96 protein-coding genes and 1 pseudogene are annotated in these 104,806 nt (G+C 39.5%); 68 read left to right on the top strand and 29 right to left on the bottom strand.

Features of this window, described 5'->3' with window-relative positions:
* Window positions 1-52 precede the first annotated feature (52 nt).
* Together NG78_RS06040 and NG78_RS06035 are read left to right on the top strand one after the other, a co-directional pair.
* Complete coding sequence (locus NG78_RS06040; RefSeq protein ID WP_230454151.1) at window positions 53-172, top strand: LPXTG cell wall anchor domain-containing protein; 120 nt, start codon at window positions 53-55, stop codon at window positions 170-172.
* Window positions 173-412: 240 nt separating this feature from the next.
* Window positions 413-1,045, top strand: coding sequence for a metal ABC transporter permease (locus tag NG78_RS06035; protein WP_004134801.1), 633 nt, complete (start codon window positions 413-415; stop codon window positions 1,043-1,045).
* A 114-nt stretch (window positions 1,046-1,159) separates the two neighbouring features.
* Here the strand turns inward: NG78_RS06035 and NG78_RS02180 are convergent, their stop codons facing one another.
* Window positions 1,160-1,963: a sulfite exporter TauE/SafE family protein gene (locus tag NG78_RS02180; RefSeq protein WP_016828854.1), complete on the bottom strand. Its 804-nt coding sequence runs from the start codon at window positions 1,961-1,963 to the stop codon at window positions 1,160-1,162.
* A gap of 129 nt (window positions 1,964-2,092) precedes the next feature.
* Between NG78_RS02180 and NG78_RS02185 the strand changes: the two genes are divergently transcribed.
* From NG78_RS02185 to NG78_RS02200, 4 genes are all read left to right on the top strand, one after another.
* On the top strand, window positions 2,093-2,431 hold the full coding sequence (locus NG78_RS02185; RefSeq protein WP_004134800.1) for a hypothetical protein: 339 nt from the start codon (window positions 2,093-2,095) through the stop codon (window positions 2,429-2,431).
* Between the two features lie 46 nt (window positions 2,432-2,477).
* Entirely contained in the window at window positions 2,478-2,969 is a 492-nt protein-coding gene (locus tag NG78_RS02190) for an NUDIX hydrolase (protein WP_004134799.1), read from the top strand.
* Between the two features lie 264 nt (window positions 2,970-3,233).
* Window positions 3,234-3,413, top strand: coding sequence for a hypothetical protein (locus NG78_RS02195; protein ID WP_004134797.1), 180 nt, complete (start codon window positions 3,234-3,236; stop codon window positions 3,411-3,413).
* A 291-nt stretch (window positions 3,414-3,704) separates the two neighbouring features.
* A complete protein-coding gene (locus NG78_RS02200; RefSeq protein WP_004134796.1) occupies window positions 3,705-4,307 on the top strand; it encodes a DUF4097 family beta strand repeat-containing protein in 603 nt (200 codons plus the stop codon).
* Window positions 4,308-4,486: 179 nt separating this feature from the next.
* Here NG78_RS02200 and NG78_RS02205 read toward each other — a convergent pair whose 3' ends face one another.
* Window positions 4,487-4,735, bottom strand: a complete 249-nt coding sequence (locus NG78_RS02205) for a prevent-host-death protein (protein WP_004134795.1) — start codon at window positions 4,733-4,735, stop codon at window positions 4,487-4,489.
* A gap of 267 nt (window positions 4,736-5,002) precedes the next feature.
* Between NG78_RS02205 and NG78_RS02210 the strand changes: the two genes are divergently transcribed.
* Window positions 5,003-5,728 carry a MerR family transcriptional regulator gene (locus NG78_RS02210; protein WP_004134794.1) on the top strand — a complete coding sequence of 242 codons (726 nt, stop codon included), beginning with the start codon at window positions 5,003-5,005 and terminating at the stop codon, window positions 5,726-5,728.
* A gap of 358 nt (window positions 5,729-6,086) precedes the next feature.
* Here the strand turns inward: NG78_RS02210 and NG78_RS02215 are convergent, their stop codons facing one another.
* From NG78_RS02215 to NG78_RS02225, 3 genes are read right to left on the bottom strand one after another with little or no spacing between them, the layout of a single operon-like run.
* Window positions 6,087-6,851, bottom strand: a complete 765-nt coding sequence (locus tag NG78_RS02215) for an ABC transporter permease (protein WP_029600113.1) — start codon at window positions 6,849-6,851, stop codon at window positions 6,087-6,089.
* Between the two features lie 13 nt (window positions 6,852-6,864).
* Window positions 6,865-7,590: an ABC transporter permease gene (locus NG78_RS02220; protein WP_004134792.1), complete on the bottom strand. Its 726-nt coding sequence runs from the start codon at window positions 7,588-7,590 to the stop codon at window positions 6,865-6,867.
* Window positions 7,587-8,351, bottom strand: a complete 765-nt coding sequence (locus tag NG78_RS02225; protein ID WP_004134790.1) for an ABC transporter ATP-binding protein — start codon at window positions 8,349-8,351, stop codon at window positions 7,587-7,589. The genes NG78_RS02220 and NG78_RS02225 overlap by 4 nt, the downstream gene beginning before the upstream one ends.
* 139 nt (window positions 8,352-8,490) lie before the next feature.
* On the opposite strand from NG78_RS02225, the gene NG78_RS02230 reads away from it, so the two are divergent.
* The 7 genes from NG78_RS02230 to NG78_RS02250 all read left to right on the top strand — a co-directional run bounded on the left by NG78_RS02230 (window position 8,491) and on the right by NG78_RS02250 (window position 14,632).
* The gene (locus NG78_RS02230; protein ID WP_004134788.1) at window positions 8,491-9,192 is read left to right on the top strand and encodes a response regulator transcription factor; all 702 of its coding nucleotides are present in this window, start codon (window positions 8,491-8,493) and stop codon (window positions 9,190-9,192) included.
* 6 nt (window positions 9,193-9,198) lie between these two features.
* A complete protein-coding gene (locus NG78_RS02235; RefSeq protein WP_019260907.1) occupies window positions 9,199-10,599 on the top strand; it encodes a sensor histidine kinase in 1,401 nt (466 codons plus the stop codon).
* A 518-nt stretch (window positions 10,600-11,117) separates the two neighbouring features.
* Window positions 11,118-11,258, top strand: coding sequence for a hypothetical protein (locus tag NG78_RS06170; RefSeq protein WP_196218478.1), 141 nt, complete (start codon window positions 11,118-11,120; stop codon window positions 11,256-11,258).
* A gap of 240 nt (window positions 11,259-11,498) precedes the next feature.
* A complete protein-coding gene (locus NG78_RS0105865; protein ID WP_032837822.1) occupies window positions 11,499-11,930 on the top strand; it encodes a hypothetical protein in 432 nt (143 codons plus the stop codon).
* 130 nt (window positions 11,931-12,060) lie between these two features.
* Window positions 12,061-12,357 carry a type II toxin-antitoxin system RelB/DinJ family antitoxin gene (locus NG78_RS02240; protein WP_004134780.1) on the top strand — a complete coding sequence of 99 codons (297 nt, stop codon included), beginning with the start codon at window positions 12,061-12,063 and terminating at the stop codon, window positions 12,355-12,357.
* Between the two features lie 13 nt (window positions 12,358-12,370).
* Window positions 12,371-13,639 (top strand): MFS transporter, encoded by a 1,269-nt coding sequence (locus tag NG78_RS02245; RefSeq protein WP_004134778.1) that lies wholly within the window; start codon window positions 12,371-12,373, stop codon window positions 13,637-13,639.
* A gap of 348 nt (window positions 13,640-13,987) precedes the next feature.
* Window positions 13,988-14,632 carry a helix-turn-helix transcriptional regulator gene (locus tag NG78_RS02250; RefSeq protein ID WP_004134776.1) on the top strand — a complete coding sequence of 215 codons (645 nt, stop codon included), beginning with the start codon at window positions 13,988-13,990 and terminating at the stop codon, window positions 14,630-14,632.
* Window positions 14,633-14,655: 23 nt separating this feature from the next.
* On the opposite strand, the gene NG78_RS02255 is transcribed toward NG78_RS02250, so the two are convergent.
* Complete coding sequence (locus NG78_RS02255) at window positions 14,656-15,057, bottom strand: hypothetical protein (protein ID WP_004134774.1); 402 nt, start codon at window positions 15,055-15,057, stop codon at window positions 14,656-14,658.
* The gene (locus NG78_RS02260; protein WP_004134772.1) at window positions 15,054-15,257 is read right to left on the bottom strand and encodes a helix-turn-helix transcriptional regulator; all 204 of its coding nucleotides are present in this window, start codon (window positions 15,255-15,257) and stop codon (window positions 15,054-15,056) included. Before NG78_RS02260 ends, NG78_RS02255 begins: the two co-directional genes overlap by 4 nt.
* Window positions 15,258-15,466: 209 nt before the next feature.
* On the opposite strand from NG78_RS02260, the gene NG78_RS02265 reads away from it, so the two are divergent.
* On the top strand, window positions 15,467-15,772 hold the full coding sequence (locus NG78_RS02265) for a type II toxin-antitoxin system RelB/DinJ family antitoxin (protein ID WP_004134770.1): 306 nt from the start codon (window positions 15,467-15,469) through the stop codon (window positions 15,770-15,772).
* Window positions 15,769-16,089 carry a type II toxin-antitoxin system RelE/ParE family toxin gene (locus NG78_RS02270; RefSeq protein ID WP_004134767.1) on the top strand — a complete coding sequence of 107 codons (321 nt, stop codon included), beginning with the start codon at window positions 15,769-15,771 and terminating at the stop codon, window positions 16,087-16,089. Before NG78_RS02265 ends, NG78_RS02270 begins: the two co-directional genes overlap by 4 nt.
* A gap of 227 nt (window positions 16,090-16,316) precedes the next feature.
* Here NG78_RS02270 and NG78_RS02275 read toward each other — a convergent pair whose 3' ends face one another.
* Window positions 16,317-16,652 (bottom strand): DUF4143 domain-containing protein, encoded by a 336-nt coding sequence (locus tag NG78_RS02275; protein WP_080577894.1) that lies wholly within the window; start codon window positions 16,650-16,652, stop codon window positions 16,317-16,319.
* A 314-nt stretch (window positions 16,653-16,966) separates the two neighbouring features.
* Here NG78_RS02275 and NG78_RS02280 point away from each other — a divergent pair, with 314 nt between their 5' ends.
* The 4 genes from NG78_RS02280 (at window position 16,967) to NG78_RS06120 (ending at window position 18,950) form a co-directional block, all read left to right on the top strand.
* Window positions 16,967-17,953 (top strand): helix-turn-helix domain-containing protein, encoded by a 987-nt coding sequence (locus NG78_RS02280; RefSeq protein WP_004134762.1) that lies wholly within the window; start codon window positions 16,967-16,969, stop codon window positions 17,951-17,953.
* 225 nt (window positions 17,954-18,178) lie between these two features.
* Window positions 18,179-18,328 (top strand): hypothetical protein, encoded by a 150-nt coding sequence (locus NG78_RS06165; RefSeq protein ID WP_004134760.1) that lies wholly within the window; start codon window positions 18,179-18,181, stop codon window positions 18,326-18,328.
* A 3-nt stretch (window positions 18,329-18,331) separates the two neighbouring features.
* Window positions 18,332-18,817, top strand: a complete 486-nt coding sequence (locus NG78_RS02285; protein WP_004134759.1) for an NUDIX hydrolase — start codon at window positions 18,332-18,334, stop codon at window positions 18,815-18,817.
* Window positions 18,804-18,950: a hypothetical protein gene (locus tag NG78_RS06120; RefSeq protein WP_004134758.1), complete on the top strand. Its 147-nt coding sequence runs from the start codon at window positions 18,804-18,806 to the stop codon at window positions 18,948-18,950. The genes NG78_RS02285 and NG78_RS06120 overlap by 14 nt, the downstream gene beginning before the upstream one ends.
* A gap of 237 nt (window positions 18,951-19,187) precedes the next feature.
* Here NG78_RS06120 and NG78_RS02290 read toward each other — a convergent pair whose 3' ends face one another.
* Complete coding sequence (locus tag NG78_RS02290; protein ID WP_004134757.1) at window positions 19,188-19,439, bottom strand: type II toxin-antitoxin system Phd/YefM family antitoxin; 252 nt, start codon at window positions 19,437-19,439, stop codon at window positions 19,188-19,190.
* A 561-nt stretch (window positions 19,440-20,000) separates the two neighbouring features.
* On the opposite strand from NG78_RS02290, the gene NG78_RS02295 reads away from it, so the two are divergent.
* The 6 genes from NG78_RS02295 (at window position 20,001) to NG78_RS02320 (ending at window position 25,777) form a co-directional block, all read left to right on the top strand.
* Window positions 20,001-20,507 (top strand): GNAT family N-acetyltransferase, encoded by a 507-nt coding sequence (locus NG78_RS02295; protein ID WP_004134756.1) that lies wholly within the window; start codon window positions 20,001-20,003, stop codon window positions 20,505-20,507.
* Window positions 20,508-20,517: 10 nt separating this feature from the next.
* Window positions 20,518-21,471, top strand: coding sequence for a hypothetical protein (locus NG78_RS02300; RefSeq protein ID WP_004134754.1), 954 nt, complete (start codon window positions 20,518-20,520; stop codon window positions 21,469-21,471).
* A 309-nt stretch (window positions 21,472-21,780) separates the two neighbouring features.
* Complete coding sequence (locus tag NG78_RS02305) at window positions 21,781-22,191, top strand: hypothetical protein (protein ID WP_004134752.1); 411 nt, start codon at window positions 21,781-21,783, stop codon at window positions 22,189-22,191.
* A gap of 22 nt (window positions 22,192-22,213) precedes the next feature.
* Window positions 22,214-23,209: a type II toxin-antitoxin system antitoxin SocA domain-containing protein gene (locus NG78_RS02310; protein ID WP_004134749.1), complete on the top strand. Its 996-nt coding sequence runs from the start codon at window positions 22,214-22,216 to the stop codon at window positions 23,207-23,209.
* Window positions 23,210-23,221: 12 nt separating this feature from the next.
* Window positions 23,222-23,455, top strand: coding sequence for a DUF2188 domain-containing protein (locus tag NG78_RS02315; protein ID WP_004134747.1), 234 nt, complete (start codon window positions 23,222-23,224; stop codon window positions 23,453-23,455).
* A 447-nt stretch (window positions 23,456-23,902) separates the two neighbouring features.
* Complete coding sequence (locus NG78_RS02320) at window positions 23,903-25,777, top strand: DUF262 domain-containing protein (protein ID WP_004134745.1); 1,875 nt, start codon at window positions 23,903-23,905, stop codon at window positions 25,775-25,777.
* A 387-nt stretch (window positions 25,778-26,164) separates the two neighbouring features.
* On the opposite strand, the gene NG78_RS02325 is transcribed toward NG78_RS02320, so the two are convergent.
* Window positions 26,165-26,440 carry a type II toxin-antitoxin system RelB/DinJ family antitoxin gene (locus NG78_RS02325; RefSeq protein ID WP_004134743.1) on the bottom strand — a complete coding sequence of 92 codons (276 nt, stop codon included), beginning with the start codon at window positions 26,438-26,440 and terminating at the stop codon, window positions 26,165-26,167.
* A 512-nt stretch (window positions 26,441-26,952) separates the two neighbouring features.
* On the opposite strand from NG78_RS02325, the gene NG78_RS02330 reads away from it, so the two are divergent.
* The 6 genes from NG78_RS02330 to sstT all read left to right on the top strand — a co-directional run bounded on the left by NG78_RS02330 (window position 26,953) and on the right by sstT (window position 33,806).
* Window positions 26,953-28,059, top strand: a complete 1,107-nt coding sequence (locus NG78_RS02330; RefSeq protein WP_004134741.1) for an ABC transporter ATP-binding protein — start codon at window positions 26,953-26,955, stop codon at window positions 28,057-28,059.
* Between the two features lie 10 nt (window positions 28,060-28,069).
* Window positions 28,070-28,849 carry a hypothetical protein gene (locus tag NG78_RS02335; protein WP_004134740.1) on the top strand — a complete coding sequence of 260 codons (780 nt, stop codon included), beginning with the start codon at window positions 28,070-28,072 and terminating at the stop codon, window positions 28,847-28,849.
* A complete protein-coding gene (locus NG78_RS02340) occupies window positions 28,846-29,784 on the top strand; it encodes an ABC transporter permease (protein WP_004134737.1) in 939 nt (312 codons plus the stop codon). The genes NG78_RS02335 and NG78_RS02340 overlap by 4 nt, the downstream gene beginning before the upstream one ends.
* A 425-nt stretch (window positions 29,785-30,209) precedes the next feature.
* Window positions 30,210-30,800, top strand: a complete 591-nt coding sequence (locus NG78_RS02345) for a hypothetical protein (RefSeq protein ID WP_004134735.1) — start codon at window positions 30,210-30,212, stop codon at window positions 30,798-30,800.
* A 314-nt stretch (window positions 30,801-31,114) separates the two neighbouring features.
* The gene (locus NG78_RS02350; protein ID WP_004134733.1) at window positions 31,115-32,428 is read left to right on the top strand and encodes an MFS transporter; all 1,314 of its coding nucleotides are present in this window, start codon (window positions 31,115-31,117) and stop codon (window positions 32,426-32,428) included.
* A gap of 121 nt (window positions 32,429-32,549) precedes the next feature.
* Complete coding sequence (sstT, locus tag NG78_RS02355) at window positions 32,550-33,806, top strand: serine/threonine transporter SstT (RefSeq protein ID WP_004134731.1); 1,257 nt, start codon at window positions 32,550-32,552, stop codon at window positions 33,804-33,806.
* Window positions 33,807-33,832: 26 nt separating this feature from the next.
* Here the strand turns inward: sstT and epsC are convergent, their stop codons facing one another.
* Window positions 33,833-34,672 (bottom strand): serine O-acetyltransferase EpsC, encoded by an 840-nt coding sequence (gene epsC / locus NG78_RS02360; protein ID WP_004134730.1) that lies wholly within the window; start codon window positions 34,670-34,672, stop codon window positions 33,833-33,835.
* A 115-nt stretch (window positions 34,673-34,787) separates the two neighbouring features.
* Window positions 34,788-35,720, bottom strand: coding sequence for a cysteine synthase A (cysK, locus tag NG78_RS02365; RefSeq protein ID WP_004134727.1), 933 nt, complete (start codon window positions 35,718-35,720; stop codon window positions 34,788-34,790).
* 651 nt (window positions 35,721-36,371) lie between these two features.
* On the opposite strand from cysK, the gene NG78_RS02370 reads away from it, so the two are divergent.
* The 10 genes from NG78_RS02370 to NG78_RS02410 all read left to right on the top strand — a co-directional run bounded on the left by NG78_RS02370 (window position 36,372) and on the right by NG78_RS02410 (window position 46,226).
* A complete protein-coding gene (locus tag NG78_RS02370) occupies window positions 36,372-36,791 on the top strand; it encodes a GNAT family N-acetyltransferase (RefSeq protein WP_004134726.1) in 420 nt (139 codons plus the stop codon).
* 1 nt (window position 36,792) lies between these two features.
* Complete coding sequence (locus NG78_RS02375) at window positions 36,793-37,779, top strand: DUF3137 domain-containing protein (RefSeq protein ID WP_004134725.1); 987 nt, start codon at window positions 36,793-36,795, stop codon at window positions 37,777-37,779.
* Between the two features lie 141 nt (window positions 37,780-37,920).
* Entirely contained in the window at window positions 37,921-38,487 is a 567-nt protein-coding gene (locus tag NG78_RS02380) for a LemA family protein (RefSeq protein WP_004134724.1), read from the top strand.
* A 154-nt stretch (window positions 38,488-38,641) separates the two neighbouring features.
* On the top strand, window positions 38,642-39,451 hold the full coding sequence (locus NG78_RS02385; RefSeq protein WP_004134723.1) for a nucleoside phosphorylase: 810 nt from the start codon (window positions 38,642-38,644) through the stop codon (window positions 39,449-39,451).
* 258 nt (window positions 39,452-39,709) lie between these two features.
* Window positions 39,710-41,476: an ABC transporter ATP-binding protein gene (locus NG78_RS02390; protein WP_004134722.1), complete on the top strand. Its 1,767-nt coding sequence runs from the start codon at window positions 39,710-39,712 to the stop codon at window positions 41,474-41,476.
* A gap of 270 nt (window positions 41,477-41,746) precedes the next feature.
* On the top strand, window positions 41,747-42,076 hold the full coding sequence (locus NG78_RS02395) for a hypothetical protein (RefSeq protein ID WP_004134721.1): 330 nt from the start codon (window positions 41,747-41,749) through the stop codon (window positions 42,074-42,076).
* 108 nt (window positions 42,077-42,184) lie between these two features.
* A complete protein-coding gene (locus NG78_RS02400; protein ID WP_004134720.1) occupies window positions 42,185-43,711 on the top strand; it encodes a hypothetical protein in 1,527 nt (508 codons plus the stop codon).
* On the top strand, window positions 43,705-43,830 hold the full coding sequence (locus tag NG78_RS06220; RefSeq protein ID WP_004134719.1) for a hypothetical protein: 126 nt from the start codon (window positions 43,705-43,707) through the stop codon (window positions 43,828-43,830). The genes NG78_RS02400 and NG78_RS06220 overlap by 7 nt, the downstream gene beginning before the upstream one ends.
* 14 nt (window positions 43,831-43,844) lie before the next feature.
* Window positions 43,845-45,029, top strand: a complete 1,185-nt coding sequence (locus tag NG78_RS02405; RefSeq protein ID WP_004134718.1) for a hypothetical protein — start codon at window positions 43,845-43,847, stop codon at window positions 45,027-45,029.
* A gap of 648 nt (window positions 45,030-45,677) precedes the next feature.
* On the top strand, window positions 45,678-46,226 hold the full coding sequence (locus tag NG78_RS02410) for a type IV toxin-antitoxin system AbiEi family antitoxin domain-containing protein (RefSeq protein WP_004134717.1): 549 nt from the start codon (window positions 45,678-45,680) through the stop codon (window positions 46,224-46,226).
* Between the two features lie 281 nt (window positions 46,227-46,507).
* Here NG78_RS02410 and NG78_RS02415 read toward each other — a convergent pair whose 3' ends face one another.
* Entirely contained in the window at window positions 46,508-47,848 is a 1,341-nt protein-coding gene (locus NG78_RS02415; protein ID WP_004134714.1) for a Na+/H+ antiporter NhaC family protein, read from the bottom strand.
* Window positions 47,849-48,388: 540 nt separating this feature from the next.
* Between NG78_RS02415 and NG78_RS02420 the strand changes: the two genes are divergently transcribed.
* The 3 genes from NG78_RS02420 (at window position 48,389) to NG78_RS02430 (ending at window position 52,575) form a co-directional block, all read left to right on the top strand.
* Window positions 48,389-49,156 (top strand): ATP-binding cassette domain-containing protein, encoded by a 768-nt coding sequence (locus NG78_RS02420; RefSeq protein WP_004134712.1) that lies wholly within the window; start codon window positions 48,389-48,391, stop codon window positions 49,154-49,156.
* Window positions 49,146-51,224, top strand: a complete 2,079-nt coding sequence (locus NG78_RS02425) for a YhgE/Pip domain-containing protein (RefSeq protein ID WP_004134710.1) — start codon at window positions 49,146-49,148, stop codon at window positions 51,222-51,224. Before NG78_RS02420 ends, NG78_RS02425 begins: the two co-directional genes overlap by 11 nt.
* A gap of 163 nt (window positions 51,225-51,387) precedes the next feature.
* The gene (locus NG78_RS02430) at window positions 51,388-52,575 is read left to right on the top strand and encodes a hypothetical protein (protein WP_004134708.1); all 1,188 of its coding nucleotides are present in this window, start codon (window positions 51,388-51,390) and stop codon (window positions 52,573-52,575) included.
* A 214-nt stretch (window positions 52,576-52,789) separates the two neighbouring features.
* On the opposite strand, the gene NG78_RS02435 is transcribed toward NG78_RS02430, so the two are convergent.
* On the bottom strand, window positions 52,790-53,914 hold the full coding sequence (locus NG78_RS02435; protein WP_004134700.1) for a 4-hydroxybutyrate dehydrogenase: 1,125 nt from the start codon (window positions 53,912-53,914) through the stop codon (window positions 52,790-52,792).
* Window positions 53,915-54,100: 186 nt separating this feature from the next.
* A complete protein-coding gene (gene nox, locus NG78_RS02440; protein ID WP_004134698.1) occupies window positions 54,101-55,441 on the bottom strand; it encodes a H2O-forming NADH oxidase in 1,341 nt (446 codons plus the stop codon).
* Between the two features lie 346 nt (window positions 55,442-55,787).
* Here nox and NG78_RS02445 point away from each other — a divergent pair, with 346 nt between their 5' ends.
* The 6 genes from NG78_RS02445 (at window position 55,788) to NG78_RS02470 (ending at window position 62,455) form a co-directional block, all read left to right on the top strand.
* Window positions 55,788-56,396: a pyroglutamyl-peptidase I gene (locus tag NG78_RS02445; RefSeq protein ID WP_004134693.1), complete on the top strand. Its 609-nt coding sequence runs from the start codon at window positions 55,788-55,790 to the stop codon at window positions 56,394-56,396.
* A 93-nt stretch (window positions 56,397-56,489) separates the two neighbouring features.
* On the top strand, window positions 56,490-57,164 hold the full coding sequence (locus NG78_RS02450) for a hypothetical protein (RefSeq protein WP_004134692.1): 675 nt from the start codon (window positions 56,490-56,492) through the stop codon (window positions 57,162-57,164).
* The gene (locus NG78_RS02455) at window positions 57,154-59,766 is read left to right on the top strand and encodes an HAD-IC family P-type ATPase (protein WP_004134691.1); all 2,613 of its coding nucleotides are present in this window, start codon (window positions 57,154-57,156) and stop codon (window positions 59,764-59,766) included. The genes NG78_RS02450 and NG78_RS02455 overlap by 11 nt, the downstream gene beginning before the upstream one ends.
* An 84-nt stretch (window positions 59,767-59,850) precedes the next feature.
* Complete coding sequence (locus tag NG78_RS02460) at window positions 59,851-61,362, top strand: L-serine ammonia-lyase (RefSeq protein WP_004128297.1); 1,512 nt, start codon at window positions 59,851-59,853, stop codon at window positions 61,360-61,362.
* 126 nt (window positions 61,363-61,488) lie between these two features.
* A complete protein-coding gene (locus tag NG78_RS02465; protein ID WP_004134690.1) occupies window positions 61,489-61,896 on the top strand; it encodes an FKBP-type peptidyl-prolyl cis-trans isomerase in 408 nt (135 codons plus the stop codon).
* Between the two features lie 79 nt (window positions 61,897-61,975).
* On the top strand, window positions 61,976-62,455 hold the full coding sequence (locus NG78_RS02470; RefSeq protein ID WP_004128294.1) for a GreA/GreB family elongation factor: 480 nt from the start codon (window positions 61,976-61,978) through the stop codon (window positions 62,453-62,455).
* Window positions 62,456-62,541: 86 nt separating this feature from the next.
* On the opposite strand, the gene lexA is transcribed toward NG78_RS02470, so the two are convergent.
* Window positions 62,542-63,240, bottom strand: a complete 699-nt coding sequence (gene lexA / locus NG78_RS02475; protein WP_155114953.1) for a transcriptional repressor LexA — start codon at window positions 63,238-63,240, stop codon at window positions 62,542-62,544.
* A 206-nt stretch (window positions 63,241-63,446) separates the two neighbouring features.
* Here lexA and NG78_RS02480 point away from each other — a divergent pair, with 206 nt between their 5' ends.
* Together NG78_RS02480 and nrdR are read left to right on the top strand one after the other, a co-directional pair.
* Window positions 63,447-63,830, top strand: coding sequence for a LysM peptidoglycan-binding domain-containing protein (locus NG78_RS02480; protein WP_004134688.1), 384 nt, complete (start codon window positions 63,447-63,449; stop codon window positions 63,828-63,830).
* Between the two features lie 63 nt (window positions 63,831-63,893).
* Window positions 63,894-64,349, top strand: coding sequence for a transcriptional regulator NrdR (gene nrdR / locus NG78_RS02485; RefSeq protein WP_004134687.1), 456 nt, complete (start codon window positions 63,894-63,896; stop codon window positions 64,347-64,349).
* A 141-nt stretch (window positions 64,350-64,490) separates the two neighbouring features.
* Here the strand turns inward: nrdR and NG78_RS02490 are convergent, their stop codons facing one another.
* On the bottom strand, window positions 64,491-66,764 hold the full coding sequence (locus NG78_RS02490; RefSeq protein WP_032837815.1) for a HelD family protein: 2,274 nt from the start codon (window positions 66,762-66,764) through the stop codon (window positions 64,491-64,493).
* Window positions 66,765-67,105: 341 nt separating this feature from the next.
* Here NG78_RS02490 and NG78_RS02495 point away from each other — a divergent pair, with 341 nt between their 5' ends.
* Both NG78_RS02495 and NG78_RS02500 read left to right on the top strand, forming a co-directional pair.
* Entirely contained in the window at window positions 67,106-68,062 is a 957-nt protein-coding gene (locus NG78_RS02495; protein ID WP_004134685.1) for a nucleoside hydrolase, read from the top strand.
* Between the two features lie 47 nt (window positions 68,063-68,109).
* Complete coding sequence (locus tag NG78_RS02500; RefSeq protein ID WP_004134683.1) at window positions 68,110-69,534, top strand: MFS transporter; 1,425 nt, start codon at window positions 68,110-68,112, stop codon at window positions 69,532-69,534.
* An 84-nt stretch (window positions 69,535-69,618) separates the two neighbouring features.
* Here the strand turns inward: NG78_RS02500 and hrpA are convergent, their stop codons facing one another.
* Together hrpA and NG78_RS02510 are read right to left on the bottom strand one after the other, a co-directional pair.
* Window positions 69,619-73,728, bottom strand: coding sequence for an ATP-dependent RNA helicase HrpA (hrpA, locus tag NG78_RS02505; protein ID WP_255263872.1), 4,110 nt, complete (start codon window positions 73,726-73,728; stop codon window positions 69,619-69,621).
* Window positions 73,729-74,466 carry a class I SAM-dependent methyltransferase gene (locus NG78_RS02510; protein WP_004134679.1) on the bottom strand — a complete coding sequence of 246 codons (738 nt, stop codon included), beginning with the start codon at window positions 74,464-74,466 and terminating at the stop codon, window positions 73,729-73,731. It abuts the gene before it with no gap.
* 107 nt (window positions 74,467-74,573) lie between these two features.
* On the opposite strand from NG78_RS02510, the gene hflX reads away from it, so the two are divergent.
* The 3 genes from hflX (at window position 74,574) to NG78_RS02525 (ending at window position 78,752) form a co-directional block, all read left to right on the top strand.
* Window positions 74,574-76,034, top strand: a complete 1,461-nt coding sequence (gene hflX / locus NG78_RS02515; RefSeq protein WP_004134676.1) for a GTPase HflX — start codon at window positions 74,574-74,576, stop codon at window positions 76,032-76,034.
* A 138-nt stretch (window positions 76,035-76,172) separates the two neighbouring features.
* Window positions 76,173-77,135, top strand: a complete 963-nt coding sequence (locus NG78_RS02520) for an L-lactate dehydrogenase (protein ID WP_004107125.1) — start codon at window positions 76,173-76,175, stop codon at window positions 77,133-77,135.
* A gap of 132 nt (window positions 77,136-77,267) precedes the next feature.
* Window positions 77,268-78,752: a sensor histidine kinase gene (locus NG78_RS02525; protein WP_004128266.1), complete on the top strand. Its 1,485-nt coding sequence runs from the start codon at window positions 77,268-77,270 to the stop codon at window positions 78,750-78,752.
* Between the two features lie 14 nt (window positions 78,753-78,766).
* Here NG78_RS02525 and NG78_RS02530 read toward each other — a convergent pair whose 3' ends face one another.
* The 4 genes from NG78_RS02530 to NG78_RS02545 form a co-directional block, all read right to left on the bottom strand.
* Entirely contained in the window at window positions 78,767-79,030 is a 264-nt protein-coding gene (locus NG78_RS02530) for a WhiB family transcriptional regulator (RefSeq protein WP_004134672.1), read from the bottom strand.
* Between the two features lie 124 nt (window positions 79,031-79,154).
* Window positions 79,155-81,095, bottom strand: a complete 1,941-nt coding sequence (locus NG78_RS02535; RefSeq protein WP_032834808.1) for an FtsK/SpoIIIE domain-containing protein — start codon at window positions 81,093-81,095, stop codon at window positions 79,155-79,157.
* An 86-nt stretch (window positions 81,096-81,181) separates the two neighbouring features.
* Window positions 81,182-82,555 (bottom strand): LCP family protein, encoded by a 1,374-nt coding sequence (locus NG78_RS02540; protein ID WP_004134664.1) that lies wholly within the window; start codon window positions 82,553-82,555, stop codon window positions 81,182-81,184.
* Window positions 82,556-82,641: 86 nt separating this feature from the next.
* Window positions 82,642-84,060 (bottom strand): LCP family protein, encoded by a 1,419-nt coding sequence (locus NG78_RS02545; RefSeq protein WP_004134662.1) that lies wholly within the window; start codon window positions 84,058-84,060, stop codon window positions 82,642-82,644.
* A 198-nt stretch (window positions 84,061-84,258) separates the two neighbouring features.
* Between NG78_RS02545 and NG78_RS02550 the strand changes: the two genes are divergently transcribed.
* Together NG78_RS02550 and NG78_RS02555 are read left to right on the top strand one after the other, a co-directional pair.
* Window positions 84,259-87,654 (top strand): glycosyltransferase family 2 protein, encoded by a 3,396-nt coding sequence (locus tag NG78_RS02550; RefSeq protein ID WP_004134660.1) that lies wholly within the window; start codon window positions 84,259-84,261, stop codon window positions 87,652-87,654.
* Complete coding sequence (locus NG78_RS02555) at window positions 87,641-89,215, top strand: DUF5719 family protein (protein WP_004134658.1); 1,575 nt, start codon at window positions 87,641-87,643, stop codon at window positions 89,213-89,215. Before NG78_RS02550 ends, NG78_RS02555 begins: the two co-directional genes overlap by 14 nt.
* A 7-nt stretch (window positions 89,216-89,222) precedes the next feature.
* Here the strand turns inward: NG78_RS02555 and NG78_RS02560 are convergent, their stop codons facing one another.
* Complete coding sequence (locus NG78_RS02560; protein WP_004128242.1) at window positions 89,223-89,651, bottom strand: metallopeptidase family protein; 429 nt, start codon at window positions 89,649-89,651, stop codon at window positions 89,223-89,225.
* A 120-nt stretch (window positions 89,652-89,771) separates the two neighbouring features.
* On the opposite strand from NG78_RS02560, the gene NG78_RS02565 reads away from it, so the two are divergent.
* Together NG78_RS02565 and NG78_RS02570 are read left to right on the top strand one after the other, a co-directional pair.
* A complete protein-coding gene (locus NG78_RS02565) occupies window positions 89,772-90,593 on the top strand; it encodes an HAD-IIB family hydrolase (RefSeq protein ID WP_004134655.1) in 822 nt (273 codons plus the stop codon).
* A 275-nt stretch (window positions 90,594-90,868) separates the two neighbouring features.
* Window positions 90,869-91,588 carry a ComF family protein gene (locus tag NG78_RS02570; RefSeq protein WP_230454149.1) on the top strand — a complete coding sequence of 240 codons (720 nt, stop codon included), beginning with the start codon at window positions 90,869-90,871 and terminating at the stop codon, window positions 91,586-91,588.
* A 14-nt stretch (window positions 91,589-91,602) separates the two neighbouring features.
* Here NG78_RS02570 and NG78_RS02575 read toward each other — a convergent pair whose 3' ends face one another.
* The 3 genes from NG78_RS02575 to glgB form a co-directional block, all read right to left on the bottom strand.
* Window positions 91,603-92,712: a sensor histidine kinase gene (locus NG78_RS02575; protein ID WP_004134651.1), complete on the bottom strand. Its 1,110-nt coding sequence runs from the start codon at window positions 92,710-92,712 to the stop codon at window positions 91,603-91,605.
* An 89-nt stretch (window positions 92,713-92,801) separates the two neighbouring features.
* A complete protein-coding gene (locus tag NG78_RS02580) occupies window positions 92,802-93,554 on the bottom strand; it encodes a response regulator transcription factor (protein WP_004127943.1) in 753 nt (250 codons plus the stop codon).
* A 17-nt stretch (window positions 93,555-93,571) separates the two neighbouring features.
* Complete coding sequence (gene glgB, locus NG78_RS02585) at window positions 93,572-95,845, bottom strand: 1,4-alpha-glucan branching protein GlgB (protein ID WP_004134649.1); 2,274 nt, start codon at window positions 95,843-95,845, stop codon at window positions 93,572-93,574.
* 135 nt (window positions 95,846-95,980) lie between these two features.
* Between glgB and NG78_RS02590 the strand changes: the two genes are divergently transcribed.
* Window positions 95,981-96,577: a CarD family transcriptional regulator gene (locus NG78_RS02590; protein WP_180964326.1), complete on the top strand. Its 597-nt coding sequence runs from the start codon at window positions 95,981-95,983 to the stop codon at window positions 96,575-96,577.
* 150 nt (window positions 96,578-96,727) lie between these two features.
* Here NG78_RS02590 and NG78_RS02595 read toward each other — a convergent pair whose 3' ends face one another.
* Window positions 96,728-97,780 (bottom strand): metal ABC transporter solute-binding protein, Zn/Mn family, encoded by a 1,053-nt coding sequence (locus tag NG78_RS02595; RefSeq protein WP_004134645.1) that lies wholly within the window; start codon window positions 97,778-97,780, stop codon window positions 96,728-96,730.
* Window positions 97,781-97,903: 123 nt separating this feature from the next.
* On the opposite strand from NG78_RS02595, the gene NG78_RS02600 reads away from it, so the two are divergent.
* From NG78_RS02600 to uvrB, 5 genes are all read left to right on the top strand, one after another.
* On the top strand, window positions 97,904-98,785 hold the full coding sequence (locus NG78_RS02600) for a bifunctional methylenetetrahydrofolate dehydrogenase/methenyltetrahydrofolate cyclohydrolase (RefSeq protein WP_004134643.1): 882 nt from the start codon (window positions 97,904-97,906) through the stop codon (window positions 98,783-98,785).
* 138 nt (window positions 98,786-98,923) lie between these two features.
* Window positions 98,924-100,423: a 30S ribosomal protein S1 gene (gene rpsA / locus NG78_RS02605; RefSeq protein ID WP_004134642.1), complete on the top strand. Its 1,500-nt coding sequence runs from the start codon at window positions 98,924-98,926 to the stop codon at window positions 100,421-100,423.
* A gap of 140 nt (window positions 100,424-100,563) precedes the next feature.
* The gene (locus NG78_RS02610; protein ID WP_004134633.1) at window positions 100,564-101,139 is read left to right on the top strand and encodes a TM2 domain-containing protein; all 576 of its coding nucleotides are present in this window, start codon (window positions 100,564-100,566) and stop codon (window positions 101,137-101,139) included.
* Window positions 101,140-101,208: 69 nt separating this feature from the next.
* Complete coding sequence (gene coaE, locus NG78_RS02615) at window positions 101,209-101,913, top strand: dephospho-CoA kinase (protein ID WP_004134630.1); 705 nt, start codon at window positions 101,209-101,211, stop codon at window positions 101,911-101,913.
* A 6-nt stretch (window positions 101,914-101,919) separates the two neighbouring features.
* A complete protein-coding gene (uvrB, locus tag NG78_RS02620; protein WP_004134628.1) occupies window positions 101,920-104,034 on the top strand; it encodes an excinuclease ABC subunit UvrB in 2,115 nt (704 codons plus the stop codon).
* Window positions 104,035-104,395: 361 nt separating this feature from the next.
* Here the strand turns inward: uvrB and NG78_RS06160 are convergent.
* A pseudogene (locus tag NG78_RS06160) lies at window positions 104,396-104,806 on the bottom strand (hypothetical protein); the annotation flags it as partial.

The following is a 104,806-nucleotide window of genomic DNA, read 5'->3' as shown; positions in this document are numbered from 1 at the left end:
GGCTCCAACTCCGACGCCAGCTCATAAGCCGCAGCCTGAAAAGCGTATTGGCATGATTCCTAAGACGGGTGAATCGGCGTCGTTTGCAGGCTTGCTTGCAGCACTTGGTTTCTCGATTGCCGGACTTGCAATTCTTCTTAAGAAGAAAATGACGGAAGAAAACAATAAGTAAGCACGCTTGTTTTAAGTAACTAGCATTGTTTATTAGAAGATGGCTCTAGCGATATGTTAGAGCCATCTTTTTTTGAGTGTTATTTTTTAAGTGTTATTTGAGATGTAAGCTTTTTTATTCTCAATAAGAAATAATATGATGCTCCAAGCTCTAAAGTTTCAGAGTACAGAGCAATAGTTTCAGAGTACAGAGCAATAGTTTCAGAGTTCAAGGTCAAGGTTTCATTGTATCCAACACGTGATGAAACTAGATATAATCTCTAAAGTAAAAGGACAAGGTCCAAATACAGCTGCTGGAGTGCTTTTAACTGTAGGATTCGCCCTAGGCTTTTTACTATTGAAACTTTTCCAACCAATACCTTTAAAAGTAAATAGTTTTATTTCTGGCAATATATTAACAGCTAACTCATTGGATATACAAGTAACTTCAATAGCATTAATAGCATGCATAATCACATTACTTGCATATGGTAAACAAATTATTTTTGCATGCCTCGATGAAACGTGTATGCAAGCAAGCGGATATAATTTGCGTAAAACTGACTTTATCATACTAATAATGATTACAGTTACAGTCGTTATAGTGATGCCTGCTGTTGGTTCAGTATTATCTATCTCTCTGATAGTAGGACCTGCAAGCACAGCTATAAAACTTAGCTCATCAATATGGCAAACGGTAATTTTTGCTCCAATACTTGGAATTATAGCTGGAACTTTAGGTCTCTATTCAAGTATTTATTTAGGTCTATCTTCCGGAGGAATGATAACTGTATTTTCTGCAATTGTTTATATAGTTTGCGTAATTATTTATCACGCAAAAAACATGATAATAAAATTTATACAAGCAAAAAGAGATGTTACTCAAATGGCATAATTGTAAAAAGTTACTTTATAACATTCTCCTATATCGTGGGGCTTAAATCTAAGCCCCACTTTTTATATTAAAAACTATTTTTTCAAATAAATAAAAGTCAAAGACTTTACATATTTAACGCTTATTCTTAGCTAAAATACCTGTTTTTAATATCATTCGTAAGCATGCACTGAACAAAAAAATACAAAACAATATATTGCATATAAAAGGTGAAATACTGCGCGCAGTTATTGCGCCTAAGTTTACAGTAAATGTCGCAAAAATACCGATAATAATTCCTTCAGTAAAATGAGTATAATGGTAACGAGCATTAGCAATACTACCACTTATAGCTGTAGGAAGCGTGACAAGCAAAGCAGTTCCTCTTGCCATAAGGTCTCCCATGCCGAGCAAAAGTTGCACGCATGGCACTATAATTCCTCCGCCACCAACGCCTAAAATACCTGAAAAAATACCAGAAAAAACGCCTATAAATATAAGACATATAGCTTTTAAAAAACTAACATTAAAATCTACATTTCTTAACGGAATCCAAACTTGACTAGAACATATAACTAGTAATACAAAAAGTGTAAAACACCAAGGAAATATTTTTTTAGGCAAAATATGTGAAAAATATACCCCAATTTGTGATCCGAAAACTGAACCTATTATTAGAAAAAATGCTGATAAAAATGACACTTTGCCGTCTAAACCGTAAACAATGCTTCCACAAAGCGACGTTATAATTATGGCAACAAGAGAAGTAGCAGTAGCATGACGCTGATCAAATTTCATAAAAACAGTTAATGCAGGAACTATCACAATTCCCCCACCTACAGCGAACAATCCTGATAAAAAACCTGCTAATAGTCCAATGAAAACGATTAAAACAATATTATGGAAATTATATTTGGTTTTAAAAATATTTCTCAACATATATCTTTTCTTCACAAATTACCTCCTCGTACTTTATCCACTACTTTTACTAGATTATATGAAAAATAGAATATTTCCATATTAGTTCAATTGTAATTTATGTATTTATTTATCTAATTAACGTAAGTAATGGATAATAAGAAGTTTATCGCAGAGACGAAAGATGTTCGTTTAACGGTGAAACGCGCTGATACCTTTGGCGTGAGCTTTGTTAACTGTGAACAAGATATGTTGAGGGTTGAGGAAGCGCAAAATGTTATAAGGCTTATTCAAACTAAAAAAGTCTCAGCTTCGAATTGGCTGAGGTGGTTTACTCAGGGTATGCCTGAAATTGTTGTGAGTTTGCCACATGATGTGGAAGTTTGTGAGGTTGAATCTGATTCTAATCAAGTGCTCATCACGGATATTGAGATTGGTAAGCTTTATGTAGAAGTGAACAATGGCTTTGTATCCACTGGAGAAAGATAAAATTCATATTTAATGAAATTGACAATCAGGCCTTATGGAGGGTTTTATGGCTGAGATTTGGGATGCGTATAATAAAGAATTTAATAAATTAAAGAATATTACATTAGTGAGAGGAGAACCAATTCCTGACGGCATGTATCATTTGGTGGGCGAAGTAATTGTTAAACATATAGATGGGACTTACCTTATTATGCAAAGAGATTTTGAAAAGAAATTCGGTGGAATGTGGGAGTTGACAGCAGGTGGTTCTGCATTGCAATATGAAACACCATTAGAATGTGCAGTAAGAGAATTAAAAGAAGAAACAGGTATTGAAGCTTCAAAAATTATGGAGATCGGAAGATTTGTGCAGGATGTTTACCACTCTCTTTATGTTGAATATCTATGCGTAACCGATTGTAAGAAAAATGCAATTGCTCTTCAAAAAGGAGAAACGGTTAATTATAAGTGGGTAGATAAAAAGAGCCTTTTGGAAATGAGCCAAGACGAGTTAGTATCATCAAGGGCAATCAAACTTATTAAAACAGTAGATATATAAATTCAAGTTTGGCTGTTTGAGGGAAGATATCAACGCTCTATGGTCGAGTGAACAGGATGTTAACGTACTTCGCTTGCGTTGAAAGCACACTGTGCTTTCAACTTGAGCAAGCTCAGCGAATCGAAGTGCATTCGCGAATTATGTTTTAATCGCTCATGCAAGTCGATTCGCCACTTTGCACCCAGGCTGTGAAGTGGTAAAATATAGCTCAAAAGTTAAAATGAGGCCTGATTATTAGTATGTGTACGAGGAGGTGTTTAAGGAATGGATAAGCTCGTTCGTTTTTGCCGTGAAGTAGCGACATTCGGCTTGATGGTTGCCTTAATCGCGATGCTGGTTGCCTTAATATGGGGTGGCACACTTGCTATTAGAATTGGTTTTACCTCTTTTGCTATTGGTGTCACAGTGATCTCGCTTAAGACTGTCCTTCGAAAGACTGATTGATTTTGTTTGGTTCAAGTCAATAGTTGAATATCTCACGTTGGGTGACTATTACTGATTTCTGTCAGTAATAGCCACTTCTTTTTATGAATCTTAAAGTCAGGCTCAATGTCCGTCCTGTTTAGCCGCTTACCCGCGATTGACAAAGGTGCGTGTTACCATAGTTACTAACATGACCAGTTCCGCTACCTGCTTCGGTGGGAGTCCAGGGCTGGTCCTTTTCGTCGGGAGAAGTTGTGACCAGTAAGCCCCTTTTGGCCTATAACCCAGATATTTAACAAGGGAGTTGTTCAAGTGGCGAATAGTAGGAAGTTTGTAGCAAAAACGAAAGATGTTAGCTTAACGGTTAGAAGGGCTGATTCTTTTAGCATTAGTTATGTTAATTGTGAAAAAGATATATTTCATATTGAAGAAAATCAAGATGGTATAAAGCTCGTTCAAACAGAAAAAGTGTCGGCTTTTTACTGGTTGCGTTGGCTTGCTAAAGGCAGTCCTGAGGTCATTGTTGCCTTGCCAGAGAGTGTTGATTTTTGTGAGATTGAAGCTGAGTCTAATCAAGTACTAGTAACGGATATTAAAGCTGACAAGATTTATGCGGAAGTTCATAACGGCAGGGTGGAAGCAAGAAATGTTCAGGCGAATGATGTTTTTCTAAAGTGTCTTAATGGTTCTGCTGTGGCGAATAATGTTAAGGTTGTTGCTTCTTGCATGGTGGATACGTTAAATGGTACGAGTGTTTTAGAAGGAGAAATACCTAAGGATGCATGTCTTGAAGTAGTTTGTGAGAATGGTATTAGCGAGGTTTCTGATAAGAAGAAGGCTAATATTGGGCTCAAAACAGGTGGATGTGCTTGCTACGTTGTGCATTGCTTGAATGGGAAAGCTGTAGTGAAGTAATACTGTTGTGGTGTTTTATGTCTGTCACTGTGACTAGTCGCACGAAATAGTGTTTTGGCATATTCTAAAAATGCTTCGGAATGTTGGAGTATTAGGCTTGGTGGTTTTTAATCCAAGTGTAAAGGTCATTTTCATTTGCTTTGCCTGATGCAACTTTGAGAATAATATCGATCAGTTCTTCATTTGGCAAGTTCCTCATAGACTTTTTTGTTCTTTTTGATGAACATGTTTGATAAAGCCATAACTTCATCGTCTGCTGGAACAGTAACTTTTTCAGTTTTGGCTTTAGGAAACTCTAAAATCACATAGCGCGGAGAGTTGTTTTTTAGTATTACAGCTGAGCCGTATTTATCGACAAGACGAGCAACCTTTGAGAAGTTTTGATTTGCTTCGGAAATAGAAACAAGTGTGTCTGTATTTACATTCATATCAAGAACCTCCATTTTTAGGAGAATTATAGCATATATTTTAGGATAAATAAATCCTAAGTATTTCAAATCTACGTCATAACTATTAACTCAGAAAAGACGTGACAGGTGTCAATCGGAACTCATGGTTTGTCGATTGAAGCTGTATAAATACAACAGTCTTAGGTTGAGCATTAGACGACAACGCTAGCAAAAATACTTGACTAAAATACTTGACTATGACGTTGCGTAATACTTTATTCTAGTGATAAGGAAGGAGGTGAGATAGTGAAAACAGTGAATGAAGTCAGCAAGATAGCAGGAATTAGTATTCGTACTCTTCAGTATTACGACAAAATCGGTTTGTTAAAACCGTCCGCTTATTCGGAGTCAGGATATAGGTTGTATGGTGATGAGGATCTAAAGGTACTACAATCCATTTTGCTGTTTAAAGCTTTGGAATTTCCGCTCAAAGAAATTAAAGAAATAATAACCAGTGAGCATTTCGACAAAGATTTAGCACTGGAACAACAAATCAAATTATTAATCCTGAAAAAAGAGCATTTGGAAAATTTAATTCTTTTTGCAAAGGGATTAAAAGCATTAGGAGGTAACTATATGAACTTTACAGCATTTGACACAAGCAAAATTGATGAGTATGCCAAACAGGCAAAAGAGTATTGGGAAGATACACCGGAATTCAAGGAATTTGAAGCTAAAGAAAAAAGGAGAAACAGTGAGGAAACAAAAATGCTCCATAAACAACTCATGCTGATTTTTGCAGAATTTGGCAAGGTAAAATCACAACCCAGCGATTCAGTTGAAGTTCAGGCTTTGGTAAAGAAACTGCAGGACTTTATTACAGCTAATTTCTATAAGTGCTCGAATGAGATTTTATCCGGACTTGGGAAGATGTATGCTTCTGGTGGTGATTTTACGAAAAATATAGATGCGTTTGCAGGCGAAGGGACATCAGTATTTGTCAACAAGGCAATCGAATATTATTGCAAGTAAGTTTTATAATCGAGTTATTGATTAAAAACACCTAATTAACTAATGTAATGCTCCCAAAAGTTGGACCAAAAATCTAACTTTTGGGATTATTGCAAAAAGGTGCTTTAATTTTCTACCAGAATAAAAAATTGTTTTGTAGAAAATAGATTCTCAAACTTTTTAACGATAGCTTTTCCTATCGTTAAAAGGTGCGCCCACTATCCATAGTGTGCACTAAAAAAAGTGTATAAATACTACGAGTGCTCTCAATGTAGATTGAGAGCACTGTAAATGATGCCAAGCGCAGATTAGCTGGGTGCGCTTTTGCTAATCACGTCTATATTTGTTATTTCGCTGCATTGTTATTTAGTATCCATTGTTATCTCATCTCTTTTTTACCAAATTGTGTTATTGCAATCAAAAATACGAACACAGATATTGCAATTGCACATGGCAAAAATGGGATAAGATTAAATCCGTTCCCTAGTCCAGTTGAAGTAACGGCATGTAGAGAGCGGGAAACCATATATCCGCTGTAACAATAAGGATAAACTATCCAAAGTGGAGTATTTGCTATTAATACGCCAGGAATTACAAGAAGTATATTTAATCCAACGGATAACATTGACTTTTCAAAAAGCACAGTAATCGCCCACATGACTATTACGCTTGGAATCATAGTCAAAAACAGATCTAAACACCATTTTAGTAGATACATAATTGGTAACGTTTCTGTAACGCCTGTGCTACTGGTTGCAAACAATCCTGCTATAACGAATACTGCGAAAAATACAACCATTTCCATAAGCAAATAAAATAACAGTACGCAAAATTTTGCAGCAGAAATCGCGTATCTGCTAACAGGCAGAGCCAACATTTTTAATATGCCGTTATTGCTTGTTTCACGTCCTGCAATCATCACGCAAATAACAATCATACTAAGCGGAAGCAGATAATATGAGTAGACTAATGCGCTTTGAATAAACATAGCAGCCCACGCGTGTGTATATTCTGGAGTGAAGTATCTATGCAGACTTGCTACACCAGATCCAACCACAATTAGCGGTGCAATAAAAATCAAAGGAACAATTTTACTCCGCTTTACTTTCTTAAATTCAATTTTAAGAAGTTCAAAAAATCTCATTTTCATAATCTCCTTATTCGTAGTGCAGCTTCTTAGCTGCCCACAATCCAGAACATAAAAACAGAAGTGTTTCAACTATTGATACGATTACGACCGTAATATTAGGCTGCGCGCTCATGGCAACTGCTGGTTTTAACATAACGATAAAAGGTGATGCCATAAAAAGCACGATGTCTGACGAAGCCAATGCCATGCCGCTTAAAAATCCTGCTACACCAATTCCAAGCGTCACCCACATGTTTTCAAATCGTGATGATACAAAAATCATAAAGGACAATACAGGCATTGACGTAATAAATGAATATGCGGCAAAAGATATAAGAGTACTTACATTAAACGTGCCTTGTGGCAAATCTGTTACACCGATTTTTGCAAGTGCTAAATTTTGTATGCAAATAGCGATTAGTAACAGAACGGTCAGCAACATAAATTTGCATAGGTACATAGTTGGAACACTCATAGGAAGCATATGCATCTTTTTTACTGCATTTCCTTTAAATTCCATGTTGTAGATAATGCATGCGGCGACTATTATGCCGAACATGTTTAACACCATAATCATGCCGTAAAGCTGTGTAAGAAGAATATCCATAGGAGCTAAAGGCAGGTTTAATAATGTATTTTTTCGCACAATGAAATTTACAAAAGCGTACGCTGCTCCCATAACGCCAATAGCAATCATAAGAGCTATAAAGCCAGTCCTCTTGCATTTTTTGAGTTCGGTTACAAGCGTTTTCATAGTCTTGCACTCTGCTTCCTGATCTTATTGTCTTCATCAATCATGGATAGGAACATATCTTCCAAATTGTCGGAAGCAAAACCAGATTGTAATGCATGATGTCGTAGTTCATCTAAACTACCTTCAAATAACAAGTGTCCGTGATTAAGTATTCCAATATCATCTGCAATAAGCTCAATTTCGGATAGCATATGAGAAGAAATAAGAATCGTGCAATCGTAAAGATCTGGCAGTGACTTAATCAGATTTCGGATTTCGTGTATACCAGATGGATCGAGTCCATTTGTTGGCTCATCTAAAATCAAAATAGGTGGTCTACCAAGCAATGCTCCAGCAAGACCAAGCCTTTGTTTCATGCCAAGCGAATATTTTTTTGCAAGACGGTCTCCAAACTCGGAAAGACCTACTAATTCTAATGCGTCATCAACTGCACTCTTAGGTAGTTCTAAAATGCGACGTATAATGTCAAGATTTTCTCTACCTGTTAGATTTGCATAGAAAGATGGTGATTCAATAAACGAGCCTATTTCTTTCAAAATAGGTATGCGGTCAGCAGGAAACCGCTTTCCGTCGATTGTAAATACGCCTTTTGTTGGAGCTGTAAGTCCTAGGAGCATTTTCATTGTTGTAGATTTTCCAGCTCCATTCGGTCCAAGAAAGCCATAAATGCTACCTTTGCGAATATGGAGTGAGACATCGTTAACAGCAATAAATGATTTATATTTTTTTGTTAAATGTTCTGTTGTAACAATATTGTTCATGGCAATATCTCCTTTCAGGATTTATGATATTGCGTCAACCTTTCTACAACATTCTCTTCACCTTACATCTACCTTACATTTTTATGCGAGGTCAAAAAATGAATATTCACATGGCATAATATATGTTAGGGGGCGCTACATGAATCGGAATGATTATTTGTTGAACAAGCATCTTCTGCTTGTTGATGACGAGCAGGAACTTTTAGATATGGTTGTATCCATATTAAATGAATACGGTTTTCATAATATAACTACTGCAAAAAGCATGAAAGATGCCGTAGAAGCAACACAAACATTACGTCCAGAATTAGCAATACTTGATGTTATGCTCCCTGACGGTAATGGATTTGAGTTAATGGAGCAGTTAAAACAGTATAGTGATTGTCCTGTTTTGTTTCTTACTGCTTGTGGTGAGGATGAAGATAAGTTTAAGGGATTTGACTTAGGAGCAGACGATTATATTGTAAAGCCTTTTCTTCCAAAAGAGCTAACTTTTCGCATTATGGCAATTTTAAGACGAAGCTATAAGAGTGAAAATCCTGTTGTTAAACTGGAAAATAGTCAGATTGATTTTTCTTCTGCCCAAGTAATAAAAAATAACGAACATATTCCGCTTACAGCCAAAGAACACGATTTGCTTTCTGCTTTATATAGAAATGCGGGACGTATCGTAACAATTGACGCGTTATGTGAAGCTGCATGGGGTGATAATCCTTTTGGATATGAAAATTCTTTAATGGCGCATATACGTCGTATCAGAGAAAAAATAGAACTCAATCCATCGCAGCCTGTTTCATTGGTAACAGTAAAAGGTTTAGGATACAAGCTGATTGTGGAGTAAAGCAGAATGAAAAGCATACCAAAACTAATACAACGTTTTATAGGTATTTTTCTACTAAGCTCTGTGCTCGTAGTATTAATGAATATTATTGCGTTTGTTATACTTATAGGGAATTACACACCCGATAAAGAGATGTCCCCTTATAGTATAGCAAAAGAGACGGGAAAAGCATTACAATTATCCGCAAGTGGGGATTATGCATTATCAAAAAATATGTCTTCCAAATTGACAAATTCTGGCGCATGGGCAATTTTGATTGATAATAATACGTTAAGAGTAGTATGGAAAACAAAAGACGTTCCTGCAACTATTCCAAACGATTATACTTTGTCTGATATAGCTAATTTGAGCGTTGGTTATATTGATGGTTATCCAACTTACACGGGTGATAATAAGAATGGAGTTGTTGTAGTCGGATTTCCGCATAAAAGCTTTTGGAAACATATGCGACCAAGTTGGAACTACAGTTTAATCTCAAATTTTCCACAGATTGTTTTAAGCGTATTATTTATCAACATTTTGCTGATTCTTGGAATTTATTTAATAGCTAATATAAAACTACTAAAATCAATTAATCCTATTACAAAAGGGATACAACGTTTATCTAGTGGAGAAAGCGTGCATATTCCAGAAACAGGAGCACTTTCAGAAATTTCATCTAACATAAATTCTGCTTCCGATATTTTGCAAATACAAAAAGAACAATTGAGAAAAAAGGAGACTGCAAGAGCGAATTGGATAGCTGGAGTTTCACATGATATTCGTACTCCGTTATCTATGGTTATGGGGTATGCAGGACAGTTAGAAAATTCTCTCCATATTTCGCAAGAAGATCGTAAAAAAGCGACGATGATTATTAAGCAAAGTGCAAGAATGAAGAATTTGATTAATGACCTCAATCTGGCTTCAAAACTTGAATACAATATGCAACCAATTATGAAAAAAGAAGAAAATGTTGTTGCTGTTGTTAGGCAAGTTGTTGTGGACTTTATGAATATGGGTATGCAAGATGAGTTTTCGATTAAGTGGGAAACAGGTGCTAAATTGACTGTTTGCAATATTAATGTAGACAAAGATTTATTAAAACGAGCAATATCTAATCTTATTCAGAACAGCATATCTCATAATGAAAATGGGTGTACGATTTATGTATCCGTTGCTGCAAATAATAACAATTGTATTATTTGTGTTGAGGATAATGGTATAGGTGCTTCAGATGAAAAAATCGAAAAGCTTAATCATGCACCGCACTATATGATTTGCGATACAAGTACTGCAGAACAGCGGCATGGTTTGGGTCTGCTAATTGTTCAGCAGATTATTAGCTCTCATAACGGAACGGTTGATATAAGTAAAAGCAAACATGGTGGGCTTAAGGTCTCTCTAACGATACCGCAGAACATATGAATTAATCTTGTGCAGCATGCATGAACGACAGTTTAATTTAATATATTGCCTTTTACATTTCCTTGATAGAAGAGCGGAATTAAACCATTTATAAGCCGTAACAGCGTTGTTTTTTACTAGCCAAACCCTTAAAACTGTGGGATATAGGCAAACAGTTTGCGGTATGTGTTTATTAGAGCTCCTTTTTGTAATTGGCCCTTTTGGGTGGCAAACTTCGCTGCCTAGAGAATCTGCAAAAATGCGCAAAACTCTGACGCAAAGTGACTCGAATAGAAAGCCGATGGCGAACTTTCATTCCGACGATTGGCGAACTTTCATTCCGACGATTGGCTTTGTTTAGAAATATGGCTGTAAGGACTAAATGTTAAAAGGTTTAGTGTGTGGTGGATTTAAGCTCACTTCTCGAGATTCTAGATGTGATTTTTTGCTATTCTTCTGTCGAGTGGTTGTGCGCTCTAGTTGCTTATATTTTGGGGAACAAATCGGTGTAAAAATTGTAAAAAAGTTCCCTACACTGTTTGATTTCTCATGGTAGGGGCTTGTTGGTTATTCCAGAAAATAATGTTCCTGAGTTTAAGAAGTTGCTTGTTGAGTATTATGAGGGTGAAGATTTGCAGGTGATTGCTTCGTTTATGAGGGAATATTGTTGGAGGTGTTAAACGTGCGCTATTATGTTGGTTCTTCTGGCTTTGTGAACCTTGCTGTTTATGAAAGAGTATAGTTTGCTAGTAAATGAAGAAATTAGTGTCGATAATCTAGACAAATTAGTACGAAAAAGTAATATATTTATTAAGATTATTACAGTAATCAGAGCGAATAGGAGATCTTGTTTACTTAATAGTCTGTTTTATAATCATTTGATACAGAGTCGTGTTAACGAAAAGGAGGCTAGTAGTGTTATGAGGAGTAAAACTATTTTTTGTAAAAACATTTTTCAAAGTTGTCTTGTTATGCTTCTGCTGCTAGGTTCTATCTTTTCTCTTGCGGGATGTGCTGATGATGAGAAGGCGGAGCTTGCGTCGTATCATTGGGAAACAGTAGAGGTATCTCAGAAAGAATATCGCCTACCAGACGATTACATGAATAAAGGTGAACTGTATCTCTTTGTGTCACGAGACGTTCTTGATTCTCATTATGATTTGTCTAAAGTCACTCTTGGAGATAAGCCCATCAAATTAGTTGACTCACAGTTTAATTTGCCTAGTTCAGGGTATAAAGCTCTATTTTTAGTTGGTAAATTTGATTTAAAAGACAAGCCAAGTTCTGATGTTCTTAAAGTACCAGGACTTAATAAAACAGGTAATGTTGCTGTAGGTTATAAGAAGAAATAGTAGTATTTTGCACTAAATGCTTAGTGTGAATGTTGAAAGTGTTTATATCAGTCGAGGAATCCTATTCATGTAAATTGTGTTGCAATATGCGATACAATAATTTGTGATGTGTGTATGGAGGTTGATTGATATGGCAGTTACTAAAACAGCGAATGTGAATGTGAGAATACAAGAAAATATTAAGCAGCAGGCGGAGCAGATTTTGGAAACTATTGGAATTCCTAGGGCTACTGCTATTGACATGTTTTATCGTCAAATCATTCTTAATAAGGGTATTCCGTTTTCGCTTACTATTCCGAAGTCGCTTCCGGCGCAAGATGATATGGATGAGAAAACGTTTAACGCGTTTATGGCTAAAGGTTATGATCAGGCGGTTCGTGGTGATAGTTATCCGATAGATGATGTTTTTGAAGAGCTTGAACGATGATTGGAACAGAAAAATGTCAGATTCATCGATGAAAGAGAAGGAAAAGCAGGAACATACTCCCAGAGAGGAGAAAAATCCACTATATTGTGAATCACATGAGCAAATATGTGAGAACCTTAACAGTGCAAATAAGGAATTGCCCAAGTATAAGGTTTTACAATTGAGTGCGGAAATCTTTTCCATCTTAATTATTGTTGGAACTGCTTTTATGGCGTCCAATAAGCTACAGCTTTTTGGATGGATCACTTATTGTTTTGCAATTCTGTTTCTTGTTGTAGTTTCTCTTATTTGGGTTATTTGTGTTATTTGGCAGCGCAATATACATAGTCGTTTTAGGAGTGCAAATGTAGATTGTAACAAATCTTTTCTTAGCTATGGCAAGCAACGGTGGAAGGGTAGAATCTCGCTGATTCTTTGTTGCTTTTTTGTGTTAAGTGGTATTCTAACTGCATTCTTTGGAATAACTGCGGTACGTCTTCCAAATCAGTGGCTTTTGCAGACTTGGGTATATGTTATATGCGCTGCAATGCCAGTTGTTTGGATGATTACGATTGCTCTTGTATGTGTCTTCTATAATCTCTATCTTATTTCGCGTGTACGGAAGATAGGTATAAGAATTGTACTTCGTTGTCTACATGTTATGCTTTGTGTATTGATTATCTTAGGTCTTGGATTTTTTGACGTTTTGTTTATTGTTGGCAGATATTCTGTGAAACAAAATCATAATGGTACATACACAGAGCACGTGGATGACATGTATGCTCCTTTTGAGTATTATCTTTATAAGTCTGAAGGCCCATTTTTCCTTAAGTATCTTCGACCAATGAAAGATTCAACTGATACTGATCCAAAAATAAGTGAATCTGAGTGGTATCGCAGAATTGATCGTAATAACAGGAAAGATACAAGATTAAAGGTTGAAGAGCCAGATAAAAATTCCGATTTGCATGATTCCGCTGAGCATGATTTAGAATCAAAGAAGGAAAGAAATGCAGCGCTTAAGATATTTGATAAGTATTTTGCGGCACAAGGATTTACGTTCAAGGAGAACTATACTGCCAAGGGGAATATGTATTTTGTTTTGAATGAAAGCCGTTCGGACATTACTTATCTGCAGTATAACAGGGACTCTCAGGATGGAAAATGTGGTCTTTATATTCTGTTTAAGGCTTCAAAATCTTCAAATGGAAGCTGGTCGCCGAGTGATGCTGATATGCAGAGCACCTATACTTATGAATATAGCACTGGGCTAATTGCAAAGAGCAGTAGGGCATATTGGTAGTAGGGCAGATTGGTTGTATGTCAGAATCGTTGGATGCCAAAATCGAAGAGTATCTGAAGATTGCCAGATAGTGATTGCCAGATAGTAGAATCCATATTTGCGTGCTCTAGTTGCTTGTGTTTTTGGGGAACAAATCGGTGGAATAATCGTAGAAAAGTTCCCTACATTATTTGCATTCTTATACTGTTACAGTTGGTAACTATAGTGTTTCACCTTGTTTCTTTTTCCGCTGTAAATTATTTGTTAGTTTGTAATTAGGCGGTATCTAAATCAAATGTTTCAATACTAATTTGGTTTCCGTCAAGTAATTTCATGATGTGTAATAACTGATTTGAAAGGAGTTGTGTCATGAGTAGTGTTATATCTTTGGGAGAAAAAATTAGAAAGGCTCGTCTGGAAGCTGGGTTGACGCAGGAGGAGCTTTCGGAATTATTGATGGTATCTCGTGCTGCTGTAGCAAAATGGGAAACGAATCGGGGTTTGCCAGATATAGAGAATCTGAAATTTATTGCATCTGCTCTAAGCGTGAGTGTTGATTATCTTTTGGATGAGAACAATAGCGTTGATTTTTCTATTACTAAGAAGCCTATTAATCTCAATAAATATGGTTTCGACGGTAGGTTGAGCAGTTTTAAGAAGCTGAAAATTAAAGAGCAGATTGTATTAGATGAATATCCTGACTCAGAAATCAATATGCTAACTGTTGTTAAGACTTATAACAGTTCATCTGAGAAAATGGTGGATAATTTTGTTGGATGGTTTTCTACTCTCCTTGGAGGATTGCCATTGTTTGGCATATATGATTTCAGTAAAGCTGTTGCCACTCTTGTGGCTGATCAGTATTATTTGGTGGATAAAAAAGATAAGCAGTATTTCGTGCTTATAACTGATGAGTATATTATTAGCAGAATTATGGGAGTGGCGTTTAATAGTAAAAAGTTCCGTATTGGAGATAAAGAATTTATGAAAGTTGGTTTGCTTCGTAATAAGTAGTAAATGGGTGGGTGGGTCTGGTTTTAATATTTTTTCTCATAATATTTGTTGATAAAAAACATGATTAATGGAGAAAAGGCGACTGAAATAGCTAAAAGAGCAGCTGGAAAATATGCTTTTGTGATAAATGCAATTATGGCAATTATTCCCATTAGGTGCATCAGTATGAATGCCATTGTTGCATTTACTTTATCTTTTATTTTCTCGTTTCTTTCATCGTTCACATTTATTTTGTAGTTGTGGTCTTTTTCCATCATCTTATAGTGCATGATTTTTACGTGTGAAAGTGAGATAATTGCAACAAAAACAACTGACAGTACAATTTCTACGGATTCGTTCAGTTTAAGAGTCAGTGCAAGAATTAGTCCGCAAATTCCTATTACATATCCTATGTACCAAAAATTCTGGGTTTTCTGTTTTTTCATTTTTTATCTTCCTCGTAGATAAATATTTCTTCGATTGTTAAATCAAAGTACTTAGCAATTTTGTATGCCAATATGATTGACGGGTTGTATCTTCCATTTTCCAAAGAACCGACTGTTTGTCTTGATACTTCGAGTGCGTCGGCAAGTTCTTCTTGGGTTATGCCTTTTTCTTTTCTAATTTGTTCAAGTCTATTTTTCACATTACATTCTCCTTCCTAACGGAAAGCTAGCTTTACATATAAGATAATCGTTTCGAGAGTAAATGTCAAGGTGACTTTCCATTGTATTGAATAAAGATGTGGTGAGCACTTGTCGTGAGTTTTACTTTGCTTGTGCTGATGTTAATGCAGTGCCATTGCAATGCAAATGCAATGTTGTATAATTGCCGTAAGGAATAAGGGGTGATTGTATGGCGAAAACAGCTAACTTGTATACTCGTATTGATCCGGAGTTAAAAGAGCAGGCAGAGTATATATTGAATTCTTTGGGTCTTCCTCCTTCGAGTGCTATTACTATGTTTTATAAGCAGGTTGTTTTACAGCAGGGGCTTCCTTTTGATGTGAAATTGGGTTATAGAGAGCCGCGTGATGTGAGTTCTATGACTCAAGGTGAGTTGAATGATGAGTTGGAAAAGGGTTATAAGTCAGTTTTATCTGGTGATGTGAAGCCTGCGGATAAGGTTTTTGCGTCCTTGCATAGGGAATTTGATTTATGATTTACACGGTGCACATTTCGCGTGAGGCTGAAGAAGACTTGCGTGGTATTTATGCTTATATTGCGTTTAATTTACTGTCTTTGAAAAACGCGCAGGGGCAGATAAATAGGTTGGAGGAAGCAATATTGAGTCTTGATGAGTTTCCTCTTGCGCATCGTTTAGTTAGTTTTGAGCCATGGAGGAGTAGAGGTTTAAGGTTCATGGCGTGTGATAATTTTCTTATTTTTTATTTTGTTTTTGAAGAAAAGTATGAAGTTGTGGTTTCTCGTGTGCTTTATGGGAAAAGAGATATTGAGAAAGTTATAAATGGTGATTAAACCTTTTAACGATAGAAAGTGGTTATCGTTAAAAAGTGCACGCAATATCCATAGTGTGCACTCAAAAAAGTGTATAAATACTACGAGTGCTCTCAATGTAGATTTAGAGCACTGTAAATGATGTCAAAGGCTGATTAGGTGGGTGCAAGTTTGCCTTTGTGTAGCAGGGATTAGTGAGGGCTATCGTTAAAAGGTTTAATGCGTTGTTGTCAGAGCAAGGCTTCCTATTAGTTTTTTAAGAAGCCAATAGGAACCACGTAAACACCGTCTTTACGGCAATACGCAAAGTCACCTGTTCCAGTTAAAACCATAAGGAAAGATGGCGCGTTCATTTTATCGGTGTCGATTTTATCTTTCATCGCTTTAAGACTTTTTGCACCATCTTCAATGAGTTTGCTGCCTCCGAGTTTAATTTCAATAAGACTGTATTTACCATTTCTTAAATGAATAACCGCATCGCATTCCTGTCCGTCTTTATCTCTGTAGTGATAAACCTCGCTGCCCAGAGAATCTGCAAAAATACGCAAATCTCTGACGCAAAGTGTCTCGAATAGAAATCCGATGGTGAACTTTCATTCCGACGATTGGCGGGTTTTCGTTCCGATGATTGGAGAACTTTCATTCCGACGATTGGCGGGTTTTCGTTCCGATGATTGGCGGATTTTTATTCCGATGATTGGCGGCATCAGTGAAGATGGTTGGAAAGTGCGGTGCAAACATGAGAGAAAACGAATTGGCGGTCAGTTGCGCTCATTTGTCGGCAGAAATTGCGCTTTTAAAGGCAATTGCCAACTGCACTTGCTACTACGCAACTGCTGTTTCAGCTATAATTTCACCATAATCATGATGAATTCTAGTTTGAAATGGAGATGTTTTTATGATTTTAGCAGATAAAATATTGGAACTGCGTAAACAAAACGGTTGGTCGCAGGAAGAATTGGCGGACAAATTGGGCGTCAGTCGCCAAGCTGTTTCCAAATGGGAAGGCGCACAAAGTATCCCAGATATGGAACGGATAATTGCATTGAGCCGTTTGTTTGGTGTTAGTACAGATCTTCTGGTAAAAGATGAAATTGATGTTATGGGGAAGAACGTCAACGCAGATGAAAATGCCTGCCAGGAAGAAGCCGGCGTTCGCATGCGGGTAATTGAGCTGGAAGAAGCCTCCGCTTATATTGCTCACAGAATATCATTTGCCGCCTATGTTGCTCTAGGCGTTCTTCTTTGTGTTCTGGCGGCAATCCCGTTGGTTGGCAGTGATCTTTTGCTTTCTCACACAGTAAATGCGCAAGTCGGTAAAACTATGGGCTTAGCATTCAGTGTTGCGATTATTACTGTAGCTGTAGCTATTTTTATTATTCAGAATTTCCGCGGAAAGCGTTATCAATATTTGGAAAAAGAGGACTTTGAAACGGCTTACGGCGTTGACAGTGTGCTCAAAGAACGCTTGGAACGTTTCATGCCGTCGTATGTGTTGCGGACGGTCAGTGGTGTCGTTTTATGTATGGTTGCCTTTATTTTTCTTATAATTTCGGATATAGCGCCGGAATTTTATCAACTTTCATCCGGCTTTTTTGTAGTTATCGCTATTGCTCTGGTGGCAGCAGCTGTTTATTTATTCGTACAGGCGAATATTGTCCGCTCGTCCTATTGCCGTTTGCTGCAACCGAAGAAAAAAACTGTCTATCCTGCAAAGATTAGCCTATTCCTCCAAGCTTACTGGCTTATAATTGTCTGCATTTATTTAGCCTACAGTTTCATCACGTCCGATTGGGGAAAAAGTTGGATTGTTTGGCCGTTGGCCGCATTGACTTACGGAGTAATAGAAGTAGTGCTCAAAGCGTGGAGGCTTGGAAAGAAATAAGTGACTTTCGGAGCCGATTTTGTGGCGAATAACAGGTGTTATCCAGGCGAAATATGGTATGCTTGCGCTTATATTACCCCCCCCCCAAGGAGTGAAAGTATGATTAAAAATGTCGTACATATAGGCTTTAACGTCGTGGGTGTGGACATTTTTTAGACAGCCACACCCAGCCTTCTTCTGTTCTCGATAAGATTTATTCCTCCAAGTTATCAAGTATCTTATTTGATGGCTGGTGAAGAGACTCGTAGTAGGGAATTTGGTGTTTATCGATTGGTTAAGGATAATTATCCTAAATATGTTTTATTGATGGATACAATGAATTTTTCGCAAGAAGGTATTATACACAAATATTTACCAGATTTTCTAAAGGAGTAAACTATGGAACATAATTGCGGATTTATTAACGATAAAAAAGCATTTAGGTATAGAGCAGCAGCCATCATAGTAGAAGAAGGTTGTGTGCTATTTGCAGGAAATGATGAGGACGACTATTACTACTCAGTTGGCGGAGCGGTTCACATGGGTGAGACATCAGAAGAAGCCGTAAAGAGAGAAGTATTTGAGGAGACAGGTCTTAATTACGAGGTCGATCATCTTGCTGTCATACACGAGAACTTATTCATCGGTAGCTCCGGCTTAGATGGAGTAGACTTCCATGAGCTTACACTCTACTACTTGATGAAGTCCATGGGCAAAAGAGATTTTATGAGCCAAAGCACAACAGAGTCAGGTGCTAAAGAGACAATGCATTGGTTACCTATAGATGAGCTTGATAAGTTCAAGGCTTACCCTACATTTATGAAAGAATATCTTAAATCGGAGCATAGTGGAATAGAGCATATAATTTCAGATGAAAGATATTAATGAATTCCGCTATTATGGCAAGAGATCGTTACGTGGAAAATTTGATTTAAAAGACAAGCCAGTATCTGATGTTCTTAAAGTACAAGGTATTGATAAAGCAGGTAATGTTGCTGTAGGCTATAAGGAAAAGTAGTAATATTTTCACTCAAGAATCAAGCTATCAAGCCAATCTTAAACCTTTAACGATAGCTTTTTTAATAACCGTTAGCATAATAATGATTGTTATTAGGGATGGTTATTCCAGTAGTGCGTCAATATTTCGTTTGAGTATAGAAGTCTTCGCACTTCCATAGTGTCGTCGATGACAACGTAAAAAACAGAAAAGTTGCGTACGTTAATCCTGTAGTAAGGGTGTTCTTGTGTTTTTTGATTAATTACTTCTTGCGCTATCAAAGACGTCGTCTTTAGAAAGACGCGTAGAAGTGTTTGCGGCAAAAGTATCTGCTTCGTCGAGTTTTCTTTCAATGTCGTCAGTGAGAGTGGAGTATTGTTTGATGCTCATGAGAACCATAGTTCCATAACCGTTTTTTGTAAGGAATACTGGTGTGTTTGAATTTATAACTGTTTCTTCTACTTCTGGGAATTTGTTTCTTAAATCGGAAACTGGACGAATATTAATCATAGTATCAACCTCCTTTTATCAAAAAAGTATCATAATCTTATCAAGATTACAATAGTTATCGCGCTATCGAACTTTTATTCTGACGTTTGGCGAGATATTGGTACGACGATTGGCTTTGTTTAGAAATGTGGTTGTAAAGACTAAATGTTAAAAGGTTTAGCATGCGGTGGATTTAAGCTCACTTCTCGAGATTCTAGATGCAATTTTGCTATTTTGTCAGTTATAACTTATAAATTATCGATTTTGGCATTAAATTTCACTTATAATTTATAAGCGCGGTGAAAATTCCTGGTTCTGGTTCTAGTTTTGGTTCTGTTTTTGTTTTACTTCTGTTTCTTACATTTGTTCGGATCATACATTATTTTCTAGTAAAAGCTGTGATTTATGGAAAAGAAAAATTTTATGGATGCGAAAAGCCTGTACTAATTGAAAAAATAAAAAATTTTTCTTTAATAAAGCTTGTGTGTGTAGTTTTTTTTTAATATTAATGCTATGAAAGCTAAACAGACTATTATGGATTCTAATTTTAATAGAATTACATATTGGGAATAAGGAGCACGTATGCGACTAATTAGACCAGATAAGAAATATATCCAAGGTTATATAGAAGCAAATGAAGAAGATGAAATTTTTAGGCCGAATGCTGAAAGACGTTTTAGAAATTATGAGACAATTGTAGAGAGTTCTTATAACTATGAACATGGTATAAATTTACCTGAAAATTATGTTAGAGCCACTACATTTTGGCTGATAGATAATGAAAAATTTATTGGTGAAATCAATATTAGGCATGAATTAAATTCTTTTTTAATTAACTATGGTGGTCACATAGGGTACGAAGTTAGGCAATCTGAATGTATGAAGGGCTATGGAACAAAAATGCTTTCTATGGCACTTACATATTGTAAAGAGACTTTGAATCTACATAAAGTTTTGATTACGTGCGATGATGACAATATCGGCTCAATAAAAGTTATAGAAAATAATGGTGGAATTTTAGAAAACAAAGTGAAAAATAGCCTATCAAGGGGAAATGTTACAACAAGAAGGTATTGGATTAATATATAGAGGAAAGATGATGAGTGAGACGAATGTAAGGCCAGTGCTTTTCAAGCATGCTTTTTGGGATAATGTGATTATAGAAACTGTTGCTGGCATTTGCACTCTTATTATTTCGCTTCCTGTACAGCAGTTCGTAGGGCACCACGTACTAGGTTGGGAAACTGTGGTCATACTCGCGCTGAGTGTTGTGGTGTTTTCGCTGCTAAGTGCAGCGTATCTGCAGTGGTATAGGCATCGTAGACCGGATGACGGGTATTTGCTTATTGGAATCATCGATTTTGTGCTCAGGCTTCTGGTGACTTCTGGTATTGCTTTATTGCTTGTTTCCAATATCACGTTGCTAAGCATTATTATTGGCGCAGCGATTACCAGTGTGTTGCTGTTTGTTTTTGAAAAGCCTTGGCAGCCAGGTATGACGGATGCGCAATTACAGGAAGCTTCAAAGAAATCGGCTGAGCTTGGCGTTCAAATGCTTGAAGAAGAACGCGTAAAGCGCGCCGAGGTGAGAAACAAGATTGCATTACAGCATGCGAGCGCAGGTAAAACAGACACTTCTAGAGGTGTGTCTCTAACATTCTCCTCGTTAATCGTTGCAAATATGCTGATGGAATCAGTATGCGATGTTGTCACATTTTTGCTTGCATTGATGCTGCAATGGTGGATGCTTGGTGCTATCGCTGGCTGGCGCACGCTACTCGTCATGTTCTTGGGCAATATGCTATTTTCTTGCGCGGCTGCTGCGGTTATGGTTCTGATGGGCGCATTGAAGGCTGATCAACAGAAATGCCTAACAAAAAGTTGGCCTTTCTTGGTTATTGTTGTACTGCTTAGACTACTGATCTTTGGTGTTCTCGCTTGGCTTCTTACACCGAGCTTGGTATGGGTAAGCGTAGTCGTTGATATTGTGCTTACCGATATTGTTCTCGTTATCAAGCAGCACCCATGGAGAAGAACCGCAGTAGCAGCATAAGATTTTATAAGACTGTTTTCTTCTCTTTTGAGCAAAAGGCTCTACGTGCGTGGGGACTATAGTGTTGATGTCAAGGTCTGATTAGATGGGTGCAAGTTTGCTCTTGTGTAGCAAGGCTTGGTGAGGGCTATCGTTAAAAGGTTTAGCGTGCGGTGGATTTAAGCCATTTCCTCGCGATTATTTACGTTAGAATGAGTCGCGCTAATCAACTGTAACAATTCTAATATCACAATGTACTAATTAGTACAAACCCCCTTGATTCCTGAACAACTTTTAGTACAATAGTACATGAAGGGGTTAGGGGGAAGTATGAATCCGCATTATAATCAAAATTACACTAGAAAGCAGATTGAAGATGTTCTTTCGATGATAAAAGAATGTATTGATGCTGGTCGTTTTAATATCGCAATGAATGAAAATCGTCAGGAGAATATAGATTTCATCAACGAATACAACATTTATCCAAGGAAGCGAAAAGAAATCTTAATGCAAATTTCAGTTGATGATTTTTGTCATAGTCTACAAAATATGAAGATAGGATATGAGCGCGAAGTTCTTTATGTTTTCGTTCCTAGAATAACATTGGCTAATGCGTTGGGAAAACAAGAGTTGGTAGACATATATACGAAGTTTAACGTGATTAAAGGTAAGAATGGAAGAAGAACAATTGTGATCTCTTTCCATAAGCTTAATAAGCCTATTAGTTATTTGTTTAGATAGAGAGTTTAAAGGAGAAATTATTATGAGTGTAAGAGTTGTATTTTGTGAAGAATGTAGAGATGAAGTTTCATATACTGTTGAAGAAAAGGAGATGACTGGAACTATTCGTGGTGTTCAGTATCACTATGTTGGCAGGGAAGCAAAGTGCGCTAATTGTGGAGCATATGTAGATGTTGAAGAAATTGGTGAATCTAATTTGAAAGCGCTTTATGATGTTTACCGAAAAGAGAATGGTATCGTTTCTCTTGAAAAGATTCGAGCAATTCCTGAACGTTATGATATTGGTAAGCGTCCACTGTCAATACTTTTGGGATGGGGGGAACACACGCTTACTCGTTATGCAGATGGTGATATACCGACTCGGCAATATTCTGAAACTTTGAATCGACTATTTGATGATCCTGCTTATTATCTGAGTATTTTGGAGGAAAATAAGGGTCGATTGATGTCTCAGCAGACTTACGAGAAAAGTTATAAAGCTGTTTCGGCTTTGATTGGCAATAATGGCATGCTTGATGGCAAAATAAGTGAAGTTGTTGCATATCTTTTAAATCAGTGCGAGGATATCACGCCATTAGCGTTGCAGAAGAGTCTTTATTATATCCAGGGATTCTTCTATGCATTTTTCAAAAAGTACATTTTTGTTGAGGATTGTGAAGCTTGGGCGCATGGGCCTGTTTACAGGGATATTTATGCGAAGTATTCGGATTATCATTTTGATCCGATTTCAAAGGTTGAATCATTTGATTCTTCTATATTTACTGCTCAGGAGAAGGCTATTTTAGATAGTGTGATCCGAAATATTTGTTGTTATAGTGGAAAGATTTTGGAAGACTTCACTCACAATGAATCTCCATGGATTAATACTAGGGGGGATCTTCCAGATGGTGCTTCTTCAAATAAGATTATTGATAAACAGATGATTGGGGATTATTTTATGAAAATTAAAGAGCAGTATGGTATGAATTCTCCTAGAGATATTCAGTTGTATACGAAAGCTGTGTTTGCCAATATGTAAGGAGTCTTTTATATGGAACGAAGCGAACACCATGTAGTTCATAACCCGAATGGTGGATGGGATGTAAAACGAAATGATTCACAACGCGCAAGCATTCACACTGCAACAAAAGTTGAAGCATTAAAAGCTGGCAGAATAATCAGCAGAAATCAGGGTACTGAATTTATTGTTCATGGTATGGATGGCAGAATTCAGAATTCTGATAGTCATGGGAATGACCCATGCCCTCCTCGTGATAGGAAATAATTTTATTATATTTGTTAATTATCTTCAAAAATATAATATATTAGTTTTTAAGACCTTGAGGTTTATACTTCTGGGTCTTTATTATTGTGTTATAGGCTGAAGGTAAATGCCAATATCAACTGAAGCCATCCGGTTTTTGCTATTTGTAGAAATGAAGAATAGCTTATATACAATCAACGTTTAATGACTATGACGTTATGTTTTACAAGATATTTTTGATAAATTTATATTTGCATTTTGTTTGAGTATATAACACTTAGAAGACGTAGATTTGAATACATAAGAATACGAACAAATATGATCCTACTTCATGCATGTTTTTTTTTTAACTAATGATTCTATGTCAAAATCGAAATATAAACTTACGAGTGGTGTAATGCTATACCTATAAAGTAATAATCGAATATTTACTTTGATATATACAATTTTTCAAGGACGTGATTTTGTATGAGTTTCTCACCGTCTAAGTTAACTGTTAGAAAAATTTTTGATGAGAATAGAACATATAATATTCCAAATTTTCAGAGGGATTTCTCTTGGGATAATGATAATTTCGATGATTTTTTCTATGATCTATTTAGATCAAGCGATTTAGATTTTGATAATTTAGAAGTTGATGAAAAAAGTAAGTATTTTTTAGGAATAATTTTATTAATAGGTGATGAAAATCATCCAAATGAGTTAAAACCTTATGAAGTCATAGATGGTCAACAGAGATTAACTACAATTACTTTATTCTTTGCTGCTATTAGAGATTTGATTAAAAAAATTGATAAAAATTATAAGACTGATTTTGATGTAAGGTTACAAGCGAAGATTGCCAGGAGTGGCAAAGATGTTTATTGCCCAAGAATAGTAAATAGTGCATTGAATCCTATCCTTCCTGTAGAGATACTTGATATAAATGATAGGAAAAGTAATGGGGCTTGTGTAACGCCTTCATCAAGGTCTCAAGAAGATCTTATTAAACATTATGAATACATTAAAACTAAGTTACTATGTAAGTCGAATGTGCTATCTGCAATAAATGATAAATGTAAAGTACATAAAAATTTATCAGAATTTAGTGATGATGATTATATTAGAATACTAGAGAATTTTGGTAAGCACCTATCAAATTCTGTGATTATATGTATTTTTAGTGATGAGAAAGAGGAAGCATATACACTATTTAGGAATCTAAATTATAGGGGAAAGCATTTAAGTCAATCAGATTTGATTAAGAATGAGATTTACTCTTTAATTGCTAAAGGTGACTGTGATGAATATGTATATACTAAATGGAAAAATATAGAAAATAATATATATAGTGCAGAAGAAAGTATAGAAAAATTTATTTATCACTACATGTGTGGTAGATATGCAGGTATTATTACTACAAAACTTTTTGAAAAATTCTCTAGTAAAGTTCATGAGAATGATTGCACTGAATTTTTAGAATCGCTTGAACGTTCTTCTGAATATTACAAGGTGTTCACAAAACCTAATGATAACGATACTGTATTCGACATACATAACTACTTTAAAACTGATAATAATCAAGAACTGAAAAGATACTTTGAATTCTTTAAAAATATTGGTATATCTCAGCTAAGGATTTTGCTAATTAGTTTATTTGAATGCAGAAAATATGAATACATAAGTAATAGTACTTTTGCTAAATTTATTAAGATTTTAGCTCTGCATCAGTGTCTGCATGTTCTTGTTAAATCTCCTGCGAATAAGTTAAATTCCGTATACTCTAAATGTTCGCGAAAATTATTAAATCTTAAGGAAGCAGAAGATCAAAAAGCAGAAGATCAAAAAGCAAAAGATAGTAAAGCCATAGAAATTCTTAATAGCAAAGCCGCAGAAATCCTTAAAGATTTTTCAAAAGATTTAAATGCGAAGATTCCTGATAAAAATATAGTAATTCATGCTGATCTGGAATATGATTGCAGGCCATGCAAAGAAAATAGTTTTTCTAAGAATAAAAATCGTGAGATTATTCGTTTTATTCTTTCTGAACTTTCAGAAAAAGAACAAACTAAAGATACAAATAGAGCTAATGATGGATTAGGATTTATTCATAATTCTACTTTGGAGCATATTATTGATAGACAATCAGGAGAAAAGAATATATATAGTATTGGTAACATACTTCTACTAGAGAGAGACATTCATAAAAATGTATGCGAAAGTAGAAAGAAAGAAATGTATGAGAAGTCAAGGATTACTTTAACTCGTAGATTCTTTGATGACTATAAAGATTTCGATTCTGAAAAGATTCTTTATAGGAAAGAGCGTTTACTCGAAGATTATTACAATCTTGTGAAAGAGTAAATACAAATTTATTTACAATTTATAATTGTTTACAAGGCGTTGAGTACTTGTGATAGTTTCGCTGCTCTTCGCCTTGTTTTTTAATACATTCTTAAGTTACGGGTTAGCGTGTAATGCGTACTTCTGTAAAGTTTAATTTTCTTAATAAAGTATATTCAAATGTTGCTATATGAGAGATTATATTCCAAAAAATTATGTAAATTAAGTTGGTGAATATTTTGAAATATAAATAGTAGGATTATTTTTTAGCGGATGTCAAACTACAAATCGTATACAACAACTTTTTGTACATTTATTACGTTTACATATCAAATAAATCTGCGTGTCTACCAGTGTCGATAAGTGTGAGTGTGAGAATATATGCGTTCGTGAACTTAACGTTGTACATCAGTCTTGCAACAGCGCTTTCTTAAGGTCTTCCATAGAAGAATACGATGGTACGTTAGGGTCTCTGGAAATTCTTTTGGCTTCTTGCATAGCGGCCAGTGTTTCAGCATTGAACTTTGGGATTTCTACTTTAAAAGGAAGTCCTCCATGCAAAACGCACTGACGTAAGAAGATGTTTACGGCACTTGACATATCGATGCCGAGTTTGCTAAACAGTTCATTTGCTTCTGTTTTGACATTACTATCAATACGAATTTGAGTAGGACTTGTTGCCATAATATTAGCTCCTTTTAAAGCGATTATGATACAATCAGTATACGTTGTCAAGCAATAAAGAAGAAATAGTAATATTTTGCAAATGTTAAACAAATGTTTTGTGATTGCTTATATTTGAGTTTTTGACGTAATGCTCATATAATTTTCCACGTAAAGCACATTTAAGTTTATGAGGTGTTGCGCTATGACTGTCCAAATGATCGCTAGTCTTCAGAACGGTTTGAAAGGCATATAAAAGCACATAAAACAGCTTAAGATACATATTCTTTAGCAGTATTAAACACGCATTGCACATGGTGTTTTGTCATTATGTTTGCACATGCGTGCTAGTTTTTCTGTGGTTTTTGCACGTTTTTGCATGTTTTTGCGCGTTCTTATCGTTCTTGTAAGTAAGCGTTATCTTTTTATCTAACTGATTTTCATTGTTGAAATTTATTCAATAACAGTAAGAATTAAGGTTTAATAACAGTAAAAATTAAGCTTTAATAACAAGTAAGAACGAAGCAATAATAATGAATAATAATATAGAAGACGCAACTAATAGTCGCGATAAGAATAATAAGCAGTCAACTAGCAACTTAATATTGCGTATTGATAATGTAACAAGATCTTATTCTCGTGGATTCGGTCGTAAGAAAACAACTCGCCAAGTTTTACATAACGTATCTTTTGATATTTATTCTGGTGAAATATTTTGCTTGCTTGGTCCGAATGGTGCAGGTAAAACAACTACTGTAAAAATTGTTGGTACGTTGTTAGCTCCTGATAGTGGTAGTGTTCGTATTGCCAGTATTGATGCTGTGAGTAATCCTCGAGAAGCACGTAAGCACGTGTCGTTACTTCTTGGAGGTGAGCGAGGATTTTATCAAAGGTTAAGTGCATTAGATAATCTTCGTTATTTTGCGGATCTTTCCGCTGTTCCGTATAGGGAGCAAGGGAAGCGTATTCACGATGCTCTTGAGCAAGTTGATTTACTTGATAAAGCTCATGATGCTGTTCAAACTTTTTCAAGGGGAATGTGGCAGCGATTGCATATTGCTCGATCGCTGGTTGCTAGAACGGATCTTATGCTTTTAGATGAGCCTACTACTGGTTTGGATCCTGAAAATGCTAGGAAAGTACGTGAAATTATTCATGCTTTACGAGATCAAGGAATAGCGATTTTGCTAACTACGCATGAGATGAGTGAGGCTGAAAAATTAGCTGATACTGTTGCTGTAATAAATCACGGTAATATTATCGCTCAGGGAAGTGTTCAGCAGTTGGCTTCTTTGCAGCATATTGATCATGTAACAATGTACGCGTATGACGGTGAAGTATCAAGCGGAACTCCTAGTGTTAAGGAAGAATTGCAAAAACTTGATGGAGTGTTGTGGTGTGATGTTTTTGAATCGCATGGAGTGTTAAATATTACTATCGCGTGGAGTAAAATATTATCTCAAGAACGAAATATTAAAATTCCTGTTGATGGGATTACACGTTTAGGTGATCGCGCTGCAAGTTTGGAAGAAACGTATCTTGCTATTGTGCAAAATGATAATATTTCTGCATCAAATATTTCTACTTCTTCTGCTGCTACGCCGTCTTCTTCGCCGTCCTTACTCCCATTAAGTAAGTAGGAGGTTTAATATGAATACTTCTACTCGTTCATACGCTTTTGTGATTCGTGGCTTGTGGTTTCAGCTTAAAAGTTTAGCGAAAACAACGTTTTTCTTGCAAAATGCGATACTTGCTCCAGTATGTTTTGCGTTGATGAAAATTGTTGCATACTATGGTTTTTCTCATGATTGCGCTAATTGTCTTAATAATATTTGGGTTGATTCTTCTATAGCTGGATTATGGTCTGCTACGACTACTGCTGTTGGAATTATTGGATACCAGCGTTATTTAGGAACATTGCAATATTTAACTTTAAGTGTTATCTCACCTTCTGCAGTGTTTCTTCCTATTGTAGGATCCGCAGCTTTACTTGGTTGTATTGGTATGCCGCTTGCGATTATTACCGTTGCTGTTTTCTGCCATGGGTTCTTTATGATAACATTCACGCAGTTAGTTGGATACTTACTTTCTATGCTCGCTTGCGTAGCTTCTGCTGCATTATTATCTGGAATTTTTGTATTATGCCGTAAAGCTACAGTTTATGAAGGTTTGATTTTAATTCCTGTATGGATGCTTTGTGGAATAGTGATTCCTGTAGAATCAATGCCATTGCCAGCTCGCGTTATTGCGTTTATTCATCCGCTCACGTCTGCAGTGTGGGTGGTTCATGCGCAAGCGTTTAATGCTACTACTGTGTTAGCGATTGTGTTATGTGTTGTATTATCCAGCGTTTTGCTTGTTATTGCAGGTTTTATGTTACGTCATGCTATTCGACTTGCAACGCTTAATGGAAGTTTGAACATAATATGATACGAAATAATAATCAGGTTGAAACTATGCGAAATAAAATTATTCAAAATAATAAGTACGCTGAATTGCATCAATATAATCAATATTCTCAGTATGGTCACGTAAGTGTTTTATCTAGTATACGAACTGGTGCAAGAGTGAGTATACAGAGTATACCTAGCTTAAATAGTTGGAATACTGCTGTTATCCGTATGATTGTTGAGCCTCTTTTATCCACGTTCTTATACGTTTTTCTAGCTGGAGCTGTAATCGGAGGCTTCAATGGAGCAGCTAGTTATGCGACTAGCGCGGGTTTTAATCATAGTTTGATTGCATCAACTCTTGCTGCTGTTATGGGTGCGTGTTCTATTTCCACAAGTATGACTGTGTCAGAAGCACTAGCATGGGACCGTTTTGAAGGCACAACACCATTCGTGCTTACAAGCGCAAAAGTTGCATTACCATTATGGTTCGGTCGTATTATTGCGCTCGTGACTATTTCTTTGGTGAGTGATGCTGTGACTTTGTTTATAACAATGCTTGTAGTAAGCCCGAGTGCTTTCTTTGTGATTAATATGAGTGCGTTGATGCTGTTGTTCCTTATTGTTCCTGTTGCTTCTACGGGATTTGGTATTGCTATAGCTGCTATAAGCATGATGATGAATGATGTTTATACTATTTCTAACGCGCTTAGTGCAATACTTCCTATTGTTTGTGGTGTGATTGCTCCAATTAGCGTATTTCCTAAGATGATGCAATACGTGTTATATGTGATTCCAGTAACTCATGTTACGCAAGTATCGCGTAGTATAGTTGATGGTTCTGTAAATGTTGGCGTATCGCTACTTGTGATTCTTATTGTTGGTGCGTTGTGGGCAATTGTTGGTGTGATCATATGGAATGTTGGTGTGGCGATTCAACGATGTAAAGGTACTTTAACAAATATAGGATTTTAGGTAATAAATATGTGAATTTAGTTAATTAAATAAGGATTTTATTATCGGGTATAGGGGTGGGTAATACTAAAAGCATATTGATTATTGAGTAAGGTTGTTTAGTTATCTTAAACCTTTAACGATAGCTCGCTTCTATCGTTAAAAAGTGCACCCACTTTGCCCACATATCTGTTTATGTATGGAAATAAAATCTTGTGGATTATCGTATGATTTTGAGTTACAATCACTTTATAGTCTGCATATCTGCATTCTTGTCAATAATTTACATCCCGTCAGTTTTATTAAACTCAAAGATGATTTGTACTCCGAGATGAATAAATATTTGGCGGATGATAGTGAAGCATGATAGTGAAGAGCAGAGTGAAGATTGAGCATGAGAATCGTAGCCGCAATTAGGTAAAGATTAAGTTGTAGAGGAGGCGTAAATGAAGCATATTAAGCATTATGCTTTTTTGACTGTGGTAGTTTGCCTTATGTCACTTATTTCAGGTTGTAAGAATCAGAGTAATTTTAGCGATAATAATAGAGAAGTAAAGACAGAAAATCAAAAGTCTGCAAGGAATGAAAAGCACTCAGAAGGTAATGAAGATGTTGACTGGAAAGAGGTAAGTAAAAATGGTGTTGATGAAACTTTGCTCATAAAAAACATAGATGAAAAGGTTCTCACATATGTGGCTAAACAGTTACAAAATCTATGCGACGAAATTGGTGAAAAGGGGCGCAGGGTTAAATACTATTGGCTGACAGGGCAATGGTATAACGATGTAATATATTCCAAACAATATAATGGTGTTGTGTTGTTAGGCAAAAAAGCAATGAAACCATTATTCCTAATAATATATAAAAGCAAACAGGCTGGAATGTATGAATGGGTTTGTAGTAAAGCGTTAGATAAAATATCTGGTTTTGATTTCTCGGGATTAAATAATGGTGCAGGATGGAGTAATTCTAGAGAATTTTTAAAGGCATTTACCGATAAAATTATTGAACAAAAAATTAGCAAACAAAAAAATTAGCAACTCTCTGTTTACAATTGTCTTGGACGCTTACTGGCAAGGTGAGACTGAGTATTATCAAATCTCTTATTTTTTGATGGCTAGTGAAGAGACTCTTAGTAATTTTAGACTGGTCTCTTGCGGTTTTTAGATGCAATTTTTGCTTTTTTTTTAAACAAGAGTATAGTGTTGTCAAATTTGTCAAATAAGCTATTTGATTTGTGTAGTTTGTAATGAATTATTTAAGTTGGATAGCGATTTGAAGGTAGTTATGCGAGTTTGCATGTAAGCAGCTATGCAAGTTTGCGTTATTTTGCAAGAGTTTTGTGGGAGAGATGGTTGCTGTGAAGTCAATTTTTAGCAAGAATAATATTTTTATTCGTATGAGATCTATTAGTCCTGCATTGCGATGGGCGCTGGTTGGCTTCTGTTTTTCTATGCTTGGCAATCAAGCGTATGAAGGATCGGTTTTGCCTTCGATTATTATTGTGGGTTTGCCGGCTTGGGTGATTGGTTTTCGTAAGACTTTTATGACGGTTGCCGATTTTCTTTCCCCATGCTCTGGTTGGATAGTTGATAAGCTTGGCGGTTTTCGCGCTCTTGCAATGACTGAAGGCGTAGAAGGCGTTCTCAGTTTACTGCCGCTTCTTATGTTTGGCTCTCCTGCGTGGAAGTGGTCGCTGGTGGCTCTTTCTTGCGCATTGTTGATTACTGGTCAAGTGATTGATATTGCTAGCGAAGTTTTCGAAGTTGATGCTGCAGGCGGCGATGACAGCATGATTGTAAACTACAGCGGCATTGTGAGTATTTTGGCGAGTATCACAGGAACTTTACTGGGCTCTCCATTAGGATCTTGGATTGCAAGCTGGTCTATTCCTGCGGTTTTGATTTTCTCGTCCGTGACTTCTTTTGCGGCTTGTGCTACGCGATTTATTATGAAACAAGACATTGCGCAAGCGTCTAACGAAGTAGAGGAAGCGTCGCAAGATGTAGAGAATGAATCGTCAGAATCGCAAGAAAATCGGGAATCGCAAGAATCGCAAGAAAATCAAGCAAATGATGTGTCTAAGAAGTCTACATCTAAGCAATTTACGAATCCATTACTCAAGAGTAAAATCATGCTTCTTTTGGGTTCTCTTTTGGTTGCTTTTATTCCTGCATGTTCTGTTTCCTATATTCTTCTCGGTATCGGTAAACAATATAGCTCTCAATCTTTAACAATACTGTATATTTTCACTGGCGTAGGAAGCGTACTTGCGTCCGTTTTGTATGCGCACTCTTCTCAAAAACTCGGTTTAAGAAAAGTTGCGATTTTGGGTATTGCTGTGAGCTTGCTTGCTTATTGCTTTATGTTTATTAATCTTTTGCCGATGATGTGCTTCGCATTCTTCCTTCAAGCGATTGGCGGAATGCTACTAGTAGAGCCGATTATTGTTGCGCGTCAGATTCTGTTTAAAGGAAGTACTCTCGCTAAGTTTTCTGGTTGGGCGCGACTCGCGTTTGCGATTGGTGCTACTAGCGGATCTTGGATTGGATTTGTGTTCTCTTCTACGCTGCAATGGCAGCTTTTGCCTATACTCGCACTGATTTTTACAGCTGGACTGCTGTTTGTTTTGCCGCAGCTGCCAAACACGCGCTACGCAGATTAGACGATTTGCATATATATGCACACTTATGTATAATCTGTAAAAAATAAAAAATCTTGCGAGTATGAAATACAAATAAAAGAGTATAAAATATTCTGCACAAATCACAATACAGGAGACTCTCATGCACAAGATTATTCAAAAGTGGAATAGCATTGACCTTATTTTGCGTATTGTCATTGGTCTTTTTCTTGGCGCTGCGCTTGGTATTTTTGTGCCAGCTCACGTTTACTTGCTAGATCTTATTGGGAAGCTGTTTGTGAGCGCACTTAAATCTGTTGCGCCGATTTTGGTGTTTTGCTTGGTGATTGGAGCGCTTGCAAAGGCAAAAAGTGTTGGCAACATGAAGCTAGTAATCGTGTTGTACGCACTTTCTACGTTTACTGCAAGCCTTATAGCTGTATGTGCAGCCATGATTTTTCCTGTTAATTTCACTTTTGCTCATGTTGCAGCAGCGTCTTCGCCGTCTCCTCAAGGAATTGGCGAGGTGCTTAATTCTCTTGTGTTAAATATTGTGGTCAATCCTGTAGATGCTCTTGCTAAGGGCAACTTTATTGGCATTCTTTTCTGGGCAATTGCTTTCGGTGTTGCTCTTCGCTTAGCTGAACCTTCTACCAAAGCATTCTTCGATAATGTTTCGTCTGCTATTGGAAAAATTGTTCACTGGATTATTAATGCAGCACCTTTTGGAATCATGGGTCTTGTTTATACAACGGTTGCAAGTAACGGTCTTCGCATTTTTAGTGAGTATGGTTCCGTTATTGCCTTGTTAGTTTGCACTATGGCTGTTGTTGCTTTGATTGTAAATCCTATTTTGGTTTTCGTTCTTACTGGCAAGAATCCGTATCCTCTTGTATTGAGAACATTGCGCGATTCGGGTGTTACGGCGTTCTTTATGCGTTCTTCTGCTGCAAATATTCCTGTAAACATGAATTTATGTGAAAAGCTTGGATTTAACAAAGACAATTACTCTGTTTCTATACCGCTCGGTTCAACTATTAATATGAGTGGTGCTGCTATAACTATTTCTATTATGGCTTTGTGTGCTGCTCATACGCTTGGGATTTACGTTGATATTCCAACTGCTGTGATTCTTTCTGTGCTTTCTGCAGTTTCTGCTGCAGGCGCATCTGGTGTGGCAGGTGGTTCTCTTTTGCTTATACCTCTTGCGTGCTCGTCGTTTGGTATTTCAAACGATATTGCTATGCAGGTAGTTGCAATTGGCCTTATTATTGGCGTAATCCAAGATTCTTGCGAAACTGCGCTTAACTCTTCCACAGATGTTCTCTTTACGGCAGTTGGCGAATATCGAATGTGGCAGCGTGCGGGTCTTAAGTTTAAAATGGGCAAGGATCACGAGCCAGTACAGCTTAAAAAGTAGAAGTGGAATCAGCATTTTAGCGCGTATTAGGCTTTAGGAAAGTGATAGGTTGTGTTGGCGGGAACGCTGCGGTTAATCCACGCATTTGCTGCAATTATACTGCCGCTGCCAATTGTAGTTTCTCCGCCAAGAATCGTAGCGTTTGCATAAATTACTACGTTATCTCCAATATTTGGATGTCGCTTTCCGCCTTTTATAGGATTTCCGTCATCGTCTAGAGCAAAGCTTTTCGCACCAAGCGTTACTCCTTGGTAAAGCTTAACGTGTTCGCCGATTACGGTTGTTTCGCCAATTACTATGCCGGTTCCGTGATCAATGCAGAAATATGCGCCAATTTTTGCTCCAGGGTGAATGTCAATTCCGGTTTTTCTGTGAGCATATTCGCTCATAAGTCTAGGAATTAGTGGCACGTTAAGCTCGTAGAGTGCGTGAGCTGTGCGGTGAATAAGCATTGCGTAAAACCCGGGATATGCAAGCGTGACTTCTACTTTGCTTGTGCAAGCAGGATCGCCTTCGTATATTGCTTGAATATCTGTTAAAAGTAGCTTTTTAATTTCAGGAAGCGTGCTTATAAATTGATTGCAAGTTTCTCGAATTTTAACTGTGTCGTTTGTGTAGCATTGAAGTTCGTGGAATATAATACGTTCTATAGTGTCCAAAGCGTTTGAAGTAACAGTATTCAAACTAGTATTGAGTTGCGTAGTATCGTTGCTTAAATTGCGCGCATGCAACTCAGGTAAAAGTAACACCTGAGTCGCATGTATGAGCGCAATAATATTTCGGTAATTAGGTATGAATGTAGCTTGTCTTATGTCTGAATCGTGAATTGAGTTGAGTTGGTTTATAAGATCAAGGCGATCATTCATACATTTCTCCTATTATTCTCTTGCTTGTTTTATTCGAGTGTTAGAAAGTGCGCTTGTAAATCTACTAAAAACGCACTTTCAAAACATCATTTATTATTATCATTATTGCATAGCATTATTCTGCAAACAAAAGCGTTGACAAGTAGCGGTCGCCTGAATCTGGAAGTATTGCAACAATGGTTTTGCCAGCGTTTTCTTCTCTTTTTGCTTCTTGGATTGCTGTCCAAATTGCAGCTCCGGAAGAAATACCAACTAGAACGCCTTCTTTTTTGCTTATAAGCTTGCCGTTTTCGATTGCGTCTTCATTAGTTACATGAACAATGCGATCGTAAATGTTTTGGTTGAGCACATCTGGCACGAATCCTGCGCCGATTCCTTGAATCTTGTGTGCTCCTGGCTTGCCGCCTGCAAGCACAGGGGAGTCGGCTGGCTCTACTGCAATTACTTCAAGATGCGGATTTTGTTCCTTTAAATATGTGCCAGTACCGGTGATTGTGCCGCCTGTTCCAACGCCAGCGATAAGAATATCTACGTTTCCGTCAGTATCTTGCCAAATTTCTGGGCCGGTTGTGTTGTAGTGCGCGTGCACGTTTGCTTGATTGGTAAACTGCCCAGGAGTCCACGCGTTTGGCGTGTTTTCAACGATTTCCTTGGCCTTGGCAATTGCGCCTTTCATTCCCTCTTTAGCAGGTGTGAGAACGAGTTCGGAGCCGTAAGCTTTCATAAGTTTTCGGCGTTCAATAGACATGCTTTCTGGCATAACAATAATGCTTTTGTATCCTTTAGTTTGCGCAATCATTGAAAGACCAATGCCAGTGTTTCCGGAAGTTGGTTCAACAATTACTGAGCCTGGTTTAATCGTGCCTGCGGCTTCTGCTTCTTCAATCATCTGCTTTGCAATGCGGTCTTTTACGGAACCTGCTGGGTTGAAGTATTCGAGTTTTACGAGGATTTTTGCTTGAAGATTGTACTCTTTTTCAATGTGAGTAAGCTCCAGGAGTGGAGTGTGGCCTACGAGTTCTTGCACGGACTTGTAAATATTAGACATAATATTTCCCCTTACTTGTTTGTTGTTTTACTGGTTTGTTTTTTTTTTGTTTTGTTTAATTTGTTTTTAATTTTTAAAAATAATTTTTATTAATAAAGCGACTACCGTTTTATTAGTTGTTTCTAAAGATGCCATTTATTCGTTTTAATATTTAACACGTATTAAATTGTTATCTTTTTAAGATTTTATATTTGAATTTTGGCATAAAAAAAAAGAAACAGCGCGCTGTTTCTTGAATCGTAATTTGCTGTGTTTTAACGTAGATGCTTTTAACACAGGCTAGATGTTTTGCATATTTAATGCTTGCAAACATCATTTCGATTAAGAAATGCGCAACAACATACGTTACAACAACAATTTGTCATCATATTTGTATGATACATGTGCACTCCTTTACTCGTCGAAATGGTGATAAGTGACGACTATAGCGAATGGATTTGTGTTTGTCAAACTTGATTTGTGTTTGTCAAACTTTGATATGTACTCCTTTTTCTGCGCGAGTGTCTGATTTTGCTTGTTTTAGGACACTGGTGCAGTTGGCGCATTAAAGTCCTATGTTAAAGAGATAGGCGACTTGATATACTGAGTTATTACGCTAGAAAATTTAGGGTTTCAACGTTGATTTCACAGTATTCGGAGGCGTTGTTGTAAATGAATTTAACAGACGTGCAAATAAAAGAGTACAAAAAGTATAATAGCAAAGATATTCCAAGGCTGTATGATTCCGTTGGTTGGTCTGCGTACACAGATGATTTAGTTGCTTTGGAAAATGGTTTTAATAATTCGCTCAAGATTTTAGCTGCTTATAAAAATGATGAGCTAGTTGGCATTATTAGGGCTGTTGGTGACGGGTACACGGTTGTTTTTATTCAAGATATTCTCGTTTTGCCTGAGTACCAAAGGCAGGGGATAGGGTCTGCTTTGTTAAAAGCGATTGTGGATTATTATCCTAACGTTCGTCAAATTCAGTTAACTACGGATTGCACTGAAAAAACTATTGCTTTTTATAAGTCAGCTGGTTTTATTGAGTTTTCAGAAATTGATTGCTGCGGTTTTATAAAAGGGAGATGACATGAATGTAAAATATGGTAGCGTATTTACAAATCCAGAAGTTTTAAACAGACTCGCGCGAATAGAACAATCTCCCCAAATACAAGGAAAATTAAGCGCTTTAAAAGAAGGCGTAAAAAATAATTCTTTTGATCCAGTTCGTCTAATTCCATTAATACCGGTAGTAATGGTTTTAGGCGCTTTGTATAACTATTTTCCAAATATTGATTATTCTCGTTACAAATATTATTTGCTAATAGTAGTTGTTTTTGTTGTTTGCTTTGCAGGTAAGTTTTTTGTAAATAATAAGGTTGATGTAGATGCCCTATATTCGGATAATGTTTTAACGCCGATTTTGAATGCGATTCTGCCTGGAACAGTATTAAACAATTCCGAAGGAATGGACAGTAGTATTTTTAATAATCTTCTGCCAATATCTAGTAGGTATTATTCAAGTAAACACATAATTTTTGGCGATGAATTTAAAACTGAATTTTCAAATATGCAAGCAATCCACTTTTCTAGAAGCGAAAGTGGAAAAAGTGTTAAAAAAACGGATTTTATTGGGCAAGTCTTATTAATAAACTCAAAAACCAATATAAATGGCCACATTAGAATCGTCCCCGTTACTGGAAAGAGCTTTATGGGGCAAAAACTAAATGGATACTATGGTAGAAAAACAAAAGAGGAAAGCGAAGTTCAAACAGAATCCATTGAATTTAACAACTCGTATTCAATCTTCTCTACAGACGATTTTTATACAAAACTGGTATTAGATCCAAGTTTTATAGAAATATTGAATAATTTGCAAAAAAGAATGCGAGTTTGCTTATACCTAGATGGTGAGCATATTGTTGCGGCTTTTGACTCTGGTTGGTATTTATTCGGTGCTCCAGGAAAATCTGGAGTAGAAAACTTATCTTTAATAAGAGAATATGAAAGATTTAGAGATGTTTTGGCTGAGTATTACGAAATAATTAACTTAATTAGAGAGAAATTACAAAAGTAAAAATTACAAAAGTAAAAATTACAAAAGTAAAAATTGCAAAAGTAGAAACTAGTAAATTGCAATACTAACGAATTGAAAAAGTAGAAATTGCAATACTAGCGAATTGAAAAATTAGAAAATACTAGAACTAAAGGAGACATTATGGGTTACTTTATGGATAAGAACACTGTGCTAATTTGTGTTGCAATAGTGCTTGTAGTGCTTATTGTCTGGTTTATTGGCACGTTAAATAGGCTAAGAAAATATAGGGTGATTATAGAAGAGTCGCAGAAAAACGTTGATATTGCGCTCGCCAAAAGATACGATACGATTTGCCAAATGCTTAAAGTTGCGCAGTCGTTTGCAAAGTATGAAAAAACGACATTAGTTGATTTGGTTAGTTTAAGAGAGGGATTGGGTTCAGCGGATTCTAGTTCGGTAATCAAAAATCAGAATCATGCAATAGGGAAGATTTTTGCTTTGGCGGAAGCTTATCCGGAATTAAAGTCTTCTGAACAATTTTTGAACTTGCAGGAAGAAATAAACGACGAAAATGAGAAGCTTGCGGCGGCAAAAAGAATTGTTAATAGTAATATCAGCATGCTTAATCAAAATATTGTTACCTTCCCAGTTTCGCTTATTGCAAACTTAAGCGGAATAAAGCAGATGGATTTTCTTAGCGAGGATGATTTAAACGATAAGAAGAATATTGACAGCATATTGAGCTAGATGGAATATTGAGCTGGGTAGTGTATGAAGTGGCCAATCGTTGTAAATTTGCATCGATTGGCTACTTTGTGATTTTCGTGTACTAATGCGTGTATTTGTGTATAGGATTGAGTTGCTTGTAGGATGGAGCTGATTGTATGAAGGAGCTGATTGTATGGCAGAATATGATTTGCCGATTTTAGAGTATGATTCCGATAAAAGTGCGGTTATTATGCCAAATCACGATAATATTTCTGTTCAGCTTCCATCTAAAGCGGTTTTTGCTTTCTTAGGCGATGAAATCGATCAGTATGCTTTAAGTAGAAAAGCTACGATTGTAGCAAATTTTGAATCTGCAACTAAAGTATATCCAATATATGTTTTGGAAGAAAAAGTAGAGAAAAAAGTAAAGGAATACGCAAACAGCGAAGTAGAAGAAGAAACTCAAAAAATCTGCTTAGTACAAGCTCCAGTTGGCGCTCCTGCTGCTGTTCAGATCTTAGATTGGTTGATTTCTTACGGCGTTAGGGAAGTTGTTAGTGCTGGTTCTTGTGGGTCGCTAGTTGATTATGCGGAAAATGTTTTTCTGGTTCCGTATAAAGCTTTAAGGGATGAGGGGACTTCTTATCATTATTTGCCTCCAAGTCGTTATGTTGATGTTTCAGAGCGTTCGAGGCGCGCTATTTTACAAACTTTGCAGGCGCATAATTTGCCTTATCATGAAGTTAAAACGTGGACTACGGATGGGTTCTTCCGTGAGACTAAGACGAAAGTTGCTAATCGTAAGCAGGAGGGATGCGCGGTTGTTGAAATGGAGTGTTCTGCTTTAGCGGCTTGTGCGCAAATGCGTGAGATTGTTTGGGGTGAGATTCTTTACACTGCAGATACTTTGCACGATGTTGAAAATTATGATGAGCGCAATTGGGGCGGGGATTCTAAAGCGTATGCGCTTGAGCTTTGTATTGAATCGGTGTTGCGTATTTGATTTGATTTTTTTTTTTAACTCTATGCTTATTATTTCTAGCAAGCATTACGTATAAGTGTGTTTAAGCATTTATAGGTGTTATCAAGCAGATAAGCATGACCAATCAGGATAAGTATGATAGTGTAGCTTTCAATGCTTTGTAGCGAGCGAATCGGCAAAATGGAAACGAAAATGCTAGCTGCGAAAATGCTATTAGCGAAAAATAGCAAAAATAGCAAGAATAGCAAATAGATATAAAGGAAGTGAGAGGTAGCGAGAATGAGCAAAAATGACAACACAGCAAATCAGCAATCGCCTGCGAATCAGCAATCATCCAAACTACATCCAGACGTAAAAAATTACGTAAAACTATTTTTCAAGGAAAACAAACTTGTAGCTTTTCTTTCTATGATAGTTTTTATTGCCTTGTCTATGATTTACACTGCTATTTCTTGGATTTTGCAAATTATTTTCGACTATATGGCAGGCAAAGGATCCTTCTCTTTAACTACTATTTTGCTGCTTGTCGTTTCATTTATGCTTTCAATCTCCCTGATTTTCGCGTTGAAGCGCAGTGCGTATCCTCGCTTTCTTGAAAAAGCAATGAATCAGTATAAAGAGTCTGTTGTCAAGAAGCTTTTAAAAAAGAGTTATAGTGATTTTTCGCTTGCAAATTCTGGCACGTATCTTTCTGTACTTACTAATGATTGCGAGCGTATTCAAGAAAAGTATTTGAAGAAGATTTTTGACTTTGTTCAAGACGTTCTTATGCTTGTAAGCTCTCTGGCTCTTATGATTTATTATAGTCCATTGCTCACTGTTATTGCTCTTATTATTTCCGTGCTTCCTATGGCGTGCTCGATTCTTACAGCTAACGGAATTGCTACTCGCGAGGAGCAGGTTTCTAAGTCGAATGAGTCTTACACGGCCCTGACGAAGGATGTTTTGAACGGCGTTTCGGTTATTAAGAGTTTTAAGGCGGAGCAGGAGGTTATTAACCGTTATAAGAATCAGTCGATGGAGCTTGAGCATACGAAGAATCTTCGCGAGAAAACGATGACTACTGTTTCTGCTCTTGGCACAATTTCCAGCCTTGGAACTCAGCTTGGCGTGATGCTTGTTGGCGCTTGGATGGTTAACGCTCATGTTGGTGTTATTACTGCTGGAATGGTGTTAGCTTTCACTAATTTGATGAATGGTGTACTTCAGCCTATTGCAAGTCTTCCGCAAATGCTTGGTGAGATTAAGGGCGCTAAGAAGCTTATTAGTAAGATGGCTGATTATATGAGTAACGCTAAGGAAGATTCTGGCGAGATCATTGACGATTCTATTAAAAGCGTTGTTTTGCGCGACGTTTCGTACGCTTATGACGCGGATCATAAAGTCTTGAAAAACGTAAGTCTAACTTTGCAAGCTGGAAAATCTTATGCGATAGTAGGACCTTCTGGTGCTGGTAAGAGTAGTTTAATCAATCTGCTTATGGGCTACTACAAGGATTATGAAGGTAGTGTGCAGCTGAATAATCATGAGCTTAGCAATGTGAGCAAGAGTTCGCTTTACGATAAGACTACTCTTATGCAGCAGTCTGTGTTTATGTTTGATGCTTCGATTTTAGACAATATTACGCTTTTTAAGCCGTTCCCGGATGCGGAAGTGGATAGCGTGATTCACTTGGCTGGTTTGGATGATTTGATTGCTGCTAAAGGCAAGGATTATCAGTGCGGCGAGAACGGTAGTCATCTTTCTGGCGGCGAAAAGCAGCGTATTGCTATTGCGCGAAGCTTGCTTAAAAAGTCCGAGATTCTGCTGGTTGATGAGGCAACGAGCGCGCTAGATAACGAGACTAGCGCGAATGTAACGCAGTCTATCTTGGATTTGCAAAGGATTCTTCGACTCGTGGTAACTCACCGCTTGGATGCTAATTCTCTTAAGCAATATGATGAGATTCTTGTTATGAAAAGCGGCGAGCTTATTGAGCGCGGAAGCTTTGAGGATCTTATGAATCAGAAGGCTTACTTCTACTCGCTTTACACTGTGTCTATGTGAGGATGTGGAGCTGGTTTGCTTTCAATGCGCTGTGCAATTTAGCGCAAGCGATTCTGAGCCAGTGTTAGTAGCCATTAAGTGCAAATTTGCATCGATTGGCTACTTTCTCAGCAATGCAACCTGCTTTTGCGTTACATTTTAAGGAATTGCGTTGTTGCTTGTAGTGCTTTCTTTACTTTAAAATTTAGCAGAATAGATTTTATATAAAACCTATTTTTATCTAATGATTTTGTGTAGTCTAGATTGTATAGAGTTAGAGAAAAGGCATATATGGAACAGTTTAATCAGCATGACTCGAATGACCAGAGTAACTATAACTTGAGTAATCAGAATCAGTCAATCTCGCACAATGATAATGGCTTATCTAATCAAGGTAAATCGTCTGCTGTAAATAATAGTGCGAATAATAACGTTAATAGTAGCAATGCCAATGACCAGTGTCAGCAGAATCAGCCATTGCAGAATCAGCAGTATCAACAGAACCAGTATCAGCAATCTCAGTATGCTCAGAATCAAAACTGGTATGGACAATATCCTAATCAATATCAAAATTCGCAATATTATAATAATCAAGAATATGTGAATAATCAGTATGATTAAAATGCCAATAATTTTTCGGCTCAATATCCAGACAATTATACTGTAAATTCGAATGGCACGGGTTCGTATTCTTCCGATTATGTAAAACAGTATGCTCCATATAATGCAATGAACGAGGACAGTTCATATTCGTCGGATTCGACTTCAGCTAAAGCAAATTCTTGGAATATTGATATTAAAAGTTTATTAACCAAACGAAACAAAATTATTGCAGCAGTAGTTTGTGTAGCAATATTATTGTGCGTAGTAGTGGCTTTATGTGTTCCTAAAAAACATGATAATGGTAAGCAATCTGCTACTGCCAGTTCGCAGTCCGACTCTCATAAGAGTTCAAGCACAGATGTGAATACGGAGCCAAAGCGTCATGCGAGCCCTGAAGCAGTTGACGCAGGAGGACCAGCTGATTACTCCGCCTTGCCACTTGACCAGATCTACGACCAGAACTGGTACAAGACGGGCAGTGAGTTGGTTGGTGATCCGGGGCATACTGCTGCTGCTGGTAAGCAAAATGATGTTGGAATGGACGCAAGTGCTCCAGTCAATGACCACGATAGATTTTATAACTTCAATAATGCGCGTTACCAAATCGATTCGGCTGCCAAGAAGGGCCAAATTGGCAAGGTGATTCGCGGTGAAGTTTCTAATAGTGCGACCGACGATGACAATATAGAAACCTACTACAATTTAAATCGTCAAGGTAATCCCAATAACATCAAACTACCTAAACTAACTGCCGCGCAGCAGCAGTATTTTGAACGGTTGAAGTCTGTTGTTGGTGGCGACCTTAAGACGAACACGCGCAACGCTATGTATACTGACCGCGTTAGCTTTATGCCGCATATTGGTTATTCCTTTAGTACCACGTATAACGACCGTCACCCGGGTTCTGTGGGGTATGCCGATATGTACCAAAGTAAGGCAGAAGAACTCAATGTGCCGTATGTAGACGAAAACGGCAACAGTATTGAGCTTGATAAATCTGCTCACTACGATAGTTTGCTGAGCGTAGCACGGTGGATGCTATATGACCAGGGATTTTACGATGTCGCCGTAAGTCCGGCTGGTGTTTGGGGTACCTGCCGTCTGGATGATCGTGGCTATGTAGAGGCCGTGCAAATCGTCTTGCCGTCACAAGACGACCAGGATAAGTTTGACGTGTTTGTTGGCGTGTTGGATGACATCTATTTCAATCGAGTATTGACAAGTGACTCAACTTATACTGTGGCGGACTTTAGTGGCACGAATGATTACGCGCTTTACGCCTCAGTGCTCCGCCAAAGCAACAAGGAGACCGGCATTCTGCCGTTCCGCGCTATTTTGCACAATGTCGACCGCCCGTTGCGCGCCAAGGATAATGAGCTAACGCGTGTCGTGCATAAGTTTGGTATTGACGACTATAGGATTAGTAAAATTGTTGGCACCAGCTTTAGTCTTATGGTAAGCAGCAACATGTTCGTTGACAATGAAATCAAGGGCGTGGGATATGGCCCATTTATACACCGTGGTGATGTGAGAATGTTGCCACACTACGATCAATACGTGGGAAGTGGAAGCTTGCCGGTTTATCTTAACGGTATTACTGCTCACGGAGAAAAAACGGTGACGACGTGGCGCGGTATCGAGCATTTATGCTAAAGGCAGCGCCGACTAGTCGTAAGTGGTATTCTGACCCGAATAAAGGTATTTATTACAATAAAGGAATGTCTAATTACGACGAGTTTGTAAAATTAGACCGTGCAGCGTTTGGTAATTAGCAAAGAGGCTTTCGATGGAATATGCACCAAGTGACAATAATAATAATCCGCAAAACAAGAAGCAATTGCAAAAGCAGCAGGAATTGATTAATGCCTTAATTATGGTTGGCATTGTGTGTGTTGTGGTGATAGTTGGATTTACTAAGTTTAAGGGGCCGCGTGAGTTTGTTGGTGGTGTAGTAAATAATGTTAGCCATCTGATGCAGAATCACAACAAAAATAAGGCCGACAATAAGCCGCGTGGCGATTATTCTACTTGGTCGCGCAAAGATTTAGAAGGTAAGGGGCTTGGGCTGCGTCCATATGACCCAGAAACCGAAAAGGATGAGTTGGATCAAAACGGCTTTGAGCGAGACCTTAATATACCAGAAGAATATGACAGTATGCCTTCTGTGATAGAATCCGCAGAAGAAACGGGCGAGCAAGTTGGGCCAATTTTTAAGAACAGAGCTATTAATAATGAGGCTGACGAGCAAAAATTTGCTGAACTTCACTACTTCTATTGCAAAAAGCTGTCGGAAATCAGATCACAAGATGGCGATGGCAATGGCGATAAAATTTACGATGATATATTCACCAACCATAAATATAGTACGAAGGGACAGGCTGATTATTTTGATCTATTGCAAAGGCAGGAGGAAAGTTCCAATCCAGTATGTATTGCAAACGGTGATGGCACATTTAAGGTTTCGCCGTTTACCATATGGAAGCCTACTGCTATGCGATTCACGTATGTTGACAAAGAAGGCAAGGAGGTGCAATTTCGCGATGCTGCGCATCATGATAGCCTAATGAGCGTAGCGAGATATATGATGTATAATCAGGGTCTTCGGTTTGTAACAGTAGAGTCCGGTGGTGCTTCTGGCAGTGCGTATGCCTCAAGACCGGATGGCGCATTTCTAAATCTTACGCAAGTAGTTTTACCGTCAAAAGACAACCCGAATAAATTTGATTTATTTATTGACACGCTTAATTCTCCGGACTCTGGACACATCAATAAGGATGATAACACAATGGTTGATCCATACACCGCAGTTCGACATGCAGTTTTATTGCGTGACAACAACAAACGTATTTTGCCATTTCGTGTAGTAATTCATAATATCGATCGACCGCTCAGCGCTATGCCTGACGAGAGAACGGGTAAGGTTGAATTATTTGAAGTAGCAAAAAAGTTTGGCATAAAAATTGAATATTAGCGCCTTTGGCTTATAAATCACCGACACCAGGCGGTGATTTTGCTACACGCCTAAGTGTTGTTCTGTGATGTTTGGCTCAATTGTGAAGCACGGTGTGCTTCACATGCCAAATCAGCCGAGCGGCTAAGCCGTGAGGAAAAGCGCGAATCTGCTCTGCCTTCGTCTTTTCTGACGAAGGCAGACCTCGCTTGCGTTGAAAGCACACTGTGCTTTCAACCCTGAGCAAGCTCGGCGCTCCGAGTTGCCTTCGCACGCTAAATCGCAGTGCTCAGGCAGATCCTCGCGCTGCTTAGTTTCTCTGTTGGGCTATTTAGGGAGACTCGTTGCGAATTTGCATTGATCGGCTACTTTGGGGTACTGACGCAGATTGTAGACTGCGTTAGTTTCTCTGTTTGGCTACTTTGTGGTTTGGCTATTTGCACTTTACAATTTGTTTGCGTATTTGATACGTTTATGCTGATATAATGTGTGAAATCAGCGTGAATGTGTCATTAAGTATTGTTGCGCAGTAATCACAGAATCCTATTAGCGTAATCTTTATATTAAAATTTAATATAATTCATCCAATCGTGCTAATATAAGTTACAATATATGCACGAAAGGACGGTGAGTGTTATCGCTACATTATTAAATGCTAATAGCAGCAATATGATTACTTTAAAAGAAGCGAAATCTTGCGGACTGTCAAAATATAAGTTTTATAAATTTGTTAAAGATAATGAACTAGAACAGTTAAGCGGTGGAATATACGCGTCGAAAGACTCGTGGGTAGATGAGTTGCTTCTTATTCATAAGCGTTCACCATCCGCTGTTTTTTCTCACGACGAAGCCTTCTTTTATCATGGATTAGTTGATATGGAGCCAATTACTCACGCTATTACTGTTTATAGTGGTTTTAATGCTCACCGACTGAAAGCGTCGTGCAATGTAAAAGTTTATAGCGTAAAAAAGGAATTGCTTGAAGTTGGGAAGATTTTAGTCACGGATAATCTTGGCAATAAAGTACCAATGTATAATCTTGAAAGAAGTGTTTGCGACGCGTTTAGAAGCAGAAATTTAATTGAGATTCAGGAATTTAATACAATCTTGAAATCCTATATTGCTCGACCAGACAAAGATCTTAATTTGTTGATGGAATATGCGAAACTTTTTAGAGTAAACAATGTTGTTCGCAAGTATCTTGAGGTGTTACTATAAGTGAATTTAACTGATGCGCAAATAAGAGGTAGAATCAAAAACATCGCCGAATAAAATAGCGCAGATCCTCGTGTGCTGATGCGTCTAACGTAGTCATGCGCTAGTGTCCATTAACTGCAGATTTGCATTGATTGGCTACTTGTGGTTGATTGGTGCTTAAAAATAAACGCCAGGGAGTTTATTTCAACTCTACTGGCGTTTATTGGTTACTTGCGTTATTCGCTAGTTGCAATTATTTGCTAGTTGTGTTTTTTACTTGCCGTGTTTTCGGAAATAATCTGCTAAATAAACTGTGATATTACAATGCCGGCAGCCATAAGCGGAATATTGAAAATAAGGAATGTTGGAACGCAAGTATCCCAAATATGACTGTGTTGACCGTCCGCGTTTAAGCCGGCAGTAGGCCCGAGCGTGGTGTCGGAAGCAGGGGAGCCTGCGTCTCCAAGAGCTGCAGCAGAAGACATAAGAAGAATCGTTGCAGGAGTGCTAAAACCAATGCTCTGGCAAAGAGGCACGAACAAAACCGCAAGAATAGGAACTGTGCCAAAGGAAGTGCCAATGCCCATAGTAACAAGCAAACCAATAATCGTAATCACAAACGCGGCAATAATTTTGTTCTGTCCCATAGCTGCAACACCCAAGTGCACAAGCTCCTCAACTCCGCCTGTTGCTTGAATAACGTTAGCGTAGCCGCCAGCAATAAGCATAACGAAAGCAATAAGACCCATGAGTTTTACACCGCCGGCAAGCTGCTTATCAATATCCTTCCATGCAACTGCTCCAAAAATAATCATAGTTGCAAGACCTGCAAGAGAAGAAAGCGAAAGATCCTTACTAATAACTTGCACTACTACAACAACAATAATTGCAAGAATGGTTACGTAGTGGCGTTTGTTAAGAGGTCCAACAACAGCGTCTGCGGCTTTAGTATCTGCCTCAGTAGTTTCATATTCGCGAGGCTTTCTGTATAGAACAAAAACTGCAAACAGTAGTGCTGCGAGCATTGCAGCGCCTAAATACCAGTTCACGGCGCTAACGTCTGCAACGCTAACTTTCATGCCGTTTTTAGAAAGATTCGTAGCAATAACAGTTTGGAAAATTAAGCCAAATCCAAACGGGATTGCAATGTACGGAACTTCAAGACCAAAAGCAGTACAGCATGCAGCTGCTCGTCGGTCAATCTTAAGTTCGTTCATAATTCGTAAAATCGGCGGAATAAGAATAGGAATGTAAGCAATGTGAACTGGCACAATATTTTGAGACATGCACGCAATTAGAGTTAGTACGGCAAGTAGAGCGTACTTTTTCATGCCAATAATTTTGCTAATTTTTTTAGAAATAATTTGAGCCAAACCGGTTGCTGTAATTGCTTCCGCAAAAGTACCAAGCAAAATGTAGGCGAGCGCAGTTTGTGCGTTGGTGGAGAAACCGTCGCAAAGCAACGCCATAATTGTGTGATTTCCATCTCCAAAAAGCGGAAGATGACCGGCAATGCCACCTGCAACGCAAGCTACTATCATTGATAGCAAAACATTAAGTTTTGCAAGACTAAGTGCGCATAGCACTACAACCGACACAATAACCGGATTAAATATAATATTTAAAATTTGCAAACTTAGCATGCCGTTCACCCCTTTAAATGCTTGAATTTAATATATTGTTTGAAGCAATACGTTTTATTTCGTATTGCCTACGTCTGTATTTTTTGCATACGTATTCTTACATATGTATTTCTTACATTTAGTAATTAAAGACAATATAGCATGGAAGTGTTTACAACTTGTTTCTTAAATAAATATAAAGTATAAACAATTAAATAAAAAAATTAGTGTAACTCAACAATTGTTTGCACAAAAGAGTATTCTAAGTGATTAGTGGTGAAGAATTGATAAATCACCAAATGTTCGGTTTTGCACCGTTTTATTGCATCATTGCAACGTGAGTTTACCGCTGAAAAATAGCGATAAAGCAATGTGAAAATTAAAAATTGTTTTGCTAATTGCGAAAATCCAAAAATAAACAATAAACAAAAAACTGAAAACTAAAAACTGAAAACTGCAAATAAGTTATTTAGAGTATTTAGAGTAAGGAGGAATGCCTGGCGCTCTAAGTAAAAAAGATACTACGCCATATCTTAATTGCAAGCGTCAAACATACAAATTATGAAAGATAGTAAAATGCTTTTAGAAGCTAAAGAATTAGGTTTACAAAGATTTAGAAGAACACCATTTTGGGATGTGTCATTAAAAGTAGAAGCTCATCAAATCGTTGCAATATCAGGCGAACACGGCTCTGGAAAATCAGCTTTGCTACTTGCACTGTCTGGTTATATGAAATTTACGAACGGAACTCTTACTATTGCGGACGCAACTCTTCCTAGCGATTTTAAAGAATCTCGTCAATACGTGGGATTGGGATTATTCAACGGAATTAACGAATTCTACAAAACGCAAACAATAGAAGAAGTTTTGATGAGTGAGCTAAAACTCGCATCATCTTCGCCACTATTTCGCGAACAGTATAAAAATGATGTAAAAAATCGCGAAGCATTGCGCCAATACGCGTACAATCTTCTTGCGCAGTGGAAAGTATTTTCTCCTCACAAAACAGCAATAGGAGAGTTGACTCCGTGCGAGCGCATGCGCTTGGCAATTGCGTTGGCTTTGCTAAAAAAGCCGTGGTTGCTATTTGTTGATGGAATTGAAACGGAGCTTACTAGTGAGCAAAGCGAATGCTTACTTTCCGATATTCGCGAATACGTTAGCAAAAACTACTGCTCCTGCCTTGTTGGAGTTTTGCAAAGTGAGTTAGAAAAGCAAGCGGATCAAGTATTAAGACTTATGCCAAATAATGAGAAAACAGAAAATTCTCATACTGATTCTCAGCTTGGTGAACGTGAAGCAAATGGTGGTGAAAATAATGCGCGTTAATACTATTGCTCTTGCATTTCGTGAGCTTAACAACATGATGAAAGGAAAAGCTCGAAAGCTTGTTATTGGAGCCGTAGCTTTGATTCCACTTTTATACGGATCGCTTTACTTATGGGCATTTACAAATCCTTATAAGACTTTGGATACTGTGCCTGTGGCTGTTGTTGTTGAAGACAATGGCGCTATGATTAACGGCAAAATGCGAAACATTGGAAACGAAATCAAAACTCGTTTAAAGAATCAAAAAGACGGTAGTGAAGGTTTCCAATGGAATTTTGTAAATAGTGCCGAAGCGAATAAGGGTCTTAAAAATGGCAATTATTTTATGGTGGCAACTATTCCAGCTTCTTTCAGTAAGTGCATTGCTTCCGCGCAATACGATACTCCTACTAAAGCAAAGCTTCACGTAAAGTATGATCAAGCAAGCAATATGCTGGCTTCGCAAATTGGTAAAACTGCTTTCCGCACTATGCGTACTGAGATTAGCGAGGCGATTGCTCAAGAGTATTGGGAGCACATGTTTGCAAAAGTCAACTCGGCTTCGGATTCTCTTGGTGCTGCTGCAAACGGTGCTGGAGCGCTGCATGAAGGTTCAAAGTCTTTGCAAGGCGGAATAAATAAGCTTGCAGATGGATCGAATAAACTTTCGCAATCTTTGCAAAAACTTCAAGGCGGATTAGGGGAGCTTCAAAAAGGCGCGAATACGCTAACTGAAGCCAATGCTCGTAGCAAAGAAGGAGCTCAATATCTTGCACAAAAAACGCAAGATTTAGCAAACGGAGCTCAACAGTTAAGCGAAGGAACGCAAAGGCTATCGGCTGCAACAGACGAATTCTATGAAGGAGCTCAAAAGCTTGCAGCTTCTAGCAACGAATTAGAAGAACATGTTAAAGCTGGAAACGCTGAAACAAAAGCACAAATTACTGGTCTTCTTATGCAAGCGCAAAACCCAGCAGTAACAAAGGAAGACGTGCTTGCTAATTTGCAAAGTTTGGCAGAAGGATTAGGTGAAAATTCTAATCTTCTAGAAACAAATCTTTCTGCTTTAAGCGCTGGAGCAGACAAGCTTTCTGCAGGAAGCTTGCAAATAAAGGGCGGTGCTGACGCTCTTATGCAAGGTATGGAGAAAGTTAATGTTGGTTCGAATAAGTTAGTTGCTGGCACAAACAAGCTTGCTGACGGTTTGGCTCAAGTAAGTAACGGTAGTGAGAAGCTAAATAGTGGTGTGAATGAAGCTGCACAAGGTTCTTCAAAAATAGTGAACGGTTCTAATCAGCTTAATTCCGGTGTTAAGAAGCTATCTGATAACACTCCAAAGCTTGTTGATGGTGCTAAGAAATTGCATGACGGGCTTAAAGATGCTCAAAAGTCTGGAAAAGTAAACGGTATTGTTCAAAAAAGTAAAATGATGAGCGCACCAGTTTCCTTGGAGGAGCACGAGTATTCGCACGTTGAAAACTATGGAACTGGTTTTGCTCCTTACTTTATTTCCATCGCCCTTTGGGTTGGTGCTCTTATGGCAACATTCGTTTTGAGAGTTATGGATAGGCGAGCGATACTAAACGGCATGAATCCGCTTAAAAGCGCGCTTATTAGCTTGACGCCGTTTGTGATTATGGGCGTTGTGCAGGCTGTAATTCTTATGGGCGTAGTGCATTTGGTATTAAAGCTGCAGATTGACAATGTTCTTGCGTTCTACGGTCTTGGAATTATTGCGTCCATAATGTTTATGGCAATAATGCAAATGATTATGGTGGTGTTCCACATACCAGGGCGAATCGTTGCGATTGTGCTGCTTATGTTGCAAATTACAAGCTCTGCAGGAACGTTCCCAGTGCAAATGACGCCGGCGTTCTTTAGAGCTGTTCACCCGTACTTGCCAATGACGTACTCGATTATGGGGTTGCGTCAAGCAATGGCTGGAAAGAACAGTGGTGAAATAGTCTCTGGCATTGGAATGCTTGTTCTTTTCGGCGTTATTGCGATTGCTATAACAAGCATTGCCTGCCGCATGAAGCGCACTGTAACAATGTTTGATTTGCATCCTGTAATAACGCTTGAAGCATAAGCGTTGCTTATTTAATACTAGCCTGCGTAGGAGTGAATAGCTTTTGCGCAGGCTTTTTATATTTCATTAACCCAAATTTACGCAGTTTTCAAATATTACAACGTAGTATTAGAATATTTAACTTGCTTGCTTATAATTAGTTAAAGTTTGAGAAGGGGTAGTCATGCCTAGTAGAATTGCGTTGAAGCTAAAAAAATTTATTGCGTTAGTGCTATCGCTATTTCTTTTCGTGCCATTATGTGCTGGATGCTCGAATCAAAATAGCGCAAATACAAAAGCTGCTGATAGTGCAAAAAAAGTTAATGTTATTAATACAAAAGTAGCAGCTTTATATAAAAAAGTTTTATCAAACGCTGATAACTATAAGCTTAATGAAGCTGATTCAGAAATTGATACTAGCAAAAGTAAGTATTCTTACGCGTTAGTCAATATGAGCGATAGGGATATTCCGGAGCTTATTCTTCGTAAAAATTATAAATATGTGTCATGTTCGAAGGTTTTTGCTGCAAATAAAGATTACAGTGACGTTGTTTCTTCCAATGATTTAATTTGCGATGGCGTTAGTTCAGCTGGCGGTTTTAGGGCTTCGTTATCGCAATACGCAGACAGCAATTCATTAAGATATGTTGAGTGGTCTTCTGGAACAGGGGATACTGAGGCTTATAAGGTTACTATGAATATTGCTGACAGCAATCCTCTTAAACAAGAAAAATACTGGTCTGGAACAATCTTTGATCTTCCTAAACAGAATATAAAAGATATTAATTTTGTCAGTACAGATGACACTACACTTCTCGATAATTTGGCAAAAACTGAAGATAATACTTATAAGAAGTCTGTAAGTAATAAAGGCAGTGACTCTAATTCAGAAGATAAGGATTCTAATAAGTCTGAAAAGAAGTCTGACAAGAAAGCTAGTAAGAAAGCCGATTCTAAGAAAGCTGCTAGTGGCGAATCTTTAGATAGTAAGATTAAAGCTGAAAAAGCAAGCGGAAGGCAAGTAGTTTCCGGAACTGTGAAGGTTTTGTCATACAACCAGGTTCTTGAAGCGCAAAATATTCAAGATCCTAATCCGGGATATTCAGATACTAATCAAATTTTCATGATTCTTATTCTGGATAATAAAACCAGCGTTACTTTGCATCACAGCGGCGATATGGGCAATCCGCCTCATCCTAGCGATGCAACTATGATGGCGATTGAGGATGGCAGTCAGGCTAAACAAATCATGGAGAAGTATGTTAATAAGAAAGTTTATGTAAGTTTTATTGTAAATGATGGATTCTTCCCTTCGGATACTGGATTGCCTTTGGGTGAGCCTCGTTTGCACAATCTTAAAGTTATTGAATAGCTATTGTTCAATTAGAAATATTTGAAGTAGCTGTAGTAGCTGAAATAGTTGCGTTAGTCTAATAGTTGCTACAAATAAAATAAAGACCCCACATTTATTTGTGGGGTCTTTTTGGATTTTGCTTTTGTGATTTTGCTTTTGTTTTATTGTGAAAAACTAGTAAAACGCAATTAAAATCAACAAATTCTAGAAAGTAAGTTTTCTAGATCTGACTTTAGAAAGTAGATGCGTAGACTTCGGCAATTGCAGATTCGTCCATATGCATGTAAGAATTCTTCAAAAGTCGCTGCTGCTCTTTAACAACGCTCGAAGCCCAGCTTTGAATCATATCCTCGCTCATGCCATACTCGTGAAGCTTGTGCTTAGGAAGAATCGTGATAAGAACTTCGTCAAGCTTATTTAATACGTCTGTTTTCTGACATTCAAGAATATTTGCCATGAAGTCGAAAAGCTTAGAAAGCTCAGTGTTTTCTGCGCTATTTTCGTCGTGCTTAGCATAGTATCGCAAAACGCTGGTAAGAAGAGCTGCATTCGTTTCGCCATGAGCCACATGGAAAGTTCCACCAAGCGGATAAGCCATCGCGTGAACGCAACCGCAGCCAGCGTTACCAAACGCAATACCAGCGTAAAGACTTGCCGAAACCAAGTCGCTTACAACTTGGCTTTTTGCGCTGCTGCCTTCTTTAACAACTCGCATATAACTTTGCAAAATAAGTCCGCAAGCCTTGTAACTAAACATTTTTGTAAGCTCGGTTGCAATAGGAGAAAGTGCGGACTCAATCGAGTGCGTAAGAGCGTCAATAGAGCTGGTTGCAAAAACGTAATCCGGCAGGCTCTTTAACAATTCTGGAATAAGAACAGCGTCCGTAGCATAGCAAGCATCGTTCGCCAAACCCTTCTTGGTATTGCGCTTAGTAAGCGAGAACACCGCAACGTTCGTAACTTCGGAGCCTGTGCCGCAAGTAGTTGGAACAAGAATAAGATCCGCGCCTTTTTGTGCAGGAATCTTGCCGTCAACCAAGTCTTCAAGCGGGCTTGTTTGCTTCAACGCACAAACCTTCGAAATATCCAAAACAGTGCCGCCACCAATTCCAATCACGCGCTTTGGAGTAGTGTGAATGTCGCTAACGATTGCATCAACCATTGCATCGCTCGGCTCGCCTTTGCCGTACTTTTCTTGGAAAATCACGTCGCAATCAAGATTCAAATCGCCAAAATAAGGCTCCCAAATATACTGGTTTGTAATAACCAAATCACCTTTGCCGAGCTTGAATTCTTGCGCAAAATCGCGAGCGTTCTCGAACTTATGAATAGTTGGTTTAATAGAAAGCTGCTTCATCCTAGACTCCTTTGTTTTAATCTGCATGTCTTATGCTAATAGTGCGCGTTTTGTGCGCTCTTTTGTGCGCGGATGATTAAAAAACCAAGCAACTGCTCCATTATAGAACAGATTGCTTGGTTTAATAAATGTGATTTAAGCTAATCAGAAAAAGTGATTCAGCCTAAGCTAATCAGCAAAGTCTAATCATCCCTTCAACAAAGCCGTGTAAGCAGCCATCGTAATGTAGTTGTACGGCTGGTTGAAGTGAGGCATGAAGAAGATGTCGCACAGAGCAAGCTCTTTAATCGTGACCTTCTTCTGAATAGCCAGCGAGAACAGGTGAATTGCGGCAGACATATCGTAGTTAGAAGCCAACTGGCAGCCAACAATAACCTTCGTATCCTTCTTGTAAACGATGCGAATCTTCACCTTTGGATTCTCAACTTCCATAAACGCAGGCTTTTGAGTATCCTCAAAATCAACGTAATCAACGTCCATGCCCTCTTTTTGAGCGGCAGTCAAGCTCAAGCCAGTGCAAACAAGCTTGTAATCGTAGATCATCATTGCGCTAGAGCCTTGCACACCCTCGGTTTCTACAGGAGTTCCGCAAACGTTGTGACCTGCAATCAAGCCGCTTCGAACGGCGTTAGTAGCGAGCGCAATGTAGTTCACGCGGTCTCGAGCATTGTCGTAAATCGTAGCGCAGTCGCCGATTGCGTACACGTCTGGATCGGAAGTTTGCTGCTTCTTGTCAACAAGGAAAGCGCCGTTAGCATACTGCTTTAAGTGATCTTTGCCGAGCGCAACGTTTGGGTGGAAGCCAATAGCGCAAATCACCATGTCGGCTTCGTAAGTGCCTTTGCTTGTTTTAACAGCCTTGACTTCAGTGTCTCCAACAATTTCTTCAACAGTTTGACCAAGTTCAAACTTAATGCCTTTATTCTCCATAATTTGCTTCAAATTATCGGAAAACTCTGGGTCAAAGTAGCCGTTAAGAATATGGTCTTCCATGTCAATAAGGGTCACGTTTTTACCAAGACGCTCGAAGGCTTCAGCAAGTTCGACGCCAATGTAGCCGCCGCCAAGAACCACAACATTATGGAAATCGCGTTCTTGCAGTTTAGCAATAACAGTTTGCGCATTCTGGAAAAGCTTTACCATTTGCACGTTTTCCAAGTCGATGCCTTTAATGCGAGGCTTGTTTGGAAGGCTGCCGGTAGCAAGAACCAGCTTGTCGTAAGAATCGTGAATAACAGTGCCGTCTTTAAGTTCGACTGTTACTTCTTTCTTTGCGTAATCAATGTCTAAAACTTTACTTTCAAGATTTACCTTAGCACCTTTTTTAACAAAATCTTCTGGCTTTTGGTAGAACAGTCCGTCGCTGCTTTGAATCTGCTTGCCAATCCACAAAGCCATGCCACAGCCAAGGAAGGAAATATTGCTATTCTGATCGTAAATTGTAAGCTCGTTTCCTGGGTAGCTCAAAATTGTGTTAGCGCAGGCAGTGCCGGCATGATTTGCGCCAATCTGAATGATCTTCGTCATCGGTAATCTCTTTTCGTCGTTGAATTCTGTTGAAATTATTGTATGTGCTTCAACTGCTTTGTTTAATTCACGCTGCTGCGCGAATGCACATCCAATGCACAATACTATTACACGAATGCGAGTCTTACCAATTTTGATTTTGTGCGTGTTGTGGTGGAGTTGTGTGGGGAGTTGTGTGGTTATTTCACAATCTGACTATCACTAATCTTTTTGCGAACATGAATTACGTAGTAGAATCCTGAAGTTTGTATACAGTTTATATACAGTGACATTCACATATGTACAGTTTTTTTGTGGTGCGTTTTAATGTTTTAATAAAGTGATATTCGTATGAAGGGGTATTGTGATGCGTATTTTGATTACTGGTTTTACGCCGTTTAATAATGAGTCTATAAATCCGTCGTGGGAGATTGCGCAATCAGTGCATGCGCCTGATGGTGTGGAACTTGTTCGTTTGCAGATTCCTACGGAATTTAGCAAGGGCGCGCAAAAAGTTATTGAGAAAATAGAGGAAGTTCACCCTAATGCTGTGCTTTCATTAGGGCAATTTGGTGGTTCTGCTTGTTTTAACGTTGAGTATGTTGGAATTAACTGTAGAGCTGCGCGTATACCGGATAATAGTGGGTATAAGCCTTGGTATGAGCCTGTTGTGCAAGATGGCGATGTGGCGTATAAAGCGACTTTGCCAGTTGTGAACATAGTTGATGCTTTAAATAAAGCAAAATTGCCGGCGTCTGTGTCTTTTTCTGCTGGCGCGTACGTGTGTAATGATGTGCTTTACAATGTTTGTCATTATTGCCAGACTAAAAAATTGACGATTAAGAGTGGTTTTATTCACGTTCCATATTTGCCTGAGCAGATTCTTGATAAGCCGACTACGAGTTCTATGAGTTTAGCTGATATGCTTCGAGGTATTGAAGTTGCGCTGCAAGTAATTGCGGATGACTGCAAGTGATTGCAGATAAATCGCCAGCAAATCTTTAATTTGTCAAATTGTATAAAATGATCAAAACAGCCACTTATGTTGAAGGTGTGGTATAAAAGTCTTATGTTTTCTAAACGCGCTATTACCATTTTTGCGGCTGCTGTCGTAACTGCTTTAGCGTTGGGTACGTTGAGTGCTTGCGAGCCGCAAGGTAAAGCCGTTGGTAGCACTGGTCGCGCTGGAGACATAATTCACGACGGTGTGGATATTAACGATATTCATCTGCTCGTAATTGGTTCTAAATCAGCAGCTCTCGATGCTGATATTATGCAGAAGTGCAAAATGGCAAATTTAAGTGCTTCTTACGTTTCTGTGTCAAATATAAATAATGCGAACGATGCGGCTCAGCAAGCTATTCGCACTTCAAGTGAGCAGCCTGTTTCATTAATACTTATTAACGCGCTAGACGTAACAAGCGTTGATGATTCGCATAATGATAATGATCAACTAAATAAAAAAGAGAACAAACAGCCCAATAAAATCGCACGCAATAAACAAAACGAAAGCAAAGAATGGATTTCTGCGTTGCAGTACGCGCGTTATGCTGGTGTGCCAGTTGCGTTAGTAAATCCTGTAAACGCACCTAAAGACGAAACTTTATATGCTGCAATATTGCGAGTTGGGGTTGGGGATATTTCGCATAATTTAGCACCTGAGCGTTCATCTTTGCTAAGCATTGTTCGCGCAATAATTGACAATACGCCACACGGTAGGGAAGTGATTGTAAATGACAAGTAATAAACAAAAAACAATAGTTCCTACAGAAAACACTAATAATAAAGCTATTGCGGCGCTTCCTAAAGTAGAAGTTTCTGGATTGAGCACCGAGGAGGTTGCGCAGGCAGTCTCTCGCGGAGACGTGAATATTACTTCTAAGCAGACTTCTCGCTCTTTAATGGATATTGTGCGCGCGAACGTGTTTACATTGTTTAACGCGATTATTTTCACAGCAATGGTTGTTGTGCTTGCCACTGGTTCGTGGAAGGATGCTGTTTTTGGTTTGGTAATTCTGGTAAATACTGGAATTGGCATTGTTACTGAATTAAAAGCAAAGCGCACTTTGGATAGGCTTTCTATATTGATTGCTGCTCGCGCAATGGTGCGTAGAGGTGGAGAAAATATTGAGATTGCGCACAAAGATATTGTGCTTGGGGATATTTTGTGGCTTAGAGCTGGCGAGCAAGTTCCTGCAGACGTAGAAGTGCTGGAATCGTGGGGCTTGGAAATGGACGAGTCCATGCTTACGGGCGAGTCTGCTACAGTTCGAAAGACAAAAGGTGACGACGTTTATTCTGGATCTACTGCAGTTTCTGGAATGGCTTTAACGCGTGTTACTGCCGTGGGAGAGCATAGTTACGCGGCAAAATTGGCGGCGCAAGCGAAGGTTTATACCAAAACAATTTCCGACTTAAGCCGTGGAATTAACACGATTTTGAAGTATATGACGATGGTTGTGGTGCCTTTGTGCGTGCTGCTTGTGTGGTCGCAAATGCACAAGGTTGGCGGATTTGTTGAAGCTTGGCAGACTGGAGCTTGGAGGGGAGCTGTTGTTTCTGCTGTTGCAGGCGTTGTTGGAATGATTCCAGAAGGATTGGTTCTTCTTACTTCGCTTAATTTTGCTGTGGCTGCTATGCGGCTTGCTCGTAAGCAAACGTTAGTTCAGGAGCTGGAAGCTGTAGAAACTTTAGCGCGCGTAGACTGCTTGAACCTGGACAAAACTGGCACTATAACCGACGGTGGTATTGCATTTGTTGGCGTGGAAAATCTAGATAATAGTAGTGCGGAAATATCTTTGCAAACAAACTTGCAAACAAACTTGCAAACCAATCAAGCTTTATTCGATTTATCAAATGAAGAAAATCCGAACGCAACAGGCGTTGCAATTATGGAAGGGCTTGGCTCTCAAGGAGTTGCCGCTAGTGCGCATGTACATAACCGTCTTCCATTCTCGTCTTCTAGAAAGTGGAGTGCGGTGCAATATGCGAAAAGCAGCGGAGAACATGAAACTTGGTATATGGGTGCTCCGGAAGTATTGCTAAGCGCGATTAATTATGCAAATTCTAATGAACTTTTAGCGAAAGTTAATTCTTATGCGGAGCTTGGTGAGCGCGTGCTGCTTCTTGTGAAAGTAAGTAGCGATAGTAGCAGCGTAAGTGGAGTAACGGAAACAGATAAAACTTTTGGTGATTCTCCTACTATTTGTGCAAATGCTCAGCCTGTTGCTTTAGTTCGCTGCTCTGAGCGTATTCGTGAAGATGCGCGTAAAACGCTTGAATGGTTCCGTAAGCAGGGCGTGCGCTGCCGCGTAATTTCGGGAGATAATCCTACAACTGTTGCTGCTGTTGCTGCAAAAGTTGGTTTAACAGGGGATAGTAAGCCTGTTGCAATGGATGCTAGAAAATTACCGGAAGATATTAACGAATTGGCTAAAGTGCTTGAAAATGTGGATGTTCTTGGGCGTGTGCTTCCTCATCAAAAGAAGGCGATTGTTCAAGCGCTTCACGCTCAAGGTCATGTGGTTGCTATGACTGGTGACGGCGTGAATGATACTTTAGCTCTTAAAGAAGCTGATTTGGGCGTTGCTATGGGCAACGCTGCTCCTGCTGCAAAAGCTGTAGCTCAAGTGGTTCTTGTTGATTCGCGCTTCTCGCATTTGCCGGATGTTGTGGCTCGCGGTAGGCAAGTGATGGCAAATATGGAACGTGTGGCTGGCTTGTTCCTTGTAAAAACTGTTTATTCTGCACTTATTTCTGCAGGAGTTGTGCTTCTAGCACTTCACTTCCCGTATTTGCCTCGTCACATTACTTATATTGGTTCTTTAACTATTGGTATTCCAGCATTTTTGCTCGCTCTTGCGCCTAATACTCGTCGATACATTCCAGGTTTCTTGAAGCGCGTTGTGCGTTTTGCTGTTCCTAGCGGATTTGCTATAGCGCTTTCTGTGCTCGCTACTGCTGTTATAGCTCCTCGAGTTTTAGGGTTGAATCTTGACAAAACTGTAGAAAATAGTTTGAAAGCTTCCCGTTTTATTGTTTCAAACGTGCAAGCTCTTGCAACTACTCGTAGCATTTGTTCCGTAATCGTATTTGTTCTCGGCATACTAGTGCTCGCAAGCGTTGCTAAACCTTTGCGCTCGTGGAGAGGGATTATGGTTGCGCTATTTGCTGCAGCTGGAGTTGTTGGAGCTTTTATACCGTTTACTGCAAAGTTCTTTGAACTTCACGTGCCAACTTCAGGGAGCGCGTTTACTGTAATGCTTATAGCTGTTGTTTTAGCTGTAATACTATGGTTTGCGTGCGTGAGTTTAGCGAACTTGTTACCTAAACAAAGTAAGAAGTGAATAATCTAACATATTTCAACGCAATTAGTGTGTCGAAGCTAGCTTAAGGATGCTTACAATAGATACGTGTTTAGTATTTTAGAGATGTTTTCAGTAGGCGTTGGCCCTAGTTCTTCGCATACGGTAGGTCCTATGCGTGCAGCTTGTGCGTTTGTTACGTCGCTTAAAAAAAGCGGCAATCTTAAAAACGTTGCGCACGTAAAGGTTACGCTTTATGGCTCGTTGTCTCTAACTGGTCTTGGTCATGGAACTGATCGCGCTTGTGTTGCAGGTCTTGAAGGAAATCTTCCAGATAATGTAGACACTGATCACATGCTTACCATTCGTCAGGAATGTAAAAAGACTGGAACTTTAACGCTTGCAGGGGAGCATACTATTTCTTTTGACTACGACAAGGACGTAATTTTTGAAAAATGGATGCGAATGGTTGTTCATCCTAACGGAATGCGTTTTGTGGCAGAAGATGCTAATGGAAACAATATAGATGAGCAAGTATGGTACTCAATTGGCGGCGGATTTGTGCGTCAAGGTCATGCTGATGATGCAATGGTTGGCTTGCATGAGCGCGTTACTGAGCAGGATGATAATAATAACGTAAGTAATAGTGATAGTAGCGAAAATAGTAGCGAAAATAATAGCGAAAATAGTAATGACAATACGGAAAAAGTTTCAAATCAAACAAAAGATTCCACTGTTCCGTATCCTTTTACTTCATGCGACGAGCTTATAAATATTTGCCTAGAAAAGCATATGTCAATCAGCGATGTTGTTTGGCAGAACGAATTAGCTTTGCATGAAGGCGATGCTGAATACGTGCGCAACTATTTGCTGCATGTTTGGAAAGTTATGAGCAAATGTGTAGAAAATGGCTGCAACTCAAAGCAACCGATTTTGCCAGGCGGTCTTGATGTTCCTCGCAGAGCGCCTCGAATGTATGAGCGTTTAGCTGCAAATTCAGACATGCTTCGCAATAATCGTCGTCGTTCAGATGCTGCTTTAGAAAGTTCAGACTCTGCGTGGGTCAATCTTTTTGCGCTCGCTGTTAGCGAAGAAAACGCTGGCGGCGGACGTATTGTTACTGCTCCAACGAATGGATCTGCTGGAATTATTCCTGCAGTATTGCAGTATTATTGGCGATTTGTTGATTCTGCTAATGAAGATGGAGTTGTGCGATTTTTGCTTGCTGCAGGTGCAGTTGGTTACTTATTTAAGCGAAATGCTTCAATTTCTGGTGCTGAAGTTGGTTGCCAAGGGGAGGTTGGTTCTGCCTGTTCAATGGCTGCTGCAGGATTGTGCGAAGTGTTGGGAGGAACGCCGGAACAGGTTGAAAATGCTGCAGAAATTGGCATAGAGCATCATTTAGGATTGACTTGCGATCCGGTTGGTGGCTTAGTTCAAATTCCTTGTATTGAGCGCAATGCTATGGCTGCAAATACTGCAATTAATGCTGTTCGAATGGCAATGCTTGGAGATGGTTCGCATATGGTAAGTCTTGATCAGGCAATTAAGACTATGAAAGAAACTGGTCATGACATGATGTCTAAATATCGAGAAACTTCAAAAGGTGGACTAGCTGTAAACGTTGTTGAGTGCTAATCTAGGACGAGTTAATAAGAGTTAATCTAAATGCATTTAGTAATTCTATAGGGCTGTGAAATCAGTCTATGCGAATGTTATACTATTGCAGATTATACTAATTGGAGTTTTTAAAAAGGAGGCAATATGGCACAGGATATGCCGGCAGTAGCTGCAGAATTTGGTACTACGCCAACGGTGACGTTCCCTGAATCTGAACCGCCAGCTGGTCTTAAAGTTGTTGAATTGGTTGAAGGTAATGGCCCAGTTGTTCGCGCTGGTGATACTGTAACTGTGAATTATCATGGTGTTGTTTGGGGCAGTGAAAAGCCGTTTGATTCCAGCTTTGCCCGCCACACTCCAGCCAGCTTCGGTATTGGCGTTGGTCAAGTAATTCAAGGTTGGGATCGCACAGTTCCTGGACACAATGTTGGATCTCGTTTGCTTATTTCGATTCCACCTGAGTATGGTTATGGTTCTCGTGGTGTTCCACAAGCTGGTATTGACGGTGGAGCAACTTTAGTATTTGTTGTTGATATTATTTCAACTCGTTGAGTGAAAAACGTGTGCGCTGTTTTATTTAAGCGCGCAACGTATTTGACTCTGTAAGAGATTGTTGGATAGGGAGGTAGCAATGGCTGAGGAAAAAACTATTTTGCTTACGCAGGAAGCGTATGACAAGTTGAAGGAAGAGTTAGCGCATCGCGAAGGTGAATATCGTGAAGAAATTACTGAACGTATTGCTGCAGCTCGAGCTGAAGGTGACTTGTCGGAAAACGGTGGTTATCAGGCTGCTCGAGAAGAGCAGGGCAAGAATGAGGGTCGTATTAACGAGCTTATTGTAAAGCTTCGTAATGCTAAGATTCTTGAAGCTCCGAAAGCTGGAACTGTTGGAAATGGTTCGTTGGTTGTTTTGGAACTTGCTGGTCGCGAAATGACTTATGTTCTTGGATCTCGAGATATTGCTGTAGCTACAGATTACGACGTTATTAGTCCTGAATCTCCGATTGGTGCAGCGATTATGGGTGCTCATGCGGGAGATACTGTTAGCTATGCAGCTCCTAATGGTCGTGAGATTTCTGTGACTATTAAGGAATCTAATCCTCTTGCATAAGTAGGTTTTAATAAAATAATTCTCCCCATCTGGTTATTTATGTATCAGATGGGGAGATTTTTTTTGGGGGTTGGGTTTTAGTTTAATTAAATTTTTCTTAGCACTGTAACAACTTTGCCCATAATAGTTGCGTGTGAGCCGTCTATAGGAGAGTATGCAGGATTGTGAGGAATAAGCCAAACGTGACCATTGTCATTTCTGAAAGTTTTAACTGTTGCCTCGCTATCAAGTAAAGCAGCAACAATATCTCCATTTACTGCTTCGTGTTGTTCGCGCACAACAACATAGTCTCCGTCGCAAATGGCAGCATCAATCATAGAGTCGCCATGAACTTCAAGCATAAAAAGATTACCTGTGCCGGTTAAGCGTTCTGGTAAGCGCATAACGTCTTCAACATGTTGTTCTGCTGTAATTGGTATTCCAGCGGCAATTCGTCCAACTAAAGGTACATCTCTAGAATTAATAACAGAATCTGAATCATAAGCAGCAATATCAACAGATTTTGAATAACCTTTGTTGATGCTGGTATTTATTTTGCTATCAGATACAGAATCGTCAAGAATTTCAATTGCGCGCCCTTTATTTGCGCTAATTCGCAAAACTCCTTTTTCTTCTAAAGCGCGTAGCTGGTGTTTTACAGAAGATGGGCTTCTAAGTCCAACGGCTTCGCCTATTTCTCTAAAGGAAGGTGGAAAACCATGAATTTTGAGACTGTTTTGAATAGCATTAACAATTGCACGTTGACGTTCGGTAAGTGATAATTCGTCAACATTGCTGAGGTCAATGCTGTCATTATTGTTGACGGCATTGTTGTTTGCTCTCTCGTTATTCATGGTGCTCCTTTCGATGTATTAATAATAACTCACTTCTTCAAAAAAATCAAACATCTGTTCGACACGCCGTTGCAACTGTCGAACAAATGTGTCATTATTGATACACCTGTTCGATAGAACAAATGTTCAATTGATTGATGGCGAAGGAAAGGATAGTTATGAATACGGCATCGAGGAACAATAATCGCATTAGTACTCGTTCAAAAAGAATCGCAACTAAAGCTGTTTCAGGTACTAAACGAGCTTCTGCAATGCGCATTAGAAGGAATAGAGTGTTAAGAATTATTGTGCTTCTTATGTCAATAGCTGTATTCTGCGCTGTGTTCATGCCAAAAACTGCTGTTTCGGCTGTTCCTGAAAAGTTTATTACATATACTGTGCGCCCAGGTGACACATTGTGGAGTTACGCTTCAACAATTACTCCAAAAAACGGCGATATTGCAGATAGTGTAGAACGACTTATTTCCTTAAATCATCTTTCATCTGCCGATTTGGAAGTTGGACAGTCTATTAATGTGCCAATTGTTAGTTCAAATCAGTGATATTAGAAAAATAAAGTGAATATTTTTATATCGTGTTTCCTTAATTTCTAGTATGCTGAATATATGCATTGTCCTTTTTGTAAAAATTCAGATACGAAAGTTATTGATACTCGTATTAGTGAAGATGGTTATTCTATTCGCCGTAGACGTGAATGTCAGGTGTGCGGAAATCGTTTTACAACAGTAGAAACGACTCAATTGCTTGTAATGAAGCGTTCAGGATCTGTTGAGCCTTTTGATCGTGCAAAAGTCGTAGCTGGTGTTGGTAAAGCATGCCAGGGTCGTCCTATTAACGCAGAAGCGTTAAAGACATTGGGTATGCGAGTAGAAGCTGATTTGCGTGCGCGTGGTTTAGCTCAGGTAACTTCTGAAGAAGTTGGTAAAGCTATTCTTAAGCCATTGCGTGAATTAGATGAGGTTGCATATCTTCGTTTCGCAAGTGTATACCAAAACTTCACTGGTCTTGAAGATTTTGAGCGTGCGATTGAAGATTTGAAGCGTAGTAAAGAAGAAGAGTAGTACTTTTACTAATAACATTACTAAGACTTTTACTTAGAGCTTACTTACTTAGCTACATAGCAGCTTATCTATTTAGCAAATTCTCCTGTTATTAAATTAATAACAGGAGAATTTTTAAGTTTTTCTGCGTTTTATATTTTACTATTCAAAATCTGCATCATTTCTGGTGCGAATAATATGCAATCTTTGAGTTGGTCTCGTCATAGCCACATACAGGTTTGCTGCTGCAGCCAACCTAGAAGCAGCTTCTTGCTCAATTTTAGAAGGCTGTAGCACAATTACAGCATCATATTCAAGACCTTTTACCTCTTCTGCGGTAGAAACACTGCATTGGCAATCGTCTGCACTCTGTTGACTAATGTTATTCCACATTTTTTCAGGTAAAGCATTCTTTAATGCTTGATTTACTATTTCCTGAGTATGCTTCACCATGTCACAAGGAGCAATAATAGCTATGCGACCGCTACCATCTTCAGATATAAACTTTTTGAACAATTGAATACATGAATTAGCAAGAGTTGTATCAAGCTCATCATTAGATTCAACAATATCTGATATTAGAGAATCTGGAACGGATCTTACAGCATTAACTGTGGAAATATATAATCCAGAATTGGTTGCAATTTTGCTTGCAGCTTCGGAAACTTCGCGAGGATTACGATAATTAATCGTAAGTTCATAAAGATCCCAATTTGATTCGCCAAACATTGGATTCATATTTTTCTGCCAACGGTGTGTGCCGCCTAAAGCAGAAGTTTGTGCAACATCTCCAACAATAGTAAATGAGCGCGAAGGGCAGCGTCGTATAAGCATACGCCAGTCCATTGCTGTAAGCTCTTGAGCTTCATCTACAACTATGTGACCATAAGTCCACTCGCGGTCGGATGCGGCTTTACGTGCAAGCATACCAGCGTCGTCGCCTTGCAAATTATCAAGAAGCATATCTGCAGTTACAATGCCATTTCCTATTCCTACCTGAGCCAAAGTATCTGCAGCGAACTGCTGTTCCTCAAGCTTCTTAGCCTGTAAAGATGCTCGCTGAGCATCAAGTTTTGGATCTGCTCCAAGCAATTCCATTGCTTCATCCAAAAGTGGAATATCAGATTTAGTAAGAGGGCTGTCTTTTTTACGAGTAAGAGCATTAATATCTTCTTCACTAAGCCAAGGAGCATATTTGCGCAACTGATCAGGTTTTGAAAAAAGCTGATCAATAAGCCATTGCCCGGTCATTGGAAGCCATGCAAGATTTAGCGTAATTCGAAGCTTGTCGTCCAAGCGAAGTTGAGAAGTTATATCGTTTAATTCAGCTTGATCTGGAACATAATCAAGTTTCTCCAAATAACGATTTTTCAATATGCTAAGCACTGTTTTAACAAACGTGGTTCTCGCTTGATTATGCGGTTGATGAGTATGTTGCGCGTCTGCTTGAGCAATCTCAATATCTTCTTTTAGAAGAGGGACGCTTAAGCCTCCAATATGTAATGTTGGAAGATTTTTAGGTACGCGAATACGAGCTGAAATAGCGTTTGCAATAACCGATCGCATACGGTACATGCCTTTTAATTTTGCAGCATACGCAGAATCTTCACAAGTTGCGTGAATTCCAGGAATTAAATCCGCAATAGTGCGGCTTACTACGCCAGTTTCGCCAAGAGATGGAAGAACTTGATCAATATATCGCAAAAATGCGGAGCTTGGTCCAACAATAAGAACTCCAGAACGCTCAAGTTTGCGTCTGTGAGTGTACAACAAGTATGCTGCTCTATGCAAAGCAACAGCTGTTTTTCCTGTACCAGGTCCTCCTTGAACAACAATCGTGCGATCTAGAGGAGCTCGAATAATCCGGTCTTGTTCAGCCTGAATAGTTGCAACAATATCAGTCATTTTTCCGGTTCTGCGAGAACCTAATGAAGCTAGCAGTGCGCCTTCGCCGGTTAAAGTTCCTTGTTCAGAAGCTTTTCCTACTTCCTCAGAATGAATATCGAGAATTTCATCCTCAATTCCAACAACGTCTCTAAAACGAAGGGTAATGTGACGACGCATAACAATGTCGCCGTGATGCGAAGGAGTAGCTTCATAGAATGGTCGTGCTGCTTCAGCTCGCCAATCTGTAAGAATAGGATCGTGGTTTTCGCTGAGCAAACCAATGCGGCCAATGTATCGTCTAATACCTTCTGTGTTATCAAGTCGCCCAAAAACAAGCCTATCTTCAACGGCACGCAACTGTGTTAAGCGATCCTCGTACATGGTTGCGAAAGAATCACGTTCTGTACGTTGAGTAGGAGATCCGTGTGAACCTGCTGCGCGTACAGCATCCAAGCGTGTGCGAATAGTGTTACGCAAATCATCAAGTCGACTATAAGCACTGTCAACAGCCTGCTGTTCTTCGCTAAGTTGTGAGGAATAGGTAGACATACGCTTCCATTCTTCGTAAAATCTGCAACCAAATAAAAGCCAATTTTTAGGCATTTAAGTATACCTCGATGCATATACCATTGATTTATTTCGTGTTGTAATCTAAATTAAAACAGACTAAAAGCTTAGCGAATAATTGCGTTTTATTTTTCTGTAAAAATATAATCTAAACATATGTTTATAAGGGTTGATTTTGAATTATAAAGAGATAGAATTTTTGAGTTGTGAAGCATAAAACGATGAGGTTGACGCCTACTAGTTTGTTGCAACTTAAAAATAAACAGAATGGCTTACTGCATCACTGTTGATGTAGCGAGTTTGTGATCAGAAAGGTAGTTCACATGAAGAAGCTTATTCTTGATTTGGACACTGGTGTTGATGATACCTTAGCAATTTCTTATGCTCTTGGTAGCCCTGAGGTTGAGCTGATTGGTATTACTGGTACGTATGGCAACGTTTTAATGGAGCAGGGCGTTCGTAATGCTCTCGCTATAACAGATTTATTTGGACATCCAGAAGTTAAAGTGTATCGTGGTTTGCCGCATGCGAGCAAGAAAGATTCGTTTGAAGTTCTGCCTATTTCTGCATTCATTCACGGTGACAATGGTATTGGCGATGTTGTTATTCCAGATTCAAAGCGTGAAGCTGAGTCTGAGCCAGCTGTTGATTTCATAATTGATGCAGTTAAGACTTATGGCAAGGATCTTATTTATGTTCCGACTGGTCCTATGACAAATATTGCTGCTGCATTGCATAAGGCTCCAGAAATCAAAGATGAAATTGGCAAGATTGTTCTTATGGGCGGCGCTCTTACAATTCATGGAAATGTAACTCCTTGGATGGAAGCAAATATTTCCCAAGATCCAGATGCAGCAGACGTCCTATTCCGTTCTGGCGCACCGGTAACAATGGTTGGTTTGGATGTGACTTTGCAAACTTTGCTTACCTATAAGGAAACGCAACAGTGGCGTGATCTTGGCACAAAAGCTGGTAAGTTCCTTGCGGATATGACTGACTTCTACATTAAGGCTTACGAGACTACTGCTCCTCACCTTGGTGGCTGCGGTTTGCACGATCCGTTGGCTGTTGCAGTTGCTGTTGACCCAACGCTTGTTACAACTCTACCAATCAACATGCAGGTAGATGTTGAAGGCCCAACTCGTGGACGCACTATTGGTGATGTAACACGTTTGAACGACCCTGTTAAAACAATGCAAGTAGCTTTGGGTGTAGATGTTAAGCGTTTCTTGAACGAATTCATGACGCGAATTTCTAACTTGGCAAAAATTGCTGGCTGATTAAAACTTAATAACAAAATTTATACGTAATAAATGATTGGATTATTATGAATGAAAATGCAGCTGCTATTGCAGCAGACCCATACGAGGATCCAAAAACCCGCGATAAAGTGGCAATTTATTCTCTTATTTTGCTGCTTATTACGTTTATTCTTGGCACTTTGTGTTTGCAAGGCTTCAACTTGGTATTTAATCAGATTGGTAAAGCTGTTGGAGCGCCTGATCAGGCATCTCTTATTACAAGCTTACCGATTATTGTGTTAGGTATAGTTTGCTTTATTTATGGATCTTTAGGTGACTTTGTGTCGCTTCGTAGGCTTATAACAATCGGTCTCGTAACACTGTTTGTTGGATCTTTATTTGGTTTTATTGCAAACTTCTATTTCACTCCAAACTTGTGGACCGTTATTATTGCACGTATTTTGCAAACCGCTGGTGAGCAGGTTGCAGGATCTTCCTTCCTGGTTATTGCAACTAAGTATTTGCGCAATGACTTGAAAGTTATTTTCTTCGGACTCTTTACTGCTGCCTATCAGCTTTCTGCTTCTATTGGCGTATTTGCTGCTGGTGCTCTTAGCTCTATTGCTTGGCAGTATTTGTTCTTGATTCCTGCAATTACTATTTTGTTCTTGCCGGTTCTTGTTAAGTGCTTGCCTACTAAGAATGGTATTGGCGGGAAGATTGATAAGCTTGGCTTCACAGTATTTGGTATTGCTGTAACGCTTCTTACGCTCTTCTTCTCTTATAAAGCTTGGGGACTGTTGCTCGGCTCTATAGTACTTTTTGTTCTGTTTGCTTTCTACATTATGAAGGCGAAGAACCCATTCGTAACGCCAGCATTCTTTAAGAATAAGCGTTGGCTTTCTGGCATCGTATTAATCTTCATCTTCTACTTCACCAACTATTGCATGCCTCCTATTTACAATGTGATTGGCAGCGCTTTGTATCACATGAACACTTCACAGGTTTCTTCCTACCTTGTGTGGGCTTTTGTGTGTGCAGCAGTATTTGGTGTGTTCTCCGGTACGATTATTAGTCATATTGGCCGTAAAGCAGGTATTATTACAGCAGCATTCTTGATGATTGTTGGCTGGGTTGGTGCAGCTTTGCTTATCAACACTGATTTTATGTCGCTTACTATTTGCGCATGCATTTACTATGCAGGATGCGGCTTGATGTATTCTCCAATTGTTTCAACAGTTCTTTCTGCTCTTCCAGTTGAAGAATCTGGCCGTGGCTGTGGCATGAATGATTTAATTATGAATGTTACTGCTTCCATTGGTATTTCTCTCTTTAGTGGTTTCTTTGGTGGAGATTTATTCAAGGGATTCTCCTTCAGTGGTCTTAGCGGAAAGTATGCAGGTTATTCCAATTTGCTTATGATGGGTGCAGCAGTAGCCATCATTGGTTTAGTTGTTTACTTGGTTCGCAGCTGCTTTATTTCTGAAAAGAAGGAAATTGCTGAAGAATAGTCTAAATAGGCTAATAACTAAGCAAAAATAAAGGTAGGCGGTTGTGCAAAATACGTGTGACCGCCTACATTTTTGTTAATTATTTTATGCTTCCAGTTTTCGCATTCGCTGTATGCTAATTGGGTAGGCTGTACCAAGCTCTTGCGCCCAAAGTGACACATAAAACTCTTCACACATCCAGCGCAATCTTTCCGCAATATTTTCCGCTTCATCATGCGATGGTCCTGCAGGTAAAGATTTTGCTTTATCTTTAGCTTTTTCAACAATCTTGTGTGCTTCTTCAGCTTCCCAAGCCCAACGAACATCACGGTTTTTATCTGACTTAGCTTTATTAAGACGAATCACGTCAGCATGCAAATATTTTTCTATCCTAGGAAGTGAATCCGATGGGGCTTTAGCAATAAAACCTTCATAAACTAGGCTTGCAACATGCTCTCGAATGGACTGCAAAACTGATAGCATTGGCAAATCTGCTTTGCCAGAAACAGCTTTACTAACTTCCGCATCACGCTTTAATATAGCAATCACATCGTGAGCTACATCGTATACCGTATCCTCGTATATTTCGGAAATGTTGGCAACAGTTTCGCGTAATAAATTATCATCAGTAATACTGTCTGTGTTTGGAATCAGTCGTTTTACTGCTGCCATTTGCAAGTCTTCTGCTAAATCTTTAGAAGTTGAGTAAGGTGCGGCTGCAAGAAGTAAAGCTTCTGAACCAAGCCATCTAGAAGTAATACGCTTGTTGTCTAAATGCAACATGTTTAGCGCACCCTGCCATACCATTTGCGAGCGAGAAATATTAGTAGCGCCTGATTTGTGCAATAGATCAGCTCTTTCTACAACGTTTCCAGCTTGAGCTGCTTTACTTGCTTTACGATTTACAACCGCTCGCGCAGATTCTTGAGCTTCTTTTGCAAAGCGTTTTTGCAATGCAATTAATGACTTATCTGTTCCAAGAATTGTAGGTTTTACGCGATTAGCATAATTGTTTTTTACGGCAGTTTTATTGCGATTTGAGTTAGTTTTTCTTTCTTCAACGCTAAAAGTTACGCGCAAATATGGTGAAAGCCTTTCTATTTGCTCATCGTTAAACACTTCCGGATGAATCTGCGCGCCAATAACAGCAATAGCAGCTTTGGTAAAAACTTCGCGAAAATCAGGCCAAGAAGGAGCATTTATATCTTTATTAGTTTCTTCAATTCCAGGAAGAGTATCGTAATGCTCGTCAATCCAAGAACGAATTTTTTGCGCAGTATTAGGTGCTGGAACAAATTGCACTCGTAAAGATTTTGGCAAAGACTTAATCATTCCAATAATAAGCTCATCTAACAAACCTGGAACATTCCAAGTAAACTCTTCAGACGTTAACCTGGAAAGCGCGTAAAGCGGTACATGAACCGTTACGCCGTCCAAAGGATTGCTAGGATCATAAATATAGCTTAAGCGAAGTCTAAACGGTTGGCCGTCGGTTCCAACAGTATTCCAATGGTCAGGATAATCCGCTAAATCAGTGCTTTGTGTAGTTTGCAAACGTTCAACTTCATCAGGATCAAAGTTGAGCATATTAGGATTTTCTTCCCAATTATCCTTCCACCATTTTGCAAGAGCTGTAATAGTGGTAGCTTCTTGAGGAATGCGAGTGTCGTAAAAAGTAAATAAATCTTCGTCGTTTACAGTTTCGCTTATTTGACGAGTGCGATTTGCTTGATTATCTGCATCGTCAAGCACATTGCGATTATTTAAAATAAACTCATCGTGCTGGAAACGCTGCTGAATATCGCCTTCAACTAATCCTTGACGAATCATAATCATACGAGCTTCGTAAGGATTAACTCTAGCCCATTGAACCGTGCGATCTTTAACAATAGGCAATCCGTATAGCAATACTTTAGATTTTGCTATGGCAGCGCCTTTAGAAGCGCTCCAATGGGCGTCAGAATATGTGACTCTCGTAAGATTTTTAGCAAGAGGCTCAGCCCAAGCAGGATCAATTTGTGCGCAGTATCTTGCCCAAAGTCTTGAAGTTTCAACTAATTCAGTGCAAATAATCCACGAAGGAGTTGTTTTAGAAACTGCAGAAGCTGGAAAGATTGCAAATCTTGTGCCTCGAGAGCCTTGATAATCGTTTTTAGACATTTTTTGAGCGCGTTTCATAGCTCGAATTTTTGCAGTTCCACTTAATCCCGCAAAATCAGAAGATTTAGGTTCACGCACTACTTGCATTCCCATCATAGAAAGCAATCCTGCAAGCATTGATGAGTGTATTCCTTGCGAATCCCAAGAACAGCATAAGCTGTGAGAAGCCTGCTGGTTATTAGGAAGTTGACGAATTTCCAAAGATGGTCTTCTAACTGGGGTAGGGTCGCCAACTTTATAATGCAACTCTTTACACAAGTCTTGAAGCTGATTAACTAAATCTTTCCACTGTTTTAAACGCAGAAAGTGGAAAAATTCCGCTTTGCAAATCTTACGAAGCGCATTGTTGCTCATATCTCCATCCGCTTGGAATAGGCGATCCCACATGTTAAGAGCAGTCAAAAAATCACTTGTTTCGTCTGCATAACGATTATGAAGCCTATCTGCTTCCTCGCGCTGTTCCTCAGGACGTTCGCGAGGATCTTGCAAACTTAAGAATGCAACAATTACAAGCACTGCAGCAAGAGTATTTGGAGTAGTTTTTCGCGCTGCTTCAACAATCATTCGTCCTAGTCGAATATCAATCGGCAGCTTAGAAAGCTCGCGTCCAACTTTAGTTAAAGTAATTACACCAGATTTTCTGCTTATTGCTCCAAGCTCGGTAAGTTCGTTAAAGCCATCGCTTACAGCTTTTATGTCTGGCGGATCAATAAAACCAAAATTAGTAATATCTTCGCCAGTTTTAGCAACACCAACCGAAAGCATATGCAAAACTACTGCACCAAGAGAAGTGCGCAAAATTTCAGGATCTGTAAAACGTGGGCGAGTTTCATAATCTTCGCGCGAATAAAGTCTAATAGCAATGCCGTCTGCGATTCGTCCGCATCGTCCAGAACGCTGATCTGCGCTCGCTTGAGAAATCGGTTCTATTGGAAGACGTTGCACTTTAGCAGACTTAGAATACCTGGAAATTCTCGCAAAACCGGGGTCAACAACGTATCGAATACCAGGCACAGTAAGAGAAGTTTCAGCAACATTCGTAGCAATAACAATGCGCTGATGAGAGTGTGATTCAAAAACTCTGTGCTGATCTTTTGAAGAAAGACGGGCAAAAAGAGGAACAATTTCAATAGCATCCGCTCGCTTCATATCACTTGCTCGCGTGCCAAAATATGAACGTAAGCCATCTTCAAACTCTCGAATATCGCGCTCGCCGGAAGCAAAAACCATAATGTCACGCGCGCCTCGATCGTGACTTGAATGAATTACCAACTGTGCGCATGCGCGAGTTACTGCAGAAGTCATATCTTCATCCGCAATATCATCGCGATTGCTTTCGCTGGATTGACTTTCTGCAACAGTTTCCTCATCCATTGTTATATCTGCAAAGCCAGGAACATGTTTCATAAGTGAAGGAGCGGATCCAAGAGGTTCGTAAAGTACTTTCACAGGATACGTGCGTCCCGAAACTTCAATAACAGGAACTTTTATATGTAGAGCTTCTTCAAAATGATCGCGGAATTTAGCTGAATCAATAGTTGCAGACGTAATAATCAGTTTTAAATCTTGACGCTTTGGGAGCAAAGTCGTTAAGTATCCTAGAAGAAAATCAATATTAAGACTGCGTTCGTGAGCTTCGTCAATAATAATCGTGTCGTATCTAGTAAGAAGAGGATCGCGCTGAATTTGCGCAAGTAAAATACCGTCAGTAACAATTCGAAGCTTTGTCTTAGTTGAGCTTTCGTCGGTAAAACGCACCTGGTAGCCGATTTCTTCGCCCAGTTTTACTCCCATTTCGCTGGCAATACGCTCGGCTACGGTTCGTGCAGCTAAACGGCGAGGCTGAGTGTGTACGATTTGCTTACCTCTGCCGCCTCTTCCAAGCTCAAGCGCCATTTTTGGTATTTGCGTAGTCTTACCAGAGCCGGTTTGTCCGGAAACAATCACAACTTGTGAAGACTTAATTGCTTCTACAATTTCGTCGTGTACTGCGCAAATAGGAAGTTCAGCAGGGTAGTCAAATTTCATAATATGTTTATTTCTTTTCGTAGATATTTACTTTTTTAGTACTTCAATAACACGGTACCCTTTGGAACTAGCGTATTTTTCAACGCTATAACTTTCACCCAGATTCTCAGCAAGCCAAGTAATAAGTGAATCTGATCCAAGATTTTTTTGCACAACCAAGTATGCTGCTCCTCCTACTTTCAAACGCGGAATCCAAGTTAGCAAAATATTGTGCAATATTTCTTTTCCAACGCGAATTGGGGGATTAGACCATATAATATCAAAATTATTAAATTCTAAAGTATTGTTTTCTTTTAAAGCGTCATCTACTAAAGAAGTGTGAATATGCTTTAAGCCAGCGTTTTTTGCGTTTAATTCAGTAAGTTCCAGAGCTCTCTCGTTAACATCCACAGCAAAAATTTCCGCATTTGGAGACTCCAACCCTAAAGCGATGCTAATAGGGCCCCAGCCGCAGCCAATATCGAGGAATTTTCCTAACTCCGGGAGTTTTGGAGCATGTTTTAAAAGTACAGATGTGCCTAAATCAAGTCTTGAAGTGCTAAAAACTCCGTTAGAAACTTGCACGGTTACGTCATTGTCTCGTAAAGTTACGTGTAATGTGCGACGCTCGTCAATCGATGAAGGCTCGGCTGAAAAGTATTGTTCACCACTTATTTTTTGTTGTTTTTGTTTATTTTTTTGCTTTTGCGTATTTTGTGGTTGTGCTTTTTTATATTGGTTTGATTCTTGTAACTGCTTTGCTTTTTTCGATTGCTGCTTACTCATAATTCGCTATTTATTTGCTTTCGCATCGTTTTGTATTGTCGGCTCAATTCACCATAATAAAACAAACGTTGTAAAACGTTATTCACAATGGAATACAGGAGGACATAATGGTAGATAGCGAGGGGACTGCTACTCATGATGTGCTTTTGAGTCATTCCGACGTGCTTCTTGACAACACGTCATCAAGAGAACAGCACGATGAGACTTGGCAGGAGCGCGAATCACGAAACGCTTTAAAGCGTGTTGCAGGTCTTGGCGAATTACAAGATGTTACTGAAGTTGAATACAGAAAGCTTCGCCTTGAACGCGTTGTTTTAGTAGGCGTATGGTCGAGTGCAAAAGGAACTCTTACACAAGCGGAAGAATCTTTGCGAGAGCTTGCAGCATTAGCTCAAACAGCTGGCGCTGTTGTGTGCGACGGAATATTGCAACAGCGTTATAGACCAGATGCTGCAACTTATGTTGGTTCTGGAAAAGCTCGTGAGATTGCAGCAGTTGTTGCGCAACATGATGCAGACACGATTATTGTTGACGACGATTTACCTCCAAGCCAAAGACGCGCTTTAGAAGATGTAACTAAAGTTAAGGTTGTTGATCGAACTGCTGTGATTCTAGACATTTTCGCTCAGCATGCTACGAGCCGCGAAGGTAAAGCTCAAGTGGAGCTTGCACAATTGCAATACATGCTTCCTAGACTTAGAGGCTGGGGTGCGGCTCTTTCTAGGCAGGCTGGCGGACGAGCTGCAGGAGAAGCTGGTATTGGTTCTAGAGGGCCTGGCGAAACAAAAATAGAAATGGATCGTCGAGCTATTCGCAATCGTATTTCTAAACTTCGCCACGATATTGCACATATGGCACCTGCACGTGACGTAAAACGTGAATCTCGCAGACGTAAAGATATTCCAACAGTTGCAGTAGTTGGCTATACGAACGCTGGTAAATCTTCCATTATTAATTGCTTAACTGGTTCGCAAGAATTAGTAGAAAATGCGTTATTTGCAACTCTTGATACAGCAGTTCGTCGAGCGCAAACTCAAGACGGCAGAAACTATACTTTAGTTGACACTGTTGGTTTTGTGCGCAGGCTACCAACTCAACTTGTGGAAGCTTTTAAATCTACTTTGGAAGAAGTTAGCCAAGCTGATGTTATTTTGCACGTAGTTGACGGTTCGCACCCGGATCCTATTTCGCAAATTGATGCAGTAAACGAGGTTCTTTCAAAAATTGATGGCGTAGAAGATATTCCACAAATTATTGCATTTAATAAGTCAGATATGATGAGCGATGCTACGCGAGAACATTTTAACGCTATTTACTCGAATGCAATTATTGTTTCGGCAGCAAGTGGCGAAAATGTGCAAATACTTCGCGATTCTATAGAAGAATTGTTGCCATCTCCACGCGTTCATATAGATGCGATTATTCCGTATAGTGAAGGTTCGCTTCTTTCAAAAATTCGCGAAAATGGCATAGTTGAAAAGGTTGATTACTTAGATACCGGTATTAGTATTACAGCTTTAGTTGGTCCTTCTTTAGCTGCAAAACTAAAGCAAGTCGCATTGCAATAAAAAATTCCGGTGGTGCGATTAGAGTAAAGGTGTTCATACCAATAAGCTCTTAATGTGAGAGCAGCCCTTAATAATGCATAAATTAAGTATTTTTATGCGAGTAGGGTTTAATAGGTTGCCGAAAAGAGGTTTTTGCTCATGGTGAGTTCGCAGGTTAAGCCAACGAAGCTTGCAATTATTGGTGCTGGTGCAGTCGGTTCTACTCTCGCTTTCGCTGCTGCGCAGCGCGGTGTTGCTCGTGAGATTGTGCTTGAAGATATTGCTAAGGAACGTGTTGAAGCTGAAGTTTTGGATATGCAGCATGGTTCTAGCTTCTATCCTGCAGTTTCTATCGCCGGTTCTGATGATGTTGAGATTTGCCGTGACGCTGACATGGTTGTTATTACCGCTGGCGCTCGCCAGAAGCCAGGTCAAACTCGTTTGGAGCTTGCAGGCGCAACTATCAACATCATGAAGTCAATCATTCCAAACGTGGTCAAGGTTGCTCCTAACGCAATCTACATGTTAATCACCAACCCTGTTGATGTTGTAACCCACGTTTCTATGAAGCTTTCTGGTCTTCCAGCAAACCAAATGTTCGGTTCTGGAACCAACCTTGATTCTGCTCGTCTTCGCTTCCTTATTGCTCAGCACACTGGCGTAAACGTTAAGAATGTTCACGCTTATATTGCTGGCGAGCACGGTGATTCTGAAGTTCCACTGTGGGCTTCTGCAACCATCGGTGGTGTTCCAATGTGCGATTGGAACGCTCTTCCAGGCCACGAGCCATTGGATGCTGCTAAGCGCGAGGAGATTCACCAGGAAGTTGTTAACGCTGCTTACAAGATTATCAACGGTAAGGGTGCTACAAACTACGCTATTGCAATGTCTGGCGTAGATATTGTTGAGGCTGTTCTTCGTGACACCAACCGCATTTTGCCAGTATCTTCTTTGCTTGATGACTTCCACGGCATTTCCGACGTGTGCATGTCTGTGCCAACCTTGCTTAATCGCAATGGTGTAAACTCTCGTCTAAACACTCCAGTTTCTGATCGTGAGTTGGCTGCCTTGAAGCGTTCTGCAGAGACCTTGCGCGAAACAGCTGCTAAGTTTGGCTTCTAGTTTTTAGAATCTTAAAACTAATATCTAATAAATAAACCGCTTCTTTGCTTAAACTGTGAAGAAGCGGTTTTTGTATTGCTTCTATCAACATACCGAGCAATATTTTCTGTGAGTACGATATATGATTATCTCATGGCTGATTTTTCTCATATTCTCGCTACTCGTCCTGATTTTAACGACAGTGATCGCGAATGGTTACATCATTTAGTTGCTGATTGGCAAGTTATAGCTGACTTAAGTTTTGCTGATTTACTGCTTATTATTCAAAATGGAGACGGAGAATATGTTGTTGCTGAGCAATGCCGACCTTCAACAGCTATTACATTGCGAACGGATGATTTACTTGGCAAAAAAATGGACGATTCGCTTGTTCCGGAACTTGATGAAGCAATGAAATCAGAAACAAGCTTCCATTCGTCAACATTGCGTTCGATTGGTCGAGCAACAGTATGCTACGTTTATGCTCCTGTTCGTCACCGTGGAAAAACTCTTGGATTAGTTATGCGCGAAACTAATTTAGCAACTAGAGAATCTAATGGTCGCTACGAAATGGAAAGTATTAATGCTGGTAAAACTTTATTCGATATGATTGCACGCGAACAATTCCCATATCATGAATCTGTTCTAAATCAACGTCATAATGCTCGTGTTTCTGACGGCTTTATTGTTTTAGAGGCCGATGGTGTGGTCCGTTACGCTTCTCCTAATGCTATTAGCTGCTTCCGTAGGCTTGGTGGCTTGGATACAATGCAAGGTGAGTTTTTGAGCGAATTTGGCACGCGTCTGCTGCATACAAACGATAATGTTCCTGAAAGCTTGCCTCTTGTTTTAAGTGGTAAAGCAGATGTTGATTGTGAGCTTGAAGCTAACCGTTCTATAGTTTCTATGCGCTCTTTGCCTTTATTTGGGCCGAATAATCGCGTGGGTGCGGTTGTTTTGTGCCGCGATGTTACGGAAGTTTTGCGCCGTGAACAAGAGTTGCGTACTAAAAACGCTACTATTTCGGAAATTCATCATCGTGTGAAAAATAATTTGCAGGCTGTTTCTGCTTTGCTTCGTTTGCAAGCTCGTAAAACAAAATCTGCTGAAGTAAGAAAAGAGCTTGAGGAAGCTCAAAGACGAGTTCAGACTATAGCTTTAGTGCATGAAGGCTTAAGTCAGACTGCTGACGAAATTGTTGACTTTGATAAAGTTATTTCAAGCTTGCTAAAGATGTCTATTGAACTTGCATCGCAGAATCAAAATATTGATATTGATTTTGTTGGTAAGTTTGGGCGTCTTGCAGCACAGGATGCAACTCCATTATCTCTTGTGCTTACTGAGCTTGTGACGAATGCTGTTGAACACGGTTTTGAAGGCCGCGAAAATGGTCATATTCGTATTGCTGTTGGCCGCGGAGGAGACAATCTTAATATTGTTGTTGAAGATGATGGTGACGGTATTGACAGTGAAGCATCTCACGGAATGGCGAAACCTTCAGGATCTGGATTGGGAACTCAGCTTATAAATACTTTTGTTACCAATGATTTTGGCGGTACTGTGCGCTGGTCTGCTAGAAGAGAAGGCGGCACTCGCGTAGTGTTGGATATTAAATTGCGCGTATCTGGTATTGAGTAGAAAAACTACAACTCTTAGTCTTGATGCCTGCGTGCTCTCAAAGCGCGACGTTTTAGCGTTCTGCGCTCGTCTTCGCTTAAGCCGCCCCAAACGCCGTAATCTTGGTTCGTTTCCAACGCGCATTTTAAGCATTCTGTTGCAACATTGCACGAACGGCATACAGCTTTTGCTTCTTCGAGCTGCTGTAATGCCATGCCAGCATTGCCAAGAGGGAAGAACAGTTCAGGATCTTTATCACGGCATGCAGCTGCCAAACGCCAATCAAACACATTGCTCATGACTAATCCTCATTTCTTAACCAAAGCGGTGAGTCTTAGAAGTACCCCTGAATGTAAGGAAATCATGAATAAGAAGTTTTTTCAAGGTATTTTGCATCTTTATTAAAAATTTTTATTTTTTCTTTTAGTTGGGGAGTGCTATTTGGGTCAAATTTGCGGTTCCTGGAGTAACAAGAACGCATCTTCCGGGAAGCTGATAATCTTCAATGCTAAAGGTTTTAGACAATGCAGAAGGTATGCCAAGCAATGCATCCGTACCAATATCTCCAGTTGGGAAAATTATTCTAACTGGAGCCTGTTCTGGCAATCGCAAATAGCGTGCGCTTTGAGCGCTTAGAATTACAGGCGCACCTAAGCTGTGCAATCTGTTTTGCAATGAAATAGCCGCTACTTTAGTATTAAGCGGATCAAGTAGTTCATCTGCATCATCTATTAGCACAGGCTTAGTAGTGTCTCGAATATAATCAGCTTCTTGAGCTGTTATTTCGTTTGCTGAATATACTTGCGTTTGTAATTTTTGCGATATTATGCGCAATATTGTGCTTTTGCCCTGCTGTCTGCCGCCAATAATAGCAATATTTCCAAGGTTCAAAGGTATTTTTGCTTCAAATAGGTTAATACTGTCATCCTGCAATCCAATAACAACTGATTCTTCGCTTGCTGAAGAATCTACGCTTTCTTGATTAATTTTTTTAGCAAAATATTTATTTTCGTAATTTTCATACTTGTAGTTTTCCAGTTGTTTTGAAGAAAGTATCGACGGTAGAGGAGCGCTAAATAATGTTTTAGAGTGTTCTAAATAGCAGAATTTACCGGCAAATTGTATTGCTTTAACTAAACGTTTTGCGTTACGACTTTGTGCGCATCGTAAAGCTTCTACTCCTTCTCCAATATTGTAATATGCGCTTCCAGGAGTATTTGGGCTAATTTTTGCAGCATGAGAAGTTCCTAATAATTCTTGAGATTGAATAGCGTCTCTAACTCTTAAACAAATATTAATAGAAATATTAGCTTTCATATCTGCGCTTACTTGTCCAAGAGGATTTTGAGTTCCGGCAATAATATGCATTCCAAGAGACCTGCCTACTGATGCTATGCGAATAAGTCGTGGCATGTAGTCTGGAAGCTGATCTTTTAATGCGTGAAATTCGTCGATAACAATAAGTAGTGAAGGTTCAGAGGGAGTAACTTGCGAAATATTATGGCATCCTTGCATGGACACAAGACGTTCTCGACGGTCTAATTCCAACTCAAGACCTCGTAAAGCTCTTGTTGCGTGGCGCAAATTTAAGTCACCAACATTTCCCATAGCGTGAGGAAGTTTAGATAGTATGTCGAAAGTTGCTCCTCCTTTGAAATCCAGGAAAACGAAACGTAATTGTTGTGGAGAATACTGAAACGCTAAAGCTAAGCACCATGTTGTTAGCAATACGGATTTTCCGGATCCCGTAGTTCCTGCTACTAAAGCGTGCGGGCCGTTGCTTATTAAATCTATGTAGCAGTAGCCGTTGTAGCCAACTCCTAATGGAGCAATAAGCTGGTTTTTTGCTGATTTAGCTTGTGTAAGTTTTGGCACCGAAGAGTTTGATTTATAATCAAAATTTAATAAATCAGTATGTAATAAATCAGTATTTGAATGTTTTAACCATTCGTGCAAAACGGTTTTCCATGGCAGTTGCGTGCTTGAGCTATCTGATCTCGTCATAAGAAGCGTTTCCAAGCTAACTGGCGTAAGCGTATCTGGCAAGTTTTCTACATATTTTTGCCCGTAAAGAACATTACTGTCAGGAATGTTAGAAAGTTGTGATTCGCTATTAGATTGTTGAACATTCTGAATTTTCTGCTCGTATTGTTTCTGATTTATGTATTGCAATATTTGCGGAACTAGGCTTGCAATATACATCATTATGCTAGGTATAATCATCGCTAGCATCATCCAATTATTCTGAATCCAAGCCATTATTAGTAATGCAATATGAGCGAATATTGGTACTATGCTTGCTGCCATTTGCACATACAGCAGAACTTTGCTTGTAGTCATTGTTGTGTTAGTTTCGCTAATCATAAAAGTATGATGTCAGCGTTTAGTAACAGACTTCAAGACTTGTTTAAGATTGTGGTTAAAAGCTTTGTAACTAAATTATGCAAATTTTACTGCTGTAATTCTGCAAGAGGTCCAACAGCTCCCGGTTTATGCGTGCCTTCTGCAAGCTGATTAAATAATTCAAGATTTTTAGCATCATCTAGCAGAACGCAAGATCCGACTCCTGGAACTTGATAATCAGGATTAGTCCAATAAACTGTGCCGGTTACGCCTTTTGCACTTGTGGCTTCTTTAAAAGCTTGAGCCATCTGCCATAGGCTACCAGGGTTTGATTTTTCGTCAAAAAGAACGGATGAAAGACCAGTTTCTGCGAGCTTTTTTACCTTACCAAAATTAGTGATGGTCTTTTTGTCTAAAGCTTTTTTCATGATAGCGGCAATAACCATGCGCTGGCGGGCGGCGCGACCAAAATCAGACTCAGGGTCAGCGTATCGCATACGCGAAAAAGCAAGAGCTGTTTTTCCATCAGCATGATGGCATCCAGCAGTCCAATTTAATCCGCTAAATCTATCGTTTACAGTTCTGTTGTAGCATAAGTCAATGCCGTCAATGGCGTCAACAACATTAGTTAAGCCTCCAAAACGTACTTCTGCAACATGGTCAATACGGTGTCCTGTAATCTTTTCAACAATCGAAGTAAGCGCTTTATTTCCAGCAAACTGTGCAACGCTATTTATCTTAACTTTTTCTCCATTAACAGACACTAATGAATCTCTAGGAATAGAAATTAGTGAGCTGTTTCCATTAGATGGTTTAGTTAATACAAGAATAGTGTCGGTTCTAAAACCGGTTATTTCTTTAGCTTCTTCGCCTTCTCGCTGATCCGAGCCAAGTATAAGCCATGAAGTTCCTTGAGTGCTTGGAGTGTTGGTAAGCCAAGTAGTGCGATTTATGTGAGAATCAACCCAATTCCATGAGTATGCTCCTAAGCCGACACAAGATATTGCAATAATCGCAATAAGTGAAATAAATACTTTCAAAAAGATGTGTGGCCTGTGTTTTATGGCTGTTGATGCTGCAGAAATATTTTCGTTAACGTTTTGAGCGGACTCAAATTTTGCACGTTGATATGAAGATTGGCTTATTTTCTGCGGACGAATTTCGTTTTTAGATTGTGCATATGCTGTTGTTCTGTTTGCTCGCCTAGTTGAAGCTTGTGCTACGCGCTTCCTAGAACCTGCTGGTGTAAAAGATGGTGCAAATGATGGGGCAGATTCTGGTTTAAACGATGGTGCAAAAGATTGTGCAGATGACTTAGATCTAGCTATTGTTGCATCTGGAGATTGTTTTGCTTTTCTTCCTCGTTTTGGCGTAAAACTTGGTGGAATATTCGCATGCGATGAGTCGTTATTGTGCGAAGGGGTGAAGCTAGGCGGATTATCTCCGCTTTCCGGATAATCCCTGTGCAGTTGCGAATCCATGCATCCTCCAAATGCTTTAATCTATTTTATTAAAACTATATTGTGAAGCCAACATGTGCTTTCAGAAATATTTATTTTCTGAAAAATCACTTATTTCCACGAGGAACAGCGCATAGAACGTTATTAACATACTTGTCTGCAATGCCAACATACTGTCCGGTTTGAGCATCGTGAATAGTACCATTTTCAGGATTTACTATTCCTCCAGTATTTGGATCTATAAGCTGTCCTTGCTCGTTCTTTACTAATCCAGTTTTTGGATTAATTTTTCCATAAGGCTTCTTATGTTCAGGAGAGTTATTTAACTTATCGTTTTCGCTTATATCTTCGTTGCTATTAGAATCCTTTGACGAATTCTTAGTATGCTTTTTATCATTTTTTGTATACTGCTGTTTTAGTGTCAAAGGCTTATTTTCTCGCATCTTTTCCCAAATATCATCTGCTTCGTCAGACCACACAACTCTATTCGGGTCGTAAGGATCAGGAACAACAGGAGTAGTTCGAGCATAAATATGAGAAGTATCTAATTTACGCATACTTAAAGCAAGCCCAACAAGCGTGCTTGGATTAGCTAATCCTTCGCTAATATTTAATGCACCTAAAGCGGATTTAGCTAGCTGATACAATTCGCCACTTTGAGTTAATAGATTCTTAGATAAAGCTTGATGCATAAGCTGCTTGATTAAATACTGCTGCCTTGTTGTACGCATAATATCCGAACCGTCGCTTGCAGTATCGTGCCTCATTCGAGCATATTGTGTAGCAAGTCTGCCGTTTAAATGCTGCATACCCTGCTTAAAGTTCACTCCCGTATAAGCGTCACGAGTGTCGCTTGGAATGCACAATGAAACACCGCCAATAGCGTCAATCATATTACTTAATCCGCTAAAGTCAGCAACAATAAAGTGATGAATATTTAGGCCAGTTAAAGAATTTACTGCTTTTAGTGAGCAGGATGCTGCTGAAGCTAAATCTCCACCCTGCGCGTATCCAATAGCAAAAATAGAGTTGAACATTACGTGCTTGCGTGCAGGAATTTTTCCATTAGTAGTATCGCAAGCAGGAGCGTTTACCATAGAATCGCGCGGAATGGAAACAATATTCATATAGGATCTATCTGCACTAATCTGAACTACCATTGTTGTGTCAGATTGATGATCGCCTGTTTCACCATCGTGCGTAAAACTTTGATTATTTCCATCTCGTGAATCTTGGCCAAGAACTAGGAATGTTACAGGCTTTCCAGCATTTGCGTCAATAACTTGGTGTGCTTGACTATCTTCGCTAATGATGTTTATAACTCGATTGCTAACAGTTGAAGAAAAATCTAACCATGTAGCTGCAAGAATAGTTGAGAAGAAAGTAAGTATAAAAACAATAATCATGCACAGTATTGTGCGAGCGTGGTTTACAACTTTGTAGCCAAGACTATGATGTGGAACTGCGCAATTCCAATCATAGTTGCGCTGGTACCGCATGCCTTCAGTGTATCGTGAAGTCACCATGGTACCTTCTTTCACAATAATAAAGCCTTTTATATTACGTAATTTTTAGCTGTGTTCACTCAGAAATAAAGTGGTACATGAAAGAACACATATAGAGTCTAACTATAGTACAAAGCATTGAGATTTAACCTGCATATTGTGTCTATATATTTATGGCGTGTTTTGCTGGATACCTACCCCTTGCGTAAACTGGTAACTATGGATTTACTAACCGCTCATACATGTACATTTGAAGACGAAGTTTTGCGAGTTCTTTCTGCGGCAAAATCATCGCGTCCTACTGATGTAGATTCTTCAATAATGGCGATGATGTGTGTTGAGCGTGACACAAGATTTTATGAAGATACTTTAAAAGCTGTATTGAATCAGTCAGTTCTTCCAGGAACTCTTGTTATTGTTGATTGCGCTAGTAGAGTTAAGCAGGTTATGCAAACAACAATGGAAGTACAAATAGACTCAAACGTGCTTTCAGGAAATGTGCTTCCAAGTTCTAATAAATCTAATAAATATTTACTTGATCCTAATAGTAAATTCAAAGCCAATAATAGTGACGCTAAATATAGGGCAAATATTCAATACAATAACGATTTAGAATTAAAAACAGTTCGAGTAGTTATTATTCCTGTTTCAGCTGCCCACTCTTTTGGTGATGCTATTGAGAAATCATTGCGTAAGCTTATGCCATGCAAAGGGATTTCTGCATTGTGGCTTCTTCATGACGATTCTCGCCCGGCTGATTCCCACTGTTTAGAAGCTTTAAGAGAAACTTGGAGAAACAATCCTACTGCTTCTGTATTAGGTGCAAAACAGATTGATTGGCAAGGAAATATTCTTCACAATGTTGGAATGTATGCTTGGCATCACAGTGTTCATACTCTTACCGTTGACGGTGAGCCGGATCAAGAACAGTATGACGGTCGTGGAGATGTATACGCAGTATCTTTAGCTGGAGCTTTAGTTACATTGACCGCGTGGCAGACTTTGCGCGGTACGCAACCATGGATGACAACTTTTGGTGAATCTAGAGATTTTTGCCGTCGAGTATCTTTATCTGGAGGGCGAGTAGTTGTAGTTCCTTCTGCTCGTATTGCTCACAGACGAGCTCGTTTAGAAGGTTTGCGCACTCGCGGAGGCGAGGCTAGGACTGAAGAAAAGTCCGGGCTAAGACATGGCGTAGCGCCTTCACTTATTGCCAATCAGCGTTACAAATACACTGATGTCCGTATGATTTTATGGCCATTTATGTGGATTTTTAGCTTACCGATTGCGTTAGTTGGAGCTTTGCGCTCCTTGCTTGCTAAACATCCTTATGCTGCTTGGGTGCGTCTTATTTTGCCATGGCTTGCTCTTATTCAGTTACCGCGTGCCATGTTTGCTCGTAGGAGAGTAGCTCGAAACACTCGTGTTCCTCTTAAAAAACTTACGCAACTTATAGCAGACCGGCATCAGGTTGCACGATGGAAAGATCGTAGTGCAGCGTTCAAAGCTCAGCAGCATTGTGTGCTATTAAGTCCTTTAGCAAGACGTCATTTGCATGATCGTGTATTGAGACGTTGGAGTGCTGTTATTCTTGCGTCGCTTTTGCTTTTTGCAGTTATATTGCATTTATATGGTTCTCCTTGGCGTGAGATTCTAGGCGGAGCATCCTGGTATTCTCAGCAGTGGCTTCCTACAGGCGCTGATTTTAATCAATTATGGAATGCTGCAATTGGATCATGGGTTCCTGATGATGGTTTTGGTCCTGCTATTCCTCCTTCTCCGTGGCTTAGTATTTGGCTATTTTCTTCAGTATTAGTTGGCGGGAACACTTTACTTGCTATTACGCTAATGTTCTTCTTAGCTGCTCCAGCGATGTGCTTGAGCTTCTGGGCATTAGCAGGCGTGTTTACGCGTTCTGACACTGTGCGTGTTTGTTCTGGAATTTGCTGGACTATGATTGCAATGGCATTTGGTTTATTTGCTCGCGGCGATTTGCCAATGCTAATGACAATGGTATTTTTGCCTGCAGCATTTGCGTTTGCTTTCCACGCTGTTGGAATGTACGTAACAGAAGATCCTGTTCGTCCTGTGCCTTCTGTTCAATGCGCTGCATTTGCTGCACTAAGCTTTATGATTCCTGTTGCTGCAGAACCTCAACTTGTTTTGCCTCTTGTTGTTATTTTCATCGCGTCATTTATTATGGTGCGCTCGCATAGAATCATGTTTTTGCTTATGCCAATTCCGTCGATTATGATACTGCTTCCAACAATAGGCAGTGCTATTCGATACGGAGAATCTGGCATGTGGCGTCAATTGTTCTCTAGCATGTCTGTTCCGTTAAGGAGCGTACAGGGTGCTCCTCGTGCTCAAGGTTATGTTGATGTTCTTCTTCAAGCTTTCAATATGACTTCTGCGCATTTTGCTATTAACACTCCATTGCTTAGCTTGAGAACAATAATTATGTTGATTTTTGCTGTTCTTGCAGTATTTATGGCTGTTGCATCTTTGGTTCTTCCGTTTGCTTTGCGTGTTTCTAGAATGATGTGGGTTGTGATTATTAGCGGAATGGCCTTGTCTCTAGTTGCTGAGCGTATTGTTGTTGCGTCTGATATTAATGGCCCTGTTGCCGCAAGTGTTTTGCCAGGAGTTGCCTTATCTACTGTTGGTGTTTTGGCATGCATGTGTATGGTCGCCGGCCAAGCTGTTAGACGTTTTGAGCCTTTGCGCGCTTCTAAGAATAAAGATTATAAATCTACTGAAAAATATAAGACTCGTACGGATAGACGCGCCGCAATGCGCAGATCTGCACAGCGTTTTATACGTCACGTAATTCGTATTGCTCGTGCTGCTCTGGCAAGTGGAATGTTAGCTATGGCTGTTCTTTTGGGTCTTTTTACAGTATTAAGCGGTCCGGCAACATCAATCTCCGCAAGTAGTAATGGTTTGCCTATGGTTGTAACTGATTACTTGCGTAAGGATGATACTCATCGCATACTTGCTTTGCGTGCACAAGATAATCATGAGCTGTCTATTGCTGTTATGCGCACTTCTAGGGGAGATTCTATTGATCAATCTCCAGCTCTTCGTGTCCGACAAGTAATATTTGGCAATTCTCAAAGCAACAAAGCAATATCTCGTGCCGCAGCTCAACTGTTATCTCATGCAGATAATAGTGCAATTGAAACACTAAAGCAGTTAGGTATTGGCGGTATTTATATTGTTGGAGATTCTGGTAATCATAAAGTAATTTCAGAATCAAAAATGTCAATACAACAGTTGCTTCAGCCTTCTTCCAAGCCGCAGCCAAGCAAGGTAAATAAAGAAGCTACGGATAGTCTTATTGCGCATGTAAACGCATCTGAAAGCACGCAATTAGTAGTATCTATGCCTCAAGGAACTTATTGCAGGTTTGATGGCATGCCAGATTCTAAGTCGCTTTCAGAAACATCCCCATATTATCGTTCTAGGCCATTAACTTGGAGAATACCTTGGGTAGTGTCCACTGCAATCGTATTGCTAGTATACTGCTTGGTAGCTGTTCCTCGTTTTGGACGACATAATATGATTGAGCGCTCTGACGATTTGCATGAGGAGGAATTAGATGAGTTGGCGTAAAAATCCTCATGATAGTTCAAAACATGGTGAAGTGCCTGCACAATCAGAAATTAAGCAGCATAATAAAATGATTGGCGTTGCTGCTCTTGCAACATTTAGCGCAATATTTCTTTTAGTACTTGCTTGTGTTGTGGCGTTGTGTTGCACTATGCCTAATTTTGTAGATAATGCTAATGCTCCAACTAGTAGTGTTTCTCACAGTGTTGGTGTTAGCCGCTTGCAATCTGTATGTCCTATTAGATTATCGTTACCTGATTTGGCGCAATACGGAGATAGCCAATACAACGAATCAGAAGGAGACTTGCAATCTTCTGCTAGATACTCGACTTTTGGTGACGTGTATCGTGCTAGTGTGCACAATATTCGTGATACTAATGACGAATCGACTTTGTTAAGTAAAAAATTAAATAATGATGGAACTTCATCTCTTACTTATGATGGAGATGTAAATCACGATGCGCAAGTTTTAGAAGGGCGTTTATCTAACATTGCTTCTGGCACAGGAATAGCGGCATCAATGGCATCTTGGGCAACTAAAGGTGATGTTCGCGGATTGTCTGCAACAACTTGCTCTATTCCTACCATGAAACAGACTTTCTTGGTTCCAGAGTCAGGTGAAGGTGTTTCTATTCGTTTAGAGGCTTTTAATCCTGCTTCAAAACCAACAGTAGTGCGTGTGCGAGCGTGGTCTGCTAAGCGTGGAAGTAATCCTATTAATCTATCTACTGGAAGTGCTTTTACTGTTCCAGCTCACTCTCACGCATATTTTGATCTTTCTGCTGCAGCACCTAAATCTTCCGGATTGTACGCTCAAGTAGAAAGTGAGCAAACACCTATTGCTGCTTTTGTAAAAGTCGTTCATATGAGCGGTCTTACAGTAAAAGGTGTTGATATTATTCGAGCTTTAAGCGCTATGTCTTACGAAACTGTTTTGTCTGGAATTAATGAGTCAGAACAAGCAAAAGCATATGTGTGGCCAGATAAAGACGGTAAGGTAACTATTTCGTGGATGAATGATTCTGGAGCTCAAACAGTAAAAGATTTATCTGTAAAATCTCATAATTTGCAAGTTATTGATCTTGGAAAAGTTCCAGAAAAAGTTCATGCTTTAAGTATTACTGGTTCTGTTAAAACGTCTGCAATGATGTCTGTTTCCCGAGATGGTAAAGATGGACAGTCGGATATTGCTTTTATTAGTGCATCTCGTTCTCAAGGAATTAGCGCGATTGTTTCTCCTGTAAGCGCTGAAGAAACGACTTTATATATTGCTTCAACAAGTGATTCTGATTCTTCAGTATTCTTACAAGCAGTTGGTGCATCTGGAATGAAACGTGTTAGCGTTCCTGCGCATTCTGTAGTTACTGTTCCAGCATCAGACATATCTCATAATGCCGTAATGTTTACTGTTAAATCAAGCAAAAATATTTCTTTGTCTGCAAGAATTCGTAAAGATGATTTAGACAAAGCTGATGTTGCAGGTATTGCTTGGCTTGCTTCTCAATCATTGGAGCCGCAACAAGCTCAAGTGCATGTTAATAGCGACAATCATATTGTGCAATAAGCTATAATTATATTCCCCAATCAGGGTCAATTTCTTCTGGCCTGCGCCCATATAATTCAGCCAAACGTTGCACAAGCTCATCTCTAATAGCGTATTGAAGTTCTAGTCTGCTTGTTACATGAGTGCATAAAGGAAGACGATACAATACAATTCGAGCTTGCATTCCTCTACTTGCTGGGAATGCTTGAGACATAATTCGCCTATTGTGTTCCCACAGTATTGGTTGAGATGGTGGAACATCTTCTACAGCAAATTGAACATCTTTTGTAAGAGCCTTCCAAGCTCCATTAAGGCGTCGAATTTGTGCAGCCACCATGGAATCAAACATTGCGCTAGCAGTGCGGTATTGTGGAAGCCTAGTGCCAAAAATTGGTGCGCGCAAGCCTCGTCCGTGGCGGTTTCTATAGCGACGTTCCTCCCAAATTACACCTGTCATACTTACACTGTAGGTGAAGCCTAGGGCAATCTTAATTATTAATTTGATTTTTACGGTGTGTGCAATATAAGCACAATATGGGATACTGTTATATAGTCTTAAAAGTTAGGAGTAATCTGAATGCTTAAGCCAATAGTGCATGATTGCAATGAGCTAAATCTTGGCTTAAGTATTGCCCAATCTTCGCTTATTGGTTTTGATTTAGATAACACATTGGCTTGTTCTAAGAAACCTATGCTTGCCCCAATGGCAGAAACTTTTAGTAAAATTGTTGATTTAATTCCTGTTGCTATTATTACAGGAGGAAGATTATCTTTAGTTAAAAGTCAAATACTAGACATGGTTACTGAAGGAACTAATCTCGAAAATCTTCATATTATGCCTACTAATGGCACTAGCTATTACAGAATCGACAATAAACAGTCTTTGAAATGTGTTTATGAGCATAAAATTGAGCCGAATCAAGCAGAACATGTTATTTCTGTAATGCGGGAGTGTGCTGAAAGCATGGGGTTGTGGAAGACTTCTGGAGATTCAATGCTTTGGGGAGAGCAAATTGAAAATCGTGGTAGTCAAATAACTTTTTCTGCATTGGGTCAGCTTGCTCCAGTCGAATATAAGAAAGCGTGGGATCCAGAAGGAAAACTAAAAGCTCAGCTTGCTAAAAGAATTTCTCAATCGCTTCCAAATTTTGCGGTTCGTCAAGGAGGAGATACGAGCGTAGACGTGTATAGGCGAGGCGATGATAAAGCTCAAGCATTACTCACATTAGCTAAATATTGTGATCTTTCTATTGAAAAAATTACTTTTATTGGAGATCATATGGAACCTGGCGGTAACGATTATCCAACCGCTTTTACCGGAGCTTTAGCCGTGCGCGTTAAAAATCCTGAAGATACTTTAACTCTTTGCACTAAAGTTCTTAATTACTTAAGTGCTTAGGTTTAAATATTTAATAAATAGCTTTTAACCACAATGGTATTTTTTATTTTTATAGTTAACTAATTCTAATTTATGCTTACATTATGGCTGGGAGACGCAATGAAATAAGCCACAATAAGATGCAGAATAAAAGCGTGGCATGCAATAGGGGAGTTGCATGTCACGCATCTGCGTTTTTGTGCAAAAATTGCAATAGCACATCTTGCAATAATAATGCTGGCGAAAAAGGATATTCTTCAATTAGCTGGCTAAATTTAATAATTATTTTGTATAATATGATACTTCCAAGAGGATGTGCCGGTTGCGATACTCCTGATTTAGTATTGTGCGAAAATTGCGTTGAAGCTTTTCAACATAATAAGCGCGCTCAATTTAATTCCATGACTTTTGGTTATCGTTATTCTTGCGGAGATTATTCGGGTGTTGTTAGACACGCAATATTGCAGTGGAAAGATCATGCAGATACAGCATGTGACAAAATATTCGGCTTATTTATTGCAAATCTAGTATTAAAAGTTTTTAGAAATAATATTAAAAACAACTCTTCAAAAAATAGTTTTAATAGTAATGGGCCAATATTGGTAGTTCCTATGCCGTCTTCATCTTCGTCTACAAGGCGTCGCGGACGTCGTCACATTATTCCAATTGCTAATATTGTTGCCAAAAAATTGTGTAATGAAGGTATTGAAGCTAAGGTTGCGAATATTGTTCGCATGAATTCAAGCATTAGTTCAAAATCAGTTCAAACTGGCGGATCCAGGGGGAGGTCTAAAAGAGCTTCGCATGCCTTTTGCGTTAATTATCGCAAGCTAAAAAAGCAATCAAATAATCGCAATTTAAAGCATGAGGCGATTATTATAGACGATATTGTTACAACTGGTTCTACAATGAGCAGCTGCGTTTATGCATTGCAGAAAGCTAAAGTAAGCGTTATATCTGGATTTTCCTTAGCGTGCGTTAGTAGCTTTGGGGATGGCACAGAAGACTATAAATAGCTGATTTCTTTGAATTATTGCGCTTTATTGTAGTTTAGAGGAAGCGTTATTTCGAAATTAGGGCCGCGCTTGTCATCTACTACTTTCACAGTGCCATTATGTAGTCCAGCTGCCCAACGAGCAATTGACAAGCCTAATCCAGTTCCGCCAGACTCAGTGCCAATTCTTTTATTTCCCTTAACAAATCTACGGAAAATATCAGCTCGAGCTTCCATAGGAATTTGATTACCAAAATTAACTACGTTGCTTACAACAGTATTTTGCAGATGGTTAATATGAGCGCTGATTAGCACACGAGTTCCGTCATTTGAATGTTTAAGCGCGTTGGAAATAACATTAGTAAACAATTGTGAAAGACGGTCTTGGTCTCCTGTTAATTCAATACCATTTTCAATCTGAACGCTAATTTCATGATTATGACCAGCATCAGCTATTTCAAGAGGCTCAATAATTTCATCAATAAAATCTGCAAAATTAAATGACGTAATATTAAGGCTTTCAGCCCCAGCTTCAACTCTAGATAAGTCAAGAAGAAAAGCAATAAGATCCGATAATCTGTGTGTTTGGTTCAAAATAGCTTCCATATTGGACTCAGTAGGCTCAACAACACCATCTGCAAGGTTTTCAAGCATTGCTTGCAAAGCAGATACTGGAGTGCGCAACTCATGACTTACGTTTGCTATAAGTTCGCGTCTCATTTGATCAGCATGCTCAAGTTCCTCAGCCATTTCGTTAAAAGCGAGTGTAAGTTTACCAACTTCGTCGCGTCGATTTTCTACAGCAACTCTTACGGAATAATCACCGTCTGCCATTGCCTCTGAAGCGTCTTTCATTTGACGAAGAGGAGCAGTAAGTCCTCTTGAAAAAACGTAAGTGATTCCCAATGCAACAACTAATGTTAATGGCATAGCAATCCAGCCGTTTAAGCCTGTTTTTAGCAAAAACCATGCCATTACGAATGCAATAGCAGTTGCGAACACAATAATCGCAGAAAGCTCAATTTTTAGAGATGAAAAAAATCCAACTGGACGATTTGGGTAACGGTGCTCTTGCTTATTTTGATTTGATATATTGCTAGATTTTTCCTCGTTAGAAGTATTTTTCTTAAATATATGTTTTTTCATAATAGTTAATTAATTTTAGATTTTGCACTAATAATTTATATAAAATTACACAATAATTATGTAAAAAGTGGTGTTATATTAGATAATTTTTATGAAGCTTGTGATTGAAGCACCTGCTCATAATCATTCATAGGTGGTTCAAAAGCGTAACCTATACCGTGAACTGTGCGAATCCACTCTGAACCAATCTTATGGCGAAGTGACTTAATGTGAGAATCAACAGTTCTTGTGCCGGAAGCGTCTGGCCAATCCCATACTTGTTCTAGTAGTTCTTCGCGCTTAAAAACATTATGTGGATGTCTTGCAAAAGTCGCAAGTAAATCAAATTCAGTAGGAGTAAAATGCACTTCCTCATCGTTTAGCATTACTTGACGTTGACGAGGTTTAATAACAAGCGCTCCAAAATTAAGAGTTCGCTCATTTTCCATAGTTTTTGCTATTTGAGCAGCTCTTTCTACTCGGCGAAGCAATGCTGCACAGCGAGCAATTAATTCGCGAGGAGAAAAAGGCTTAGTCATATAATCGTCAGCGCCAGCGCTTAATCCAACTATTTTATCTGCTTCCGCATCTCTAGCAGTAAGCATAAGAATTGGAACGGGTCTTTTTGCAATAATCCTACGTGTAGCCTCAATGCCATCCATTATTGGAAGCATAATATCCATGATTATAAGATCAGGTTTAAGTTGTTCTGCTGCTCTAACAGCAGATGCTCCATCAGCAGCAACTCTAGCTCTCCAGCCTTGAGCAGTAATGCGTTGTGCAATTGCTGTAGCAAGATCTGGCTCATCTTCAACCACAAGAATGGTACGAAGCGTGTTGCTAACTGATGGAGCATTTAGCATATTTTTTAATAAACCTTTCAGTGTTGTACTGGCTTTAAGAATACCGCACCTAACGCTGGAACAGTAATTCTTGCTGAGTACGGGCGAGAATGATATTCTTCAGCAGCTGCAGTAAACGTGCCATTGTGAATATCGGAACCGCAATACTTTGCGTCATCAGTTGTGAGTATCTCTTCCCACTGGCCACCCTTTGGCAACGCAACTTGATAGTCTTGCCAAGCTTGACCAGAGAAGTTTACTACTACAACAATTTCTTCGCCGTCATCGCCAATACGCATGTAGCTTAATGTGTTGTGGTCGGAATCATCACTTGTAAGCCACTGGAAACCATCAGGTGTAAAGTCTTGGCTCCAGAAAGCTCTAGAGCTCTTGTACAGGGCGTTCAAATCTGCAACAAGCTTTTGCACTCCTTGATGGAATGGCCACTGCAATTCATTCCAGTTAAGAGAAGTATTGAAGTTCCATTCGCTTGACTGTCCAATTTCTCCGCCCATAAACAGCAAGTTCTTGCCTGGGTGAGACCACTGGTATGCAAGCAAAGCACGCAAGCCTGCGAACTGTTGCCATTCATCGCCTGGCATCTTTCCAATCAACGAACCTTTGCCATATACGACTTCATCGTGGCTTAATGGCAACACGTAATGCTCAGAATACGCGTAAACCATAGAGAATGTAATCTCATTGTGATGCCAACGACGGTTAATTGGCTCTTCCTTAAGGTATTGCAATGTGTCGTGCATCCAACCCATGTTCCACTTCAAGCCGAAGCCTAAACCGCCCATATCGGTTGGTGCTGTTACGCCCTGATAAGCAGTAGATTCCTCAGCAATCATCATGATGCCAGGATTATTCTTGTAAGCAGTAGCGTTTGCTTCCTTAATAAAATCAATAGCTTCAAGGTTTTCTCGTCCGCCGTAAATATTTGGCCTCCACTGACCATTTTCGCGGCTGTAATCCAAGTAAAGCATGGAAGACACTGCATCGACGCGCAGTGCGTCAACGTGGTACTCATCCAACCAGAAGCAAGCATTAGCAACAAGGAAGTTACGAACTTCGTGGCGACCAAAGTTGAAGATATAAGTACCCCAATCAGGATGTTCGCCGCGCATAGGATCAGGATCTTCGTAAAGCGCTGTGCCATCGAAGCGTCCAAGAGCGAAGTCGTCCTTAGGGAAGTGGGCAGGAACCCAATCCATAATGACGCCAATTCCTGCTTTGTGGAGCTTATCCACAAGGTACTTAAAGTCATCAGGGGAGCCGAGTCGAGAATCTACAGCATAGTAGCCTGTAACCTGATAGCCCCAAGATCCAGAGAATGGATACTGGGTAAGAGGCATAAACTCAACGTGAGTAAAGCCTTCTTTTTGCACGTAGTCAACCAAGTGGTCAGCAAGCTCGCGATAATTACCTAAATCGCGATTCCAGCTGTTAGCTTGTACTTCGTAAATACTTATTGGACCATTGTGTGCGTCGGTTTTTGCACGCTTATCCATCCAATCGGTATCATGCCACTTAAATTCAGAATCTACAACAATGGATCCAGTGTTTGGTGGAACTTCGTGAGAGCGTTCCATTGGATCGGCCTTCATAATCCAGTTGCCAGACTGCGTAAGAATCTCATACTTGTATACTTCGCCAGCAGTGACACCTGGAATGAAAAGTTCCCAAATTCCGGAAGATCCAAGCGAGCGCATTGCGTGACGTCGACCATTCCAGTAATTAAAGTTTCCAACAACTCGAACTGCACGAGCATTTGGTGCCCAAACAGAAAAAGCGGTGCCGGTTACTTTCTTTACCATCTTGCCTGTTTCAGGAGAAACTAGACCCCAAGAATCGGTAATAGTCTTAACATGTGCGCCTAAGGCTTCCCAAAGACGTTCATGACGACCTTCGCCGAATAGGTACATATCAAGATCGCCAACTTGAGGCAAATAGCGATACGGGTCATCGTCTGTTGATTCAGAACCGTCAATTTCTACAGTATGAATGCGGTAGCTTGGCACGGACCAAGTCTTAGCTTTAGCATGCTTTACTGCAGGAATAACAGCGGTAAAAATGCCATTATATTCATGTTTAGCTTCGTATTCTCCACTCTTGGTGAGAATTACTACTTTCTTTGCCATTGGGCGTAAAACGCGGACGGTTACAGTGTCAGCACCCTTGTCAGTTCCAAGGTGGCCGCCGAGAACCTCATGTGGATTGTAATACTCTGCATTGCTCACCGCAGCTAATACGTCCTGACGGACTGGGACTGCGACTGCATCTTCATTGATGTTAGTAACTGTACTCATGTTGACTATCATACATGGTTTATTGCTATAAGTCGCGTGTGTTTCGCAGTATTGTGAAAAATTTATGAAAGTTTTTTCAAGTCTTGCCCTTATGGGAAACTGTTATGAGTTTTTCTGTGCGTACGGAGGGTTCTGTTGGAATATCAAGTCGGCGATATGGTCGTCTATCCTCGTCACGGTGCAGCTCGTGTTGAAGAAATAAGTGAGCGCACTGTAAAAGGTGTAACTCGTCAATATCTGCGCTTAGTAGTGTTGTCGTCAGATGGTTTGGAAATTAACGTACCGGTAGACAATGTTAAAAAAGTAGGCGTACGTGACATTGTTGGGGCTCAAGAAGTAGCAAAAGTTTTTGAAATTTTGCGCACGCCAATTATTGAAAAAGAAATGAATTGGTCTAGGCGCTACAAGCTTAATGTAGAGAAGATTGCCACCGGCGATGTGAACAATATTGCTGAAGTTGTGCGTGATTTATCTCAACGCGATGTAGACGAGCATGGCCTGTCTGCTGGCGAAAAGCGTATGCTTTCACGCGCTCGCAGTATTCTAATTTCTGAAATTGCTTTGTCTGAAAAGATTGATGAATTGGAAGCTGAGCGTCTTCTTGATGTAAATCTTGGCTACAAAGACCCTCAGGAAGGCGATGATAAGCATCATACTTGCGCGCCTGATGAGCCTGCATCTCAGACTTTATTTCTTTTAGAAGAGCGTAATAAAAAAGCAAAAAAGAAGTAAGTCTAAATTTTTAATTAGTTAATTAGTTAATTTAATAATGTAACTGTTTTACAAATTAAATTAATTGTTAGATTTAAGCAATAAAAAAAAATCTCTTGCATCAAACGGTGCAAGAGATTTTTATTATAGCGATCGAAGCTTTGTTACTATTTACTTGCCTGGATCTTGCTGACCCTGATTTGAATTCTTAGGATCAGTATTCTTGGCTATAGTTGGCTTCTTAGTAATAGGTTTCTTTGGTGTATCTTGATCATCAATATTCTTACGCATATCTTTTGTGGCGTTAAGAGCGTTTTGAAGATCATCGCAAATCTTCAAAATCCACTGATCTAGCTGATTTGCATACTTAGGCATAAGCTCGCTTACGCGTACTGTCGAAGTGTAGCTTCTGCCAGCAGTACCATTTAGAAGATTAAGAACATCGTTACCTTGCTGGCTGTCGCTAATAAGAACATCAATCTTACGATCTTCAATAAGCTTTTGGAACTCTTCTACACTTGAACGCTGTGGATCATTGTTATTGCTTATAGCGTCAGAATATTCCTTAGGAGCTGCATCCTTTACATTCATGTCTGCCATAAGCCAGAACAGAATTGGCGAGGTAGAAGCATATTTTGCATCGCTATGATTTTTAGCAAAATCACTAATAGAACTTGTTAATTTCTTTTCGCTATTTTGCCATTCAGATAGTCGCTGAGCAAAATCATGCTTCTTAGCTGGAAGAACCTTTGAGAAAGTATCAGCCATTGATGAAGCCATAGCTTCTCTTGCATCGTGAGAGAACCACAAGTACGGATTATCTCCATTTAATGCACCAACTGTTGCAGCTGCACTAATAGTTTCAGCCTTTTTTGGATGCACTTTAGAAGCCCAATCGTCATATCCTGCGCCGTTTGTAATTAATACTTGTGCATCCTGCATATTTTCCAAGTCTTTTGGTTTAGGCTTAAAAGATGAGATATCAGTATTTGCGCCAGCCATTATCGATTCGACTTTAACGTCTTTACCACCGATTTCTTTAGCCAAGCTGCCCCAAGTATCTACAGTAGATACAACAGTTATTTGTGTTGCTGTTTTAGGTTTTTCTTTTGGTTTTTCTACCTGCTGACCGCATGCCGAAAATCCAAGAAGTACTGCAGATGCAATAAGGCATGTTGAAACGGTTTTGCCAAATTTTTTTGCCGCGCAAATAATGGTACGCATCACTGTGGCTCCTTCTTTGATAATAGTGCGTCGGCGCACATTAGTTTTGCTTGTCGACTAATACACTTCTATACCTCACGATAGCCTATCCTTACGAATTGTGCGAGTTGGGAGGCATATTTTATGGTTATTGTTCTTGATGGTAAGGCACTTGCTGGCAAAATTAAGGAAGATTTGTCTGCACGCGTTGCGCTATTGCGTAAAAATGGTATTGAACCTGGATTAGGTACTTTACTTGTTGGAAATGATCCAGGATCATTAAAGTATGTTGCTGGAAAACACAAAGATTGCGAAGAAGTTGGGATTCGTTCAATCAGATGTGATTTGCCAGAAGATGCCAGCGAAAATGACATTCTTAAAGCAGTTGAGCAATTGAACAATGACCCTCTTTGCACAGGTTTTATTGTACAATTGCCGCTTCCTAAAGGCGTTGATTCTAAAAAAATTATTTCCGCAATCAATCCTAAAAAAGATTGTGATGGAATGCATCCTTATAATCTAGGCGAGCTTGTGATGCATATTTCTGGAGATATTACAACGCCTTTGCCTTGTACTCCTCGTGGAATTTTAGCTTTGTTAGACGAGTATGGAATTAATCTTTCTGGTAAAAACGTTTGTGTTCTCGGTCGAGGAATTACAGTTGGCAGAACAATTGGTCTTTTGCTCACAAGAAGGGGAGTAGACGCGACTGTTACACTATGCCACACTCGTACTAAAAATTTGCAGGAAATTATGCGTGGATCTGACGTAATTATTGCTGCAATGGGCTGTGCTGGTTTTGTTAAGCCAGAAGATATTAAACCTGGCGCCGTTCTAGTTGATGTTGGTGTATCTCGCATATTTGACGAGGAAGCAGGAAGATATCGTATAAAAGGCGATGTTGATGTTGCTTGCCGTGAGATTGCTGGAGCATATTCTCCAAATCCTGGTGGAGTAGGCCCTATGACACGCGCTATGCTTCTTGCGAATGTTGTTGATATGGCTGAAAGAAAGCTTCAAAATTAATATTTCGACACTCCCGGACTAAAACGGTAATTTTGGCTAGGCCTGCCTATAAACTAGCTCTTTGTGTGCGTAGTATCGCGCATAACTATAACTAAATATCGAGTAATATCCACCCCAAGAAGAAACCACTAATAAATAATGGCAGAGAATAATAACGAAGTCGCCAAGGTTGCGATTAATGATATTGGCACCGAAGAAGACTTCATCAAAGCAGTCGATTCAACCATCAAGAATTTTGATGATGGTGATTTAGTTGAAGGTACCGTCGTAAAGATTGATCACGACGAAGTATTGTTGGATATCGGCTACAAAACTGAAGGTGTAATTCCTTCCCGTGAACTTTCCATCAAGAAAGACGTTGATCCAGATGATGTCGTTGAAGTTGGCGACACCATTGAAGCCCTTGTTGTTACTAAGGAAGACAAGGAAGGACGTCTTATTCTCTCCAAGAAGCGTGCACAGTATGAGCGTGCTTGGGGTGACATCGAGAAGATTAAGGATGCAGACGGCATCGTTGAAGGTACCGTTATTGAAGCTGTTAAGGGCGGCTTGATTGTTGATATCGGTCTTCGCGGCTTCTTGCCAGCTTCCTTGGTTGAGATGCGTCGCGTGCGCGATCTTTCTCCATACATTGGTCAGAAGATTAAGGCTAAGATTCTCGAGCTCGATAAGAACCGCAACAATGTTGTGCTTTCCCGTCGCCAGTTCCTTGAGGAAACCCAGTCCGAAGTTCGCGAGACCTTCCTCTCGCAGCTTAAGAAGGGTCAGATTCGCGAAGGCGTTGTGTCTTCTATCGTAAACTTCGGCGCATTTGTTGACCTCGGCGGTGTTGACGGCCTCATTCACGTGTCTGAGCTTTCTTGGAAGCACATCGATCACCCATCTGAGGTTGTTAAGGTTGGCGATAAGGTTACCGTTGAAGTTCTCGACGTTGATCTCGATCGCGAACGTATTTCCCTTTCCCTTAAGGCAACTCAGGAAGATCCATGGCAGCGCTTCGCTCGCACCCATGTTCCTGGACAGGTTGTTAAGGGCAAGGTCACAAAGATTGTTCAGTTCGGCGTGTTCATTTCCGTTGAAGATGGCATTGAGGGCTTGGTTCACATTTCTGAGCTTGCAAACCGTCACGTAGAGAACCCAGAAACTGTTGTTAAGGCTAACGAAGAAGTATTCGTTAAGGTTATTGACGTAGATCTCGACCGTCGCCGCATTTCCCTCTCCTTGAAGCAGGCAAATGAGGCTGTTGATCCAGCTTCTGAGGAGTTTGATCCAGCTCTCTACGGCATGCCAGCTGAGTACGATGCTGAAGGTAACTACAAGTACCCAGAAGGCTTCGATCCAAACACTAATGAGTGGATGGCTGGCTACGAGCAGCAGCGTGAAGAGTGGGAAGCTCAGTATGCTGCAGCTCACGAGCTTTGGGAAGAGCACAAGGCATTTGCTGCTAAGGAACTCGCGGCTGCTGCTGAATCTGCAGCTGCTGACGGTCAGCAGGAAGCTGAAAAGAAGCCAGCTAAGGAAGAGAAGAAGGAAGAAGTTGCTTCCAACTATTCTTCTGAGGCTTCTAACGAAGGTGCTTTAGCTGATTCCGATCAGCTCGCAGCTTTGCGCGAACAGCTTTTGAGCGAAAAGAAGTAGTTTCTACTAAAAGCTTATAAACAAGATGCCCTGGTGAGTAATCATCGGGGCATCTTTTAATATCTTTAGTAATAACCCTTTGATTTATTAATTTTTTATTATATAGTTTTTAAGAAAATAAATTTCTTACGAGAGAAAGTGTGATTATTGTGAGTGATTTAGATAATCAAACTGGAGATTACTCCGGCTCTGACGGACAGGCTCAGTACGGACAGCCACAGTACAATGATCAGTCCCAGCAGTATAACCAGGCTCAGCCACAATATAACAACCAATCCCAGTATGGTGCTCAGCCTCAGTACAATGCTCAGCCACAGTATGGTCAGACTCAGTATGATCAGAATTCATATGCTCAGCCTCAATACAATGCTCAGCCGCAATATGGTCAGTACTCTCAGTCTGCTCCTCAGTACAATCAAGCATCTTCCTACTCTAACTATGGGTCTAATAATTATTCATCAAACGCATACAGAAGCTCTCGTAACAAGATTGCTGCAGGCCTGTTAGCCATTTTCTTGGGCGCTTTGGGTGTGCACAATTTCTATCTTGGTTTTAAAGGAAAGGCGATTGCACAGCTGCTTATTTCTATTCTTTCTTTCGGCTTGCTGGCTTTTGTTTCTGGAATTTGGGCATTTATTGAAGGAATTTGCATTCTTTGCTCTCAGCCTGGTTCTAAGTGGCATAAGGATGCCGATGGAGCTGAACTTCAAGACTAATTTTACAATTATTATTTAGCGTATAATGCCCCTGTAATTAGTTACTGGGGCATTACTTATAATTTATATATGACAATAATGCGTATTGCGGTAACGGGCGGAATTGCTGCCGGAAAATCTACAGTAGTAAACCATTTGCATTCGCTTGGCGCTTTTGTTATAGATTACGATGTTTTAGCGCGTAAAGTAGTGGAACCGGGAAGTGCAGTATTGAGGCAAATCGTAGGAATTTTTGGGGAAAATTCTGTTTTGGAAGACGGTTCTTTAAATCGCGCGTTTATTGCTGAGCATATTTTTGGTGACGACGATGAGCATAAGCAAGCATTAAGTAAGATTGAATCTATAATTCACCCGGCTATTTACAATCTTGCGAAGCTTTTAGAAAGCGAATATAAAAGCGAGTATGTTAGTAAAATTTCTAAAGAAAGTTGCTGTGAAAGCGCAGATTTAAGATCAGTTATTGTGCACGATATTCCACTTCTTGCGCAAGTAATTGACAGCATTCCATTCAGTTTCGACCATATTATTACCGTTGAAGCGCCTAAAGAAATTCGCGTTAAGCGAATGATAAGCGAGCGGAACATGACGGAGAGTCAAGCTTTAGCGCGCATAAATAGTCAGCTTCCTAGCAAAATGCGAAAAAATATCGCAGATTTTGTAGTTGATTCCACTACACCAATGGAATCGATGCTTAACAGTGTTGACAATACGCTAAAATCATGGTTGTGTGACGCAAACAATAAAAGCGCTGAAATGGCGAAATTGGGGGAGTAAAAGATTATGTCGAATAAAATTCATCGCACAAACAAGCCTTTTGTAGTAAAAGCGCCATACAAGCCTTCAGGAGACCAGCCGCAAGCAATAGAAGAGCTGGCAAATCGCATTGAAAACGGCGAAAATGACGTTGTTTTAATGGGTGCTACGGGAACTGGTAAAACTGCTACAACTGCTTGGCTTATTGAGCGTTTGCAAAGGCCTACCCTTATTATTGAGCCGAATAAAACTTTGGCAGCTCAGCTTTGTGCAGAGTTTCGAGAGCTTATGCCAGATAATGCTGTGAGCTATTTTGTGTCTTACTACGATTACTATCAGCCGGAAGCGTATATTCCACAAACAGACACGTATATTGAAAAAGACTCGAATATTAACGACGATGTTGAGCGTCTTCGTCACGCAGCTACAGCAAATTTACTTACTCGACGGGATTGCGTTGTTGTGGCTACTGTTTCTTGCATTTACGGCCTTGGTACTCCAGAGGAGTATGCAGAGCGAATGCTTATGCTAAGCGTTGGCCAGCAGCTTGAGCGAGACGATTTATTACGCCAATTTGTGAGCATGCAATACAAGCGCAACGATATTGCGTTTACGCGCGGAACTTTTAGAGTTCGCGGTGACACTGTTGAGATTATTCCAGTGTACGAAGAATTAGCTGTGAGAATTGAGTTCTTTGGTGACGAAATCGACAGAATTACAATGTTGCATCCGCTTACGGGGGAAGTAATTCGCCAGGAGAGTAGCGTTCATATTTTCCCAGCATCTCACTATATTGCAGGACCTGAGCGCATGGAGCGCGCGTTAGAGGCGATTGAAAAAGAGCGTGACGAAAGGGTAGCGCAGCTTAAAAAGCAGAATAAATTGCTGGAAGCTCAGCGTTTGGAAATGCGAACTACGTATGATTTGGAGATGCTTCGCCAGGTTGGAGTGTGCCCAGGAGTTGAGAATTATTCGAGGCATTTTGACGGACGTGCGGCTGGCACGCCTCCGCATACTTTGCTTGACTTTTTCCCAGATGACTTTTTGCTTGTTTTAGACGAGTCGCACGTAACCGTGCCGCAAATCGGAGCTATGTATGAGGGAGATGCTTCGCGCAAAAGAACGCTTGTAGAACATGGCTTTAGGCTGCCTTCGGCAATGGATAATCGCCCGTTAAAGTGGAACGAATTTTTGGAACACGTTGGTCAAACTGTGTATCTTTCTGCAACGCCTGGAGATTACGAGTTGGGGCTTTCGGATGGCGTAGTTGAGCAGATTATTCGCCCAACTGGCTTGCTGGACCCTAAGATTGAGGTTCGGCCCGTGGAAGGCCAGGTTGACGATTTGCTTGCGGAAATCAAGGCTAGAGTTGCAAAAGATGAGCGCGTGCTTGTTACTACGCTTACAAAGAAAATGGCAGAAGACTTAACTGATTACTTCCTTGAGCTTGGAATTAAAGTTGAGTACTTGCATTCGGATGTTGATACTTTGCGCAGAGTGGAGCTTTTGCGCGAGCTTCGCGAAGGCAAAATTGATGTGATTATTGGCATTAATTTGCTTCGTGAGGGTTTGGATTTGCCGGAAGTTTCGCTTGTTGCGATTTTGGATGCAGATAAGGAAGGCTTCTTAAGATCTTACCGTTCGCTTATTCAGACGATTGGCCGCGCTGCTCGTAACGTTTCGGGAACTGTGCTTATGTATGCGGATACTGTTACGGATGCTATGAGCAAGGCGATTAGCGAGACGGAGCGCCGCCGCGAAAAGCAAATCGCATATAACAAGGCTCATGGAATTGATCCTAAGCCTTTGCGAAAGAAGATTAGTGATGTTAACGACATGCTTGCTAAAGAGGATGTTGATACGCAAACTTTGCTTGCAGGCGGTTACAGGAATGCTAATAAGGCTGGGAATTCGCATTATGGCGTGCCAAAAGAGCCGAATCTTGGGCAGCAAAGCAAAGAAAAGCGTATGGCGAATGTTTCTGAGTTGCCGCAAGACGACATTATGTCGCTTATTAAAAATTTGAGTGAGCAGATGCATGTTGCTGCAGAGCAGTTGCAATTCGAGCTTGCAGCGCGTTTGCGCGACGAAATCCGCGATCTAAAGAAAGAGCTGCGTCAAATGGATGCGGCTAATAAGTGAAGCTAATAGAGGAAACATGTCGACGGTGTAGGGTCGAGTGCACAGGATGTTAACGTTAAAAGGTGCACACACCTTGCACTCATCCTGCACCCAGCTGTTTATGCGCGGAAATGTGGTTTAAGAGCAATTTTTATATTGCAGTTTTGTCAAAAATTGTTTTTATTGATTTTATTATCGTTTATTTGAATATATTCAAAGATGGTTTTTCTTAAATAAGATATGTTTTGAATCACAATACAAGAGTTTGTATGTGTAAGTGAGCAGTGATATAGAAAAAGGAGCTGGGTTTGTGGCTCAGCTCCTTTTTCTAATTATTTTCAATTATTAGTTTACTTTTGTTTAATTTTGTAGGTGAACTTTTTTACTCGCGATTCTTCTTGCGAGAGAAGAATGCTGCTGCAGCTCCCAGTACACCAATCATTGCGCTGATCAATCCTACTCGTTCCACTTCAGCACCAGTCTTTACTAATTGGGACGAATGCTTTGCAGGAACCTTGTTGCCGGACTTAGTAGACGCGTTAGAACCTGAAGCACCAGTGGATGCGTTACCAGCATTGCTGTTTCCAGCATTACCGGTTTCAGCGTTACCAGCGTTGTTAGCATTGTCAGCGCTACTTGATTCGTTGGTGCTATTTTGAGCGCCGGAATCTGTAGAGCTGCTGCCACCAGTAGTAGATCCGCTAGTTGAACCACCATTGTTAGGCGTGGAGTCGTTACCCGAATCAGATCCAGAACCGGAATCAGAACCTGTTCCAGAACCAGAATTTCCGCC

Source organism: Gardnerella greenwoodii 00703Dmash, from assembly GCF_000263635.1.
Taxonomy (GTDB): domain Bacteria; phylum Actinomycetota; class Actinomycetes; order Actinomycetales; family Bifidobacteriaceae; genus Bifidobacterium; species Bifidobacterium greenwoodii.
This window is presented reverse-complemented; position numbering and strand designations above follow the sequence as displayed.

Bases quoted from the DNA above. Each gene is read 5' to 3' on its own strand.
- NG78_RS06040 (WP_230454151.1), top strand. From the start codon at position 53: ATGATTCCTAAGACGGGTGAATCGGCGTCGTTTGCAGGCTTGCTTGCA.
- NG78_RS06035 (WP_004134801.1), top strand. From the start codon at position 413: ATGAAACTAGATATAATCTCTAAAGTAAAAGGACAAGGTCCAAATACA.
- NG78_RS02180 (WP_016828854.1), bottom strand. From the start codon at position 1,963: ATGTTGAGAAATATTTTTAAAACCAAATATAATTTCCATAATATTGTT.
- NG78_RS02185 (WP_004134800.1), top strand. From the start codon at position 2,093: ATGGATAATAAGAAGTTTATCGCAGAGACGAAAGATGTTCGTTTAACG.
- NG78_RS02190 (WP_004134799.1), top strand. From the start codon at position 2,478: ATGGCTGAGATTTGGGATGCGTATAATAAAGAATTTAATAAATTAAAG.
- NG78_RS02195 (WP_004134797.1), top strand. From the start codon at position 3,234: ATGGATAAGCTCGTTCGTTTTTGCCGTGAAGTAGCGACATTCGGCTTG.
- NG78_RS02205 (WP_004134795.1), bottom strand. From the start codon at position 4,735: ATGAATGTAAATACAGACACACTTGTTTCTATTTCCGAAGCAAATCAA.
- NG78_RS02215 (WP_029600113.1), bottom strand. From the start codon at position 6,851: ATGAGATTTTTTGAACTTCTTAAAATTGAATTTAAGAAAGTAAAGCGG.
- NG78_RS02220 (WP_004134792.1), bottom strand. From the start codon at position 7,590: ATGAAAACGCTTGTAACCGAACTCAAAAAATGCAAGAGGACTGGCTTT.
- NG78_RS02225 (WP_004134790.1), bottom strand. From the start codon at position 8,351: ATGAACAATATTGTTACAACAGAACATTTAACAAAAAAATATAAATCA.
- NG78_RS02230 (WP_004134788.1), top strand. From the start codon at position 8,491: ATGAATCGGAATGATTATTTGTTGAACAAGCATCTTCTGCTTGTTGAT.
- NG78_RS02235 (WP_019260907.1), top strand. From the start codon at position 9,199: ATGAAAAGCATACCAAAACTAATACAACGTTTTATAGGTATTTTTCTA.
- NG78_RS0105865 (WP_032837822.1), top strand. From the start codon at position 11,499: ATGAGGAGTAAAACTATTTTTTGTAAAAACATTTTTCAAAGTTGTCTT.
- NG78_RS02240 (WP_004134780.1), top strand. From the start codon at position 12,061: ATGGCAGTTACTAAAACAGCGAATGTGAATGTGAGAATACAAGAAAAT.
- NG78_RS02245 (WP_004134778.1), top strand. From the start codon at position 12,371: ATGTCAGATTCATCGATGAAAGAGAAGGAAAAGCAGGAACATACTCCC.
- NG78_RS02250 (WP_004134776.1), top strand. From the start codon at position 13,988: ATGAGTAGTGTTATATCTTTGGGAGAAAAAATTAGAAAGGCTCGTCTG.
- NG78_RS02255 (WP_004134774.1), bottom strand. From the start codon at position 15,057: ATGAAAAAACAGAAAACCCAGAATTTTTGGTACATAGGATATGTAATA.
- NG78_RS02265 (WP_004134770.1), top strand. From the start codon at position 15,467: ATGGCGAAAACAGCTAACTTGTATACTCGTATTGATCCGGAGTTAAAA.
- NG78_RS02270 (WP_004134767.1), top strand. From the start codon at position 15,769: ATGATTTACACGGTGCACATTTCGCGTGAGGCTGAAGAAGACTTGCGT.
- NG78_RS02280 (WP_004134762.1), top strand. From the start codon at position 16,967: ATGATTTTAGCAGATAAAATATTGGAACTGCGTAAACAAAACGGTTGG.
- NG78_RS06165 (WP_004134760.1), top strand. From the start codon at position 18,179: ATGGCTGGTGAAGAGACTCGTAGTAGGGAATTTGGTGTTTATCGATTG.
- NG78_RS02285 (WP_004134759.1), top strand. From the start codon at position 18,332: ATGGAACATAATTGCGGATTTATTAACGATAAAAAAGCATTTAGGTAT.
- NG78_RS06120 (WP_004134758.1), top strand. From the start codon at position 18,804: ATGAAAGATATTAATGAATTCCGCTATTATGGCAAGAGATCGTTACGT.
- NG78_RS02290 (WP_004134757.1), bottom strand. From the start codon at position 19,439: ATGATTAATATTCGTCCAGTTTCCGATTTAAGAAACAAATTCCCAGAA.
- NG78_RS02295 (WP_004134756.1), top strand. From the start codon at position 20,001: ATGCGACTAATTAGACCAGATAAGAAATATATCCAAGGTTATATAGAA.
- NG78_RS02300 (WP_004134754.1), top strand. From the start codon at position 20,518: ATGAGTGAGACGAATGTAAGGCCAGTGCTTTTCAAGCATGCTTTTTGG.
- NG78_RS02305 (WP_004134752.1), top strand. From the start codon at position 21,781: ATGAATCCGCATTATAATCAAAATTACACTAGAAAGCAGATTGAAGAT.
- NG78_RS02310 (WP_004134749.1), top strand. From the start codon at position 22,214: ATGAGTGTAAGAGTTGTATTTTGTGAAGAATGTAGAGATGAAGTTTCA.
- NG78_RS02315 (WP_004134747.1), top strand. From the start codon at position 23,222: ATGGAACGAAGCGAACACCATGTAGTTCATAACCCGAATGGTGGATGG.
- NG78_RS02320 (WP_004134745.1), top strand. From the start codon at position 23,903: ATGAGTTTCTCACCGTCTAAGTTAACTGTTAGAAAAATTTTTGATGAG.
- NG78_RS02325 (WP_004134743.1), bottom strand. From the start codon at position 26,440: ATGGCAACAAGTCCTACTCAAATTCGTATTGATAGTAATGTCAAAACA.
- NG78_RS02330 (WP_004134741.1), top strand. From the start codon at position 26,953: ATGAATAATAATATAGAAGACGCAACTAATAGTCGCGATAAGAATAAT.
- NG78_RS02335 (WP_004134740.1), top strand. From the start codon at position 28,070: ATGAATACTTCTACTCGTTCATACGCTTTTGTGATTCGTGGCTTGTGG.
- NG78_RS02340 (WP_004134737.1), top strand. From the start codon at position 28,846: ATGATACGAAATAATAATCAGGTTGAAACTATGCGAAATAAAATTATT.
- NG78_RS02345 (WP_004134735.1), top strand. From the start codon at position 30,210: ATGAAGCATATTAAGCATTATGCTTTTTTGACTGTGGTAGTTTGCCTT.
- NG78_RS02350 (WP_004134733.1), top strand. From the start codon at position 31,115: ATGGTTGCTGTGAAGTCAATTTTTAGCAAGAATAATATTTTTATTCGT.
- sstT (WP_004134731.1), top strand. From the start codon at position 32,550: ATGCACAAGATTATTCAAAAGTGGAATAGCATTGACCTTATTTTGCGT.
- epsC (WP_004134730.1), bottom strand. From the start codon at position 34,672: ATGAATGATCGCCTTGATCTTATAAACCAACTCAACTCAATTCACGAT.
- cysK (WP_004134727.1), bottom strand. From the start codon at position 35,720: ATGTCTAATATTTACAAGTCCGTGCAAGAACTCGTAGGCCACACTCCA.
- NG78_RS02370 (WP_004134726.1), top strand. From the start codon at position 36,372: ATGAATTTAACAGACGTGCAAATAAAAGAGTACAAAAAGTATAATAGC.
- NG78_RS02375 (WP_004134725.1), top strand. From the start codon at position 36,793: ATGAATGTAAAATATGGTAGCGTATTTACAAATCCAGAAGTTTTAAAC.
- NG78_RS02380 (WP_004134724.1), top strand. From the start codon at position 37,921: ATGGGTTACTTTATGGATAAGAACACTGTGCTAATTTGTGTTGCAATA.
- NG78_RS02385 (WP_004134723.1), top strand. From the start codon at position 38,642: ATGGCAGAATATGATTTGCCGATTTTAGAGTATGATTCCGATAAAAGT.
- NG78_RS02390 (WP_004134722.1), top strand. From the start codon at position 39,710: ATGAGCAAAAATGACAACACAGCAAATCAGCAATCGCCTGCGAATCAG.
- NG78_RS02395 (WP_004134721.1), top strand. From the start codon at position 41,747: ATGGAACAGTTTAATCAGCATGACTCGAATGACCAGAGTAACTATAAC.
- NG78_RS02400 (WP_004134720.1), top strand. From the start codon at position 42,185: ATGAACGAGGACAGTTCATATTCGTCGGATTCGACTTCAGCTAAAGCA.
- NG78_RS06220 (WP_004134719.1), top strand. From the start codon at position 43,705: ATGCTAAAGGCAGCGCCGACTAGTCGTAAGTGGTATTCTGACCCGAAT.
- NG78_RS02405 (WP_004134718.1), top strand. From the start codon at position 43,845: ATGGAATATGCACCAAGTGACAATAATAATAATCCGCAAAACAAGAAG.
- NG78_RS02410 (WP_004134717.1), top strand. From the start codon at position 45,678: ATGATTACTTTAAAAGAAGCGAAATCTTGCGGACTGTCAAAATATAAG.
- NG78_RS02415 (WP_004134714.1), bottom strand. From the start codon at position 47,848: ATGCTAAGTTTGCAAATTTTAAATATTATATTTAATCCGGTTATTGTG.
- NG78_RS02420 (WP_004134712.1), top strand. From the start codon at position 48,389: ATGAAAGATAGTAAAATGCTTTTAGAAGCTAAAGAATTAGGTTTACAA.
- NG78_RS02425 (WP_004134710.1), top strand. From the start codon at position 49,146: ATGCGCGTTAATACTATTGCTCTTGCATTTCGTGAGCTTAACAACATG.
- NG78_RS02430 (WP_004134708.1), top strand. From the start codon at position 51,388: ATGCCTAGTAGAATTGCGTTGAAGCTAAAAAAATTTATTGCGTTAGTG.
- NG78_RS02435 (WP_004134700.1), bottom strand. From the start codon at position 53,914: ATGAAGCAGCTTTCTATTAAACCAACTATTCATAAGTTCGAGAACGCT.
- nox (WP_004134698.1), bottom strand. From the start codon at position 55,441: ATGACGAAGATCATTCAGATTGGCGCAAATCATGCCGGCACTGCCTGC.
- NG78_RS02445 (WP_004134693.1), top strand. From the start codon at position 55,788: ATGCGTATTTTGATTACTGGTTTTACGCCGTTTAATAATGAGTCTATA.
- NG78_RS02450 (WP_004134692.1), top strand. From the start codon at position 56,490: ATGTTTTCTAAACGCGCTATTACCATTTTTGCGGCTGCTGTCGTAACT.
- NG78_RS02455 (WP_004134691.1), top strand. From the start codon at position 57,154: ATGACAAGTAATAAACAAAAAACAATAGTTCCTACAGAAAACACTAAT.
- NG78_RS02460 (WP_004128297.1), top strand. From the start codon at position 59,851: ATGTTTTCAGTAGGCGTTGGCCCTAGTTCTTCGCATACGGTAGGTCCT.
- NG78_RS02465 (WP_004134690.1), top strand. From the start codon at position 61,489: ATGGCACAGGATATGCCGGCAGTAGCTGCAGAATTTGGTACTACGCCA.
- NG78_RS02470 (WP_004128294.1), top strand. From the start codon at position 61,976: ATGGCTGAGGAAAAAACTATTTTGCTTACGCAGGAAGCGTATGACAAG.
- NG78_RS02480 (WP_004134688.1), top strand. From the start codon at position 63,447: ATGAATACGGCATCGAGGAACAATAATCGCATTAGTACTCGTTCAAAA.
- nrdR (WP_004134687.1), top strand. From the start codon at position 63,894: ATGCATTGTCCTTTTTGTAAAAATTCAGATACGAAAGTTATTGATACT.
- NG78_RS02490 (WP_032837815.1), bottom strand. From the start codon at position 66,764: ATGTCTACCTATTCCTCACAACTTAGCGAAGAACAGCAGGCTGTTGAC.
- NG78_RS02495 (WP_004134685.1), top strand. From the start codon at position 67,106: ATGAAGAAGCTTATTCTTGATTTGGACACTGGTGTTGATGATACCTTA.
- NG78_RS02500 (WP_004134683.1), top strand. From the start codon at position 68,110: ATGAATGAAAATGCAGCTGCTATTGCAGCAGACCCATACGAGGATCCA.
- NG78_RS02510 (WP_004134679.1), bottom strand. From the start codon at position 74,466: ATGAGTAAGCAGCAATCGAAAAAAGCAAAGCAGTTACAAGAATCAAAC.
- hflX (WP_004134676.1), top strand. From the start codon at position 74,574: ATGGTAGATAGCGAGGGGACTGCTACTCATGATGTGCTTTTGAGTCAT.
- NG78_RS02520 (WP_004107125.1), top strand. From the start codon at position 76,173: ATGGTGAGTTCGCAGGTTAAGCCAACGAAGCTTGCAATTATTGGTGCT.
- NG78_RS02525 (WP_004128266.1), top strand. From the start codon at position 77,268: ATGGCTGATTTTTCTCATATTCTCGCTACTCGTCCTGATTTTAACGAC.
- NG78_RS02530 (WP_004134672.1), bottom strand. From the start codon at position 79,030: ATGAGCAATGTGTTTGATTGGCGTTTGGCAGCTGCATGCCGTGATAAA.
- NG78_RS02535 (WP_032834808.1), bottom strand. From the start codon at position 81,095: ATGATTAGCGAAACTAACACAACAATGACTACAAGCAAAGTTCTGCTG.
- NG78_RS02540 (WP_004134664.1), bottom strand. From the start codon at position 82,555: ATGGATTCGCAACTGCACAGGGATTATCCGGAAAGCGGAGATAATCCG.
- NG78_RS02545 (WP_004134662.1), bottom strand. From the start codon at position 84,060: ATGGTGACTTCACGATACACTGAAGGCATGCGGTACCAGCGCAACTAT.
- NG78_RS02550 (WP_004134660.1), top strand. From the start codon at position 84,259: ATGGATTTACTAACCGCTCATACATGTACATTTGAAGACGAAGTTTTG.
- NG78_RS02555 (WP_004134658.1), top strand. From the start codon at position 87,641: ATGAGTTGGCGTAAAAATCCTCATGATAGTTCAAAACATGGTGAAGTG.
- NG78_RS02560 (WP_004128242.1), bottom strand. From the start codon at position 89,651: ATGACAGGTGTAATTTGGGAGGAACGTCGCTATAGAAACCGCCACGGA.
- NG78_RS02565 (WP_004134655.1), top strand. From the start codon at position 89,772: ATGCTTAAGCCAATAGTGCATGATTGCAATGAGCTAAATCTTGGCTTA.
- NG78_RS02570 (WP_230454149.1), top strand. From the start codon at position 90,869: ATGATACTTCCAAGAGGATGTGCCGGTTGCGATACTCCTGATTTAGTA.
- NG78_RS02575 (WP_004134651.1), bottom strand. From the start codon at position 92,712: ATGAAAAAACATATATTTAAGAAAAATACTTCTAACGAGGAAAAATCT.
- NG78_RS02580 (WP_004127943.1), bottom strand. From the start codon at position 93,554: ATGCTAAATGCTCCATCAGTTAGCAACACGCTTCGTACCATTCTTGTG.
- glgB (WP_004134649.1), bottom strand. From the start codon at position 95,845: ATGAGTACAGTTACTAACATCAATGAAGATGCAGTCGCAGTCCCAGTC.
- NG78_RS02595 (WP_004134645.1), bottom strand. From the start codon at position 97,780: ATGCGTACCATTATTTGCGCGGCAAAAAAATTTGGCAAAACCGTTTCA.
- NG78_RS02600 (WP_004134643.1), top strand. From the start codon at position 97,904: ATGGTTATTGTTCTTGATGGTAAGGCACTTGCTGGCAAAATTAAGGAA.
- rpsA (WP_004134642.1), top strand. From the start codon at position 98,924: ATGGCAGAGAATAATAACGAAGTCGCCAAGGTTGCGATTAATGATATT.
- coaE (WP_004134630.1), top strand. From the start codon at position 101,209: ATGACAATAATGCGTATTGCGGTAACGGGCGGAATTGCTGCCGGAAAA.
- uvrB (WP_004134628.1), top strand. From the start codon at position 101,920: ATGTCGAATAAAATTCATCGCACAAACAAGCCTTTTGTAGTAAAAGCG.